The organism is Microbacterium sp. Ru50, from assembly GCF_002920555.1.
Classification (GTDB): domain Bacteria; phylum Actinomycetota; class Actinomycetes; order Actinomycetales; family Microbacteriaceae; genus Microbacterium; species Microbacterium arborescens.
The window spans coordinates 113,113-197,917 of record NZ_PQSV01000004.1; the positions used below are offsets into that span (position 1 = coordinate 113,113).

86 protein-coding genes (1 of these 86 cut by a window edge) are annotated in these 84,805 nt (G+C 70.2%); 17 read left to right on the top strand and 69 right to left on the bottom strand.

The window, feature by feature from the left end:
• The 41 genes from C3481_RS13895 to C3481_RS14090 form a co-directional block, all read right to left on the bottom strand.
• Nucleotides 1-646: the 5' portion of a GNAT family N-acetyltransferase gene (locus C3481_RS13895; RefSeq protein WP_071919056.1), read on the bottom strand. Its footprint begins 356 nt before the window's first position; 646 of the gene's 1,002 nt are visible here — the first part of the coding sequence; the start codon lies at nucleotides 644-646; its stop codon lies beyond the left edge, outside the window.
• Nucleotides 647-718: 72 nt separating this feature from the next.
• Nucleotides 719-1,288: a 50S ribosomal protein L17 gene (gene rplQ / locus C3481_RS13900; RefSeq protein WP_023954082.1), complete on the bottom strand. Its 570-nt coding sequence runs from the start codon at nucleotides 1,286-1,288 to the stop codon at nucleotides 719-721.
• Between the two features lie 29 nt (nucleotides 1,289-1,317).
• Complete coding sequence (locus C3481_RS13905) at nucleotides 1,318-2,307, bottom strand: DNA-directed RNA polymerase subunit alpha (protein WP_023954080.1); 990 nt, start codon at nucleotides 2,305-2,307, stop codon at nucleotides 1,318-1,320.
• A 121-nt stretch (nucleotides 2,308-2,428) separates the two neighbouring features.
• Nucleotides 2,429-2,827: a 30S ribosomal protein S11 gene (gene rpsK / locus C3481_RS13910; protein WP_023954078.1), complete on the bottom strand. Its 399-nt coding sequence runs from the start codon at nucleotides 2,825-2,827 to the stop codon at nucleotides 2,429-2,431.
• A 34-nt stretch (nucleotides 2,828-2,861) separates the two neighbouring features.
• Complete coding sequence (gene rpsM / locus C3481_RS13915; protein WP_023954076.1) at nucleotides 2,862-3,236, bottom strand: 30S ribosomal protein S13; 375 nt, start codon at nucleotides 3,234-3,236, stop codon at nucleotides 2,862-2,864.
• Nucleotides 3,237-3,392: 156 nt separating this feature from the next.
• A complete protein-coding gene (gene rpmJ, locus C3481_RS13920; RefSeq protein WP_005050492.1) occupies nucleotides 3,393-3,509 on the bottom strand; it encodes a 50S ribosomal protein L36 in 117 nt (38 codons plus the stop codon).
• A gap of 76 nt (nucleotides 3,510-3,585) precedes the next feature.
• Complete coding sequence (gene infA / locus C3481_RS13925) at nucleotides 3,586-3,807, bottom strand: translation initiation factor IF-1 (protein ID WP_017201569.1); 222 nt, start codon at nucleotides 3,805-3,807, stop codon at nucleotides 3,586-3,588.
• 156 nt (nucleotides 3,808-3,963) lie between these two features.
• On the bottom strand, nucleotides 3,964-4,650 hold the full coding sequence (locus tag C3481_RS13930) for a thioredoxin domain-containing protein (protein WP_103842930.1): 687 nt from the start codon (nucleotides 4,648-4,650) through the stop codon (nucleotides 3,964-3,966).
• 11 nt (nucleotides 4,651-4,661) lie between these two features.
• Nucleotides 4,662-5,495 (bottom strand): type I methionyl aminopeptidase, encoded by an 834-nt coding sequence (gene map, locus C3481_RS13935; protein WP_181021946.1) that lies wholly within the window; start codon nucleotides 5,493-5,495, stop codon nucleotides 4,662-4,664.
• The gene (locus C3481_RS13940; RefSeq protein ID WP_023954070.1) at nucleotides 5,492-6,079 is read right to left on the bottom strand and encodes an adenylate kinase; all 588 of its coding nucleotides are present in this window, start codon (nucleotides 6,077-6,079) and stop codon (nucleotides 5,492-5,494) included. Before C3481_RS13940 ends, map begins: the two co-directional genes overlap by 4 nt.
• Complete coding sequence (gene secY / locus C3481_RS13945; RefSeq protein ID WP_023954067.1) at nucleotides 6,076-7,401, bottom strand: preprotein translocase subunit SecY; 1,326 nt, start codon at nucleotides 7,399-7,401, stop codon at nucleotides 6,076-6,078. The genes C3481_RS13940 and secY overlap by 4 nt, the downstream gene beginning before the upstream one ends.
• A gap of 131 nt (nucleotides 7,402-7,532) precedes the next feature.
• Nucleotides 7,533-8,024 (bottom strand): 50S ribosomal protein L15, encoded by a 492-nt coding sequence (rplO, locus tag C3481_RS13950; protein ID WP_023954063.1) that lies wholly within the window; start codon nucleotides 8,022-8,024, stop codon nucleotides 7,533-7,535.
• The gene (rpmD, locus tag C3481_RS16585) at nucleotides 8,024-8,209 is read right to left on the bottom strand and encodes a 50S ribosomal protein L30 (protein ID WP_023954062.1); all 186 of its coding nucleotides are present in this window, start codon (nucleotides 8,207-8,209) and stop codon (nucleotides 8,024-8,026) included. Before rpmD ends, rplO begins: the two co-directional genes overlap by 1 nt.
• On the bottom strand, nucleotides 8,209-8,907 hold the full coding sequence (gene rpsE, locus C3481_RS13955) for a 30S ribosomal protein S5 (RefSeq protein ID WP_023954060.1): 699 nt from the start codon (nucleotides 8,905-8,907) through the stop codon (nucleotides 8,209-8,211). Before rpsE ends, rpmD begins: the two co-directional genes overlap by 1 nt.
• The gene (gene rplR / locus C3481_RS13960; protein WP_023954058.1) at nucleotides 8,904-9,263 is read right to left on the bottom strand and encodes a 50S ribosomal protein L18; all 360 of its coding nucleotides are present in this window, start codon (nucleotides 9,261-9,263) and stop codon (nucleotides 8,904-8,906) included. The genes rpsE and rplR overlap by 4 nt, the downstream gene beginning before the upstream one ends.
• A 2-nt stretch (nucleotides 9,264-9,265) precedes the next feature.
• On the bottom strand, nucleotides 9,266-9,802 hold the full coding sequence (rplF, locus tag C3481_RS13965; RefSeq protein WP_023954056.1) for a 50S ribosomal protein L6: 537 nt from the start codon (nucleotides 9,800-9,802) through the stop codon (nucleotides 9,266-9,268).
• A gap of 4 nt (nucleotides 9,803-9,806) precedes the next feature.
• The gene (rpsH, locus tag C3481_RS13970) at nucleotides 9,807-10,205 is read right to left on the bottom strand and encodes a 30S ribosomal protein S8 (RefSeq protein ID WP_023954054.1); all 399 of its coding nucleotides are present in this window, start codon (nucleotides 10,203-10,205) and stop codon (nucleotides 9,807-9,809) included.
• 133 nt (nucleotides 10,206-10,338) lie between these two features.
• Nucleotides 10,339-10,929, bottom strand: a complete 591-nt coding sequence (gene rplE / locus C3481_RS13975; RefSeq protein ID WP_023954052.1) for a 50S ribosomal protein L5 — start codon at nucleotides 10,927-10,929, stop codon at nucleotides 10,339-10,341.
• A 2-nt stretch (nucleotides 10,930-10,931) separates the two neighbouring features.
• Nucleotides 10,932-11,291 (bottom strand): 50S ribosomal protein L24, encoded by a 360-nt coding sequence (rplX, locus tag C3481_RS13980; RefSeq protein WP_023954051.1) that lies wholly within the window; start codon nucleotides 11,289-11,291, stop codon nucleotides 10,932-10,934.
• Nucleotides 11,292-11,293: 2 nt separating this feature from the next.
• Nucleotides 11,294-11,662, bottom strand: a complete 369-nt coding sequence (rplN, locus tag C3481_RS13985; protein WP_023954050.1) for a 50S ribosomal protein L14 — start codon at nucleotides 11,660-11,662, stop codon at nucleotides 11,294-11,296.
• 4 nt (nucleotides 11,663-11,666) lie between these two features.
• Entirely contained in the window at nucleotides 11,667-11,996 is a 330-nt protein-coding gene (rpsQ, locus tag C3481_RS13990) for a 30S ribosomal protein S17 (RefSeq protein ID WP_023954049.1), read from the bottom strand.
• A complete protein-coding gene (rpmC, locus tag C3481_RS13995; protein ID WP_023954048.1) occupies nucleotides 11,996-12,304 on the bottom strand; it encodes a 50S ribosomal protein L29 in 309 nt (102 codons plus the stop codon). The genes rpsQ and rpmC overlap by 1 nt, the downstream gene beginning before the upstream one ends.
• Nucleotides 12,304-12,723: a 50S ribosomal protein L16 gene (gene rplP / locus C3481_RS14000; protein WP_023954047.1), complete on the bottom strand. Its 420-nt coding sequence runs from the start codon at nucleotides 12,721-12,723 to the stop codon at nucleotides 12,304-12,306. Before rplP ends, rpmC begins: the two co-directional genes overlap by 1 nt.
• Nucleotides 12,723-13,481 (bottom strand): 30S ribosomal protein S3, encoded by a 759-nt coding sequence (gene rpsC / locus C3481_RS14005; protein ID WP_023954045.1) that lies wholly within the window; start codon nucleotides 13,479-13,481, stop codon nucleotides 12,723-12,725. Before rpsC ends, rplP begins: the two co-directional genes overlap by 1 nt.
• Entirely contained in the window at nucleotides 13,481-13,879 is a 399-nt protein-coding gene (gene rplV / locus C3481_RS14010) for a 50S ribosomal protein L22 (protein WP_036304774.1), read from the bottom strand. Before rplV ends, rpsC begins: the two co-directional genes overlap by 1 nt.
• Before the next feature lie 38 nt (nucleotides 13,880-13,917).
• Nucleotides 13,918-14,199: a 30S ribosomal protein S19 gene (gene rpsS / locus C3481_RS14015; protein WP_023954043.1), complete on the bottom strand. Its 282-nt coding sequence runs from the start codon at nucleotides 14,197-14,199 to the stop codon at nucleotides 13,918-13,920.
• 12 nt (nucleotides 14,200-14,211) lie between these two features.
• Nucleotides 14,212-15,051 (bottom strand): 50S ribosomal protein L2, encoded by an 840-nt coding sequence (gene rplB, locus C3481_RS14020; RefSeq protein ID WP_023954042.1) that lies wholly within the window; start codon nucleotides 15,049-15,051, stop codon nucleotides 14,212-14,214.
• Between the two features lie 24 nt (nucleotides 15,052-15,075).
• On the bottom strand, nucleotides 15,076-15,375 hold the full coding sequence (gene rplW, locus C3481_RS14025; protein WP_023954040.1) for a 50S ribosomal protein L23: 300 nt from the start codon (nucleotides 15,373-15,375) through the stop codon (nucleotides 15,076-15,078).
• Complete coding sequence (gene rplD, locus C3481_RS14030; protein ID WP_023954038.1) at nucleotides 15,372-16,034, bottom strand: 50S ribosomal protein L4; 663 nt, start codon at nucleotides 16,032-16,034, stop codon at nucleotides 15,372-15,374. The genes rplW and rplD overlap by 4 nt, the downstream gene beginning before the upstream one ends.
• A gap of 2 nt (nucleotides 16,035-16,036) precedes the next feature.
• Nucleotides 16,037-16,696 (bottom strand): 50S ribosomal protein L3, encoded by a 660-nt coding sequence (rplC, locus tag C3481_RS14035; RefSeq protein WP_023954036.1) that lies wholly within the window; start codon nucleotides 16,694-16,696, stop codon nucleotides 16,037-16,039.
• An 8-nt stretch (nucleotides 16,697-16,704) separates the two neighbouring features.
• Nucleotides 16,705-17,013 (bottom strand): 30S ribosomal protein S10, encoded by a 309-nt coding sequence (gene rpsJ, locus C3481_RS14040; protein WP_017201594.1) that lies wholly within the window; start codon nucleotides 17,011-17,013, stop codon nucleotides 16,705-16,707.
• A 478-nt stretch (nucleotides 17,014-17,491) separates the two neighbouring features.
• Nucleotides 17,492-18,448 carry a hypothetical protein gene (locus C3481_RS14045; protein WP_103842932.1) on the bottom strand — a complete coding sequence of 319 codons (957 nt, stop codon included), beginning with the start codon at nucleotides 18,446-18,448 and terminating at the stop codon, nucleotides 17,492-17,494.
• Between the two features lie 178 nt (nucleotides 18,449-18,626).
• Nucleotides 18,627-18,842 (bottom strand): Rv0909 family putative TA system antitoxin, encoded by a 216-nt coding sequence (locus C3481_RS14050; protein WP_023954031.1) that lies wholly within the window; start codon nucleotides 18,840-18,842, stop codon nucleotides 18,627-18,629.
• 139 nt (nucleotides 18,843-18,981) lie between these two features.
• The gene (tuf, locus tag C3481_RS14055) at nucleotides 18,982-20,175 is read right to left on the bottom strand and encodes an elongation factor Tu (protein ID WP_023954029.1); all 1,194 of its coding nucleotides are present in this window, start codon (nucleotides 20,173-20,175) and stop codon (nucleotides 18,982-18,984) included.
• A 144-nt stretch (nucleotides 20,176-20,319) separates the two neighbouring features.
• Entirely contained in the window at nucleotides 20,320-22,434 is a 2,115-nt protein-coding gene (gene fusA, locus C3481_RS14060) for an elongation factor G (protein ID WP_064955471.1), read from the bottom strand.
• 69 nt (nucleotides 22,435-22,503) lie between these two features.
• Nucleotides 22,504-22,974 carry a 30S ribosomal protein S7 gene (gene rpsG / locus C3481_RS14065; RefSeq protein ID WP_023954027.1) on the bottom strand — a complete coding sequence of 157 codons (471 nt, stop codon included), beginning with the start codon at nucleotides 22,972-22,974 and terminating at the stop codon, nucleotides 22,504-22,506.
• Between the two features lie 5 nt (nucleotides 22,975-22,979).
• Nucleotides 22,980-23,348: a 30S ribosomal protein S12 gene (gene rpsL, locus C3481_RS14070; RefSeq protein ID WP_018187369.1), complete on the bottom strand. Its 369-nt coding sequence runs from the start codon at nucleotides 23,346-23,348 to the stop codon at nucleotides 22,980-22,982.
• 261 nt (nucleotides 23,349-23,609) lie between these two features.
• On the bottom strand, nucleotides 23,610-25,340 hold the full coding sequence (locus C3481_RS14075) for a DUF5684 domain-containing protein (protein ID WP_103842934.1): 1,731 nt from the start codon (nucleotides 25,338-25,340) through the stop codon (nucleotides 23,610-23,612).
• 40 nt (nucleotides 25,341-25,380) lie between these two features.
• A complete protein-coding gene (locus tag C3481_RS14080; RefSeq protein ID WP_071919051.1) occupies nucleotides 25,381-26,043 on the bottom strand; it encodes a spermidine/putrescine ABC transporter substrate-binding protein in 663 nt (220 codons plus the stop codon).
• A gap of 45 nt (nucleotides 26,044-26,088) precedes the next feature.
• Nucleotides 26,089-26,562 carry a hypothetical protein gene (locus tag C3481_RS14085; protein ID WP_103842936.1) on the bottom strand — a complete coding sequence of 158 codons (474 nt, stop codon included), beginning with the start codon at nucleotides 26,560-26,562 and terminating at the stop codon, nucleotides 26,089-26,091.
• Nucleotides 26,562-27,653, bottom strand: coding sequence for an ABC transporter (locus tag C3481_RS14090; protein ID WP_103842938.1), 1,092 nt, complete (start codon nucleotides 27,651-27,653; stop codon nucleotides 26,562-26,564). The genes C3481_RS14085 and C3481_RS14090 overlap by 1 nt, the downstream gene beginning before the upstream one ends.
• A gap of 129 nt (nucleotides 27,654-27,782) precedes the next feature.
• Here C3481_RS14090 and C3481_RS14095 point away from each other — a divergent pair, with 129 nt between their 5' ends.
• Nucleotides 27,783-28,430: a hypothetical protein gene (locus C3481_RS14095; RefSeq protein WP_103842940.1), complete on the top strand. Its 648-nt coding sequence runs from the start codon at nucleotides 27,783-27,785 to the stop codon at nucleotides 28,428-28,430.
• 31 nt (nucleotides 28,431-28,461) lie between these two features.
• Here C3481_RS14095 and C3481_RS14100 read toward each other — a convergent pair whose 3' ends face one another.
• The 7 genes from C3481_RS14100 to pxpA all read right to left on the bottom strand — a co-directional run bounded on the left by C3481_RS14100 (nucleotide 28,462) and on the right by pxpA (nucleotide 40,646).
• Nucleotides 28,462-29,043, bottom strand: coding sequence for a hypothetical protein (locus tag C3481_RS14100; protein ID WP_023954015.1), 582 nt, complete (start codon nucleotides 29,041-29,043; stop codon nucleotides 28,462-28,464).
• A 95-nt stretch (nucleotides 29,044-29,138) separates the two neighbouring features.
• Nucleotides 29,139-33,011: a DNA-directed RNA polymerase subunit beta' gene (gene rpoC / locus C3481_RS14105; protein ID WP_023954013.1), complete on the bottom strand. Its 3,873-nt coding sequence runs from the start codon at nucleotides 33,009-33,011 to the stop codon at nucleotides 29,139-29,141.
• A gap of 41 nt (nucleotides 33,012-33,052) precedes the next feature.
• A complete protein-coding gene (locus C3481_RS14110; protein ID WP_023954011.1) occupies nucleotides 33,053-36,547 on the bottom strand; it encodes a DNA-directed RNA polymerase subunit beta in 3,495 nt (1,164 codons plus the stop codon).
• A 249-nt stretch (nucleotides 36,548-36,796) separates the two neighbouring features.
• Nucleotides 36,797-37,405, bottom strand: coding sequence for a hypothetical protein (locus tag C3481_RS14115; protein ID WP_023954009.1), 609 nt, complete (start codon nucleotides 37,403-37,405; stop codon nucleotides 36,797-36,799).
• Nucleotides 37,406-37,503: 98 nt separating this feature from the next.
• Entirely contained in the window at nucleotides 37,504-38,142 is a 639-nt protein-coding gene (locus C3481_RS14120; RefSeq protein ID WP_103842943.1) for a hypothetical protein, read from the bottom strand.
• Between the two features lie 70 nt (nucleotides 38,143-38,212).
• Nucleotides 38,213-39,826, bottom strand: coding sequence for a carboxyltransferase domain-containing protein (locus C3481_RS14125; RefSeq protein WP_103842945.1), 1,614 nt, complete (start codon nucleotides 39,824-39,826; stop codon nucleotides 38,213-38,215).
• A 73-nt stretch (nucleotides 39,827-39,899) separates the two neighbouring features.
• Nucleotides 39,900-40,646, bottom strand: a complete 747-nt coding sequence (gene pxpA / locus C3481_RS14130) for a 5-oxoprolinase subunit PxpA (protein ID WP_103842947.1) — start codon at nucleotides 40,644-40,646, stop codon at nucleotides 39,900-39,902.
• 210 nt (nucleotides 40,647-40,856) lie between these two features.
• Between pxpA and C3481_RS14135 the strand changes: the two genes are divergently transcribed.
• Nucleotides 40,857-42,554, top strand: a complete 1,698-nt coding sequence (locus C3481_RS14135) for an ABC transporter ATP-binding protein (RefSeq protein ID WP_103842949.1) — start codon at nucleotides 40,857-40,859, stop codon at nucleotides 42,552-42,554.
• 156 nt (nucleotides 42,555-42,710) lie between these two features.
• On the opposite strand, the gene C3481_RS14140 is transcribed toward C3481_RS14135, so the two are convergent.
• From C3481_RS14140 to C3481_RS14150, 3 genes are all read right to left on the bottom strand, one after another.
• Entirely contained in the window at nucleotides 42,711-43,664 is a 954-nt protein-coding gene (locus tag C3481_RS14140) for an ABC transporter permease (RefSeq protein WP_103842951.1), read from the bottom strand.
• The gene (locus tag C3481_RS14145) at nucleotides 43,661-44,665 is read right to left on the bottom strand and encodes an ABC transporter permease (protein ID WP_064955479.1); all 1,005 of its coding nucleotides are present in this window, start codon (nucleotides 44,663-44,665) and stop codon (nucleotides 43,661-43,663) included. Before C3481_RS14145 ends, C3481_RS14140 begins: the two co-directional genes overlap by 4 nt.
• An 82-nt stretch (nucleotides 44,666-44,747) precedes the next feature.
• Entirely contained in the window at nucleotides 44,748-46,421 is a 1,674-nt protein-coding gene (locus tag C3481_RS14150; RefSeq protein WP_103842953.1) for an ABC transporter substrate-binding protein, read from the bottom strand.
• A 173-nt stretch (nucleotides 46,422-46,594) separates the two neighbouring features.
• Between C3481_RS14150 and C3481_RS14155 the strand changes: the two genes are divergently transcribed.
• The 3 genes from C3481_RS14155 (at nucleotide 46,595) to C3481_RS14165 (ending at nucleotide 48,594) form a co-directional block, all read left to right on the top strand.
• The gene (locus C3481_RS14155) at nucleotides 46,595-47,458 is read left to right on the top strand and encodes a spermidine synthase (RefSeq protein ID WP_103842954.1); all 864 of its coding nucleotides are present in this window, start codon (nucleotides 46,595-46,597) and stop codon (nucleotides 47,456-47,458) included.
• 79 nt (nucleotides 47,459-47,537) lie between these two features.
• Nucleotides 47,538-48,062: a hypothetical protein gene (locus C3481_RS14160; protein WP_036305638.1), complete on the top strand. Its 525-nt coding sequence runs from the start codon at nucleotides 47,538-47,540 to the stop codon at nucleotides 48,060-48,062.
• A 43-nt stretch (nucleotides 48,063-48,105) separates the two neighbouring features.
• Entirely contained in the window at nucleotides 48,106-48,594 is a 489-nt protein-coding gene (locus C3481_RS14165) for a SprT-like domain-containing protein (RefSeq protein ID WP_064955481.1), read from the top strand.
• A gap of 88 nt (nucleotides 48,595-48,682) precedes the next feature.
• On the opposite strand, the gene C3481_RS14170 is transcribed toward C3481_RS14165, so the two are convergent.
• On the bottom strand, nucleotides 48,683-49,327 hold the full coding sequence (locus tag C3481_RS14170; protein WP_064955482.1) for a 2-phosphosulfolactate phosphatase: 645 nt from the start codon (nucleotides 49,325-49,327) through the stop codon (nucleotides 48,683-48,685).
• A gap of 32 nt (nucleotides 49,328-49,359) precedes the next feature.
• On the opposite strand from C3481_RS14170, the gene C3481_RS14175 reads away from it, so the two are divergent.
• Together C3481_RS14175 and C3481_RS14180 are read left to right on the top strand one after the other, a co-directional pair.
• Nucleotides 49,360-49,890 carry a hypothetical protein gene (locus C3481_RS14175; RefSeq protein WP_023953985.1) on the top strand — a complete coding sequence of 177 codons (531 nt, stop codon included), beginning with the start codon at nucleotides 49,360-49,362 and terminating at the stop codon, nucleotides 49,888-49,890.
• Nucleotides 49,887-50,447, top strand: a complete 561-nt coding sequence (locus C3481_RS14180) for a GNAT family N-acetyltransferase (RefSeq protein WP_258039133.1) — start codon at nucleotides 49,887-49,889, stop codon at nucleotides 50,445-50,447. The genes C3481_RS14175 and C3481_RS14180 overlap by 4 nt, the downstream gene beginning before the upstream one ends.
• Nucleotides 50,448-50,484: 37 nt before the next feature.
• Here C3481_RS14180 and C3481_RS14185 read toward each other — a convergent pair whose 3' ends face one another.
• The 5 genes from C3481_RS14185 to C3481_RS14205 all read right to left on the bottom strand — a co-directional run bounded on the left by C3481_RS14185 (nucleotide 50,485) and on the right by C3481_RS14205 (nucleotide 55,754).
• Entirely contained in the window at nucleotides 50,485-51,975 is a 1,491-nt protein-coding gene (locus C3481_RS14185; RefSeq protein ID WP_023953981.1) for an ABC transporter permease, read from the bottom strand.
• Complete coding sequence (locus tag C3481_RS14190) at nucleotides 51,972-52,733, bottom strand: ABC transporter ATP-binding protein (RefSeq protein ID WP_023953979.1); 762 nt, start codon at nucleotides 52,731-52,733, stop codon at nucleotides 51,972-51,974. The genes C3481_RS14185 and C3481_RS14190 overlap by 4 nt, the downstream gene beginning before the upstream one ends.
• 107 nt (nucleotides 52,734-52,840) lie before the next feature.
• A complete protein-coding gene (locus tag C3481_RS14195) occupies nucleotides 52,841-53,497 on the bottom strand; it encodes a response regulator transcription factor (protein ID WP_023953977.1) in 657 nt (218 codons plus the stop codon).
• A complete protein-coding gene (locus C3481_RS14200) occupies nucleotides 53,494-54,690 on the bottom strand; it encodes a sensor histidine kinase (RefSeq protein WP_023953975.1) in 1,197 nt (398 codons plus the stop codon). The genes C3481_RS14195 and C3481_RS14200 overlap by 4 nt, the downstream gene beginning before the upstream one ends.
• Nucleotides 54,691-54,755: 65 nt before the next feature.
• Entirely contained in the window at nucleotides 54,756-55,754 is a 999-nt protein-coding gene (locus C3481_RS14205) for a diacylglycerol kinase family protein (protein ID WP_103842956.1), read from the bottom strand.
• 265 nt (nucleotides 55,755-56,019) lie between these two features.
• On the opposite strand from C3481_RS14205, the gene C3481_RS14210 reads away from it, so the two are divergent.
• Both C3481_RS14210 and C3481_RS14215 read left to right on the top strand, forming a co-directional pair.
• Nucleotides 56,020-57,507 (top strand): DUF6421 family protein, encoded by a 1,488-nt coding sequence (locus C3481_RS14210; protein WP_103842958.1) that lies wholly within the window; start codon nucleotides 56,020-56,022, stop codon nucleotides 57,505-57,507.
• 46 nt (nucleotides 57,508-57,553) lie between these two features.
• Entirely contained in the window at nucleotides 57,554-58,621 is a 1,068-nt protein-coding gene (locus C3481_RS14215; protein WP_103842960.1) for a low specificity L-threonine aldolase, read from the top strand.
• A gap of 81 nt (nucleotides 58,622-58,702) precedes the next feature.
• Here C3481_RS14215 and C3481_RS14220 read toward each other — a convergent pair whose 3' ends face one another.
• The gene (locus tag C3481_RS14220; RefSeq protein WP_023953961.1) at nucleotides 58,703-59,158 is read right to left on the bottom strand and encodes a VOC family protein; all 456 of its coding nucleotides are present in this window, start codon (nucleotides 59,156-59,158) and stop codon (nucleotides 58,703-58,705) included.
• Nucleotides 59,159-59,258: 100 nt separating this feature from the next.
• On the opposite strand from C3481_RS14220, the gene C3481_RS14225 reads away from it, so the two are divergent.
• The gene (locus C3481_RS14225; RefSeq protein WP_103842962.1) at nucleotides 59,259-60,233 is read left to right on the top strand and encodes a YafY family protein; all 975 of its coding nucleotides are present in this window, start codon (nucleotides 59,259-59,261) and stop codon (nucleotides 60,231-60,233) included.
• Between the two features lie 23 nt (nucleotides 60,234-60,256).
• Here C3481_RS14225 and C3481_RS14230 read toward each other — a convergent pair whose 3' ends face one another.
• Together C3481_RS14230 and C3481_RS14235 are read right to left on the bottom strand one after the other, a co-directional pair.
• Complete coding sequence (locus tag C3481_RS14230; protein ID WP_103842964.1) at nucleotides 60,257-62,176, bottom strand: M3 family metallopeptidase; 1,920 nt, start codon at nucleotides 62,174-62,176, stop codon at nucleotides 60,257-60,259.
• A 25-nt stretch (nucleotides 62,177-62,201) separates the two neighbouring features.
• Nucleotides 62,202-62,813: an NUDIX hydrolase family protein gene (locus tag C3481_RS14235; protein ID WP_023953954.1), complete on the bottom strand. Its 612-nt coding sequence runs from the start codon at nucleotides 62,811-62,813 to the stop codon at nucleotides 62,202-62,204.
• Between the two features lie 57 nt (nucleotides 62,814-62,870).
• Between C3481_RS14235 and C3481_RS14240 the strand changes: the two genes are divergently transcribed.
• The 4 genes from C3481_RS14240 (at nucleotide 62,871) to C3481_RS14255 (ending at nucleotide 71,265) form a co-directional block, all read left to right on the top strand.
• The gene (locus C3481_RS14240; RefSeq protein WP_023953953.1) at nucleotides 62,871-63,524 is read left to right on the top strand and encodes an alpha/beta hydrolase; all 654 of its coding nucleotides are present in this window, start codon (nucleotides 62,871-62,873) and stop codon (nucleotides 63,522-63,524) included.
• Nucleotides 63,525-63,739: 215 nt separating this feature from the next.
• Nucleotides 63,740-65,407: an ABC-F family ATP-binding cassette domain-containing protein gene (locus C3481_RS14245; protein ID WP_103842966.1), complete on the top strand. Its 1,668-nt coding sequence runs from the start codon at nucleotides 63,740-63,742 to the stop codon at nucleotides 65,405-65,407.
• 208 nt (nucleotides 65,408-65,615) lie between these two features.
• Complete coding sequence (locus tag C3481_RS14250; RefSeq protein WP_103842968.1) at nucleotides 65,616-70,499, top strand: DEAD/DEAH box helicase; 4,884 nt, start codon at nucleotides 65,616-65,618, stop codon at nucleotides 70,497-70,499.
• Nucleotides 70,492-71,265, top strand: a complete 774-nt coding sequence (locus C3481_RS14255; protein WP_088380735.1) for a DNA-formamidopyrimidine glycosylase family protein — start codon at nucleotides 70,492-70,494, stop codon at nucleotides 71,263-71,265. The genes C3481_RS14250 and C3481_RS14255 overlap by 8 nt, the downstream gene beginning before the upstream one ends.
• Nucleotides 71,266-71,305: 40 nt before the next feature.
• Here the strand turns inward: C3481_RS14255 and C3481_RS14260 are convergent, their stop codons facing one another.
• Nucleotides 71,306-71,953: a YitT family protein gene (locus tag C3481_RS14260; RefSeq protein ID WP_103842970.1), complete on the bottom strand. Its 648-nt coding sequence runs from the start codon at nucleotides 71,951-71,953 to the stop codon at nucleotides 71,306-71,308.
• Between the two features lie 232 nt (nucleotides 71,954-72,185).
• Between C3481_RS14260 and C3481_RS14265 the strand changes: the two genes are divergently transcribed.
• Both C3481_RS14265 and C3481_RS14270 read left to right on the top strand, forming a co-directional pair.
• Complete coding sequence (locus tag C3481_RS14265; protein ID WP_023953942.1) at nucleotides 72,186-72,593, top strand: UDP-3-O-(3-hydroxymyristoyl)glucosamine N-acyltransferase; 408 nt, start codon at nucleotides 72,186-72,188, stop codon at nucleotides 72,591-72,593.
• A 92-nt stretch (nucleotides 72,594-72,685) separates the two neighbouring features.
• Entirely contained in the window at nucleotides 72,686-73,447 is a 762-nt protein-coding gene (locus C3481_RS14270) for a LysR family substrate-binding domain-containing protein (RefSeq protein ID WP_103842972.1), read from the top strand.
• Nucleotides 73,448-73,503: 56 nt separating this feature from the next.
• Here C3481_RS14270 and C3481_RS14275 read toward each other — a convergent pair whose 3' ends face one another.
• Complete coding sequence (locus tag C3481_RS14275) at nucleotides 73,504-73,803, bottom strand: hypothetical protein (RefSeq protein ID WP_103842974.1); 300 nt, start codon at nucleotides 73,801-73,803, stop codon at nucleotides 73,504-73,506.
• Nucleotides 73,804-73,878: 75 nt separating this feature from the next.
• On the opposite strand from C3481_RS14275, the gene C3481_RS14280 reads away from it, so the two are divergent.
• Nucleotides 73,879-74,604, top strand: a complete 726-nt coding sequence (locus tag C3481_RS14280) for a GMP synthase (protein ID WP_103842976.1) — start codon at nucleotides 73,879-73,881, stop codon at nucleotides 74,602-74,604.
• 127 nt (nucleotides 74,605-74,731) lie between these two features.
• Here C3481_RS14280 and C3481_RS14285 read toward each other — a convergent pair whose 3' ends face one another.
• The 7 genes from C3481_RS14285 to C3481_RS14315 form a co-directional block, all read right to left on the bottom strand.
• A complete protein-coding gene (locus C3481_RS14285; RefSeq protein WP_088380738.1) occupies nucleotides 74,732-75,583 on the bottom strand; it encodes a tryptophan-rich sensory protein in 852 nt (283 codons plus the stop codon).
• A gap of 31 nt (nucleotides 75,584-75,614) precedes the next feature.
• The gene (gene treZ / locus C3481_RS14290) at nucleotides 75,615-77,351 is read right to left on the bottom strand and encodes a malto-oligosyltrehalose trehalohydrolase (protein ID WP_103842978.1); all 1,737 of its coding nucleotides are present in this window, start codon (nucleotides 77,349-77,351) and stop codon (nucleotides 75,615-75,617) included.
• Nucleotides 77,348-79,783 carry a malto-oligosyltrehalose synthase gene (gene treY / locus C3481_RS14295; protein WP_103842980.1) on the bottom strand — a complete coding sequence of 812 codons (2,436 nt, stop codon included), beginning with the start codon at nucleotides 79,781-79,783 and terminating at the stop codon, nucleotides 77,348-77,350. The genes treZ and treY overlap by 4 nt, the downstream gene beginning before the upstream one ends.
• Complete coding sequence (gene glgX, locus C3481_RS14300; protein ID WP_023953927.1) at nucleotides 79,780-81,993, bottom strand: glycogen debranching protein GlgX; 2,214 nt, start codon at nucleotides 81,991-81,993, stop codon at nucleotides 79,780-79,782. The genes treY and glgX overlap by 4 nt, the downstream gene beginning before the upstream one ends.
• Before the next feature lie 157 nt (nucleotides 81,994-82,150).
• Nucleotides 82,151-82,708, bottom strand: coding sequence for a hypothetical protein (locus C3481_RS14305; RefSeq protein ID WP_088380742.1), 558 nt, complete (start codon nucleotides 82,706-82,708; stop codon nucleotides 82,151-82,153).
• A 38-nt stretch (nucleotides 82,709-82,746) separates the two neighbouring features.
• The gene (locus C3481_RS14310; RefSeq protein WP_103842982.1) at nucleotides 82,747-84,423 is read right to left on the bottom strand and encodes an alpha/beta hydrolase; all 1,677 of its coding nucleotides are present in this window, start codon (nucleotides 84,421-84,423) and stop codon (nucleotides 82,747-82,749) included.
• Nucleotides 84,404-84,721: a hypothetical protein gene (locus C3481_RS14315; protein ID WP_064955500.1), complete on the bottom strand. Its 318-nt coding sequence runs from the start codon at nucleotides 84,719-84,721 to the stop codon at nucleotides 84,404-84,406. Before C3481_RS14315 ends, C3481_RS14310 begins: the two co-directional genes overlap by 20 nt.
• Nucleotides 84,722-84,805 lie beyond the last annotated feature (84 nt).

Here is an 84,805-nt window from a genome sequence, read left to right on the forward strand (position 1 = left end):
GACTGGGGAGGCTTCCCCAGTGATCGCGGAACGCGTCGTTGCGCGCCAGGCGCGCGTCCTCCGCTCGATCGTCCGAGAACGGCACCAGCTCGATGCCGACGGGAGCGGGAACGTCGATGATCGGCTGCGTCAGATCGCGGTGCATCGTCGAGAACCAGCGCTCGGTGCGGTAGCCGAGCGATTCGGCGATGCGCTCGAGGGCGGCGTCCTTCTCCGACGCGTACACCTGGATCTCGGCTGGGCGGCTCGCGGCCGCGGCATCCGCTGCCACCGCCTCGCGCAGCTGCTCCTCGGCGCGCGCGTGCTGCCACGTCAACAGCGCGGTGCCGACCCCGCGCCCGCGCCGATCGGGCCGCACCGCACCGGTGAGATAGATGTGCAGATGCTCGTCGCGCGAGGGATGCAGGGTGACGGTGCCGACCGCGAGGGCTTCGCCGGCCTCGTCGAACGCGATCATCGTGTCGCGAGAGTGGTCGATGTGCGACAGCTCGAACGTCTCGGCGACCTCCTCCCGCGGCGTCGTCCACGTCGGGTGGTCTACCCGGTCGGCGGCCTCCAGGACGCCGTGGATGACGTCGATGTCATCCGAGGTCGCCGTGCGCCAGTGCGCTACGGCGGGGCAGGAGGGTGCGTTCGGCTCGTTCACCTCTCCAGCCTCGCACATCGGGCCCGCACCCTCCGGAGAGAGTGCGGGCCCGATGTCGGCGCGATGCGCTGGTTACTTCTTGTCGTCCTCGGCGGGAGCCTCAGCGGCGTCCTCGGCCGCAGCCTCGGCGGCTGCGCCCTCCTCCGGCGACTCGGCGCCGGCGTCGGCGGCCGTGTCGTCGGCGGGAGCCTCGGTGGTCTCCTCGACGGGAGCCTCCTCGACCGGAGCCTCAGCGGCAGGAGCGGCGGCAGCCGACTTCTTCGCGGACTTCGGCTTCGGGTTCACCGGCTCGAGAACGAGCTCGATGACGGCCATGGGGGCGTTGTCGCCCTTGCGGTTGCCGATCTTCGTGATGCGGGTGTAGCCACCCTCGCGCTCGGCGACCAGCGGAGCGATCTCGGCGAAGAGCTCGTGCACGACGCTCTTGTCGCCGATGACCGACGCGACGCGGCGGCGGGCGTGCAGGTCGCCGCGCTTGGCGAAGGTGACCAGGCGCTCGGCGTACGGACGCAGGCGCTTGGCCTTGGTCTCGGTCGTGGTGATCGACTTGTGCGTGAACAGGGCCGCGGCGAGGTTCGCGAGAAGCAGGCGCTCGTGTGCGGGGCCGCCTCCGAGGCGGGGACCCTTGGTGGGCTTAGGCATGTTTGATTACTCCAGGAAGAAAAGGGGGCTCAGAGGTTCTCGTCGTCGTATCCGCCGTAGAAGTGCGCACCGTCGAACCCGGGAACCGAGTCCTTCAGCGACAGGCCGAGGGAGACGAGCTTGTCGCGCACCTCGTCGACCGACTTCTGACCGAAGTTGCGGATGTTCATGAGCTGGGTCTCCGAGAGGGCGACCAGCTCGGACACCGTGTTGATGCCCTCGCGCTTGAGGCAGTTGTACGAACGGACCGACAGGTCGAGGTCCTCGATCGGCATCGACAGCTCGTTGGTGAGGACCTCGGCGACCGGCGCGGGGCCGATCTCGATGCCCTCGGCCTCGACGTTCAGCTCGCGGGCGAGACCGAACAGCTCGACGAGCGTGCGACCGGCCGATGCGACGGCGTCGCGCGGCGAGATGGACGCCTTCGACTCGACGTCGAGGACCAGCTTGTCGAAGTCGGTGCGCTCACCGGCACGAGTCGCCTCGACGCGGTAGCTGACCTTGAGCACGGGCGAGTAGATCGAGTCGATCGGGATCTGACCGGCCTCGGCGTACTCGTTGCGGTTCTGCGTCGCCGAGACGTAGCCGCGACCGCGCTCGATGACGAGCTCGAGCTCGAACTTCGCGCTGTCGTTGAGCGTCGCGATGACCAGGTCGGGGTTGTGGACCTCGACACCGGCCGGAGCCGAGATGTCGGCGGCCGTGACCTCACCGGCTCCGGTCTTGCGCAGGTACGCCGTGATGGGCTCGTCGCGCTCGGACGAGACGACCAGCTGCTTGATGTTGAGGATGATCTCGGTGACATCCTCCTTCACGCCCGGGATGGTGCTGAACTCGTGCAGCACACCGTCGAAGCGAATGCTGGTGACGGCGGCACCCGGGATGGACGACAGCAGGCTGCGGCGCAGCGCGTTGCCGATGGTGTAGCCGAAGCCGGGCTCGAGCGGCTCGACGACGAACCGGCTGCGGAACTCGCCGATCTTCTCCTCGGTCAGAGTGGGACGCTGTGCGATGAGCACTATGTGTTCCTTTCGATCACGTGACCGCTATATGACACGTGCAATTCAGTGAGGTGTTGAGTTTCAAGGAAACGACGGAAGTCCGGATGCCGCGAGGTGCGGCATCCGGATCCGTGTCAGCTCAGACGCGGCGGCGCTTGGGGGGACGGCAGCCGTTGTGGGCCTGGGGGGTGACGTCCTGGATGGACCCCACCTCGAGGCCGGCGGCCGTCAGCGAGCGGATCGCGGTCTCACGGCCCGAACCGGGGCCCTTGACGAAGACGTCGACCTTCTTGACGCCGTGCTCCTGCGCCTGACGCGCAGCGGACTCGGCGGCCATGCCGGCGGCGTAGGGGGTCGACTTGCGCGAGCCCTTGAAGCCGACGCCACCCGAGGAGGCCCAGCTGATGACGGCGCCCGACGGGTCGGTGATCGAGACGATCGTGTTGTTGAACGTCGACTTGATGTGGGCGTGGCCCAGCGCGATGTTCTTCTTCTCCTTGCGGCGCGGCTTGCGCGCTGCGGACTTGGCCTGTGCCATGTGCGTGTTCTCCTAAACCTGTGGGGGCCGCGCCTTAGCGCGCCTTCTTCTTGCCGGCGACGGTGCGCTTGGGACCCTTGCGCGTACGCGCGTTGGTCTTGGTGCGCTGACCGCGCACGGGCAGGCCACGGCGGTGGCGCAGACCCTCGTAGGAACCGATCTCGACCTTGCGGCGGATGTCGGCGGCGACCTCGCGGCGCAGGTCACCCTCCACCTTGTAGTTGCCCTCGATGTAGTCGCGGAGCGCGACGAGCTGGTCGTCGGTGAGGTCCTTGACGCGGATGTTCTCGTCGATCTCCGTCGCAGCGAGGATCTCGTTCGAACGGGTACGGCCCACGCCGTAGATGTACGTGAGGGCGATCACCACGCGCTTGTCGCGCGGGATGTCAACGCCGGCAAGACGTGCCATGCGGTTCTCCTAGGAGTAATCGAAGGTGTGGAGCAGGATCGGTGCTCGGGCCTTCGTCCCGAGGTGTCCCCCGCCGGCGGTGCCGTACGGGTTCTGATCTGCCTGAGGTGTATTGAGTTGTCGTCGTACCGGGTGCCGCGCGGACGCGGCATCCGATCAGCCCTGGCGCTGCTTGTGACGCGGGTTCGACTTGCAGATGACCATGACGCGACCGTGGCGACGGATGACCTTGCAGTGGTCGCAGATGGGCTTGACGGAGGGGTTGACCTTCATGATGTTCCTGATTCGCTGTCTTCGCCGACGGAGCAGGAGCTCCGGGGCGTTACTTCTCGACCGGCGTGCGCTGGGCTCAGCGGTAGCGGTAGACGATGCGGCCGCGCGTCAGGTCGTAGGGGCTGAGCTCCACGACCACACGGTCTTCGGGGATGATGCGGATGTAGTTCTGCCGCATCTTGCCCGAGATCGTTGCGAGGACCTTGTGTCCGTTGCTCAGCTCGACGCGGAACATCGCGTTGGGCAGAGCCTCGGAGATCACGCCCTCGATCTCGATGACACCGTCTTTCTTCGCCATACGCTCGCTTACAGTTGTGCAGGCCGGTCGGTCTGCGTTGGATGGGATTTTCGGTGACACGCCAAGAGAGGCGCAACGCACCAAAGAGCAAGCATACGCGCTACCGCACGCTCCGGCAACTCGCCGTATCTCGCACGGCGCGTCGCCCGCCCCCGCTCAGTTGAAGAGCGTGGCGAACGAGCCGCGTGCCGGGATGGTGCTGTTCGAGATCGTCTCGCCGTTGACCGCGATCGTCGGCGTTCCGACACGGGTTGCGCCGGGCTGGATCGGCGTCTCCTTGGTCTTCGCGGTGACGAACGAGGCGTAGGTGCGATCCGTGACGCACGAGTCGATGCCGGTCACGCCGGCGTCCGAGGCGATCTGGAGGATCTGATCGTCGGTCAGACCCGTCGACTGCTCGGCGGGCTGCTGCTCGAACATCGCCTGCATGAACGGCACCGCCGCATCGGGGTCCGCCTCCGCGACGCAGTACATCGCATTGGCCGAACGCGTCGAGTACTCGGTGCCCTGCGACGCACGGTCGAGGATCGAGATCGGGTGGATGTTGAGGGTGATCGTGCCGTCGCCCACGAGGTCGAGGATCTCGGGACCGTACGTCGTCTCGAACTGGCCGCAGATCGGGCACATGAAGTCGATGTACGTGTCGAGGGTCTGCGATCCCTCACCGACCACGACGGCGCCGGTCTCCTGGTTGATGCCGGATCCCGTCGGCGGGGTGCCCGGGTCGGTCGCGCTGTTGTTCATCCACACGACCAGCGCGACGATGAGAGCCACGACGACCACCACGGCCGTCGACACCCAGATCGCGAACCAGTTGGTCTTACCCGTCGCCGCAGCAGCCATCACTTCTCTCCTCAGCCGATTTCCGTCGGCACGATTCCATACGGGGCGAGCCCCGCGGCGCCACCGTCGGGCGCCGTGAGAACCCAGATGCCCCCATCATGCACCGCGACGCTATGTTCCCAATGGGAGCCGTCCGAGCCGTCGATCGTCGACACGGTCCAGTCGTCGTCCTCGGTGAAGGTCTCCTCCGAGCCGGCGACGACCATGGGCTCGATCGCGAGGACGAGACCCGGCTTCACCTCGGGCCCGAGATCGGCGACGCGGTAGTTGAACACCGACGGCGCCTCGTGCATCTTGCGTCCGATGCCGTGCCCGACGTAGTCGCGCAAGATGCCGTAGCCCTCACCGGACGACTCGATGGAGGTCTGGATCGCGTCGCCGATCTCGCCGATGCGCTTCGCGTTCGCCATCGCGGCGATGCCCGCCCACAGCGACTCCTCTGTGACCTGCGACAGCCGCTCCCGCGCGGCGACCAGCTCCGGCCGGTCCGGGTCGGGGATGACGATCGTGAACGCGGAGTCGCCGTTCCAGCCGCGGAACTGCGCCCCGGCGTCGATCGACAGGATGTCTCCGGGCTCGAGCGGGCGCGCGCCCGGGATCCCGTGCACGACCTGCTCGTTCACCGACGCGCACACCGTATGGCGATACCCGCGCACGAGCTGGAAGTTCGACTCCGCGCCGCGCGAGCGGATCACGTCGGCCGCGATGGCGTCGAGCTCGAGCGTGGTCACGCCGGGCGCGACGTGCTCGCGCACCGCCTGCAGCGCAGCGGCCGTGATCAGGCCCGGCTCGACCATCGCCTGCAACTGAGCGGGCGACTTGTAGATGGAGCGGCGGCCGATCACGCCGTGATGCCGCGGGCGGTCAGCGCCGCGGTGATCCGCTCGGTGATCTCGTCGAGCGAGCCGACGCCGTCGATCTGGTCGACGATGCCGCGCTCGCGGAACACGTCGAGGATCGGCGCGGTCTCGTTCTCGTAGATCGAGAGTCGCTTGGCGATGGACTCCTCGTTGTCGTCATCGCGGCCCTGCTCCGCGGCGCGCTTGGACAGCCGCGCGATCGACTCCTCTCGGGGCACGACGAGCTCGATGACACCCGTCAGCTCCTCACCGCGGCCACCCAGGAACGCGTCGAGGTCGGCCACCTGCGCGAGGTTCCGGGGGTAACCGTCGAGCAGGAACCCGCCGGCGGCGTCATCCTGCGCGAGCCGGTCGCGCACGATCGCGCTCGTCAGCTCGTCGGGCACCAGGTCGCCGGCGTCGATGATCGCCTTGACCTGCTGTCCGAGCTCGGTGCCCTCTTTGACGTTCGCCCGGAAGACGTCGCCCGTCGAGACGGCGGGGACACCGAGCGCTTCGGCGATGCGCACTCCCTGAGTGCCCTTGCCCGAGCCCTGCGGCCCGACGATCAGGAGACGTGCAGCCGTCATCGCAGCAACCCTTCGTAGTGACGCTGCTGGAGCTGCGCGTCGATCTGCTTCACCGTCTCGAGACCGACGCCCACGATGATGAGGATCGATGCGCCGCCGAACGGGAAGTTCTGGTTCGCACCGACCGTCGCGAGCGCGATCAGCGGGAGCAGGGCGATGAGACCCAGGTAGATCGAGCCGGGAGCGGTGATGCGGGTGAGGACGTAGTCGAGGTACTCCGCCGTGGGCCGGCCGGCACGGATGCCGGGGATGAAGCCGCCGTACTTCTTCATGTTGTCGGCGACGTCGACCGGGTTGAACGTGATCGCGACGTAGAAGTACGTGAATCCGATGATCAGCAGGAAGTACACCGCCATGTAGAGCGGGTGGTCGCCGGTCGTGAAGTACTGCTGGATCCACGCGACCCAGCCGGGCACGTTGCCGTCGGCATCCGGGTTCTGGTTGAACTGCGCGATGAGCGCCGGGATGTACAGCAGTGACGAGGCGAAGATGACCGGGACGACACCGGCCATGTTGACCTTGATCGGGATATACGTGTTCGTGCCGCCGTACGTGCGACGTCCCACCATCCGCTTGGCGTACTGGACGGGGATCCGCCGCTGCGACTGCTCGACGAAGACGACGAGAGCCACGACGACGATGCCGACGGCCAGCACGAGGAGGAAGACCTCGAAGCCGCGGGCGACCGCGATCGACCACAGTGCCGCCGGGAACGTCGCCGCGATCGAGGTGAAGATGAGGATCGACATGCCGTTGCCGACGCCGCGCTCGGTGACGAGCTCGGCGAACCACATGATGAGGCCCGTGCCGGCGGTCATCGTGATGATCATGAGGAGCTGGGCGTACCAGGCCTCCGAGGTCACCAGCTGCGCGCACTCGGGGACCCCGGTCACCGGGATCAGCTGACCCGAGCGTGCGACCGTCACGAGCGTCGTGGACTGCAGCAGAGCCAGCGCGATGGTGAGGTAGCGGGTGTACTGCGTGAGCTTCGCCTGGCCCGACTGGCCCTCCTTGTAGAGGGTCTCGAAGTGAGGGATGACAACGCGCAGCAACTGCACGATGATCGTCGCGGTGATGTAGGGCATCACGCCGAGCGCGAAGATCGACAGCTGCAGCAGCGCACCGCCCGAGAACAGGTTCACGAGCGAGAGCAGGCCCTGGGCGGTCCCGCTCTGATCGAGACAACTCTGCACGTTCGGGAAGTTCACGAACGGCGTCGGCACGTGCGCGCCCAGGCGGTAGATGGCGATGATCGCCAGGGTGAAGCCGATCTTCCGCCGGAGATCCGGAGTGCGGAAGACCCGCGCTATGGCGCTGAACAAGTGGATTCCTCCCAAGGGATGGGCGGCGTCTCGGGAAGACACCGTCAACCAGGGTATCCCAGGCCGTTCACAGGCGCGCCTCGGATACGACGAAGCGAGGGCCGGAGCGAACTCCGGCCCTCGCTGGCGAATTACTTGATGGAACCGCCGGCTGCGACGATCTTCTGCTCGGCAGAGCCCGAGACCTTGTCGACCGACACGTTCAGCGCCACCGAGATGTCGCCGGTGCCGAGCACCTTGACCTTCTCGTTCTTGCGGACGGCACCCTTGGCGACGAGGTCGCTGATGGTGACGTCGCCGCCCTGCGGGTACAGCTCCGCGAGCTTGTCCAGGTTCACGACCTGGTACTCGACGCGGAACGGGTTCTTGAACCCGCGCAGCTTGGGGGTGCGCATGTGGAGCGGCATCTGGCCACCCTCGAAGCCCACCTTGACCTGGTAGCGAGCCTTCGTACCCTTGGTACCGCGGCCCGCCGTCTTGCCCTTGGAGCCCTCACCGCGACCGACACGGGTCTTCGCGGTGTTGGACCCGGGGACCGGACGCAGGTGGTGCACCTTCAGCACACCGGGGCGAGCGGCCGTGGTCTCGGCCTTCGCCTTCTTGTCGTCCTTCTTCTCAGCCATCAGTCGATCTCCTCAACCTTCACGAGGTGCGCGACGGTCTTGACGTATCCGCGCGTCTGCGCGTCGTCCGGACGGACGACCGAGTCGCCGATCCGCTTGAGACCCAGCGAACGCAGCGTGTCGCGCTGGTTCTGCTTCTCGCTCACCTTGGACTTGACCTGGGTGACCTTCAGTCGAGCGGCCATCAGGCACCTACCTTCTGTGCGGCGTTCGCCTCGGCCTCAGCGCGCACGAGACGAGCCGGTGCGACCTGGTCGAAGTCCAGGCCACGGCGTGCGGCGACCGCACGGGGCTCCTCGAGCTGCTTCAGTGCCTCGACGGTCGCGTGCACGATGTTGATCGTGTTCGACGAGCCGAGCGACTTCGACAGGACGTCGTGGATACCGGCGCACTCGAGCACGGCGCGGACGGGACCACCGGCGATAACACCGGTACCGGCGGCGGCGGGGCGCAGGAGCACCACGCCGGCGGCTGCCTCACCCTGCACGGGGTGCGGGATGGTCGAGCCGGTGCGGGGAACGCGGAAGAAGTTGCGCTTGGCCTCTTCGACACCCTTCGAGATGGCGAGGGGGACCTCACGCGCCTTGCCGTAGCCGACGCCCACCAGACCGTTGCCGTCGCCGACGACGACGAGAGCGGTGAAGCTGAAGCGACGACCACCCTTGACGACCTTCGAGACGCGGTTGATGGTGACGACGCGCTCCAGGAACTGGCTCTTGTCGGCGTCGCGCGAACCGCGGTCGCGGTTGTTGCTGCGCTCGCGGCTGCCGCGGCGGGGCTCGCGGGCCTCGCGCTCGACGGGAGCGGTGCCGGCGGCCTGCTCGGTCGTAGCCTGTTCGGTCACAGGGTTCTCTCCGTTGTTGTTGGTCACTGCATCGCTCACAGGTTCAGACCTCCCTCGCGAGCGCCTTCGGCGATCGCTGCGACACGGCCCGCGTAGCGGTTGCCACCGCGGTCGAACACGACGTCTGCGACGCCGGCGGCCTTGGCACGCTCGGCGACGAGCTCGCCGACCTTGCGGGCCTTGGCGGTCTTGTCACCGTCGAACGTGCGCAGGTCGGCCTCGAGGGTCGACGCCGAAGCCACGGTGTGGCCCTTGGCGTCGTCGACGAGCTGCACGAAGACGTGGCGGGCCGAGCGGGTCACGACCAGGCGCGGCCGGGCCTCGGTGCCCACGATCTTCTTGCGAAGGCGGGCGTGACGACGCGCACGCGCGTCGGACTTGCTCTTCACAGCCATGCTTACTTACCAGCCTTTCCGGCCTTGCGGCGGACGACCTCGCCCGCGTACCGCACACCCTTGCCCTTGTAGGGCTCGGGCTTGCGGATCTTGCGGATGTTGGCCGCGGTCTCGCCGACCGCCTGCTTGTCGATGCCGCTGACCGTGAGCTTGTTGTTGCCTTCGACGGTCAGGGTGATGCCGGCGGGCGCCTCGACGGTGACGGGGTGCGAGAAGCCGAGAGCGAACTCGACGGACGAGCCCTTCTGAGCGACGCGGTAACCGGTTCCGACGACCTCGAGACCCTTGGTGTAGCCCTGGGTCACGCCGATGATGTTGTTGTTGATCAGGGTGCGGGTCAGGCCGTGCAGGGCACGCGACTCGCGCTCGTCGTCCGGACGGGTGACGAGAACCTGGTTCTCCTCGACCTTGGCCTCGATGGGCTTGGCGACCGTCAGTCGCAGCTCGCCCTTGGGGCCCTTGACGAGGACGTCCTGTCCGGTGACCTCGACGGTCACACCGGCAGGGATGTCAATGGGAAGACGTCCAATACGCGACATCAGATCACCACACGTAGGCGAGGACTTCCCCGCCGACGCCCTTCGACTCGGCCTGGCGGTCCGTGAGGAGGCCAGAGGAGGTGGACAGGATCGCGACGCCCAGGCCACCGAGGACCGTGGGCAGCTCGGTCGACTTCGCGTACACGCGGAGACCGGGCTTGGAGACGCGCTTGATGCCGGCGATCGACCGCTCGCGGTTGGGGCCGTACTTCAGCGTCATGGTGAGGGTCTGGCCGACGCGGGCATCGGTGACCTCCCAGCTGGAGATGTAGCCCTCCTGCTTGAGGATCTCGGCGATGTTGGTCTTGAGCTTCGAGCTCGGGAGCGACACGGAGTCGTGGTGCGCCGAGTTCGCGTTGCGCAGACGGGTCAGCATATCTGCGACCGGGTCTGTCATCGTCATAGGTTTGTTCCTTCGATCATGAGGTTTCGACTGCCGTTACACGACAGGCGACCTTCGATGAATGTCCATATTCAGTTGTGCAGTCGTTCGGCCCCGGAGCATGCCCCGAGGCCGAACGATCGATTGTACCGGATTACGCCTGAGCGTCGTCCGACTTGAACGGGAAGCCCAGCTGGCGGAGCAGCGAGCGTCCCTCGTCATCCGTCTTCGCCGTGGTGACGATCGTGATGTCGAAACCGCGGACGCGGTCGATCCGGTCCTGGTTGATCTCGTGGAAGACCGCCTGCTCCTGCAGACCGAAGGTGTAGTTGCCGTGACCGTCGAACTGCTTGGGCGACAGACCGCGGAAGTCGCGGATGCGGGGCAGCGCGAGGTTCACGAGACGGTCGATGAACTCCCACGCACGGTCACCGCGGAGGGTGACGTGCGCGCCGATGGCCTGGCCCTCGCGCAGCTTGAACTGCGCGATGGACTTGCGGGCCTTCGTGACGATCGGCTTCTGACCCGTGATCTTCGTCAGGTCGTCCACGGCGCCGTCGATCACCTTGCTGTCGCGAGCTGCCTCGCCGACACCGGTGTTCACGACGACCTTCACGAGACCGGGGATCTGCATGACGTTGGCGTAGCCGAACTCGTCCTGCAGAGCCTTCTTGATCTCGCTCTGGTACTTCTGCTTCAGGCGGGGCTGGATCTTGCCAGCCGCCGCGGCAGTGGTGCTGCTCATATTCAGAGGTCCTTGCCGCTCTTCTTCGCGTAACGCACGCGGACGGTGCGCTTCACGCCGTCCTTCGTCTTCTCCTCGACGCGGTGACCGACGCGGGTCGGCTTCTTCGTCTCGGGGTCCACGAGCTGGACGTTCGAGATGTGGATGGGGGCCTCGATGGTCTCGATGCCACCCGTCTTGGTGCCACGCTGCGTCTGGCCGACGCGGGTGTGCTTGGTGGCGTAGTTGACGCCCTCGACGATGACGCGGTTCTGCTCGACGAGGACCTCGAGGACCTTGCCCTGCTTGCCACGGTCGCCGCCGCGCTCGGGCTTGGCGCCCGTGATGACCTGAACCAGGTCACCCTTCTTGATGTTCGCCATGATCAGATGACCTCCGGGGCGAGCGAGACGATCTTCATGAACTTCTTGTCGCGAAGCTCACGACCGACCGGTCCGAAGATGCGGGTGCCGCGGGGCTCCCCGTCGTTCTTCAGGATGACGGCGGCGTTCTCGTCGAACTTGATGTACGAGCCGTCGGGACGGCGCGTCTGCTTGACGGTGCGGACGATGACGGCCTTGACGACATCACCCTTCTTGACGTTGCCACCGGGGATCGCGTCCTTGACGGTGGCGACGATGATGTCGCCCAGTCCGGCGTACCGGCGGGCGGAGCCGCCGAGCACGCGGATGGTGAGCAGCTCCTTGGCGCCGGTGTTGTCGGCGACCTTGAGGCGGGATTCGGTCTGAATCATGAGATCACTTCGCCTTCTCGAGGACCTCGACCAGACGCCAGCGCTTGGTGGCGCTCAGCGGGCGAGTCTCGTTGATGAGGACGAGGTCGCCGATGCCGGCGGTGTTGGCCTCGTCGTGGGCCTTGACCTTCGACGTGCGGCGGATGACCTTGCCGTAGAGCGGGTGCTTCACGCGGTCCTCGACCTCGACGACGATCGTCTTGTCCATCTTGTCGCTCACGACGTAGCCGCGACGAGCCTTGCGGTAACCGCGGGCCTGCGGGTCGCGGACGTCGTGCTCGCCGTGCTCGTGGCCCTCGGCGACAGCCTCAGCGGCGTTCTTGTCGGTAGCCATTACTCGGTCTCTTCCTTCGCGGCCTCGGTGGCGTCATCCGCCTTCTTGGCCTTGGTCTTCTTCGCCTTCGGCGCCTCCGCGACGGGCGTGGCACGGATGCCGAGCTCGCGCTCGCGGATCACCGTGTAGAGCCGCGCGATGTCGCGCTTGACCGCACGGATGCGGCCGTGGCTCTCGAGCTGGCCGGTGGCCGACTGGAAGCGCAGGTTGAACAGCTCTTCCTTGGCCTTGCGCAGCTCCTCGACGAGGCGCTGGTCTTCGAACGTGTCGAGCTCGCTCGGGGCGAGCGTCTTGGTGCCGACAGCCATTACGCGTCGCCCTCCTCGCGCTTGATGATGCGTGCCTTCAGCGGCAGCTTGTGAATGGCACGGGTCAGGGCCTCGCGAGCGAGCTCCTCGTTGACTCCGGCGACCTCGAAGAGGACGCGACCCGGCTTGACGTTGGCGACCCACCACTCCGGCGAGCCCTTACCCGAACCCATGCGGGTTTCGGCGGGCTTCTTGGTGAGCGGACGGTCGGGGTAGACGTTGATCCACACCTTGCCGCCACGCTTGATGTGACGCGTCATGGCGATACGAGCGGACTCGATCTGACGGTTGGTCACGTAAGCGGGCGTGAGTGCCTGGATGCCGAACTCGCCGAAGGAGACCTTCGTGCCGCCGGTGGCCTGGCCATCGCGCTTGGGGTGGTGCTGCTTGCGGTACTTGACCTTACGGGGGATAAGCATCAGGCCGACGCTCCTTCTGCCACGGGGGCCTCGTTGCGGGGACCGCGACGGCGGTCACCGCGGTCGTCGCGACCGCGCGAGGTCTTCGGCGCGTTGGCCTGCTCGCGAGCGAGCTCCTTGGCCGTCAGGTCGCCCTTGTAGATCCAGACCTTCACACCGATGCGGCCGAAGGTGGTCTTGGCCTCGTAGAAGCCGTAGTCGATGTTCGCGCGGAGCGTGTGCAGGGGCACGCGGCCCTCGCGGTAGAACTCCGAGCGGCTCATCTCCGCGCCGCCGAGGCGGCCCGAGACCTGGATCCGGATGCCCTTGGCGCCGGCGCGCTGAGCGCCCTGCAGACCCTTGCGCATCGCGCGGCGGAACGCCACACGAGCCGAGAGCTGCTCGGCGATGCCCTGCGCGACGAGCTGGGCGTCGGCCTCGGGGTTCTTGACCTCGAGGATGTTGAGCTGGATCTGCTTGCCGGTGAGCTTCTCGAGGTCGGCGCGGATGCGCTCGGCCTCGGCGCCGCGGCGACCGATCACGATGCCCGGGCGGGCGGTGTGGATGTCGACGCGGACGCGGTCACGGGTGCGCTCGATCTCGATGTTGCTGACACCGGCGCGGTCGAGCGACGTGGTCAGCAGACGGCGGATCTTGATGTCCTCGGCGACGTAGTCGGCGTAACGCTGGCCCGGCTTGGTCGAGTCCGAGAACCAACGCGACACGTGGTCCGTGGTGATGCCGAGGCGGAAGCCGTACGGGTTGACTTTCTGTCCCATTACTTGCTCGCCTTCTTGCTCGTACCGGCGGCCGCGGCATCCGCGTTCTCCGGCGTCGACAGCACGACCGTGATGTGGCTCGTGCGCTTCTTGATCTGGAAGGCACGACCCTGGGCGCGGGGCTGGAAACGCTTGAGCGTCGTGCCCTCGTCGACGTACGCGTTCTTCACGTACAGGTCTGCATCGTCCAGGAACTCGTTGTCCTTATCGGCCTTGACGCGAGCGTTCGCGACGGCCGAGGCGACGAGCTTGTAGATCGGCTCGCTGGCGCTCTGGGGTGCGAACTTCAGGATGGCGAGTGCCTCCTGAGCCTGCTTGCCCTTGATGAGCGCGACGACACGACGAGCCTTCTGAGGGGTCACGCGGATGTGCTTCACGCGCGCGGTGGATTCCACCATGTCTCTCCTCCTCTGTCCTCTCTGGAACTGCCCCCGCGTCAGCGGCGGCGGCCCTTCTTGTCGTCCTTCACGTGGCCGCGGAAGGTGCGGGTGGGCGCGAATTCGCCCAGCTTGTGGCCGACCATGGTCTCGGACACGAACACGGGGATGTGCTTGCGTCCGTCGTGCACGGCGATCGTGTGGCCGAGCATGGCCGGGATGATCATCGAACGGCGCGACCAGGTCTTGATGACGTTCTTGGAGCCGGCTTCGTTCTGCGCGACCACCTTGCGAAGCAGGTGCTCGTCGACGAAGGGGCCCTTCTTCAGGCTGCGAGGCATCTTCCTCTACTCCTACTTGCGCTTCTTGCCGGCGTTGCGACGGCGGACGATGTACTTGTCGCTCTCCTTGTTGGGGTGGCGGGTGCGACCCTCAGCCTGGCCCCAGGGAGTGACGGGGTGACGTCCACCGGACGTCTTGCCCTCACCACCACCGTGCGGGTGGTCGACCGGGTTCATGGCGACACCACGAACCGTCGGGCGAACGCCCTTCCAGCGCTTGCGGCCGGCCTTGCCCCAGTTGATGTTCGACTGCTCGGCGTTGCCGACCTCGCCGATGGTCGCGCGGCAGCGCGCATCGACGTTGCGGATCTCGCCCGAGGGCAGACGCAGCTGGGCGTAGGGGCCGTCCTTCGCGACCAGACGCACGCTGGCGCCGGCCGAGCGCGCCATCTTCGCGCCGCCGCCGGGGCGGAGCTCGATGGCGTGGATGACCGTACCGGTCGGGATGTTGCGCAGCGGCAGGTTGTTGCCGGGCTTGATGTCGGCGCCGGCACCCGACTCGACGATGTCGCCCTGCTGGAGCTTGTTCGGGGCGATGATGTAGCGCTTCTCGCCGTCGAAGTAGTGCAGCAGCGCGATGCGCGCGGTGCGGTTGGGGTCGTACTCGATGTGAGCGACCTTGGCGTTGACGCCGTCCTTGTCGTTGCGACGGAAGTCGATCACGCGGTACTGGCGCTTGTGGCCACCACCGATGTGACGCGTCGTGATGCGGCCCTGGTTGTTACGGCCACCGGTCTTGGCGATCGGACGGAGGAGCGACTTCTCGGGCGTCGATCGGGTGATCTCGGCGAAGTCGGCCACCGACGAACCGCGGCGACCCGGGGTCGTGGGCTTGTACTTGCGAATAGCCATGTTCGTTGTCCTCTATCCCGACCGTCAGCCGACTGCCGTGAAGATGTCGATGGTGCCCGACTTCAGGGTGACGATGGCGCGCTTGGTGTCCTTGCGCTTGCCGGTGCCGAAGCGGGTGCGACGGGACTTGCCCGCGCGGTTGAGCGTGTTGACCGCTGCGACCTTGACGCCGAAGATCTTCTCGATCGCGAGCTTGATCTCGGTCTTCGACGCACGGGGGTCCACGAGGAACGTGTACTTGCCCTCGTCGATGAGCCCGTAGCTCTTCTCGGAGACGACCGGCTTCAGGATGATGTCGCGCGGGTCCTTGTTGACGGCGGTCATGCCGAGACCTCCTCGGTGGCGCCGGCCTTGGACGCGACGAACGCGTCGTAGGCGGCCTTGGTGAAGACGAGGTCGTCCGAGACGAGCACGTCGTAGGCGTTGAGCTGGTCGAACGTCAGCACGTGGACGTACGCGAGGTTGCGCACGCTCTTGACGGTGATCTCGTCACCGCGCTCGATGACCACGAGGACGTTCTTCGTGGCGCCGAGGCCGGTCAGAACCGCCGCAGCAGCCTTGGTCGAGGGCGTGCCCTCGACACCGAACGAGTCGACGATGTGCAGACGCTGGCCGCGAGCACGGTCGCTGAGCGCTCCGAGGAGTGCGGCGGCGACCATCTTCTTGGGGGTGCGCTGCGAGTAGTTGCGCGGCTTGGGGCCGTGCACGATGCCACCACCGGTCATGTGCGGCGCGCGGATCGAGCCCTGACGGGCGTTACCCGTGCCCTTCTGCTTGAAGGGCTTGCGGCCGGCGCCCGAGACCTCACCGCGACGCTTGGTCGAGTGGGTGCCCTGGCGAGCCGCCGCGAGCTGCGCGACGACGACCTGGTGGATGAGGGGAACGTTGGTCTTGACGTCGAAGAGCGCGGCGGGCAGCTCCACGGAGCCGGCCTTCTTGCCGGAAGCGCTCCGGACGTCGAGCGCGAGAGTCGAGTCAGCCATGATCAGGCACCCTTCACAGCGTTGCGGACGTAGACGATGCGGCCGCGTGCACCGGGGACGGCGCCCTTGACGAGCAGCAGACCCTTCTCGGCGTCGACGGCGTGCACCGTGAGGTTGAGGACGGTCACGCGCTCGCCACCCATGCGGCCGGCCATGCGCATGCCCTTGAAGACGCGGCTGGGCGTCGACGAGGCACCGATGGAACCGGGCTTGCGGTGGTTGCGGTGCGCACCGTGCGAGGCCGAGACGCCCTTGAAGTTGTGGCGCTTCATGACACCCGCGGTGCCCTTGCCCTTGCTGGTGCCGACGACGTCGACCAGCTGGCCGGCCTCGAACGTGTCACCGGCGGTGAGCTCCTGACCGAGTGAGTAGTCAGCGGCATCCGCCGTGCGCACCTCGGTGAGGTGGCGACGCGGGGTCACGCCGGCGGCCTCGAAGTGGGCCGTGAGGGGCTTGTTGACCTTGCGGGGGTCGATCTGGCCGGCAGCGATCTGAACGGCCGAGTAGCCGTCCTTCTCGGGCGTACGGACCTGGGTGACCACGTTCGGCGCGATCTCGATGACCGTGACGGGGACGAGCTTGCCCTGCTCGTTCCAGACCTGGGTCATGCCGAGCTTGGTGCCGAGGAGGCCCTTGGAAACCTTGGAGTTGATGTCAGCCATGTCGAACCTCAGAGCTTGATCTCGATGTTGACGTCGGCCGGGAGGTCGAGTCGCATGAGCGAGTCGACAGCCTTGGGCGTCGGGTCGACGATGTCGATCAGACGCTTGTGGGTGCGCATCTCGAAGTGCTCGCGGCTGTCCTTGTACTTGTGGGGCGACCGGATGACGCACACGACGTTCTTCTCGGTCGGCAGCGGCACGGGTCCGACGACAGTCGCGCCCGCACGGGTCACGGTGTCGACGATCTTGCGTGCCGAGGTGTCGATGACCTCGTGGTCGTACGACTTCAGGCGAATGCGGATCTTCTGTCCCGCCATTTGTCTGCTCACTCTCTTTATCGCGTCTTACGTCTCGCTGGTCGCGAGCGCATTGGACGCCCGGTGGCGCGGTCTGCGCCGGGCACTTCTCACCGCCGGGGCGGTGATGCTGCACCACTGTTCTGATGTCAAACCCGCGGGTCTCCCCGCGGTTCCGCACCGTGCGCGCACGCGCGCATCCTGTCTCCAGGTCGGTGTGGGGTTCGATGTTCATCTGCCCGCGGCCTAGGACTCTGCGCTGCGCGCCGCCTATGCACTCTCGTGACAGTGATCCGGGATGCTGGGCACCCATCGGAATGTGGAACCTGAATAGTCTACGTGCCGCCCGGGCGTGTCGCAAACCCGGGCGTGTCGCGATATCCGCGTCGCGCCGCGTGCCGTGAGGGCGGGCCCGCCGAACGCGTACCCTCCCCGCGGCCACGCACCTTCTATGGTGCACCCTCGCGTCGATGGTGCGCTCTCACGGGACGATTGCGACTCAGCGCAGCAGGCCGTGCGAGCGGAGGAACGCGGCGAATGACGGGCGCGACGCGAGGCGCTCCCAGCCCCAGCGCACCGGGGTCCAGCCGGTCGCCGCGACGATGCGGCTCTCGCGCTCGCGCTGGGCGCGCAGCACGTCGCGCGGCGAACGGCCCGCGACGAGAGCGGGATCGAGGTACTTGCCGTCGCCGTCGAACTCGCCGAAGCGCCGCAACCGCGGCCACGCGAAGTCGAGGAACGCCCACCGCCCGCCACCGAGCGCGACAGGATGCTGCAACACCGGTTCCGCGGCGCCGAGCTGCCGCATCCACAGGCGGCTGATGCTCTCCCCCGGCAGCTGCGCCCGGCCGTCGGCGATCGAGGCGACCAAGCGCGCACGACGGATGCCGCGGGCCCCGGGCGACTGCTCGATGCGGGCGGTCACGTCAGTGGCGAGCGCCGCGGCGGCGGCACGGTCGTATGCGCCCTGCCGCCGCCACGCCGCCGCTCGCAGCGCCGCGTCCATCGCCGCCGTCGCGGTCTCGGCGTTCTCGACGCAGAGCACATCGAACAGCGTGCGCGCGATGCTCGTCGCCTGAAGCCCCCCGATGTGCGAGACATCGGCACCCGCGACCTCGTGCCGGTGGCGCACGACGTCGCTGCGGCTCGGCGCGGGCGCGGTCCCGAGCTCGAGGGTGTGGACCCGGCCGTCATCACCGCGATGGACGGGCAGCCCGTGGAGAGCGGCCGCGGTCGCATGCGAGAACACCGGTTCACGAATCGCCACCGCGGCGAGGGCGTGTGCGCGCAGCCGCATCCGCTCCTCCGGCCGCGCGGCGGCCCAGCGCGTCGCCGCAATGTAGACGCCCCGCCGCACGCGCACGAGCTCTCCCGCCCGGACGGCACGCTCGAGGGCCGCGGTCTCGCCGCGCACATGTGCATCGCCCCGCAGGATCAGTTCGTCGCGCTCGGTCACTCCCCCACGGTGCCCCCGGCGCCGCCCCGCATCCCCCCGCGCCCGACTCCCCGTGGACTCGCCGGCGCCCCGCTTCCCGGGGGAGGAATCCCCACCGTCAACGCGAGAACGCACCCTCTCCGCGACGACGCACCATTCACGGTGCGCTCTCGCGGAGAGGGTGCGTTCTCGGCGCGGGCTACTGGTTGCCGATGTTCTTGTCGACGTTCTCGCGGACCTCGTCGACCTTGCCGTGATGCTGCTCGGGAACGACCTTCTTCACGGCGTCCGCCGCACCCTGAAGGAATTTGTCGCTGACCTCTTCGGCCTTCTCGCTCTTGAGCGCCTCCTCGATCTTGTCTCGGTTCTGCTCGAACATCTGCTTGCCTTTGTTGATGATGTCGTCGACGCCCATGATCGTCCTTTCGTCGGGTCGATGTACCGCTATGACAGCGCGCCCGCCGCCGCGACGTCAACAGGTTGCGCAGACGCCGGAACGACGAAACCCCCCGGACCCGAAGGTCCGAGGGGTTTCGCGAAGGAAGTCGAAAGACTTACTTGATGATCTTGGTCACCGTGCCGGCGCCGACGGTGCGGCCACCCTCACGGATCGCGAAGCCGAGGCCCTCTTCCATGGCGATCGGCTGGATGAGCTCGACCGACATGTCGGTGGTGTCACCGGGCATGACCATCTCGGTGCCCTCGGGCAGCGAGATGACGCCGGTGACGTCCGTGGTGCGGAAGTAGAACTGCGGGCGGTAGTTCGTGTAGAAGGGGTTGTGACGGCCACCCTCCTCCTTCGAGAGGATGTAGGCAGTGCCCTCGAAGTTGGTGTGCGGGGTAACCGAACCCGGCTTCACGACGACCTGGCCACGCTCGACGTCGTCACGCTTGGTGCCGCGGAGGAGCAGACCACAGTTCTCGCCGGCCCAGGCCTCGTCGAGCTGCTTGTGGAACATCTCGATACCCGTGACCGTGGTCTTCTGCGTCGGGCGGATGCCGACGATCTCGACCTCGGAGTTGATGGCGAGGGTGCCGCGCTCGGCGCGGCCCGTGACGACGGTTCCACGACCGGTGATCGTGAAGACGTCCTCGACGGGCATGAGGAACGGCTTGTCCTTGTCACGCACGGGGTCGGGGATCGACTCGTCGACGGCGTCCATGAGCTCGACGATCGCGTTGACCCACTTCTCGTCGCCCTCGAGAGCCTTCAGGCCCGAGACGCGGACGACGGGAGCGTTGTCGCCGTCGAAGTCCTGCGACGAGAGGAGCTCGCGGACCTCGAGCTCGACGAGCTCCAGGATCTCCTCGTCGTCGACCATGTCCGACTTGTTGAGCGCGACCAGCAGGTAGGGAACGCCGACCTGCTTGGCGAGCAGCACGTGCTCGCGGGTCTGAGCCATCGGGCCGTCGGTGGCGGCGACCACGAGGATCGCGCCGTCCATCTGAGCGGCACCGGTGATCATGTTCTTGATGTAGTCAGCGTGACCCGGGGCGTCGACGTGAGCGTAGTGACGCTTGGGGGTCTCGTACTCGACGTGCGAGATGTTGATCGTGATACCACGCTGACGCTCTTCGGGCGCCGAGTCGATGGACGCGAAGTCACGCTGCACGTTGGTGGCCGACGGGTACTTGTCGGCGAGCACCTTCGAGATCGCCGCGGTGAGCGTCGTCTTGCCGTGGTCGACGTGACCGATGGTTCCGATGTTGACGTGCGGCTTGGTCCGCTCGAACTTGGCCTTAGCCACTGGGTCCTCCTCAGGACTGTCGTTGTAGATCTCCGGGCGCTGGATTGCGACCGGTTCTCTACGGGGATGTTTTCACTCTAGTAGAGAGGTCGATATTCAGTTTGAGTGGATGCCGGGAGCATGGGCCCCCGGCATCCCGAGGGCTTACTCGCCCTTGTTCTTCTGGACGATCTCGTCGGCCACCGCGCGCGGGACCTCGGAGTAGCTGTCGAACTCCATCGAGTAGACCGCGCGGCCCGAGGTCTTCGAACGCAGGTCGCCGATGTAGCCGAACATCTCCGACAGCGGGACGAGCGCGCGGACGATCTTGATGCCCGAGCCGTCCTCCATCGACTGGATCTGGCCACGACGCGAGTTCAGGTCGCCGATGACGTCGCCCATGTACTCCTCGGGCGTACGCACCTCGACAGCCATCAGGGGCTCGAGGATGACCGGGTTGGCCTTGCGCAGCGCCTCCTTGAAGCCCATCGAGCCGGCGATCTTGAACGCCATCTCGGACGAGTCGACGTCGTGCGACGCGCCGTCGATGAGGATCGCCTTGACACCCACGATGGGGTAGCCGGCGAGCACGCCGACGTTCATCGCGTCCTGGAAGCCCTGGTTGGTCGGCTCGATGTACTCGCGCGGGATGCGGCCACCGGTGACCTTGTTCTCGAACTCGTACGTCTTGTCGGCCGTGACCTCGAGCGGCTCGATCGCGAACTGGATCTTCGCGAACTGACCCGAACCACCGGTCTGCTTCTTGTGGGTGTAGTCGTGACGCTCGACGGCCTTGCGGATCGTCTCGCGGTACGCGACCTGCGGCTTGCCGACGTTCGCCTCGACGCGGAACTCGCGCTTCATGCGGTCGACGAGGATGTCGAGGTGCAGCTCGCCCATGCCCTTGATGACGGTCTGACCCGTCTCGGGGTTGAGCTCGGTGCGGAACGTCGGGTCCTCTTCGGCGAGCTTCTGGATGGCGACACCCAGCTTCTCCTGGTCGGCCTTGGTCTTCGGCTCGATCGCGACCTCGATGACGGGCTCGGGGAACGTCATCGACTCGAGGACGACGGGCTCGGCCGGGTCGGCGAGGGTGTCACCGGTGGTGGTGTCCTTCAGGCCGATGACGGCGTAGATGTTGCCCGCGGTGAGCGAGTCGACCGGGTTCTCCTTGTTGGCGTGCATCTGGAAGATCTTCCCGATGCGCTCCTTCTTGCCCTTGGTCGAGTTGATGACCTGCGCGCCCGAGTCGAGGTGACCCGAGTACACGCGGACGTAGGTGAGGCGACCGAAGAACGGGTGCACGGCGACCTTGAACGCCAGCGCCGCGAACGGGTCGTTGGCGTCGGGGTGACGCTCGATGATCTTCTCTTCGTCCTTCGGGTCGTGCGCCTCGATGGCGGGCACGTCGAGGGGCGAGGGGAGGAAGTCGACGACCGCGTCGAGCATGGGCTGCACGCCGCGGTTCTTGAACGCCGAGCCGCAGAGCACCGGGTACAGCTCGCCGGCGACGGTGAGCTTGCGGATGGCGCCCTTGATCTCGGCCACGGTCAGCTCTTCGCCGCCGAAGAACTTCTCAAGCAGCGCGTCGTCGGACTCGGCGACGGTCTCGAGGAGACGCTGGCGGTACTCGGCGGCCTTGTCGGCGAGGTCGGCCGGGATCTCCTGGATCTCGTACTTCGCGCCCATGGTCACGTCACCCTTGGCGTCGCCGGGCCAGACCAGCGCGCGCATCTCGACGAGGTCGATGACGCCCACGAAGTCGTTCTCGGCGCCGATCGGGAGCTGCAGCACGAGCGGCTTGGCGCCCAGGCGGCTGACGATCGTGTCGACGGTGAAGTAGAAGTCGGCGCCCAGCTTGTCCATCTTGTTGACGAAGCAGATGCGGGGCACGTCGTACTTGTCGGCCTGACGCCAGACGGTCTCGGACTGGGGCTCGACGCCCTCCTTGCCGTCGAAGACCGCCACGGCGCCGTCGAGGACGCGCAGCGAACGCTCGACCTCGACCGTGAAGTCGACGTGGCCGGGGGTGTCGATGATGTTGATCTGGTTCTTGTTCCAGAAGCAGGTCACGGCGGCAGACGTGATCGTGATGCCGCGCTCCTTCTCCTGCTCCATCCAGTCGGTGGTCGAGGCGCCGTCGTGCGTCTCGCCGAGCTTGTGGTTGACGCCCGTGTAGAACAGGATGCGCTCGGTCGTCGTCGTCTTGCCGGCATCGATGTGCGCCATGATGCCGATATTGCGGACCTTGTTGAGGTCGGTGAGCACTTCTTGTGCCACGGGCTGTTCCTTACGTTTGGTCGGGAGCGCCGGCCGGGGAGGGTCCCCCGGCCGGCGCCGAGAAGCTGTTTACCAGCGGTAGTGCGCGAAGGCGCGGTTCGACTCGGCCATCTTGTGGGTGTCTTCGCGGCGCTTGACCGCGGCACCGAGGCCGTTCGAGGCGTCGAGGATCTCGTTCTGCAGGCGCTCGGTCATCGTCTTCTCACGACGGCCCTTGGCGTACGAGACGAGCCAGCGCAGCGCGAGCGTGTTCGCGCGGTGCGGCTTGACCTCGACGGGCACCTGGTAGGTCGAGCCACCGACGCGGCGGCTCTTGACCTCGAGGGTCGGGCGGACGTTGTCGAGCGCCTTCTTCAGCGTCGCGACGGCGTCCTGGCCGTTCTTGGCCTCGACGCCCTTGAGGGCGGTGTAGACGATCGACTCGGCGATCGACTTCTTGCCGTCGACGAGGATCTTGTTCACGAGCTGCGTGACGATCGGAGCACCGTAGACCGGGTCGTTGACGACGACGCGGCGGGGTGCGGGTCCCTTACGAGGCATCTAACTCAACCCTTCTTCGCGCCGTAGCGGCTGCGAGCCTGCTTACGGTTCTTGACGGCCTGGGTGTCGAGCGCACCGCGGACGATCTTGTAGCGGACACCGGGGAGGTCCTTCACACGACCGCCGCGGACGAGCACGAGCGAGTGCTCCTGCAGGTTGTGGCCCTCGCCGGGGATGTACGCGGTGACCTCGGTGCCGTTGCGGAGCTTGACACGAGCGACCTTGCGCATGGCCGAGTTCGGCTTCTTGGGCGTGGTCGTGTACACGCGGGTGCAGACACCCGCCTGCTGGGGGTTCGCCTTCAGTGCGGGCGCCTTGGTCTTGGTGACCTTCGGCGAGCGACCCTTGCGAACCAACTGCTGAATGGTTGGCACGTTCTCTCCTTGTAGTGCTGCACGGTGACAGCGTCGTGGTTTCACCACAGATCCACCGGCGCGTCACGAATGCTGCGTTTTCGAAGGGTGGATATGCCGTGGGGGCGTCCTGTTCGCAGAACGATCCCGATTCGCGTGCTCCGCTTCGACCTGACCATCGGACCGAGGCACGACGCAGGGCGCGCACGAGCGCACACCCGGTCAATGATACGCCTCTCCGGCGAGGCGGGCAAACGCCGGTGGATGCCGGTGGTATCGGGGTCAGGTTCCGGGGCGCTCGATGCGCAGTTCCGCGTCGCCGAGGAGGAAGCGCTCGCCTGCCGGAGCATCCGATCCGGGCTCGAGCTCGATCTCGGTGCCGAGGAAGTTGGTCAGCACGACGCCGTTGGTCGAGTGGAGATCGGTGATGTGCCACAGGCCCGAGCGCAGTTCCAGGCGTGCATGCGTCTTCGACACGGTGCGCGTACGGTCCTCGATGGCCACGAGCTGGGCCCGCGGGTAGGCGGGGTCGGGCGCGGGCTGACGGCCCACGATCGCGACGTCGCCGGTGAGCGGCGCGACCTCGCCGTCGGGCAGGACGAGCTGCCAGTAGACCCGGCGCCGCGCGACGACGACGGTGTGGTCGATCTCGCCGTCGTCGGGAACCTCGGCGCGGCGCAGCTGCGCGGGCACCGCCGCCTCAGCCGTGCGCGGCTCGCCGGCCGCCGGCGCGCTCGCGACGGCCGAGACCTCGTCGGAGAGCTCCGGGAACTCGTCGGGAGTCCGCGCGAAGGCCCGACGGGCGATCGGGGTCGCGGGCACGGCATCCCACGTCCGGCGTCCCGGCCCCATCCCGGCGGCGGAATCCGGGTCGGCGAACGAGGGGATGACCCCGGGGCGGTCGGATGCGGCGCGCGAGGGGAACGGCGACGGCGAGATCGCCGAGACGTCGTCGATCTCGGACGGCCAGCGGGCGTCGTCCGAGCCGTCGTCGTCGGCGTCCCCGGCCGCTCCGGCACTGGCGGCCTCCGTGCGGGTCTCGGCCGCCGGAGCGGGGTCGCGGAGGATCGGCTCGCGCGCTTCGCGCGGCGCGGGCTCGGAGAACGCCGGCCGAGCCTCGGGCTCTGCCGGGGCCGGGGCCGGGGGCTGCGCCGGGGGCGCGGCCGCCATGGCCGACTCGGCGGCCGCCGCAGGCGGCGCGTGCTCGGCAGCCGCAGCGGGTCGCGCCGCTTGCTCGTCGGCCGGGGCGAAGAGCACGGCAGCGGGGTCGGCTCCCGGATCAGCCGGGACGGGTGCCGGAGCACCGGGGGTCACGGCAGCGGGCTCGTCCACGGCGGGCGGGGCAGCGACCGCCGCGCCGGCGGCGGGCACCTCGGCAGGGGCGAACGGCGACGGCGGTGCCCACGGCGAGGGCTGCAGGTCGGTCGGCTCGGGTTCGCGTTCGGGAGCGGCTTCACCGCTGGCGGCGAGCGGTTCGGGGCTGAAGTGGCGCGCCGACAGCGTCGGGGTGGCCAGCGTCGGGGGCGCCGCGGGCTCGGGAGTGCGCCGCACGCCGAGACCGGGGGCGTCCTGTTGCTCCGCGTCCGACAGCGGCGGTGTGAACACCCACGGCGGCGGTGCCACCTCGGCGGCGCGCTCCTCCCGCCAGCGGGCGGGCCCGAGCCCCAGAATGCTCGCCCACACGACGAACAGCAGGGCGGCCAGCACCGTCATCCCGGGGCCGACGCCGAAGCCGCGACCGATGCGGTGCGCGGCCATCACCAGCAGCACGTAGACCACGATCGGGCCGGCCACGGGGACGAGACCGATGAGGACGAGCCACGGGCTGAAACCGCCGATGCGCAGCACGACCGCGATGTTCAGCACCGGCACCCACCCCTGCCAGGGCTCCTCGTCCGTCTTGCGGAACAAGCCGGCCAGCGCGAGCGCCGTCCAGACGTAGAGGACCGCACCCAGAACCGTCGAGAGCACGACGAGGAGGATGAGGAGCGATTCGTTGCCGGAGGTGGTCATCGCATCCCACGATAGAGCCCGCGGGCGCCGCGCACCGTCGTCACGTGTCGCCCCCGCGTTCGGCACCGGGTTCGAAGGGCGCGTCGAGCGATCGGGTGAGCTCGGCGAGCATGGCCTCGATCTGAGGTTCGACGTGCTGCGCGACGGCCGCCTGCACGCGCAGCCGGTGATGCAGGAGCACGGCGCAGACCTCCCGACCGATCATGTTGGCGTAGTCGTCGGCGAGGCCGACCTCCTGGCGGAGGGCCGCCTTCGCCTCGCTGCTGAGCGGGGGAAGCTCGGGCACGGCGTCGTCGGACTCCTGCGCGAGCCCCGAGATCGTGAACAGGAAGGGCGCCCCGGCCACCGGCTCGGGGTCGAGCGGCAACCCCTCGAACTCGGGCGCGAGCCCCTCGGCAGGGCGGTAGCTCCGAGCCCGGTTGCGTGCGGCCTGCTGGTCGAGCTCGGCCTGCAGCATCGGCAGGTTCCGCGAGGTGTACTCGGCGACGGCGGCATCCACGATCGCCTTCATCCTCGTCGACAGGCCGTGCTGCACCCCGTGCGGCACGTCCGCCCCCAGTCCCACCGCAGACAGCACGGGCGAGCCGATGCATCGACGACAGGGAGCGATCCGGCCTCGGTGGGTCGCCGGCTGCCAGCGCGGCAGCCAGCGCAGCCAGGCATCCACCGCCTGGCTGACCTGGGTCTCGAGCGACCGCTCCACGGGGCTATTGTCGCCGATCCGGGCCGGTGACGCGGGGATTTCGCGTCATTCGTCCTCGTCGCGTTCCCAGGCCCACCGCGGCGGCGTCGCCCGCGTCCGCACCAGCGCGACGGCCGACCATCCCGATATGACCGCTGCGGCGACGAGCAGGACACCGAACCACGACACCGCGAACCCGCCGGCAGCGGCGAAGGCACGAGCCGCGTCGACCCCCACGATCAGCGCGGACGCGACCAGGCCCGCGAGGTACGACAGCAGCGCGACAACCCCCGTGAGGACCGAGATCGCATACGACGGATGCGATGCCCGCAGCGCGACCATCAGCGTGAGCGCGATCCCGACGACCGCGGCGGCGAAGCCGACGGCGCCGGGGATCGGCCCGAGCCCGCGGACCGCGAGGACGTCCTGACCGGTCACCAGACTCAGGATGCCCAGGCCGCAGATGGCGAGCGCCCCGAAGCCCACGACCGCGAAAGCGGTGGCGAGCCCGGGGCGCATTCCGCCGGAGGCAGTGGTCATCAGTAGCGGTGCAGCTGCGGTCCCGCCTCGAGCGTGCGCTCGTACTCGCGCTGCGCCTCGGCGTTGAGCTCGGTGACCCGACGGCCGCGGGCGGCGACCCACGCACCGAACCAGATCGTCAGCTCGCGGCCCGCGACCAGTGCGACGAGCGCGAGCGGGGCGAAGGCCTGCTCACCGACGATCGTGAGCGCCTGGCTCGGCGCGATCGTCCAGAACGGCGCCTGGAAGAGCTGTCCCGCGATGTGCCCCGCGTAGGACGCCAGACCCACCAGGAGGCCGAGCAGGACCCAGAGGCCCCAGCGGCCGCGGTTGATGAAGGCGCCCAGGATCCAGAACGCCAGGAAGAACACGACGACGGGAACCCAGAGCCACCAGGAGGTGGCGGCGGCGAGAGCCTGCTCGCCGATGTTCGCGGTCGTGACCTCACCGCGGACGGCGTCGATGCCCAGAGCGGCACCGAGGTAGATCAGGGCGAAGGCGACGGCGGCGAGGAGGCCGATGGCCCCGGCCGCTCCGCGGTTGCCGCGCGGCGTCGGCGCCTCGGGGGCCTGCACGAAGATCGGCTGCGGGCTCGGAGCAGCAGCCGGCGTCTCGGCGACGGGCTCGCTCGCGCTCACGGTGCTCGTGCGGTCGGCGTCGTCGGCGCGGTAGGCGCGCGTCGCGGTGTCGCTGGCGGCTGCGCCCGCGGCGCCACCGGCTGCAGTGGTGCCGGCTGCGGCGGCATCCGCATCCCGGTCCGCGGTGGCCGTGTCGCCGGCATCGCGCGGGGTGTCCCATTCGCTCGGGGAGTTCCAGCTGTCGGAGGTCGCGGACGAGCCGACGGTGTCGGTGCGCTCGTCGCGTGCGGCGGCGTCGAGCCGGGCGGCGTCGGCGTCGGAGGTCGTGCGGTCGACTGCGGGGCGTTCTGCGTCGTCGGCGTCGGCGGATCGCTCGGGCAGAGTCCCGGAGCCGGCGTAAGCGGCATCCCAGTCATCGGCCGAGACCGCATCGCGCGACGCCTCGGCGTCGGCGAGCCCTGCCCGGGCGCTGCCCACGACGTCGTCCACCGGCTTCGGCTCGTCGACCGGCTCGCCGTACTTGGGGTCGCTCATGCGATGTGCTCCTCACGCGGTGGCCGGTGCCGCCGCAGAGGCGAGGATATCCCGGCGACGCGGGCGCACCGCGCAGGCGTGCCGACGTGTCTGCGCACCCGTCCGGGCGGCCGGACGTATCGTCGTCCCATGACCTCGCGCCCCCTCCCCCGCCTCGCGCCCGCAGCGCTGCTCGTCGCGGTCGCGCTGCTCGCGGGGTGCGCCCCCGAGCCCGGCACCGGTGCAGCGGCGACGCCGGATAATACGGCGGCGAGCGATGCGCCGACCCCGTCCCCGGCGATGACCGTTTCCGCCGAAGCGGGCGGACCGCCGCCCGCGGCATCCGGCTCGGTCGTGTCGACCACCGTGCTGCCGCGCGACTGCGCCGGCATCCTCGGCGCCCCCGCCCGGGCGGCGCTCGCCGCCGTGCCCCTGAACGACCCGGGCTTCGGCGAGAGCGGCACCCGGCCCGACGGATCACTGCGCTGCGTCTGGGCCGACCCCGCCGCCGACACCGCGAAGATCGAGACCACTATCGCCTACGCCGAGCGCAACCCCGTGATCGACTTCTTCAACGAGCTCACCGGCATCGGGTTCACCTGCTACGAGCCGGCCGGCGGCGTGCGCTGCGAGAAGACCTGGCAGAACGCGCGCTATCCCGTCACCGACGGGCGGACGCTGTTCTTCCGCGACGGCGTGCTGATCGACACGCAGTTCTCGCACCTCGCGCCCGAGGGCTACACCTCCGGGATCATCGCGTCGCTGTGGCCCGCGGGGGCCGCCACCCCCGCCCCCTGAGGCTTCGCGCGGCCGTGGTGGTCGCGCCGGATCAGTCGTCCGCGGCGAAGACCGCGTTGCCCACCCGGCTCGCGTACTGCTCGGGATGCCAGGCCGACTGCGACGTCGAGACCCAATGCCCCTCCCCCGCCTCGATCGTCTCGACGAGGTCGCCGTCGGTGCGCGAGCAGAGCGTGCGCACGCCGCGTTCGTCGCAGGCGAATCCCTGAGCGGGCAGAGCGGATGCCGCGATCGAGCCGGCATCCGTTCCCACCGACCCGACGGTGGTCGAGATCGAGCCGGCATCCGAGGTCCAGGTGCACGTGAAACGCACCTCGGGGGCGAGAGCCTCCACGAGGGCGACGGCCGTCGAGACGGGGGCGTCCGAGGTCTGCTCGAGCTGCGCGCCGGCCGAGTACTGCAACGTCACCCACAGCGCCTCGGGGTACAGGTCGCGGCACTCCTGCGGCCCGTCGGCCGCGGCAGCACCTCCGGCACCGCCGCTCTCACCGAGGAGTCCCATCCCCGTCGTGACCAGCGGGACCGTCAAGATCGCGAGCGCGCCGATCACTCCGGCGCAGATGACGCCGACGATCCAGGCGAAGACGACGTTCCGACCCCCGATGCGTGCCACCTCTCCACGCTAATCCGGCGGCGCCGACTCGGACCGACCGACACGACGAAGGGCCCCGGGACATGCCCGGGGCCCTTCGCGAGATCAGCGATCGATCAGTTGTAGCTGGTGAAGTCGCCGTCGGTGGAGAAGCTGTCGAAGTCGACGTAGCTCAGGTCGGCGTCGCTGTACGCGCCGTCCGACGCGAAGATGCGGTTGGGGTACCGCTCGCTCTTCGCCTCCTCCGTCGCCTCGACGGCCACGTTGCGGTACTTCGCAAGGCCCGTTCCGGCGGGGATGAGCTTTCCGATGATGACGTTCTCCTTGAGGCCGACGAGCGGGTCGCTCTTGCCCTCCATGGCCGCCTGCGTGAGGACGCGGGTGGTCTCCTGGAACGACGCGGCCGACAGCCACGACTCCGTCGCGAGCGACGCCTTGGTGATACCCATCAGCTCGGGACGACCCGACGCGGGACGCTTGCCCTCGCCGACCGCCTCGCGGTTGATCTGCTGGTAGCGCTTGAAGTCGACCAGCTCACCCGGCAGCAGCGTCGTGTCGCCGTGGTCGACCACGGTGACCTTCCGCAGCATCTGACGGACGATGACCTCGATGTGCTTGTCGTGGATCGGCACACCCTGCGAGCGGTACACGCCCTGCACGCCGCCGACGAGGTACTTCTGCACCTCACGGGCACCCTGCACGCGCATGATGTCCTTCGGGTCGAGCGTGCCGACCTGAAGCGGGTCGCCGACCTCGACGTGCTGGCCGTCCTCGACGAGGAGGGTCGCACGCTTGAGGACCGGGTAGACCACGGGCTCGTCGCCGTTGTCGGGCGTGATGATGATCTTCTTCGACTTCTCGGTCTCGTCGATCGTCACGCGGCCGGTGACCTCGGAGATCGGGGACGCACCCTTGGGGGTACGGGCCTCGAAGAGCTCCTGCACGCGGGGCAGACCCTGCGTGATGTCATCGGCCGAAGCCGAACCACCGGTGTGGAAGGTACGCATCGTCAGCTGGGTACCGGGCTCACCGATCGACTGGGCGGCGATGATGCCGACCGCCTCGCCGATGTCGACGATCTTGCCGGTGGCCAGCGAACGGCCGTAGCACTTCGCGCAGACGCCGACGGCGGAGTCGCAGGTCAGGACCGAGCGGACCTTGATGGAGGTCACCCCGCCCTCGACGAGCTTGTTGATCAGCACGTCGCCCACGTCGTCGCCGGCCGCGGCCAGCACCTCGCCCGAGGGCGAGACGGCGTCGGCCGCCAGCGTACGGGCGAACACCGAGTTCTCGACGTTGGCGTCCTTGATGAGGGCGCCGTCGGCGCCGGCTGCGGCGATCGGGAGCTCGAGGCCCTTCGAGGTGCCGCAGTCGTCCTCGCGGATGATGACGTCCTGCGAGACGTCCACCAGACGACGGGTCAGGTAACCCGAGTCGGCGGTACGCAGAGCGGTGTCGGCCAGACCCTTACGGGCACCGTGCGTCGCGGTGAAGTACTCCGCCACCGACAGCCCCTCGCGGTACGAGGAGATGATCGGACGCGGCATGATCTCACCCTTGGTGTTGTTGACCAGGCCTCGGATACCGGCGATGTTACGGATCTGCAGCCAGTTACCACGGGCGCCCGAGGAGACCATGCGGTTGATGGTGTTCTCGGCCGGGAAGTTCGCCTTCATGGCGGCCTGGACCTCGTCGGTCGCCTCGGTCCAGATCTTGATCTGCTCCTGGCGACGCTCGGCGTCGGTCACGAGACCCTTCTCGAACTGGCCCTGGACCTTCGACGCGAGCTTCTCGTACTTCGAGATGATCTCGGCCTTGTTCGGCGGCGTCAGGACGTCGCTGAGCGCCACGGTGACGCCCGAACGGGTCGCCCAGTGGAAGCCGGCGTCCTTGATCCGGTCGAGGGATGCCGCGACCTCGGTCTTGGGGTACTCCTCGGCCAGCTTGTTGACGATCTGCGACAGCTTGCCCTTGTCGGCCTGCTCGCGGACGAACGGGTAGCCCTTGGGCAGGGTGTCGTTGAAGATCGCCTGTCCGAGCGACGCGTCGACCAGACCGTGACGCTCGTAGCCCTCGGGGGCGTCGCCCTCGAGGAACGCGAGACCGGGGATGCGGATGCGGACCTTGGCCTGCAGGTCGAGGGTGCCCTCGTCCTTCGCCAGGATCGCCTCGCCGACGGAGCCGAACACGCGGCCCTCGCCCTTGGCACCCTCGATGACCGTGGTCAGGTGGTGCAGGCCGATGATCATGTCCTGCGAGGGCAGGGTGACCGGACGGCCGTCGGAGGGCTTGAGGATGTTGTTCGACGCGAGCATCAGGATGCGGGCCTCGGCCTGCGCCTCGACCGAGAGCGGCAGGTGGACGGCCATCTGGTCACCGTCGAAGTCCGCGTTGAACGCGGCGCACACGAGCGGGTGCAGCTGGATCGCCTTGCCCTCGACGAGCTGGGGCTCGAAGGCCTGGATGCCCAGGCGGTGCAGGGTGGGTGCACGGTTGAGCAGCACGGGGCGCTCGCGGATGATCTCCTCGAGCACGTCCCAGACCTCGGGACGCGTGCGCTCGACGGCACGCTTGGCCGCCTTGATGTTCTGCGAGTGACCGAGGTCGATCAGGCGCTTGATGACGAACGGCTTGAAGAGCTCGAGAGCCATCTGCTTGGGCAGACCGCACTGATGCAGCTTCAGCTGGGGTCCGACGATGATGACCGAACGACCCGAGTAGTCGACGCGCTTTCCGAGCAGGTTCTGACGGAAACGTCCCTGCTTTCCCTTGAGCATGTCCGACAGCGACTTCAGCGCACGGTTGCCGGTGCCGGTGACGGGGCGACCGCGGCGGCCGTTGTCGAAGAGCGCGTCGACGGCCTCCTGCAGCATCCGCTTCTCGTTGTTGACGATGATCTCGGGAGCCCCGAGGTCGATCAGACGACGCAGACGGTTGTTGCGGTTGATCACGCGGCGGTACAGGTCGTTGAGGTCGGAGGTCGCGAAGCGGCCACCGTCGAGCTGGACCATCGGACGCAGCTCCGGCGGGATCACCGGGACGACGTCGAGCACCATCGAGGCCGGCGACATGCCGGTCTGCAGGAACGAGTTGACGACCTTCAGGCGCTTGATCGCACGGATCTTGCGCTGGCCCTTGCCCTCGGAGATCTGCAGGTGCAGCGAGTCGGCCTCGGCGGCCAGGTCGAACGACGCGAGGCGGCGCTGGATGCCCTCGGCGCCCATGTAGGCCTCGAAGTACTGACCGAAGCGGTCCTGCAGCTCGTGGAAGACGTCGTCCTCCTGCTTGAGCTGGCCGACCTCGAGGGAGCGGAACTCCTCCCACACCCGCTCGAGGCGCGAGATCTGCTCGTCGAAGTTCTTGCGGACCGTCGCCATGTCCTTCTCGGCGGAGTCCTTGGCCTTCTTCTTCTGGTCGGCCTTGGCGCCGTCGGCCTCGAGGGTCGCGAGCTCCTCCTCCAGCTTGGCCAGACGCGACGCCACGCGGGCGTCACGGCGGTCGCCGAGGTTCTTGATCTCGAGGCGGAGGTTGTTCTCGTGGGTGGGGAGGTCGCGGTGACGCGCATCCTCATCGACCGAGATGACCATGTACGCGGCGAAGTAGATGACCTTCTCGAGGTCCTTCGGCGCCATGTCGAGCAGGTACCCGAGGCGCGAGGGCACGCCCTTGAAGTACCAGATGTGGGTCACGGGAGCGGCGAGCTCGATGTGGCCCATGCGCTCACGACGGACCGAGGACTTGGTGACCTCGACGCCGCAGCGCTCGCAGACGATGCCCTTGAAGCGGACGCGCTTGTACTTTCCGCAGGCGCACTCCCAGTCGCGGGAGGGGCCGAAGATCTGCTCGCCGAAGAGGCCGTCCTTCTCGGGCTTGAGCGTGCGGTAGTTGATGGTTTCGGGCTTCTTGACCTCGCCGAAGGACCAACGACGGATGTCGTCAGCAGTGGCCAGGCCGATGCGAAGCTGATCGAAGGTGTGTGACTCGAGCACTGATTCTCCTGTGTCGGAATTCTGTTCGTTGCCTGGCCGGATCAGATCTCGTCGATCGACGAGGACTCGAAGCGGCTGGAGATGTTGATGCCGAGCTCCTCCGCTGCGCGGAAGGCCTCGTCATCGGTGTCGCGGAGGTTGACCTCGGTGCCGTCGGCCGAGAGGACCTCGACGTTCAGGCAGAGCGACTGCATCTCCTTCATGAGCACCTTGAACGACTCGGGGATGCCGGGCTCCTGGATGTTCTCGCCCTTGACGATGGCCTCGTAGACCTTCACGCGGCCGACGATGTCGTCGGACTTGATCGTCAGGAGCTCCTGGAGGGCGTACGCGGCGCCGTAGGCCTCGAGGGCCCACACCTCCATCTCACCGAAGCGCTGGCCACCGAACTGCGCCTTACCACCGAGCGGCTGCTGGGTGATCATCGAGTACGGGCCCGTCGAACGCGCGTGGATCTTGTCGTCGACGAGGTGGTGGAGCTTCAGGATGTACATGTAGCCGACCGAGATCGGAGCCGGGAACGGCTCGCCGGAGCGACCGTCGAACAGCTTCGTCTTGCCCGAGGAGTCGATGAGACGCTCACCGTCGCGGGTGAGGTTCGTCGAGTCGAGGAGCCCGGCGATCTCGGACTCGAACGCGCCGTCGAACACGGGCGTCGCGACCTTCGTGCCGGGAGCGGCCTCGCGGGCGATCTCGGGCAGGCGCTCGGCCCACTCGGGGTTGCCCTCGACCTTCCAGCCCTGGGCGGCGATCCAGCCGAGGTGCAGCTCGAGGACCTGGCCGAAGTTCATTCGACCCGGGATGCCGAGCGGGTTCAGCACGACGTCGACCGGCGTGCCGTCGGCGAGGAAGGGCATGTCCTCGACGGGGAGGATCTTCGCGATGACACCCTTGTTGCCGTGGCGGCCGGCGAGCTTGTCGCCCTCGGTGATCTTGCGCTTCTGGGCGATGTAGACCACGACGCGGCGGTTGACGCCCGAGCCGAGCTCGTCGTCGCCGTCCTCGGCGTTGAACTCCTTGACCGCGATGATCGTGCCCTGCTCACCGTGAGGCACCTTCAGCGACGTGTCGCGGACCTCGCGGCTCTTCTCGTTGAAGATCGCGCGGAGCAGACGCTCCTCGGCCGACAGCTCGGTCTCGCCCTTGGGCGTGACCTTGCCGACGAGGATGTCGCCGGGGCGCACCTCGGCACCGATGCGGATGATGCCGCGCTCGTCGAGGTCCTTCAGCAGGTCGGGCGCGACGTTGGGGAGGTCACGGGTGATCTCCTCCTTGCCGAGCTTGGTGTCGCGGGCGTCGACCTCGTACTCCTCGATGTGGATCGAGGAGAGCGTGTCGTTCTTCACGAGCTCCTGGCTGAGGATGATCGCGTCCTCGAAGTTGTGACCCTCCCACGTCATGAATGCGACGAGGAGGTTCTTGCCGAGCGCGAGCTCGCCGTTCTCCGTGGCGGGACCGTCGGCGATGACCTCGCCGACCTCGACGCGCTCACCGGCCGAGACCACGACGCGCTGGTTGTACGACGTGCCCTGGTTCGAACGGTCGAACTTGCGGAGGAAGTAGTCCTGCGTGCCGCCCTCGTCGAGCTGCACCGTGACGACGTCGGCCGAGACCTCGGAGACGACACCGGCCTTCTGCGCGGTGATGACGTCGCCGGCGTCGATCGCAGCGTAGCCCTCCATACCGGTTCCGACCAGGGGCGAGTCGCTGCGCAGCAGCGGCACGGCCTGACGCTGCATGTTCGCACCCATGAGGGCGCGGTTCGCGTCGTCGTGCTCGAGGAAGGGGATGAGCGAGGTCGCCACCGACACCATCTGGCGCGGCGAGACGTCCATGTAGCCGATCTCCTCGTTCGGGAAGAGGTCGACCTCGCCGCCCTTACCGCGGCGGGCGAGGACGCGGTCGGCCACGAACGAGCCGTCCTTGTTGAGCTCGACACCGGCCTGCGCGACGACGTAGTCGTTCTCCTCGCTGGCGGTGAGGTAGTCGATCTCGTCGGTGACCTTGCCGTCGACGACACGACGGTACGGGGTCTCGATGAAGCCGAACGCGTTGATGCGCGCGAAGGAGGCGAGCGACCCGATCAGACCGATGTTCGGGCCTTCCGGCGTCTCGATCGGGCACATGCGGCCGTAGTGCGAGGGGTGGACGTCGCGGACCTCGACGCCGGCGCGCTCACGCGACAGACCGCCGGGGCCGAGCGCCGACAGGCGGCGCTTGTGGGTCAGACCCGCGAGCGGGTTGTTCTGGTCCATGAACTGCGACAGCTGCGAGGTTCCGAAGAACTCCTTGATCGCGGCGACGACCGGGCGCACGTTGATCAGGGTCTGCGGCGTGATCGCCTCGATGTCCTGCGTGGTCATGCGCTCGCGGACGACGCGCTCCATGCGCGACAGACCGGTGCGGACCTGGTTCTGGATGAGCTCGCCGACGGCGCGGATACGACGGTTGCCGAAGTTGTCGATGTCGTCGGTGTCGAGGCGGATCTCAGCGGGCTTGCCGTCGCGGACGCCCTCGAAGGTGGCGTCGCCGCGGTGCAGGCGAACCAGGTACTTGATGGTCGCGACGATGTCGGCGACGGTGAGCACCGACTCCTCGATCGGGGTGTCGAGACCCAGCTTCTGGTTGATCTTGTAGCGGCCGACCTTGGCGAGGTCGTAGCGCTTGGCGTTGAAGTAGAAGTTGTCGAGGAGCGCGCGGGCTGCCTCGGCGGCGACCTGCTCGCCCGGACGGAGCTTGCGGTAGATGTCGCGGAGCGCGTCCTCCTTGGTGAGGATCGTGTCCTTCGCGAGGGTCTCCTCGATCGAGTCGTACCCGGCGAACTCGGCCATGATGTCTTCGCTGGTCAGACCCAGGGCCTTGAGGAAGACGGTGACCGACTGCTTGCGCTTGCGGTCGATGCGGACGCCGACCTGGTCGCGCTTGTCGATCTCGAACTCGAGCCACGCACCGCGCGAGGGGATGACGCGCGCCGAGACGATGTCCTTGTCGGAGGTCTTGTCGGGCGTCTTGTCGAAGTAGACACCGGGCGAGCGCACGAGCTGCGACACGACGACGCGCTCGGTGCCGTTGATGATGAAGGTGCCCTTGCCGGTCTGGAGCGGGAAGTCGCCCATGAAGACCGTCTGGGTCTTGATCTCACCGGTGAGGTGGTTCATGAACTCGGCCTCGACGTAGAGCGGGGCCGCGTAGGTCTTGCCGCGCTCCTTGCACTCCTCGATGGAGTACTTCTCGGGCTCGAGGTAGGGGTTGGTGAACGACAGCTGCATCGTCTCGCCGAGGTCCTCGATGGGCGAGATCTCCTCGAAGATCTCCTCGAGGCCGCTCTGGAGGGCGACGTCGGTGCGGCCGGCGGCCTGCGCCTCGGCGAGGCGGGCCTTCCAGGCGTCGTTGCCGACGAGCCAGTCGAAAGACTCCGTCTGCAGCGCCAGCAGGTCGGGGACCGTCAGCTTGTCGGAGATCTTCGCGAACGAGAGGCGGGAAGCGCCGCGACCGTTCTTGGGGGTGGTGGTGGATGCGTTGCTCGCAGCAGCCAAGGGGATTACCTCCGTGGCCCGGGTGGGGCCGGTTCCTTGTCGTCAGGTGGAGTGCTCCCGGTCCGAGCTCGCGCGTCTCACGCCGTCGGACGGGGCGGAATCGCGCAGAGCACAAGCCGACCACCATATGAGGGCAAGGGGGACGGGAGCGCAACTACCAACTATAGGCGGCGCGACGCGCCATGTCCAGCACAATCCTTGACGACCCCCGGATGCTGCGGTATAAATGCGCGCCACCCGGCATCGCGGTCACTCCCAGGCCCAGCTCGAGAGCACGGTGTCGGCGAGTCGGCGGCGGTCGTCGTCGCTCGTGTCGGCCGGCGAAGCGAAGGTGATGACGAACGTCTGCTCGTCGCGCGTGGCGTAGTACTGATCGATCACCGTCTCCACCCCGTCCTGGGCCAGGGATGCCACGAGGTGCGCCGACTCGCTCCCGGCGATGTCGACACGATCCTCCAGCGACACGTCGGTGGCCCCGACCGCTTCGAGGCTCGCCACCCCGTCCGCCTCGACGTCGGCAGCGGTGATGACACCGGGCGAGACGACGACGCTGACGTAGCGGCTGTCCGCATCCGCGGACTCCGACACGAAGACGTCGACCTGGCCGCCCGTCGGGTCCTCGGCGGGCACCGCCCAGCCGGCCGGCACGGCGAAGCTGTATCCGGTTCCGCGCACGGTCTCGCCGGGGGCGGCGTCGCTCGGCGAGGTCGCGGTGGGCGTCGGAGTCCCCGATGCCGAGCCGGGTGCGGGTGACTCGGAGGATCCGCCGGTCCCGCCCGGCCGCGCGTCGCACGCCGCGAGCAGCAGCGCCGCCGAGATGAGCGCGGCGGCGATCGGAGCGATCCGGGAGCGCGTCATGCGTCACACGCTAGGCGAATCCGCCGCGCCGGAACTCCCCTTGACACGAGAACGCGCCGCCCGCTGCGAGAGCGGACGGCGCGTTGCGGACGTGTGGATCAGGCCCACGCCCACGATGCGAGGACCGCGTCGTAGACCGCCGCACGGTCGGCCTCCGAGACGTCGGGGCTGAACGAGAAGGTCACGACGTAGGTCTGGTCGTCGTGCGACGGGTAGAACTGGTCGACGTTGTAGGTGACGTCCTGCTGCGTGACGGATGCCGTGATGTGGGCCGACTCGCCGCCGGCGATCGAGGTGCGCTCCTGGACGGTGACGTCGGTCGCGCCCGCCTGCCCCTCGAGCTCGTCGACGCCGTACTTCTCGACGTCGTCGGCGGAGATCGCCTGCGGCGCGGGCGAGAGCACGACGTTGACGTTGTCGGCGAACGTCGCCGAGGGGTCGGAGAGATCGGCGACGAACACGTCGACCTTCTCCATGCCGGGGAGCTGCTGCTCGGGGATCGCCCAGCCCTCGGGAACCGAGAAGCTGTAGCCGGTGCCCGTGATCATCTCGCCGGAGGCCGGCGCGACATCGGGCGCGCTCGCGCCCGGCGCGGACGAGGCGGACGACGACGGGGCGGACGACGCGCCGGCGTCCCCCGACGCCGCGGTGTCGCCCGACTGCCCGCCGCATCCGGCGAGGAGAAGAGCCGCGGAGACGAGCAGCGCGGCGGACGTGGTGGTCTTGGTGCGAGTCATGGCTTCGACGCTAGGGGACCCGCCGGATCCGCACGGGGTCTTGACACGGGGAGTTCTCCCCCTTGACGAATCAGCCTCGCTGAGCGTCAGACGCGCCCCGGAACGTCGGACGCAACCGCACGCGATCGCCGGGCCGGGCCTGCGCGAGCCGGTTCCGGCCCGTCGACGTCACGACACCCACGACGGGGTACCCGCCCGTCACGGGCGCGTCGACTCCGAACACGACGGGGTGGCCGGCCGGCGGGACCTGGATCGCCCCCGGAACCATCCCCTCGCTCGCCAGCTCCTCGCCGCGCGCGCGTTCGAGGCGTGGCCCCTCCAGGCGGATGCCGACCCGGTCGGCCGCCGCCGACACGATCCAGGTTGCCTCGGCGAGCAGGCGACGGGACGAAGGGGTGAGCCAGTCCGCGCGCGGGCCGGTCGTGAACGGGATGTCGAGGGGAACGGCATCCGTGCCCGTCGGCGGCAGACCCCACGGATGAAGGGGCAGCGCGGGGACCGGCCCCGCGGTCTCACATCCGGCGGCGACGACGTCGCCCCGCCGGAGCGGCGGCGGGCCGAGCCCCGAGAGCGTATCGGTGGACCGCGAGCCCAGAACGGGGGCGATGTCCCAGCCGCCGCGCACCGCGAGGTAGGCGCGGGTGCCCGCGAGGAATCCGTCGAGGCGCAGCTCGGTCCCGGCGGTCCACGCATGTACGACGTACGGGTCACCGGTCCGGCCGTCGATCGCGACCGGCGCCCACGCGCCCGTCACGACCACCGTCAGATCGCGTTCCGCCACGGCCCGGAAACCGCCGACGGCGATCTCGATCGCGGCCGCTCCGTCCCGATTGCCGACGAGACGGTTGGCGAGCGCCCAGGCGGCGGGGTCGGCCGCGCCCGCAGCGCCGACGCCCTCGGCGGCACGGCCCGAGCGGCCGGCATCCTGAACCGTCGCCTGCGGCCCCGGCGCGATGACGCGGATGCCGCCGGGAGCGGTGGCGGACTCCGAGCGGGCGCGCGGCTCCCCCGCAGTCGGCGACGCGGTGTCACCGGGCAGGGCGGCATCCGACCCGATGGCGCGGGCGCGAGCGCGGACGGCATCGAATCGCACCGTGCCACCAGGAACGAGGAGCGCGGGCTGGGCGGCATCGGGGTCGAACAGCGGCGCGTCCGTCGTGCCGATGAGCTGCCACCCTCCCGGGGTCTCGCGGGGGTACGCGCCCGAGAAGACCCCGGCCAGACCGACGGATCCCGCCGGCACCCTCGTCCGCGGCGAGGGCCGGCGCGGGATGTCGAGATCCCAGCCCGCACCGACGAGATAGCCGAACCCGGGGGCGAAGCCCGTGAAGGCGACCGTCCAGTCCGTGGCGACATGGCGAGCGGCGAGCGCCTCGGGGCTGAAGCCGAGCGCGGCGGCGAGGTCGTCGAGGTCGTCGCCGTCGTAGCGGATCGGCAGCGTCACGGGCGCGGGGGCGGATGCCGGCGGCGCCGCTGACGTCGCAGCGGTCGAGACCCAGGTGCGGGTCGCGGCGAGGGACAGCACGGCGGGATCGACGCGGACGAGCACCGTCGCCGCCGCGGGCACGACGTCGACGACGCCCGCCGGCGGCGCGGCGGTCAGCCGCGCGTGCAGCGCCATCACCTCCGCCAGGTCCGAGACCTCGACGAGCACCGCGTCGGGTCCGATGGGCAGCATCCTCATGCCGGCGTCCCGGGCTCGGCGCGCCGACAACGACCCCGTCTCGGCGATCCTGCCGGCGAAGCGGGCCCGACGGTCACCACGGCGAGCGCACCTCGATCCCGGCGGCATCGAGCGCCGACCGCACCGTGCGAGCCATCGCGACGGCACCGGGGGAATCGCCGTGCACGCAGAGCGACGCCGCCTCGCTGTGCACCGTCTCGCCCGAGACGGCGACCACGACCCCCTCGGACGCGAGGCGCAGCGCGCGCTCGGCGACCAGGCTCGGGTCGTCGAGCAGGGCGCCGGGAGCCCCGCGCGGGACGAGCGAGCCGTCGGCACGATAGCCGCGGTCGAGGAAGGCCTCGAGATGGAACGGCAGGCCGGCGTCCGACGCCGCCGACGCGATCGCACCGCCCAGACCCAGCACCGGGACCGCCCGGCCGAGCTCGGCCGAGAGGTCCGCGACCGCGGCGGCGACGGCGCGCGCAGTCGCGGCGTCCTCGGTCGCGGCGTGATACAGCGCCCCGTGCGGTTTGACGTAGCGGATGTCGCCGCCCGCCGCGACGAGCGCACGCAGCTGCGCGACGACCTGCGGCCGCAGCACGTCAGGCTCGACGGCGACCCGCACCCGCCCGAAGCCGGCCCGATCGAGATAGGAGGGGTGAGCCCCGACCGCGACGCGGGCGGCTGCCGCTCCGGCCACCGCTGCCCGCATCGACGCCGCGTCGCCGGCGTGGCCGCCGCAGGCGATCGACGCGCTCGACACGAGGGCGAACATCGCGGCGTCGTCCGCCGTCGCGACACCGCCGACCGTCTCGCCCAGGTCTGCGTTGAGGTCCATGGACCAACGCTAGCCCGCGCCGCCGTACCCGGCTGTGCCGTCGACAGGTTGAACGGCTCCGCCAGCCCCCGCGAACGCCACTCCGGCGCGGCTCAGCCTGTCCACGGCACGAGCACGCCCGGTCCGCGACACGACGGGCCGGCGTTACGTCGATGTAACGGGTGGGCCCGACACGGTGCGCTCGACGCCGCGGGCGGGCAGGATGGGCCAATGGCAGACTCCTCCACTCCCCTGCTGCGGGTGAGCGACATGGCCGTCGACTTCCGCACGCTCGAAGGCCCGGTGCACGCGGTCGAGGGCGTCGACCTCGAGATCTCGGCGGGCGAGACCGTCGCGATCGTCGGCGAATCCGGCTCGGGCAAGTCGACGACGGCGATGGCCGTGATCGGACTGCTCCCCGGCAACGGACGCGTCGTGCGCGGCAGCATCCGCCTCGACGGCGAAGAGCTCGTCGGCGCGCCCGAGAGCACGCTGCGCCGCATCCGAGGGGGATCGATCGGACTCGTGCCGCAGGATCCGATGTCCAACCTGAACCCGGTCTCGAAGATCGGCACGCAGGTCGCCGAGACCCTGCTCGCGCACGGACTCGCCACCTCGAAGGACGTCGACGCCAAGGTCATCGAGACCCTCGCCGCCGCGGGCCTCCCGGATGCCGCCGAGCGCGCGAAGCAGTACCCCCACGAGTTCTCGGGCGGGATGCGGCAGCGCGCGCTCATCGCGATCGGGCTGGCATGCAACCCTCGGCTGCTCATCGCCGACGAGCCGACGAGCGCGCTCGATGTGACGGTGCAGAAGACGATCCTCGACCAGCTCGGCCGGATGACGGGCGAGCTGGGCACATCGGTGCTGCTGATCACCCACGACCTCGGCCTCGCCGCCGAGCGGGCCGCCCGCGTCGTCGTCATGCACCGCGGCCGGATCGTCGAGCAGGGCCCGGCCCGCCAGATCCTGGAGGATCCGCAGCAGCCCTACACGCAGGCTCTCGTCAAGGCGGCCCCGTCGGTCGCGGCGGTGCGCCTGCGGCCCGAGGCCTACCGCGCGACACCGCCGCCCGTTGCGATCGCCGGCCCCGCGGCATCCGTCTCCCCCGCAGCGCAGGCACCGGCTGAGCCGGCGCGGCGCGACAACATCGTCGAGATCGAGAACCTCACGAAGCTCTACAAGATCCGCGGGCGCAAGGACGACTTCGCCGCCGTCAGCGACGTCTCGCTGTCCATCCCGCGGGGTGAGACGGTCGCGATCGTCGGCGAGTCCGGGTCGGGCAAGACGACGACGGCCCGGATGCTGCTGAAGGTGATCGAGCCGACGTCGGGCACGATCCGGTTCGAGGGGCAGGACGTCGCGGGGCTGAAGGGGGCGCAGCTGCGCGAGTTCCGGCAGAGAGTGCAGCCGATCTTCCAGGACCCGTACTCGTCGCTGAACCCCATGTTCACGATCGAGCGGATCATCGCCGAGCCGCTGGAGTTCTACAAGCGCGGCACCGCGAAGGACCGCGCCGTCCGCGTCCGGAAGCTGCTCGACGACGTCGCCCTGCCGCAGACGATGCTGCGCCGGTACCCCTCCGAGCTCTCGGGCGGTCAGCGTCAGCGCGTCGCGATCGCGCGGGCCCTCGCGCTGAACCCCGAGCTGATCGTCTGCGACGAGCCGGTGTCGGCGCTCGACGTGCTCGTGCAGGACCAGATCCTCACGCTGCTGCGCGACCTGCAGGGCGAGTACGGGCTGAGCTACCTCTTCATCTCGCACGACCTCGCCGTGGTGCGCCTCATCTCGGACTACGTCTGCGTCATGAAGGACGGCGCCCTCGTCGAGGCGGCGTCGAGCGAGGAGATCTTCACCAACCCGCGCGACCCGTACACGCGGCGACTGCTGTCGTCGATCCCGGGCAACGAGCTCGACATCGCCTCCTGAGCCGGCGCCTCCTGCCACGCCGCCGGCTCCCCGTCGCGCCCGGCGGCGATACAGCCGTCGGACCCGTGGGGCTGGCGCGACCCGCGAAGACCCGTGCGGCGACACCAGCCCCACCGGTCCTGCAGGTGTATCGCCGAGCGGCGACCCCGGGCCGGGTCAGCGGGCGCGGGTGCGGGGGTCCATGGCCTCGCGCAGCGACTCGCCGAGCAGCGTGAAGCCGAGGGCGGTGATCATGATGCACATGCCCGGGAGGAAGGCGAGCCAGGGAGCGATCGCGAGCTCGTTCTGCGCGTAGGTGAGCATGCGGCCCCACTCGGCGGTTGCCGCTCCCCCGCCGCCGAGACCGAGGAACGACAGCGCCGCGGCGTCGATGACGGCGGTCGCGAGGGTGAGCGTCCCCTGGACGATGACGGGGCCGAGGCTGTTGGGCAGCACGTGGCTCATCGTGATCCTGCCGCGGCCGAGTCCGAGGGTCTGCGCCGAGAGGATGTAGTCGGCGCTGCGCTGCTGCAGCATCGACGCCCGCAGGAGGCGCGCGAAGATCGGCACCTGCGAGGCTCCGATCGCGATCATGATCGCGAGCTGCGACTGACCGAGGATCGCCGCGATCGAGACCGCGAGCAGCAGGTTGGGGACCGACAGGAGGATGTCGACGAATCGCATGACGACCGTGTCGACCCAGCCCCCGAACATGCCGGCGATCAGGCCCAGGAGCATGCCGCCGGCGAGACCGAACGCGGTCGAGATGACTCCGATGAGCAGCGAGGCCCGCGCACCCCAGATGAGCTTCGACAGCACGTCGCCGCCGAAGCGGTCGAGGCCGAGCGGGAAGCCGGCGATCTCGCCGGGACCGGGGATGTGGGTCGGGGTGACCTCCCGTGCGCCGGGAAGGGCGGTCTCGGGGTAGGGCGCGAGCCAGGGCGCGAGGATCGCCACGAGCAGGAACACCAGCACGATGGCGGCGCCGATCCAGGCCACCGGGTTGCGGCGCAGGCGCGCGAAGACGTCGTGCCAGAACCCGCCGCCGGTGCGGGCCTCGAGCACCTCGTGCTCGGCGACGGCGGTGGCGGGTCCGTCGCCGGGGGCGGGCGGGAGCGCGTTGGTGCTCATGAGACCCTCACTCTCGGATCGATCAGGCTGTACGAGACATCGACGATGAGGTTGATGAGCGCGTAGATGACGGCGATGAAGAGGATGAACCCCTGCAGCACCGGGAAGTCGCGGGCACTGATGGCCCGGGCGAGGAACGAGCCGATCCCGGGGAACGCGAACACGGTCTCGGTCAGGATCGCCCCCGCCAGCAGCAGCCCGACCTGGAGGCCGACGGTCGTGGCGACCGGCAGCATGGCGTTTCGCAGGATGAAGCGACCGCGGAGCGTCCGCCGGGCGATGCCCTTGGCCCGGCCGGTGCGGACGTAGTCGGAGTTCTGCACCTCGAGCACCGAGGCGCGGGTGATGCGCACGATGATCGCGAGCGGAATGGTGCCGAGGGCGAGCGCCGGCAGGATGAGGTGCAGGGCGGCATCCCACGCGGCGTCGAACTCCCCCGTGAGCAGGCCGTCGAGCACGTAGAAGTTCGTGTAGTGGGTCGCGTCGATGCGCGGGTCCTGGCGGCCGTCGGAGGGCAGCCAGCCGAGCTGGACGGCGAAGACGTACTTGAGGATGAACGCCAGGAAGAACACCGGGATCGTGACGCCCACGAGGCTCAGCACGACCGCGACGTGATCGCTGATCTTGCCGTGGTGACGCGCGGCGAGGTACCCGAGCGGGATGCCGATGCCGACGGCGAAGATGAGGGCGGCGATCGAGAGCTCCACGGTCGCCGGGAAGCGCCGGAGGAACTCCTCGACGACGGGGCGACCGGTCTCGATCGACGACCCGAAGTCGCCGGTGAGCAGCCGCCCCATATAGGTGGCGTACTGCTCGAGGATCGGCCGGTTGAAGCCGTACAGCTCGTTGATCCGGGCGATCGCCTCGGGGGTCGCCTTCTCGCCGAGGAGGGCGACGGCGGGACCGCCGGGCAGGGCGCGGACCCAGAGGAAGAGGAGGATGCTGAGCCCGAGGAGCGTCGGGATCAGCAGAAGCAGCCGTTGGCCGATGGTTCGCAGCAACGCGGAATCTTTCGGTCGAGGAGTGCGGGGCGGGCTCGCGCCCGAGGCGGTGGCCCGCCCCGCGGGGATCAGCGGGTCGTCGTCACTCGGTCAGGACGATGTCCGTGAACACCTCGTCGTTGACCGGGCTGGCCGGGTAGCTCTCGACGCGCGGGTCGAACGCGAGCGTCGGGGCCGGGTGGGCCAGCGGGACGCCCGGGATGAACTGGGCGACCTGCTCGTTGATCTGCTCGTAGAGCGCGGTCTGCTCCTCGAGGTTCGGCACGCCGCGCGCGGAGTTGAGCGCCGCGAACAGCTCGGGGTTGTCGAAGCCCCACTCGGCCGAGGGCGCACCGAAGAACACGCCGACGAAGTTGTCGGTGTCGTTGTAGTCGCCCGTCCAGCCCAGCAGGTGGATGCCGTGGTCGGCGGTGCCCGTGATCTTGTCGAGGTAGTCGGGGCTCCAGGCATCCGTCTGCGGCGTCAGCTGCACGCCCACGTCGGTCAGCTGCGTCGAGATGACCGTCGCGATCTGCTCGGGGTCGGGCATGTAGGGGCGCGAGACGTTGACCGGGTAGTTGAAGGTCAGCGTCAGCGGGTTGGCCTCGGTGTAGCCGGCCTCGGCCAGGAGCGCCTTGGCCTTCTCGGGGTCGTAGTCGTAGGTGGTGACGTCGGGGTTGTAGCCGTTGACGGTGTCGGGCATGAACTGCGTCGCGACCTCGGTGCCCTCGGGGAGCACCTGCGAGATGAGGGCCTCCTTGTCGATCGCGTGCGACAGGGCCTCACGGACGCGCACGTCCTGCAGTTCGGGCTGCGCCTGGTTGAAGGCGAGGTAGAGGATCGTGAACGGCGGGCGCGAGACCATCGTGAAACCGGCCTCTTCGAGGGCGGCGGTGTCGGCGGGGCCGACGAGGTCGTAGCCGTCGATCGATCCGGCCTCGAGGGCCTGACGGCGCGCGGTGGGGTCGTCGATGACGCGGAAGATGATCTTGTTCACCTGGCCCGACTCGCCCCAGTAGTCGTCGTAGGCCGAGAGCGTGAGCTCTTCGCCCGGCGACCACTCGTCGAACTTGTACGGGCCGGTGCCCGTCGGGTGCCCGGCGCCGTACTCCGAGAGCGAGGGGGCCTCTTCGGTGCCGCCGATCTCGTCGGCGCCGTACTCCTCGAGCGCGGTCGGGCTCTGCATGGCGAAGGCGGGGAGCGAGAGGGCGGGGATGAAGCCGGCGAAGGGCTGCTTCAGCGTCACCGTGGCCTCGAGGTCGCCGTCGGCGGTGCACGAGTCGAACACGGCGGTGTCGGGGGTCTCGACATAGCCGCGGAAGAGCTTGCCGTAGTAGTACGACAGGGCTTCGCTGGCCGCCAGGCCGGTCCAGTTGTACCAGCGGTCGAAGTTGGCGCACGCCGCTTCGGCGTTGAACGGGGTGCCGTCGTGGAAGGTCACGCCCTCCTTCAGCTGGAAAGTGTGGGTCAGCCCGTCCTCGGACGACTCCCAGCTCTCGGCGAGCAGGGGCGCGGGGTCGGCCGTGCCGGGCTCGGTGCCGACGAGGCCTTCGAAGATCTGGCGGGAGACGCGGAAGGTCTCGCCGTCCTGCGCGAAGGCGGGATCGAGGCTGGCCGGGTCGGCGGAGGCGGCGAAGACGAAGGTGCCGTCGACGTCGGTCGCGGCATCCGTCTCGCCGCCACCTCCGCGCTGGCTGGTGCACGCCGAGAGGGCGAGGGCGCCGATGGCGACCGCCGCCAGTCCCGCGAGCGCGCGCTTGCGAGGAGTGGAGAGCATGGGGGTGTCCCTTTCTGAGGTCCGGAGCGGGCCCACCGCGGCGCGCTCCGAGGTAATTGGGTCCGAACCTATACGGGCCGGAGGGTCGAAGTCATTACATCGATGTCTCGATCGTGTTTCGACTGCGCAGACCGGCTCGCCCACGTGCCGACACGGGCCGATAGCGTTGAGGGATGGCACGAGCGCGCGTCGAGGAGTCCGGTCCGCAGACCCGCCTGTCCGATGGCACGATCGCGCGCATCCTGGCGTCCTCGTTCACGTCGGGCTTCGAGCTCGACGTCGACGGCACGCCCCAGTCGCACGTCGACCTCGACGATCCGACGCACCTGCACTTCGAGTACATCGCCCGGATGGCGGCCGTCATCGACCGCCTGCGGATGCCGGGACAGCCGCTCACCGCGGTCCACCTGGGCGCCGGCGCGCTCACCCTCCCGCGCTACATCGCGCACACCCGGCCGGGTTCACGTCAGCAGGTGATCGAGCTCGAGCAGCCCCTCGTCGACCTCGTGCGCGAGGCGCTGCCGCTCCCCCGAGGCGCGCAGGTGCGCGTGCGCATCGGCGATGCCCGCGCCGTCGCCGAGAAGCTTCCCGCGGGCCTGACCGGCGCGGCCGACCTCGTCGTCTCCGACGTGTTCGCGGGGGCGCAGACCCCCGCCCACCTGACGACGGTGGAGTACTACCGCTCCCTCGCGCGGCTGCTCGACCCCAGCGGCGTGCTCCTGGTCAACGTCGCCGACGGCGCGGGGCTGGCCTTCGCCCGGCGCCAGGTCGCCACCGTCCGCGAGGTGCTTCCCGAGGTGCTGCTGCTCGCCGAGGTGCAGCTGCTGAAGGGCCGGCGCTTCGGCAACATCGTCATCGCCGCGTCGGCCTCGCCCCTGCCGTCGGAGTGGCTCCCGCGTCTGATGGCCGCCGGGGCGTTCCCCGCGAAGGTCGCGCAGGGTGCGGAGATCGACGAGTTCGCCCGGGGAGCCCGGGTCTCGACCGACGCCGACGCGACCCCGTCGCCGAAGCCGTCGGCATCCGTGTTCGAACGGTGATCGGCGCGGCGGGCGGCTGCATCCGGCGCTTTCGAGGAGACTGGGATCCACCGTTCTCGAGTCGCGGAGGTGGATGACGGTGGGCTACATCCTCGGGTACGACCCGGACACGCTGCGGGAGATCGTCGACCCGGAACAGTGCGCAGAGCGCCTCGCCGAGATCGGCGAGCAGCGCAGCCTGCCCGCGCTTCTCGAGCGCGTCTGGTTGCTGAAGGTGCTCGACCGGCTCGACGAGGCACTCGTCCTCGCGGAGCAGGCGGTGCGGGTGGCCCGCATGGCCGGGACCCGCAAGGACCTGCTGCGCGCCCGGGTGCTGCACGCGACGATCCTGCAGCACCGCGGTGCGTTCGCTGCGGCGATCCAGGAGCTGACGACGTGTGCGGAAGAGGCGGAGGGTCAGAGCTGGCCGCTGCTGGCGGCCTTCGCGTACCAGCACCGCGGCAAGGTCTCGTACGATGCCCGCGAGTACGCCGACGCCCGCACCGACTTCAAGCGTGCACTGTTCCTCCGTCAGGAGGGCGGCGCTCCCGAGGACCAGCTCGAGTCCACCCTGCTCGCCGTCGATGCCGCCGAGCGCCGCTCGCGCTCCATCATCGCCAGCTGAGCGCCGCGTACCGCTGTCTCACCCCGCGCGTAGCGTCGACCGCATGAGTGATCTCGATCGGGTCCGGGTCTGGGCGGAGGCGCTGATCGCAGCGCACCTCGACGACTCGTGGACGTTCCGGTTCGACAACGCCAAGCGCCGCGCGGGCCAGTGCGATTACACGCGCCGGTGCATCAGCGTCTCGCGCTACCTCGCGGCCCGGTTCGACGACGACGAGAACCACCAGACCCTCTTGCACGAGGTCGCGCACGCGATCGCGGGGCCCGCCGCCGGCCACGGTCGCGACTGGCTGCGCACGGCCCGTGAGCTCGGGTACGTCGGCGGCACGACCCATCGTGGTGAGACGGCCGTCGAGCTGGCCCCCTGGGTGGGCCACTGCCCCGCCGGTCATGTGGCCTACCGTCACCGCCGTCCCACGCGCGCGGCGTCGTGCCGGATGTGCGCGTCGTCGTACGACGAGCGCTACCTCTTCCGGTGGGTGCGCCGCGAGATCTCCTCGGCCGACCGGCGCGCTGCCGCGACCCCGCGCTGACCGATGGCACGAACTCCTCAGTTCTGGACGCACCGCCGCCGCCCCGGGCGCCTCGAGCTCGAATCTCGCGGATTCTGAGGAGTCGACGTCAGGCGGCGGTGAAGACGCCGTCGCGGAGCATCGGAGCGACCCGGTCGACCCCGATCTGCGCGGCGGCGAGCGCGTCGTCGCGAAGCCCGCGGTCGAGCAGCTCCTGCCCCGAACCGCTCGCCGTGAGCAGATGGCGCACCGCGCCGCCGAGTCCGCGGAACGATTCGCAGGCCGCCGCGGCCTCGGGCGAGGTGTGGTCGATGCCGAGCCGTGACAGCGCGTCGACGACGGCACCGGCGCCCAGCAGGTCTTCGACCGCGAACCGCAGCTCGGCCTGCCCGTCCGGCGAGAGCTCGCCCGCCGCGATCACGGCGATGCTCGTCCGAGCGCCGCGCCGCTGCTGCTCCGCGAGCGCAGCGGCCGCGACCGCCTCGGCGTTGCGCAGGCAGCCGAGCAGCACGACCGAATCGGATGCCGACGCGGCGATCACCGCGCCGTTGCGTGAGACCGCCCGCGCGGCGTCGTCGAGCGGGACGTGCTCGCCCGCAGCCACGCGTGCCGAGACGGTCGACGAGAACCGCAGCACGTCGACCACGACGACGACGTCGGCGGGTGCCGTACGACGAAGACCGGCGACTCCCCAGTCCAGGCGAACCTGGTAGCGCGACTGGTCGAACGGCGACGATACGGCGGGCGACGGCATCCGATCAGCCTACGACGGGGCAGACTGGGCTCATGCGCATCCTCCAGAAGCTCGTGCTCGACTGCGACGCCGACGCCGCCTGGCGCGCCCTCCACTCGCCGCGCGCCCTCGCCGAGCTCTACGCGCCGCTCATGGGGCTCGAGCCCCTCGCCGCCGAGGGCATGCCGACCTCGCTCGAGCCCGGCGCCGACGTGCCCGTGCAGCTGTCGGCTCTCGGGGTCCCGGTGGGGCGCCAGCTGATCCACGTGTCGGACCGCGCGGTCGAGGAACGCCGCCCCGGCGCGACGGAGGCATCGACGGTGCGGATCCTGCGCGACAGCGGCATCCCGCTGACCGGCCCCCTCTCGGTGCTCGACGTATGGGACCACCAGATGGCGGTCTCGCCCGCTCCCGGCGACCCGACCCGGACGCTGTGGCGCGAGCGCCTGGTCATCGGAGGCCTCGCCGCGCCGGCGCTGTGGCCGATGCTCTGGGCGACGTGGCAGTGGCGTTCGACGCGCCTGCGGCAGGTCGCGCCGACCTGGGCCTACGACCCCGAGCCTGCCGCCGATCCGGCATCGTGACCGCGGTCGCCGTGCGGCGGGCGGTGCCTGCCGATGCCGCGGCGATCGCGCGCGTGCACGTCCGCGGGTGGCACGAGGCGTACACGGGGCGGATGCCGCAGAGCATCCTCGATCGGCTCGATCTCGACCGCCTGACGCGGGTACGACGCGAGCTGCTCGGCCATGAGGAGCGGATCAGCGACCGATTGCCGTCGCAGACGACCGGGACGGTGCGGCCCCGACCCGCGCGCACGCACGACCTCGGCCGAACGTGGGTCGCCGTGACGGCCGGGTCGATCGTGGGGTTCGCGGTCAGCGGCGCCTCCCGCGACGACCCTCCCGTCGCCCCCGTCGAGCTGTACGCGATCTACGTCCTCGCCGCCCACCACGGCACCGGCGCGGGACAGGCCCTGATCGACGCCGCCCTCGGCGACGAGCGCGCGTCGCTGTGGGTCCTCGACGACAACCCGCGTGCCCACGCGTTCTATGCCCGCAACGGATTCCGCCCGGACGGCGCGGCGAAGGACGACACCAGCTGGGGCGAGAGCATCAGCGAGGTCCGGCTCGTCCGCGGATGACGGGCGAGCCGGACCGGCCGGCGACGGGTGAGCCGCGTCACTCGGCGAGCGCCTCCACCGGCGAGACCCGGGTTGCGAGGCGGGTGGGAACGACGGCGGCGACGAGCGTGAGCACGGCGGTGGCGACGACGATCCCGGCGACGGTGAGCCACGGGATGCCCGGCAGGACGAAGTTCGGCGCAAGCCACAGCGGCGGCACTCGCACCGACCCGAGCAGCGACTGCGCCGCGGCCCAGCCGTAGGCGATGCCGAGGAGCAGGCCGAACACGACCGAGGTGATCGTGATGTGCGCCGCCTCGAACAGCACCATCGAGCGGATCTGGCGCCCCGTGAGCCCCAGGGCGCGCAGCAGCCCGAGCTCTCGGGTTCGCTGCACGACGCCGATCGTGAGGAGGTTGACCAGACCGACTGCCGCGATCACGGCCGATACCCCGACGAGGGCCATCATGACCGCACTGAACGTGTCGAGCAGGCGAGCCATCTCACCCGACACCTCGCCCCCGCCCGACGCGGCCATGACGCCCTTGACCGACTCCGAGGCGACGGCGAACATCGTCACGAGCGTGACGCCCATCACCACGCCGATCGCCATGCGGCTCGACCGCTCCGGGTAGCGCAGCGCGTTCTCTGCCGCGAGCCGCGCCGACGCCGACCGACCGAAGAGCCGACCGGTCAGGCGGAGCAGCGGCGGCATGACGAGGGCGGCGCCCAGGCTCAGCCCGGTGAACGAGGCGAGCCCGCCGAAGAACGCGACGACGACGCCGAGGGGTGTGACGAAGCCGGCGAGGATGCCGAGGGCGAGCAGGACCGCACCTACCGCGAAGAGCGACACCGCGGTGACGCGGCGACGCGTGCGGCCGGCGGCCTCTTCCGCCGTGCGCGGCGCGGATCCCGCGAGGGCGGCGAGGGGCGTGACCTCGAGCACGCGGCGCGAGCCGGCCCACGCGGCGACCCAGGTCGTCAGCGCGACGACGAGCGCGGGCGCGAGGAGCACCGGCTGAACGATGCTGTAGTCGACGTTCAGTCCCCACGCCCGGGCGGCGAGCTCCTGCAGCCCGGCGGCCGCGGCGGTTCCGCCGATGAGCCCGATCACGGCTCCGATCGCGCCGACGATGAGGCCCTGCCGCGCGATACGGGAGCGCTGCGAGCGGGCCGACGCCCCGATGAGACGCATGAGTGCGATCTGACGGGTGCGCCCCGCGACGATCGTGGCGAAGGTGTTGGCCGTCACGATCGCGGCGACGTACATCGCGACGGCGACGAGCAGCACGCTGAGGATCGCGACGACGATGATGATGGTCTCGCCGCCGGAGAGGAACGGATCGGCCATGAGCCACGCGCCGATGAGTCCGGTCACCGCGACCAGCAGCACGCCGAACCCGCCGGAGATCGCGGCGACGAGCACCGAGGCCCCCATGCCCCGCTCGCGCAGCCACGCCCACCGCCCGGACGTCCTGGCCGACGGGCGCGGCCCGGGACGCTCGGACGCCGATGCGGATGCGGCGCCGGGCACGGTCACCGCGGTCATGCCGACACCTCGGCGGCGAGCATGTGGGCCGAGATCTCCTCGGCGCTCTGCCGGGGCTTGTCGGCGACGATGCGACCGTCGCCGAGGAAGATCACGCGGTCGGCGTGCGAGGCGGCGACCGGGTCGTGCGTGACCATCGCGATGGACTGACCGTGCTCGCGGCTCGCGGTGGCGAGGAGGGCGAGCACCTCTCGACCCGAGCGGGAGTCGAGGTTGCCGGTCGGCTCGTCGGCGAAGACGAGGTCGGGAGCGGTCGCGAGCGCTCGGGCGATCGCGACTCGCTGCTGCTGTCCGCCCGACAGCTCGTGCGGACGGTGCCGGAGGCGGGCCCCGAGCCCGAGGGAGTCGACGAGCCCGTCGATGCGCGAGCGCTCGAGCGCCGAGGGCGAGCGCCCGTCGAGCTCGAACGGCAATGTGATGTTGCCGATGACGTCGAGGGTCGGCACGAGGTTGAACGACTGGAACACGAAGCCGACGCGTCGCCGCCGCAGGATCGTGAGATCGAGATCGGACAGGCCCGAGATCTCGGTGTCGCCGATCCACGCGCGGCCCGACGTCGGCGCGTCGAGTCCGGCCATGATGTGCATCAGGGTCGATTTACCCGAGCCCGAGGGGCCCATGATGGCGGTGAACTCGCCACGACGGATGCCCACCGAGACACCGTCGAGGGCGCGCACCCCCGATTCGCCGGCGCCGTAGGTCTTGGAGAGGTTCTGGACCCGGGCGGCGAGGCCGAGGTCGGTGGTCGAGATCTGCATGTCTCCGACGCTACGAACCCCGCCGGACCCCGGCATCGGTCCGTCGTCGCGGGTGCGTACATCTCGCGGATGATCCCTCATCCGCCCGCGTCATCCGCCCGCGCGGGTCAGGCGAGCCCGTGCTCGAAGGCGAAGACGACGAGCTGCACGCGATCGCGCAGGGCGAGCTTGGCGAGGATGCGGCTGATGTGGGTCTTCACCGTCGCCTCGGAGAGGAACTCCCGCTGCGCGATCTCGGCGTTGGAGAGCCCGCGGGCGGCCAGCCCGAAGATCTCGCGCTCACGGTCGGTCAGCTCGGCGAAGGCAGCCGGAACCGGCTTCTGCTCGGGCGCCGAGAAGGTCGCGAAGAGCTCGCGCGTCGCCGAGGCCGCGATCACCGACGAGCCGGAGTGCACCGTGCGGATCGCGGCGAGCAGGAACTCGGGGTCGGCGTCCTTGAGCAGGAAGCCGCTCGCCCCCTGGCGGATCGCTCGCGCGGCCGCTTCGTCGAGGTCGAAGGTGGTCAGCATCACGATGCGCGGCGGCGCACCGTCGAAGACCGGGTCGTCGAGCAGCTGGGCGGTCGCGGTGAGGCCGTCCATGACCGGCATCCGGATGTCCATCAGTACGACGTCGGGTCGCGTCGCGCGGACGACGCCGATCGCCTCCGCGCCGTCCGACGCCTCGCCGACGACCTCCAGGTCGGGCTGCGAGGCGACGACCATGCGGATGCCGGCACGGAAGAGCGCCTGATCGTCGACGAGGACGACCCGGATGACGCTCACGCGGCGCCCCCGATGGGCAACGTCGCCGCGACGACGAAGGCGTCACCCCGGGGACCCACCTCGATGCTGCCGCCGATGAGCTGGGCGCGCTCGCGCATGCCGATGAGACCGTGTCCGCCCGTACGCACCGGGCCGGTCGCCTCGCTCGCCGGCGGGAGGGGGTTGCTCACTCGGACCTCCACGCGGTCGGGCAGCCAGGACAGGGACACATCCACGGTACCTCCCGCGCCGTGCCGGATCGCGTTCGTGAGGGCCTCCTGCAGGATGCGGTACACCGCGATCTGCACGGCCGCGGGCGGTTCGCCCGGCGGGGCGGGGTCGATGTCCACGCGCAGGTCGAGACCCGCGGCTCGCACCTGGGCGTACAGGACCTCGAGCTCCGCGATGGTCGGCTGCGGGCCCTCGCCCTCGCTGTGGCGCAGCTGCGTGAGCAGCATGCGCACATCGGCGAGGGCGGAGCGGGCGGTCGAGGAGATCGTCTGGAGCGACTCGGCAGCGGCATCCGGATCGGCCGCGGCGGCGTAGCGCGCGCCGTCGGCCTGCGCGATGACGACGGCGAGCGAATGGGCGACGACGTCGTGCATATCCCGCGCGATGCGGTTGCGCTCGAACTCCGCCGTCGCGCGCTCTTCGGCCTGCCGCTGGGCCTCCGCGTTGCCGCGCGCACGCAGGCCCACGCGGACGAGCGCTCCCACCGTCCACGCCAGGAGCAGACCGAAGACCGCCGCGATGAAGAGCATCGAGCCGGTGATGAGGTAGAACATGAGCTCGTCGCCGCCCGCGGTGATCGAGTATGCCGCCGTCGGGATGAGCAAGTACACGGTGATGGCCAGAGCGCCCGCGATCGAGGATGCGAACCCGAGCCAGAAGACCCGGTTCGTGCCGTAGGCCGCGCACGTGTAGAGCACCGCGAAGATCGCGATGTCGACCGGCAGCGGCGGGAGCTGCGCCAGCATCTGCAGAATCGCGCCGACCCACGCCAGAGCCAGCGCGACCGGCGGCGAGAGGCGGCGGAGCGCCACTGCAGCGCCGAACGGGACGACGAGGAGGATCGCGACGAATGCGGACACGCGATCGTTCGGGATGCCGACGCCCACGACGCCCACCCAGGTGAACAGCAGCATGAGCGCCGCGAATGCGACCGCCACCGAGACGTCGACGGAAAGCTGATAGCGGCGGAGCGGACGGAACACGCTATGACGGTACGCGAGCCCCGGGGGCGCGGCATCCCTCTGGCGATGTATCCGGCGGAGCGCTCTCAGCGCGCGTACACGCGCAGGCCGTCGGGGACCGCTCGCAACCGGAGCGGGTAGGAGCCCGTCGGTGTCTCGGTCAGCTCGCCGTCGTGTGCGAGCACCGGTGTCGCGCCGCCCGGCCGCACCGTCAGCTCGAGCTCGGAGACGACGGCCCGCTCGAGGTCGGATGCCGGCGGCATGAGCCGCAGCGCGCGCATGACGGCGAGGGTGCGGCGGCCGAACGCCAGCGAGGTCACCGCCCGCAGCCGCGTGCCCCGGGCGTGGTGGAGCCGGACATCGAGCACGGGCTCGTCGAGGCTCGCGCGACGCATCATCGCGATACGCCGCGGGTCATTGCGCCCGAGGCCGGCGAAGACCGACCAGACGACCGCGCGGCGCCCGTCGCGCACGATCGTGATGCGGTGGGCTCCGTGCATCTCGCGCCACGCCGCGACGGCGCCGCCCCACCATTTGCCGAGGCTCGTGCGCTTCTCCCGTTCGGCGAGCATCTCGGGGTAGGCGCCGAGCGACACCGCGTTGAGGACGGTGACGGGATCGCCGTCGTCGACGACCGCTTCGGCGACGACGACGCTGCGCACCGCGCCGGCCGCGAACGCGTCGAGGGCGGCCTCGATCGTCTCGAGGCCGGCCGCACGCGCGAAGTGGTTGAAGGTACCGCCGGGCAGGACGAGCAGCGGCAGGTCGTGACGACGCGCGAGGTGCGCGGCGCGCGAGACCGACCCGTCGCCGCCGAGGACGGCGAGTGCGCTCGGCGCGTCGTCGCCGCGCATCGCGTTGGAGACGATCTCGTCCATCGAGGATTCGCCCAGGGTCTCGACCCGCGCCTCGGGCAGCCGCCGCCGGATCTCGGGCAGCGGGTCGGGCCGGACCACGGACGTCCCCGCCCGCGAGTTCGTGATCAGCAGGACGCCGCGCCCGTCGGGGCCCGGCCCGTCAGCGCCCGGCCCGTCGGAGCGGTTGTCGGACGCGGGGCTGTCGGACGTGGGGCTGTCGGCGGGCATGCTGCGACGCTAACGCGGGCCGGGCGGCGCCTGCCACGCCTTGACAGTGGTGCGCGACAGGCAGACGGCGATACATCTGTCGGACCGCCGGGGCTGGTGTCGCATCGGAGCGCCGCCGAGGCCACATCAGCCCCGCCCGCCCGACGGGTGTATCGGCACGGTGCATCGCCACCACCGTCGCCGAAAGCCCGGCAGCCGGTTAGGCTGACGCCACCTGACCACCGCTCCCGCGCGGGAGCCGTACCTCGTAGATCGGAGGTTCCCCATGTCCATCGCTCAGACGCACCCCACCCCCGGTGCCACGAAGACGATCATCGGCGAGCCCGAGGTCGTCGAGGACGGCGGCGCGGTCGACGCCCTGAGTCTCGCGCTCGCGGACGGCGTCGAGCACGACCCCGCCTGGATCGCACTGCGCGACGCCGCGACGGCGCTGCAGGAGCTGCAGGCCGCCGACGGATCCGTGCCCGATCCCGGGGATCACGACACGGCGCGGCGCCACGTCGCGGCGATCACCGCCGCGATCGGCCGGCTCGCACCGCGCTTCCCGCACGACGCGGACTACCTCGGCGCGGCGATCCGGGACTTCGAACGATGGGCGCGGCCGGATCATCCGGACGGCACGGCTTCGACGGAGGGGGCATTCGGCGTGCCCGATTTCCTCGACTCGCTCGTCGCGTTCCGGCCGCAGCTCCACCGCGTCGACGGCATCCGTCACCTCGTCGTCTTCCCGATGTACACCCAGAACGGGTCGCGCAACCGTCACGTCGAGGCGCTCCTCGTCGAGACGATCTGGCCTGAGGCGATCGGCCGCCTCGAGACGATGTATCCGAACCGGCTCTTCGTCTCGCTGCGGCTGCTCGACTTCACGTCCGGGTACGACACCGACTCGGCCGTGCTGTTCCCCGAGACCGTCGCGATGCGCGAGATCCCCCCGTTCACGTGGGGCGCGATCTTCCAGGACCGCGAGGCGGCCCGCTACCGGCGCGTCGTGCGTGCCGCCTCCGAGATCACGAAGCTCGACCTGCCCGCCGAAGCAGCGGAGATGCTCGACGACCAGGCACTCACCGAGCGGGCGTTCGTGATGTGGGACCTCATCCACGACCGCACGCACATGCGCGGGGATCTGCCGTTCGATCCGTTCATGATCAAGCAGCGGATGCCGTTCTTCCTGTACTCCCTCGAAGAGCTGCGGTGCGATCTGACGGCGTTCCGCGAGTGCGTCGCGCTCGACCGGAGACTGAGCGCGGAGGCGGATCTCGACCCGGTCGACGCCGAGCTGCTGCGTCTTTCGCGGCTCGTGCAGTACGCCGTGATCTTCGACCGGATCTTCCGGTTCGCGATCACCGGCACGCGCGTGCGCAACTACGACGGGCTCGGCGGCCAGCTGCTGTTCGCCTGGCTGCACCGCCGGGGCGTGCTGCACTGGACCGACACCGCGCTCGCCTTCGAATGGCAGGAGGTGCCGGATGCCGTGGTCGCCCTGGGAGATGCGATCGACCGCCTGTACTGGGAGTCGATCGACCGCCCGAAGACCGCGCACTGGCTCGCGGCGTACGACCTCGTGCGCTCGGTGCTCGAACCGCACCCGGCGTCGGTGTGGGCGCGAGGCCTCCCAGACGAGGTGCTCGCGGGCGCGCCGAAGGGCTACACCGATGCGGTGCTGGACGACGAGTTCCCGCTGTCGATGTTCTACGAGGCGCTCGAGAAGAAGATGCGCGACGTGATCGCCTCCACCCGCGGCATCCGCGGCTGACCGCGAACCGGACCGAGGCCGCGCCCGAGGCTGAAAGGATGAGGTCATGACCTCCCTGCACGACACCTCGGTGCGCGGCTTCGCGTCCGACAACTACTCCGGCATCCACCCGGAGGTCCTCGCGGCGATCACCGCCGCCAACGACGGCCACCAGACCGCCTACGGCTCGGACGTGTACACCGCCCGGCTGCAGGACCTCGTCGGCGAGCACTTCGGCGCGGGTGCCGAGGCCTTCCCGGTCTTCAACGGCACGGGCGCCAACGTCACGGCGCTGCAGTCGATGCTGCCGCGCTGGGGCGCGGTGATCGCCGCGTCGACCGCGCACATCAACGTCGACGAGGGCGGCGCTCCCGAGCGCGTCGGCGGGATCAAGATCCTCAACGTCCCCACCGACGACGGCAAGCTCACCCCCGAGCTCATCGACCGCGAGGCGTGGGGCTGGGGCGACGAGCACCGCGCGCAGCCGCTCGTCGTGTCGATCACCCAGTCGACCGAGCTCGGCACGCTCTACACGCCCGACGAGCTGCGGACGATCGCCGACCACGTGCACGAGCGCGGGATGCGGCTGCACATGGACGGCGCGCGCATCGCGAACGCCGCCGCGGCCCTCGGCCTGCCGCTGCGCGCCATCACGCGCGACGTCGGTGTCGACGTGCTGAGCTTCGGCGGCACGAAGAACGGCGCGATGCTCGGCGAGGCGATCGTCGTGCTCGACCCCGCGGCATCCGAGGGGCTCACCTACCTGCGCAAGCTCAACATGCAGCTGTCGTCGAAGATGCGCTTCGTCTCGGCCCAGCTCGTCGCGCTGCTCGAGAACGACCTGTGGCGCCGCAACGCCGAGCACGCGAACGGGATGGCGCAGCGCCTGCGCTCGGCGGTCGAGGCGGGCATCGACGACGGCTCGGTGCGGGGCGTGGAGTTCACGCAGCCGACGCAGGCCAACGGCGTCTTCGCCGTGCTGCCCGAGGGCGTCGCCGATCGGCTGCGCGAGTCGTTCCGTTTCTACGATTGGGATGAGGGCCGGCGTGAAGTGCGGTGGATGTGCTCGTTCGACACGTCGGCATCCGACGTCGATGCGTTCGTCGCCGAGCTCGCGCGTCTGACGACCGCCTGACGACCTCCCGCGTCGGCGGGCATCCGCGCGACGCACGACGAGAGCCGCGGCGGAATCGATCCGACCGCGGCTCTCGGGCGCTCAGGCGGGGGTGACGCTGAAACTCCACGTGACGCCGAACCGGTCGGTGAGCATGCCGAAGCCCGCGCTCCACGCCGACGCGGCGAGGGGCTCGACGATGACGGCATCCGCGGCGAGCGCGTCCCACGGGCCGCGGAGCTCGTCGAGGCTCTCGGAACCGACCGAGACGAAGAACGCCTGATCGGTGATGGTGGCGTTGTCCTGACGGCGCGTCGAACCGCCGCCGGCGATCGATCCCTCGGCGCTGCCCGGGATGTCGTACGCCATCACGCGGAAGCCGGTGTTCCCGGCGACGAGTCCGAAGACGACGGCATCCGCGCCGGGGAGATCGGCGGGCATGCCGACCTCGGCGTACGTCGTGATCGAGACGTGCCCGTCGAAGGCGGCGCCGTAGAACTCGAGTGCCTGACGGGCGTCGCCGCGGAAGTTGAGGTGGGGGGTGGTCTGGATGGTCATCGCTGCTCCTGAGGAAAGGGCCGGCCCGATCGGCTCGACGACCTCACCCTGACAGCCCTTGCGGTCAGTTTCTGTCCGCAAGGGCGGATACGGTGGGGCGATGACGACGACCTCGCGGCTGCTGACCCTGCTGTCGCTCCTACAGGCGCGCCGCGACTGGCCGGGCGGAGTGCTGGCGTCGCGACTGGGTGTCAGCGATCGCACGGTGAGGCGGGACGTCGAGCGCCTCCGCGACATGGGATACCGCATCCGGGCGACGACCGGCCTCGACGGCGGCTACCGGCTCGAAGCCGGCAGCGAGCTGCCGCCGCTCCTCTTCGACGAGGATCAGACCATCGCGGCGGCCCTCGCCCTGCGAACCGCTCCCGCCCTGGGCGCGGGCATCGGAGAGGCCGCGGCACGCGCCCTCGCGACGATCCGGCAGGTCATGCCCTCCCGGCTCCGGCATCGGCTCGACGCGCTGGCCCCGACCGTCGTGGGCCGTCCGGGGGATGCCGTCGCGGCGGACGTCTCGCTCGAGGTTCTGTCGACCCTGGCGAACGCCATCCGCGACGGTGTCGCGGTGCGGTTCGACTACGGCGAGGCGCGCGATGCGGATGCCGTCGGGTCCGCGCCGCCCCGGCGCGCGGAGCCGCATCATCTCGTGGCGTCGGACGGCCGCTGGTACCTCGTGGCGTGGGACCTCGACCGCGACGACTGGCGCCTGTACCGGGTGGACCGGGTCCGTCCGCGGCTCCCGGCCGGCGCCCCCTTCACGCGGCGCGCGCTGCCCGGCGGCGACGTCGACGCGTTCGTCTCGGCACGCTTCCGCGGGTCGGATTCGACAGCATGGCCGTGTCGCGGGTCCGTCGTGCTCGACCTGCCGGCGTCTGCTGTCGCGCCGTTCGCGGGCGATGGCACGGTCACCCCGCTCGACGACGGACGCTGCCGACTCGACGCCGGGTCATGGTCGTGGACCGCGCTCGCGGCGGCGTTCGGACGGTTCGACGCCGAGCTCGAGGTCGTCGGTCCGCCCGAGCTCGCCGACGCGTTCGCGCTCCTCGCCGACCGCTACGCCCGCGCGGGCACCGGCTGACGAACCGCCGCCGAGGCCTCCGCTCAGGCGCCCGCGAGCCAGGCTCGGTAGGCGTCGAACGAGTACGGGCGACCGAGGAAGTCGGCGACGAGGTCGGCCGCGTCGCGGCTGCCGCCCGGCTCGAGGATGCGCTCGCGGTAGCGGGTCGCGACGGCGGGGTCCATGAGGTCGTCGCCGAACGCCGAGAGCAGGTCGCGGGCGATGACGAGGCTCCACTGATACGTGTAGTAGCAGGCGCCGTATCCGGTGAGGTGCCCGAAGCCGGCATACGTGTGTCCGTTCGGCAGCGGGTGCACCGGCGACGAGGCGCGGTACCAGCCCTCGACGGCCGCCTGCAGATCGCTCGGCCGCTCGACGTGCAGACCGTACGAGACATTGGCGTGCCCGAGCTGGCGGGTCACCTCGAGCGCTCGACCGAAGGCGTCGGCGACCCGCATCCGCTCGACCAGGTCGGCGGGGATCGGCTCGCCGTCGGCGTTGCGCGCGAACGTCGCCAGCACACCGGCATCCCAGGCCCATTCCTCGAGCAGCTGGCTCGGCGCCTCGACGAAGTCCCACTCCGTCTCGATGCCGCTGAAGTCGGCCCACACGGCGTCGGCGCCGCCGAGGATGCCGTGGACGAGGTGTCCGAACTCGTGGAAGAACGTCACGACCTGGTCGTGCTCGAGCAGTCCGCGCGAGAAGTTGCAGAGCAGCACGCCCTCCGGAAGCGAGCGTCCCGCGATGCCGGGCGCGAGGTTGAAGCACGCGGCGTGGTTGTACTTGCCCTCGCGCGGGTGGAGGTCGAGGTGGATGCGCCCCAGCCGGCGATCAGCGCGGACGACGTCGTAGCTGCGGACGTCCGCGTGCCAGGCGCCTGCCTCGACGGGCACGTACGACACGTCGAGCAGCCGCGCCGTGACGTCGAGCACGCCCGCCAGGACGTTGTCGAACGCGAAGTAGGCGCGCACCTCCTGCGCGTCGACGGCGTAGTCCTCGCGCTTGAGCGCGCTGAGGAGGTACCAGAGGTCGGCCGCGGTGACCGCGTCGGCGTCGGGCTCGTCGACACGCAGCCGCGCGAGCAGCCGGTCGTATTCCGCGGCGGCGGCCTCGCGCGTCGCCGCGTCGATGTCGTCGAGGAACGACCGGATCGCCGCGCTCGAGCCGATCATGCGCGTCTCGGTCTCGTAGTCGGCCCAGTCGCCGTAGCCCAGCAGCTCCGCGCGCTCGGCGCGCACGGCGAGCAGCTCGGCGAGGACGGGGTCGTTATCGGGCCAGGCGAGGTCGTTGTAGACCGACAGCAGCGCCGTGCGCGTCGACCGGCGCACCGCGAACTCGCGGACCGGCATGAGGTCGGTGTACTCGGTCGTGAGGGTGATGAGGCCCTCGCCGTCGGCGGGGTGGGCGTCGACGAAGTCCTGCGGCAAGCCCTCGAGCGCATCGGCGGGAAGCTTCAGCTCGCGGCGTCCGTCGCGGATGTTGCGCGAGAACTGCAGCGAGAGCTCGGTGTCGCGCTCGGCGAGCCGGCGCAGCCGTTCGCGGGTCGACTCGTCGCGGTCGACGCCGCCCCGGCGGAAGTCACGCTGGATGTGGGCGAGCAGGCGGCGGGCGGCGGCATCCAGCCCGTCGGTCGCGAGCCCGTCGAAGACGGCGAAGAGCGAGGGGTCGAGCGCCCGCTGCGACAGGAGGGCGTCGATCGCCTGCACGCGGGCCTCGGCTGCGTCGCGAACGTCGGCGTCGGGATGCGATTCGCTCAGCAGGGATGCCTCGGAGGCGGCCTCGGCGATCGCGATCGACGCCTCGTTCCACAGCTGCAGGCGCGCCAGCGGCGACAGGTCGCGCCCCGCGATCAGCTGCGCGTCGATCTCGCGGACACGGGCGATGCGGGCATCCGGGCGCTCGGCGGCGAACGCGAGCCATCCGGCGTGGTCGGCGGGGAAGACGAGGGGCTGCGGATCGGTCATGCCCCGAGCCTACGCAGGACGCGCCTCAGCGGAGCGCACCCACCGAGGCGAGCGCGAGGCGGATGAGCGTGCCGCGGCCACCCTCCATCTCGGCGGCGAGGGCGTCGGATGCCGCTTCCGCGGGGTCGAGCCACGTGACCTCGAGAGCATCCTGACGGGGCTCGCACGTGCCCGTGACCGGCACGACGAAGGCGAGGGATACCGCGTGCTGGCGGTCGTCGTGGAACGGGCTGACCCCGGGGATCGGGAAGTACTCGGCGACCGTGAAGGGCGTCGGCGACGCGGGCAGGAGCGGGAAGGCCATGGGCCCGAGGTCGTTCTCGACGTGCCGGAACAGTGCGTCGCGGATCGTCTCGCCGTAGCGCACGCGGCCCGAGACGATCGTGCGGGTCATCTCCCCGACCGGCGTGGCACGGAGCAGGATGCCGACCTGGGTGACGGCCCCGAGCCCGTCGGTGCGCACCGGCACCGCCTCGACGTAGAGCATCGGCAGCCGGCGGCGGGCCTCGGTGAGCTCGACGTCGCTGAGCCACGCCGGGTTCGCAGCGCCGCCCCCGGGGGCTCCGCGTAGCGGATCGGCCGGGAGCGACGACTCGCCGCGCTCGTCGGGATCGGGGTCGGGGGTGCGCACGGCCATGCCTCATGTATACCAATGACCCTCGGCGGTGTCGGAAGGGGCTGGCAGGATGGTCGCATGTCGTCGGTCCCGGCTCTCGATCCCGCCGCCGTCCGCTGGTCGGCCGCTCCGGCCGAGCGCGCCGGCCGCCCGCTGCTGGTCATGATGCACGGCTACGGCTCGGACGAGAACGATCTGTTCGCCCTCGCCCCGCACCTGCCCGCCGAATACGTCGTGGCGGCGGTGCGCGCCCCGCTCGCCCCGCCTTTCCCGACGCCGGGATGGTCGTGGTACCCGATCGAGGGTCTGAACGGTCGTGATCCGCAGGCCACGACGGCCGCCGCGCGCGCCCTGACCGAGTGGATCGACGCGGAGCGCGCCGACGCGGCATCCGTCGGGCTGCTCGGCTTCTCGCAGGGCGGGGTCATGGCGATCGAGGCCCTTCGGGTGCGCCCGCACGACTACGCTTTCGCGGTGATCCTGTCGGGTTACGCCAACCCGACCGACCTCGACACCGACGCCGAGCTCGCCGCACGGCGCCCGCCCGTGTTCTGGGGTCGCGGGGCGCTCGATGACGTCATCCCGCCCGCTCTCATCGCGCACACGGCGCAGTGGCTGCCCGGCCGGGTCGACCTGAGCGGCCGCGTGTATCCCGATCTCGGGCACGCCGTCTCGGCGGAAGAGCTGCGAGATATCGCGACGTTCCTGCACAAACAGCTCCCCGCGGCGTAGACTGCCCGGACCCCTGTCCCGAGTGTGAGGAACGACCGTTGATCGGTTTCGACGCGACCGCGCTGTGATCCCGCGCTGATCCGTCGACCCCTCGGGCGTCCGACCTGGCCAGCGCATTCTTCGATTTCCGCGCTGGCCGCCGGACCGTTCCGCCCCGGTCGGGGTGTCTTCGGTGTCGGTCGTGCCCGCGCCCGACGACATCCGAGGAGGCAGTCATGCCCCATTCCGCACCCGCGGTCGTCCTCGACCGCATCACCCTCATCCATCCCGACGGCACCCCCACCGTCCGCGACGTCTCGGGAACCTTCGGCGCCGGACGCACCGGCCTGGTCGGTCGCAACGGCTCGGGCAAGACCACGCTGCTGCGGCTGATCGCGGGCGAGCTCGCGCCGACCTCCGGCTCGGTCGCCAGGTCCGGACGGGTCGAACTGCTGCCGCAGCGCCTGACCCTCGACGTCGGCCGGCGGGTCGCCGACGTGCTCGGGGTGGCCGCCGTCGTCGACGCCGTGCGCGCCGTCGAGTCGGGCGACGTCGATCCCCGCCACTTCGACACGATCGGCGACGACTGGGATGCCGAGGCTCGAGCCACGGCCGCGCTGGCGGCGGCCGGTCTGCCGGCGGGCGCGCTCGACAGGCGCGTGGGCGAGCTCTCCGGGGGCGAAGCCGTGCTCGCCGCGCTCGTCGGCGTACGGCTGCGCGGAGCCGAGATCACGCTGCTCGACGAACCCACGAACAACCTCGACCGCGACGCCCGCGACCGCGTCGGCGAGCTCGTGCGCGGGTGGCGGGGTGCGCTCATCGTCGTCAGCCACGACACGACGCTGCTCGAGCTCATGGACGACACCGCCGAGCTCTACGGCGGGGCCTTGGATACCTTCGGCGGGCCGTACTCCGAATGGCGGGCGTGGCGGGATGCCGAGCAGGCGGCGGCTCGTCAGGCCGAGACCACCGCAGCCGCAGCCCTCCGGCGCGAGCGGCGCGACCGGGTCGAGACCGAGACGAAGCTCGCGCGGCGGTCGGCGATGGGAGCGAAAGCGCAGCGCGAGAAGCGCGTGCCCGGGATCATCTCGGGCAACCGGGCATCGGCCGCACAGGTGTCGGCCGGTCGCGCGCGCGGCGAGGCGTCCGAACGGGAAGCAGCGGCTCATGCGGCGCTCGATGCGGCGGGGCGGCGGGTCCGCGACGACGACACCGTCCGGATCGACCTGCCCGATCCCGGCGTCGCGGCGGGCCGGCGCCTCGCGACGATCGGCGACGGCGAGCGCTCGTGGGTCGTTCAGGGGCCCGAGCGGGTGGCGCTCATCGGGCCGAACGGCGCGGGGAAGACGACGCTTCTCGAGATGCTGGTGCGGTCGGCGAGCGCTAACTCCTCAGAATCCGGCGCTGCGGCATCCGATGGCCGCTCTGCCGGCCCCGACACCTCCGATCTGAGGGGTCACGGCACGGCGGTCGCGCACACCGACCGCGTCGGCTACCTGTCGCAGCGCGTCGACGGGCTGCGGGACGACGCGACGGTGCTCGACAGTGTGCGCGAGGCGGCCCCTGGCTCGACCGACGTCGAGCTGCGGAACCGACTCGCGAGGTTCCTGCTGCGCGGCGACACCGTCCTGCGCCCGGTCGCGGCGCTGTCGGGCGGGGAGCGGTTCCGGCTGGCGCTGGCCTGCGAGCTGCTGGCCGATCCCCCGCCGCAGCTGCTCGTGCTCGACGAGCCGACGAACAACCTCGATCTCGACACGGTCGACCAGCTCGTCGAGGCCCTCGCCGCCTACCGCGGCGCCGCGCTGGTGGTCAGCCACGACGACGGTTTCCTCTCGCGCCTCGCGCCCACTCTGACCCTCGAGCTGCGCGACGGCCTGCTGTCCGAGGCCGCGCCTGTGTCGTGAGTCGAGGCCCCGGTTAGGCCGGGCCGGTCGACGTCCCAGTTGGGCCGGGAACGTCCGTCCTGTTCCCGGCTCAACTGGGACCTCGCGGGGCTGAGCGGGACAATGCGGGGCACCGGGGGGCTCCGGGCGGGGCCGGGCGGGGCTGGCACGGCGGATGCCGCGGGCGCAAGGCCGCGCCGATGTCGGAGGTCCGCGCGAAGATGAAGGCATGGCCGATGTGCTCGCCCGATTCTCCGCGCCCACCGCGGACTGGTTCCGTGGCGCGTTCTCCCAGCCCACGTCGGCGCAGGCCGGTGCGTGGGAGGCCATCTCCGCCGGCAAGCACGCCCTCGTGGTCGCCCCGACCGGCTCGGGCAAGACGCTCTCGGCGTTCCTGTGGGCGATCGACCGCATCTTCCGCGACAAGGTGGCGGCCGGCCCCGTCGATGACAAACCGGCGAAGCGCAGAAAGGCGGATGCCGCGCCGGCCGACACCCGCGTCCTGTACGTCTCACCGCTGAAGGCGCTGGGCGTCGACGTCGAGCGCAACCTGCGGTCGCCCCTCGTCGGCATCGGACAGTCGGCGCGCCGCCTCGGTCAGCCCGTCCCCGACGTGACGGTCGGAGTGAGATCGGGCGACACCTCCTCAGCCGACCGGCGCGCCCTGGTCGCCCGACCACCCGACATCCTCATCACGACGCCCGAGTCGCTCTACCTGATGCTCACGTCGCAGGCATCCGAGACGCTGCGCGGCGTCCACACCGTCATCGTCGACGAGGTGCACGCGGTGGCGGCCACGAAGCGCGGTGCGCACCTTGCCGTCAGCCTCGAACGCCTCGATGCGCTGCTCGAGAAGCCGGCGCAGCGCATCGGCCTCTCGGCCACCGTGCGTCCGATCGACGAGGTGGCGCGCTTCCTCGGCGGCGCCGCTCCGGTCGAGATCGTCGCCCCGAAGGCGTCGAAGGCGTTCGATCTCAATGTCGTCGTGCCGATCCCCGACATGCTGCATCCCCCGGCCCCGCCCGGCGCCGAGGATGCGGGTGCCGCCAGCGCTCCGAGCGGCCGCGACGACGGGGACGACGACGGCGAAGATGACGATGGCGACGGGGCCTGGTACCGCGCGCCGCAGGCGACGGAGGTCACCGGGTCGGTCTGGCCTCACGTCGAGGAGGCGATCGTCGACCGCATCCTGCAGCACCGCTCGACGATCGTGTTCTCGAACTCGCGTCGCCTCGCCGAGCGCCTGACCGGACGCCTGAACGAGATCTACACCGAGCGTCTCGGGGGCGACCTTCCCGAGCCCGCCGTCCCCGCGGGCATGTGGGCCCACGGAGCGGAGGCTCCGGGCGGCGCGAAAGCGGCGTCCGGAGGGGCGAACGGGGGGGCGCAGGCCGGCGCCTCCGCCGGCGCCGAGCCGGTGCTCGCGAAGGCGCACCACGGCTCGGTGTCGAAGGAGCAGCGCGCTCAGGTCGAAGACGAGCTCAAGTCGGGCGTGCTCCGCTGCGTCGTCGCGACCTCGAGCCTCGAGCTCGGCATCGACATGGGCGCGGTCGACCTCGTCATCCAGGTCGAGGCGCCGCCGTCGGCGGCATCCGGACTCCAGCGCGTCGGACGCGCCGGCCACCAGGTCGGCGAGGTCAGCCGCGCGGCGCTGTTCCCCAAGCACCGCGGCGACGTGCTGCATACCGCCGTCGTCACCGAGCGGATGCTGGCGGGCAAGATCGAGGCGATCGCGGTTCCGCAGAACCCCCTCGACATCCTCGCTCAGCAGACGATCGCCGCGTGCGCGACCGGCACGATCGAGGTCGAGGCCTGGTTCGAGACGGTTCGGCGCAGCGCGCCCTTCCGCACGCTCCCCCGCTCGGCGTACGAAGCGACGCTCGATCTGCTCGCGGGCCGCTTCCCCTCCGACGAGTTCGCCGAGCTGCGCCCGCGGCTGGTGTGGGACCGCGATCAGGGCACGCTCACGGGGCGCCCCGGCGCGCAGCGCATCGCTGTCACGAGCGGTGGCACGATCCCCGATCGCGGGCTGTTCGGGGTCTTCGTCGCCGGCGAAAGCCGTAACGCGCGCGTCGGCGAGCTCGACGAGGAGATGGTCTACGAGTCGCGCGTCAACGACGTGTTCACTCTCGGTACGACCAGCTGGCGCATCGTCGAGATCACGCATGACCGGGTCAACGTCGTGCCCGCGTTCGGCCAACCGGGCAAGCTCCCCTTCTGGCACGGCGACGGCCTGGGGCGCCCGGCCGAGCTCGGCGAGGCGCTGGGAAAGTTCAGCCGCGAGGTGTCGGCAGCCGGCCCCGAGAAGGCGTCCGAGCGGCTGCGCGAATCGGGGCTCGACGACTATGCGATCGAGAACCTCCTGGCTCACCTCGCCGAGCAGCGCGAGGCCACCGGCAGCCTGCCCACCGACCGAACGCTGACCGTCGAGCGCTCCCGCGACGAGGTCGGCGACTGGCGCGTCATCCTGCATTCCCCGTATGGCATGCACGTGCACGCTCCGTGGGCGCTGGCCGTCAACGCACGCATCCGCGAGCGTCTCGGGGTCGAAGGCGCGGCCGTCGCGAGCGATGACGGCATCATCGCGCGCGTCCCCGACGCGGCTGCCGAACCGCCCGGCGCCGACCTCTTCGTCTTCGACGCCGACGAACTCGAACAGATCGTCACCGACGAGGTCGGCGGCTCCGCGCTGTTCGCCTCGCGCTTTCGGGAGTGCGCGGCCCGCGCCCTGCTGCTGCCGAGACTGAACCCGAACAAGCGCGCGCCGCTGTGGCAGCAGCGGCAGCGGTCGGCGCAGCTGCTCGAGGTCGCGCGGCGGCATCCGTCGTTCCCGATCATCCTCGAGACGCTCCGCGAAGTGCTGCAGGACGTCTACGACCTGCCGGCACTCCTGCGCATCACGCGCAGCATCGCCGACCGCCGCATCCGTCTCGTCGAGACGACCACGTCGCAGCCGTCGCCGTACGCTCGCGATCTGCTCTTCGGCTACGTCGGCGCGTTCATGTACGAGGGCGATTCACCGCTCGCCGAACGCCGCGCCGCGGCTCTGTCCGTCGATCCCGCGCTGCTTTCGGAGCTCCTCGGCAAGGTCGAGATGCGCGAGCTGCTCGACCCCGAGGTCATCGCCCAGTTCGAGCGCGAGGCGCAGCGTCTGGCCCCCGACAGACGCGCGCGCGGGGTCGAGGGCGTCGCCGATCTGCTCCGCATCCTGGGCCCGCTCGCCGCCGACGAGGTCGCAGCACGCCTCGAAGAGTCCGCCGGCACCGGCACAGCGGAGGAGACCGGCACAGCGGAGGACGCGCACGCCGCGCCCGCTCCTGCGGACGGGGGCTCCCCTCCCGCGCACCGCGTCGCCGAGGCCGCCGACCTGCTGCAACAGCTCGTGACCGCCCGCCGCGCGATCCCGGTCACGATCGCAGGCGTGCAGCGGACGGCGGCGATCGAGGATGCCGGACGCCTGCGCGACGCGCTGGGCGCGGCGCTCCCCGTGGGAATCCCCACCGCCTTCCTCGAGCCGGTCGTCGACCCCCTCGCCGATCTCGTCGCACGCCATGCACGAACGCATGGGCCGTTCCGCACCGCGGATGTCGCGACGCGGCTCGGCATCGGCACCGCCGTGGCGCGTCAGACGCTGCAGCGGCTCGAGTCGCAGGGGCGCATCGCGAGCGGCTACTTCCTGCCCGAGAGCTCCGGCAGCGAGGCCGACGACCTCGAATGGTGCGACTCCGAGGTGCTGCGCCGGCTGCGGATGCGGTCGCTCGCGGCGATCCGGGGCAGCGTCGAGCCGGTGTCGCCCGAGGCGTTCGCGCGGTTCCTGCCCGTGTGGCAGCACGTCACCCGGCCGCTGGAGGGCGTCGACGGCGTCGCCGCCGTGATCGAGCAGCTCGCCGGTGTCCCGATTCCCGCGAGCGCGTGGGAGTCGCTCATCCTTCCCTCGCGGGTGCGTGACTACGCGCCGGGAATGCTCGACGAGCTCACCGCCACCGGCGAGGTCGTGTGGTCCGGGCACGGCACTCTGCCCGGGCGCGACGGCTGGATCGCGCTCCATCCTGCCGACATGGCTCCCCTCACGCTCGCGCTGGCCGACGCCGACTCCGAGGCCGACGAGTCGTCGACCGCAGGCGATCTCGACGTCCGTATCCTCGAGGCTCTCGCCGTCGGCGGCGGCTGGTTCGCGGGGCAGCTCGTCGCCGCGATCGGCGCCCCCAACGAGCAGAGCGTGCTCGACGCGCTCTGGCGTCTCGCGTGGGCGGGCCGGCTGACCAACGACACGTTCACGCCGGTGCGCTCCCTCCTCTCGGGCGGATCGCAGGCTCACCGCAGCGCCCGCCGCACACCGCGGTCCCGCCTGTACCGCGGCACACCTCTGGCGCGCCCCACTACGCCGGCGGCGCCGCGCCCGTCGACGCTCGGCGGCCGGTGGTCGCTCCTGCCCGCCGTCGAGCCCGATCCATCGCTCCGCGTAACGGCATCGGCGGGGCTCCTGCTCGACCGCTACGGCGTCGTCACCCGGGGCAGCGTGCAGTCCGAGGGTGTTCCCGGCGGTTTCGCGCAGGTCTATCGCGTTCTCGCGGGCTTCGAAGAGGCGGGCCACTGCCGCCGCGGCTATGTCATCGAGACCCTCGGCGCCGCGCAGTTCGCGGCATCCGTCACCGTCGACCGCCTGCGTGAGTTCGCAGCGCTCCCCGATCCGCCGCCGCGGCGCGCGGTCACACTGGCCGCGACCGACCCGGCGAATCCCTACGGTGCAGCCCTCGGCTGGCCGGCGCTCGAGGGCGTCTCGCATCGACCGGGCCGGAAGGCCGGCGGCGTCGTGGTGCTCGTCGACGGTGCGCTCGTGCTCTATCTCGAGCGCGGCGGGCGTTCGGCGCTCGCCTTCACCGACGACGAGGAGGTGCTGACCGCGGCCGCAGCCGATCTCGTGAGAACGGCTCAGGCACGGCGCCTCGACACACTCACCGTCGAGCAGGTCAACGGCGAGTTCGTCTACAACACCCCGACCGGGCGGGCGCTGCGTGCGGGCGGTTTCGTCGAGTCGTCGCGCGGCCTCACGCTGCGCCGACTGACCGCGGGCTCGCGGGCGGCGATGTCGGGAAGCGGCGAGCGTGCCTGAGGGTGACACCGTCTTCCGGGCGGCGCGGAAGCTGGGTGAGGCGCTCGTCGGTCAGGAGGTCACGCGCTTCGACGTCCGTGTTCCCGGCAGTGCGACAGCCGACCTGCGCGGCGAGACCGTCTCGTCGTCCATCGCCCGCGGCAAGCACCTGCTGCTGCGCATGGGCGCATTCAGCTTGCACTCGCACCTGAAGATGGAGGGCCGCTGGCACGTCTACCGGCACGGTGAGCGCTGGCGGGCGCCCGCCTTCCAGGCACGCGCGATCGTCGGAACGCGCGACCGGGATGCCGTCGGCTTCGAGCTCGCGATGGTCGAGGTCCTCCCGACCGCCGAGGAGGACCGACTCGTCGGCCACCTCGGGCCCGACCTGCTCGGTCCCGACTGGGACCTGGCCGAAGCGGCGCGGCGCGTGGGCACGGATGAACGTGCCGCCCACGTCGCCCTGCTCGACCAGCGGAACGTCGCCGGCTTCGGAAACGTCTACGCGAACGAGCTGCTCTTCGTGCGCGGCATCCTGCCCACGACGCCTGCCACCCAGATCGACGCGACCGCCGTGCTCGAGACCGGGTACCGGATGATCCACGCCAATCGCGATCGCGCGGCGCGCACCTTCACCGGCAACGACCGGCCCGGCCAGCGGATGTGGGTCTACGGCCGCGAGAACAAGCCGTGCCGCCGGTGCGGGACGCTGATCCGCGCCGGCGAGATCGGAGCGCTGCCCACGAGCGAGCGCAACATCTTCTGGTGCCCGCGCTGCCAGACCTGACGCGCGGCCAGACCTGAGCGCACGCCGAGCGAGAGAGCGCTCAGCGGCCGATGTACCGACCGGGGCGGTGGTTCAGCACGAGCACGACGCTCAGCACGACCGCGCCGGCGGCACTCAGCAGCACGGCGCGCCACGGCAGCACCAGCAACGCGGACGCGATGATCACGACGTCGAAGATCATCTGGGTCCATCCGGCGCTGAAGCCCATTCGCTCCTGCAGCACGAGGGCGATGATGTTCACTCCGCCGAGGCTCGAACGGTGCCGGAACAGGATCAGCAGCCCGACGCCGGCGAGCAGATTGCCGCCGAGCGTGCCGTAGATCGGTTCGATGCTGGCGAACTCGAGCAGGTGCTGGTGCACGAAGGTGAACGCCGAGACCAGGCCGATCGAGACGAAAGTGCGGATCGTGAACGACACACCCTTCTTCCACAGGGCCAGCGCCGCGAACGGCGCGTTCACGACAGCGAACAGCACCGGGAACGACCATCCGGTCGCGTAGCCAAGGAGCAGCGCGAGGCCGGCGGTGCCGCCGGTGACCGAGCCGGACGACTGCAGGAGGTACAGCCCGAGGGATGCCACGAACGTGCCGGTCACGATCCCGAGCAGGTCCTCCGCGCGGGTGTGGCGCGTCAGCGCGGCCTCGAAGACGAGCGACGGTCCTGTCGACGGTGCACGAGAAGGCTCCACCCGCCCATCCTCGCAAACGGCGGCGCCCGCGGGGGTCACCGCGGCGCGAGCCGGGCATGTTATCGCGCGAAGGTCAGCTCGCACACCCCTTCGACCTCAGCGGCTGCGCATCGCACGCTTGTTCCAGCAAACCGGTCGACCTGCCGCTCCGAATGATTCGTGGGAATGAAAACGCGGGTCGCGGGGTTGTTTCCAGTACTCAGTACCGGACCCGGAACTGTCGGAGGGGATCGTGGGCAAGAACTACATCGACATCGAGAACGACCGCGGAGAGACGCTGCGTTATCGCAAGCACGCGAACGGTCGGGGCTTGATCGCGAACGGGGCCAAGGTGCACCCGACCGCACTGGTCGAAGCAGGCGCCTACGTCGAACCCGGAGTCCAGGTCGCGGCGGGCGTTCACATCGGCCGCGGCGTGTGGATCGAGCGCGAGGCCGTCATCGGCCCGAACGTCGAGATCGCGCCGCACGCGCACGTCGGCTCCGGCGCCGCCATCGGTCCGCGGGCGAAGATCGGCATCCGCGCGTTCATCGGCGCGCACGCGCACGTGGCGGGCGGCTCTCTCATCGGCGACGACGAGAACATCGCCGACGGCGAGCACGTGGCGACCGACCAGCGCGGGCTCCGTCTGGCCGCGTGACCCGCCAGCGGTAGCCGCCGCAGCGTCGACGATCGGCGGGCCCGCAGCGCGCGGGCCCGCCGATCGTGTCTGCCCCGGGATACGCTTCAGGCATGACACCCGGACGTTCCTCGGGCCGCCCCGCGCGTAGCGGCGGCCGAGGCGGCGGTGCCCCCGGGCGCCGTGGCGCCGCGGCATCCGGACAGCGGCCCGCCGCCCGCAGAACCGACCGCACCTCGGGAAGCCGGCGCGAGACGGATGCCGCTGCGCCGGACCTCAGCGCGCTCGGCGCCTTCCGCCTCGGCGCCGCCCCCGGTGCCACGCCCGGCAAGTGGATCGACGTGTGGAAGCAGCGGATGCCGGGCAACCCGCTCGACCTCGTCACCGTCGGATTCGCCGATCAGGCTGCGGCCCTCGCGGGCGGCGACGTCGACGCGGCGCTCGTGCGGCTGCCGATCGACCGCGACGGGCTGAGCGTGATCCCGCTCTACGACGAGACCACCGTCGCCGTGTGCAGCGTCGACTCCGCGCTCACCGCCGCCGACGAGCTGACCCTCGCCGATCTCGCGGGAGAGGTCGTGATGGTCCCCGGTGACGACGCCCTCGACCTCGAGGTGCCCGGCGCCGTCGCTCCGGCCTTCGCCCGGCTGGCCACGACGGAGGATGCGGTCGCGACGGCGGCGACAGGTGTCGGGATCGTGCTCGTGCCCATGTCGCTCGCGCGGCTGCACCATCGCAATGACGCGACCTACCGACCCGTGGTCGACGCTCCCACCTCGACCGTTGCGCTCGCCTGGCGGGCCGAGGCCACGACCCCGCTCGTAGAGACGTTCATCGGCATCGTCCGCGGCCGCACCGCGAACTCGTCGCGCTGATACGCTGCGGCGCTCACGCGCTGACACGCCGGCACGCACCCCATGAGCGCCGCGGATCACGCCCCGTGCAGCCGCCGCGCTCCGTCCGGGATCGCTCCGCGCACGGGCGTGCGCGCCAGCAGGGCGGCCGCGTCGATCGGATCGTCCGCTGCGACGGCATCCGGATCCGTCTCGAGATCGACCACGACCGGAGCCGGCAGCCGCATGGCCGCGCGAGCGTCCCGCGCCCGCGCCTCGACCCCCGCCGCGTCGGCCGGCCGGCGCACCCGCCAGCCCCGGGGTGCGGCGACGGCGTCCAGCCGGTCGAGCGTCGCGAGGAGCTCGGCGGGGTCGGTGATGATCACGCGGACGGTCATCGGGCCATTGTCCCCCGCCCGTCACGGAAGGTCATCCCCACCGGCCGGGTTCGGTGCGGACCATAGACTTTCGGCATGGCCCCGCTCGTGTACGTCTGCGTGCGCCCGCAGCGGGAGGCCGCGGAGGCGGAGTACGCGTCGTTCCGCACCGCGATGGGCCTCGATGAATCCGGGCTCGAGCGCGTCGACCTGACGCGCGATCCGCTGCCCGACGACGCGTTCGACCGCTGGCGCGGTTTCGTCGTCGGCGGCAGTCCGTTCAACGCCACCGACGATCCGGCGGCGAAGCCGGAGGGACAGCTGCGACTGGAGGCCGACCTCGCGCGCATCGCCGAGGCAGCGGCATCCGGGCGGACGGCGGCGCTGTTCACCTGCTTCGGCATCGGCGTGGCCACGACCCACCTCGGCGGCACGATCTCACGCGACTACCCCGAGGACACCGGACCGACGAACGTGACCCTGACGGATGCCGGCCGCGCCGACCCCCTGCTCGGTTCCCTCAGCCCGACCTTCACCGCGCTCACCGCGCACAAGGAGGGCACCGAGACACTGCCCGCCGGAGCCGTCCTGCTCGCCACGAACGACGACTGCCCGGTGCAGGCCTACCGGGTGGGTGACCGCCTGTACGCCACGCAGTTCCACCCCGAGCCGACACCGCGAGACTTCACCGAGCGCATGACGGTGTACCGCAACGACGGCTACTTCGACGCGGCAGACTACGACCGCGTCGCGGCCCGAGTACTCGCGGCGCCCGTGACCGAGCCGAGCCGCTTCCTCGCCGCCTTCGCCGCCGCGTTCTGACGGCGGGTGCGATACAGCCGTCGGATCGGCGGTGCGGATGTCGCCTCCGACGTCGATCGCGGCGACACCAGCACCACGAGTCCGACGGATGTATCGGCGCGGCCGGTCGGGCGGTGCGGACCGGCAGTCAGGCGGTGCGGGGACGGCGCAGGATGCCGCGGTGCTCGCGACCGTTCGCGCGCCAGGCCGTGACCGCCGCGGCGGCCACCACCACCACGATGACGGCGACGGCGGCGACGGCGACCGGTGCGGAGTGGGGCTGATCGGTCGTGCGGGCGATCGCGATCCACGCCAGACCCCACGACAGCGCGATGATCGGCGAGGGGCGTCCGCGCGAGAAGGCGGCGATGCCGACGCCGATGGCGGCGACGACCACGAGCACGGCGACACCCCACGCGTCGGCCTGCATGCCCCACGACTCGGGCACGGTCCGGCTGAGCCAGGCGGTGACGTTCGCGACCGTGGCCAGCGACACCCACCCGAGGTGCAGGCCCACCGTGGCATCCATGAGCAGGCGGTCGCCGACCGACTGCGGCCGCGAGCGCACGAGAAGACGGAACGTCCACCCGAGTGCGGCGAGCAACGCCACGATCGCGACGACCGTCACCGGCAGCGTCGTGAACTGCGCCGCGAGCAGCCATCCCCCGTTGAGCACGGCGGTCAGCGCGATCCACCACCCCACCAGCCGCTGCCGGTCGCGCGAGCGCTGCGACGGCAGCGCCTGCCAGATCGTGTAGCCGACCATGAACAGGTAGATGACCGACCAGATGCTGAACGCCTGCGTCCCGGGCGCGAGCACCGTCGAGTCGGCGTCGAGCGCGCCGCCCTGCAGGTCGCGCACGTTCGTCCCGCCGAAGAGCCCCGTCCCGACCATCGCGGCGATGATCATGAAGACGACGGCCGAGATCACGGCGATCTGCCGCACGAGGTCGGACGGCGTCCGCGGGGGCCGGGCGGCGTGGTGCGCTGTGGTGCTCATTCCCCCACGGTAGATCGGGCGCCGCGCCCGGTCATCCGCTTGACAGATCCGGCCCCACGATGACGGCCGAGTTCGGCTCGACGACGAGCAGCTCGTCGGCGGTCCGGCTCGGAAGCGTCTCGAGCCAGACGCGGTCACCGCTCAGCTCGACCCGCCACGGCTCCGTCGACAGGTTGACTAGCACGCGTGCGCGTCCGCGCTGCAGGTCGTACAGCCGGCCGCCCTCGCCCTCGGTCGCTCCGGCGCCGCGCGCGGTGAACCGGGGGTCGGTCAGGTCGGGCACCGAGCGGCGCAGTCGGCCCAGTTCGCGGTACAGCGCTAGCAGGCGGGCATGATCGCCTTCGTCGGTCTCGGTCCAGTCGAGCTTCGACCGCAGGAACGTCGCCGGGTCGTTGGGGTCGGGCACAAGGTCCTCGTCCCACCCCATCTCGGCGAACTCTTGCTTGCGGCCCGCGGCCGTCGCCTCGGCGAGCTCCGGCTCAGGGTGCGAGGTGAAGAACTGCCACGGAGTGGACGCCCCCCACTCCTCGCCCATGAACAGCATCGGGGTTCCCGGCGCCGTCAGCGTCAGGACGGCCGCCACGGCGAGCCGGTCGGCATCGAGCGTCGCCGAGAGCCGGTCGCCCGCCGCACGGTTGCCGATCTGGTCGTGATCCTGCGCGAAGGTGACGAGCCGCCACGACGGCGACTCCGGCGGAATCGGCCGCCCGTGCTCGCGACCCCGGAACGACGAATACGTGCCGTCGTGGAAGAACCCCTCGTTCCAGGTCTTGGGAACGGCATCGAGCGCGTCGAAGTCGGCGTAGTATCCCACCGTCTCACCCGTGAGCGCGACGTGCACGGAATGGTGCCAGTCGTCCGACCACTGCGCCGTCATCCCATGACCACCGGCCTCGCGCGGCAGGATCATGACGGGATCGTTCATGTCGCTCTCGGCGATGAGCGTGAGCGGGCGCCCGAGGTGCGTGCTGAGCGCGTCGACCCGGTCGGCGATCTCGCCGAGGATGTGGAGCGGGCTGTCGTCGTCGTGCAGCGCGTGCACGGCGTCGAGCCGCAGCCCGTCGACGTGGAAGTCGCGGAGCCACATCTCGGCGTTGCCGATGATGTACTCGCGCACCGCGTCCTCGTCGAGGTTGACGCTGTCACCCCAGGTGTTGCGGCGGCCGTCGCGAAGGTAGGGGCCGTACTCGGGCAGATAGTTGCCGGATGGTCCGAGGTGGTTGTAGACGACGTCCTGGATGACGGCGAGACCGGCCGCGTGGGCGGCATCCACGAACCGCCGGTAGGCCTCCGGCCCGCCGTAGCTCTCCTGCACGGCGTACCAGAGCACCCCGTCGTACCCCCAGTTGTGGGTGCCGTTGAACGCGTTCACCGGCAGCAGCTCGATGTGGGTCACGCCGAGCTCGACGAGATGGTCGAGTCGAGCGATGGCCGCGTCGAGCGTGCCGGCGCTCGTGAAGGTGCCGATGTGCAGCTCGTAGATGATCCCACCCGCGAGCGTCCGCCCCGTCCAGGCCTGATCGGTCCACGCGAACGACGACGGGTCATCGACCGCAGACAGGCCGTGCACGCCGTCGGGCTGCTGGCGCGAGCGCGGATCGGGGCGCGCGTCGTCGCCGTCACCGAGGACGAAGCCGTATCGGTCTCCCGGGGCGAGGTCGACGTCGGCCGACCACCAGCCGTCCGCCGAGCGGGAGAGCTCGACATCGGCGGCATCCGGTCGACGGAGCCGCACCCGCTCGGGGCGCGGCGCCCATACCTCGATCATGCGTTCTCCTCTGGGGCGGTGGGACGTTGGGCGGTGGGACGTGCACCGGTCGGACGTTCGGCGGCCAGCAGAGCCACCGGGTACGTGTCGAGCAGGTCGGCCAGCCGCACGGCGCCGCCGTCCCAGGCGCGGCCGGTCAGCTGGTCGGTGTGACGTCCCGGCGGAACCATCACGACCGTGTCGCCCCATCCGCCGCGCGCGGCGAGTCCGACGGGCAGGCGCGTCGCGACGGTCACGGCACCGCCCCGATCGAAGGCCACGGCGTGCTCTGCGGCAGGGCCGACGACGGGCAGCGGCGCGTACCGCGTGAACAGCTCGGGGCGATCGCGACGCAGGCGCAGCGCCCGCGACACGACGAGGAGCTTCGCCGCGCCGGAGTCGTCGATCTCGGGATGCCACCCGCCGTCGAGCTTCGCGAGCAGCTCGCGGCGCTCGACGAAGTCGACGTCGCGACGATTGTCGGGGTCGACGAGCGAGAGATCCCACAGCTCGGTGCCCTGATAGACGTCGGGCACCCCGGGTGCGGTCAGCTGCAGCAGCTTGGCGGCGAGGGAGTTCGATCGCCCGGGCGCGGTCAGCTCACCGACGACCTCCTCGACCGCCGCTCGGGCCTCGCCCGAGGTGGCGGCATCCACCAGCGCGACGATGCGGGCTTCGGCATCCTCATCGGGGTCGGTCCAGGTCGTGATGATGCCGCCCTCGCGCGAGGCCTTCTCGGCGTAGTCGCGCAGCCGCGCGGGCGACGCGGGCCACGCACCGACGATGGCCTGCCAGAGCAGGTCGTCGAGGCGTCCGTCGCCGGTCGAGGCGATCGTCCGCAGGCGTCCGAGAGCGTCGGACCACCGCTCGGGCATCTCGGCGATGACCGACAGTCGGGCACGGACGTCTTCGCTGCGCTTGGTGTCGTGGGTGCTCAGCGCCGTGAGAGCGTGCGGCCACATCGCCTGGCGGTGGGCCTGCGCGCGGTGGAAGCCCGCGACGTCGAGCGAGAAGACGCCGGGGTCGCCACCCACCTCGGTGAGCGTGCCGAGACGCGGATACCGGTAGAACGCGCTGTCTTCGACGCCCTTGGCCATGACCGGCCCAGTCGTCTGACCGAATCGGCGGCTCAGCTCGGTGTCGCCCGCCGTGACCAGCGGGGCGAGGGTCGCGATGGCGTCGGCGAGATCGGGACGGGATGCGGATGCCGCGGCGACCGCCTCAGCGACGAGCTCGTCTCCGACCGGCGGGTAGACGCGGTACACCGAGAAGCTCGTCAGGAGCTCGGCGAACGCGTCGCGTGCGACATCCTCTCCGAGCTCGTCGCGCACGTCGTCGGGCAGGCAGCGGACGAGCCGGCCCACCTCGGCGGCCTGCAGGGTGTCGGCGACCGCACGCTTGGCCTCGCGGACGATCTCGTCATACGACGCGGGAGCATCCGCCGACCGGAGTGTCGCGTCGAGCTCGTCGAGCCGGCCCTCACCCGCCGGGTCGATGAGCACGCGGTCGATCTCGGCCATCGCGTCGTACCCCGTCGTACCGGCGGTCGCCCACCAGGAGGGCAGCTGCTCGGCATGGTCGGTGGCGGCGTGCTCGAGGATCTTCTCGACCACGACGTACGCGCCGCCGGTCGCCGCGGCGAGCTGCTCGAGATACCCGCCGGGGTCGGCGAGGCCGTCGGGGTGGTCGATGCGCAGACCGTCGGCCAAGCCCTCGCGCAGCCAGCGGAGGATCTCGACGTGGCTCGCCTCGAAGACCGCCGGGACGTCGACGCGCACTCCGGCCAGCGTGTTCACGGCGAAGAAGCGCCGGTAGTTCAGCTCGGTCGCGTCGTCGCGCCAGAACGCGGCACGCCAGTGCTGAGCGGCGAGCACGGCGTCCACGGTGGCCGGGTCGGTCGTCGCGGCCGCGGGTGCTGTCCCGTCGGCGAGCGGCAGCACGTGGTCGTAGTAGCGGGCGACGCCCTCGGCGCCATTCGCCTCGCCGGCCGTCACCGGCGCGACCTCGATCTCACCGGCAGCGACGGCTTCGCGGAGCGTGGAGCCGAGGATCGGCAGGCCGACCTTGCCCCCGCCGTGCTCCCAGTCGATGTCGAACGCCTCGGCGTGGGCCGACCTGCGGCCGTGGCGGAGGACGTCCCACCACCAGGGGTTCTCAGCGGGGACGGCGACGCCCTGGTGGTTCGGCACGATGTCGACGAGCACACCGAGTCCGGCATCCCGGGCGGCGGCCGAGAAGCGCGCGAGCCCCTCGGCGCCGCCGCGGCGGGGGTCGACGATGGTCGGGTCGACGACGTCGTAGCCGTGGTCCGACCCCTCCGCCGCTGCCAGGAGCGGCGAGAGGTAGGCCCAGTCGACGCCGAGGTCGCGGAGGTAGTCCGCGACCTCGGCGGCGGCCGCGAGGTCGAACGCCGGACGGATCTGCAGCCGGTAGGTCGAGATCGGAGCGGTCATCGGCCGGGCAGCTCCGGGGTCGGCGCCTCAGCGGGGATGATGTCGATCGGCGTCGTGTACGCCGCGAGCGATGCCGCGACCGAGTGGTCGGTCTCGGGCTCGGGTTCGGTGTACTCGCCCAGGACGACGAGCGACTTGGCCCGGACCTGCAGCGCGTTGCCGCCCTCGAGGGGCTCGGTGCCGACGAGCTCGCCGCTCGTGTCGATCAGCACCTCCCACCGGTCGGCGTACTGGTCGGAGGGGACGGTGAACTCCACCTCGTCGTCACCGGCGTTGAACAGCACGAAGAAGTGGTCGTCGGAGATGTCCTCGCCGCGACGGTCGCGCTCGCGGATGCCGTCGCCGTTGAGGAAGACGCCGACTGCGCGCCCGAAACCGGAGTCCCAGTCCTCGGGCTGCATCGCCGTGCCGTCGGGGCGCAGCCACATGATGTCGGGCACCGGGGCGCCCTCTTCGCGACGCACCGGGCGCCCGTCGAAGAAGCGGCTGCGCCGGAACGTGGGGTGCAGGCGACGCAGACGCGCGAGGGCTGCGGTGAACTCGATGAGCGGCTGGTCGACCTGATCCCAGTGGATCCAGGTCAGCTCGTTGTCCTGCGCGTAACCGTTGTTGTTGCCCTGCTGGGTGCGGCCGAGCTCGTCGCCGTGGCAGATCATCGGCACGCCCTGGCTCAGCAGCAGCGTCGCGAGGAAGTTCCGCTGCTGCCGGGCGCGCATCGTCAGCACGTGCGGGTCGTCGGTGGGTCCCTCGACGCCCATGTTGTACGAGCGGTTGTGCGACTCGCCGTCGTTGCCGTCCTCGCCATTGGCGTCGTTGTGCTTCTCGTTGTACGACACGAGATCGCGCAGCGTGAACCCGTCATGCGCCGTGACGAAGTTGATGGAGGCCACCGGCCACCGGCCGTCGTGCTCGTAGAGGTCGGCCGAACCGGTCAGGCGCGAGGCGAACTCGCCGAGGGTCGACGCCTCGCCGCGCCAGAAGTCGCGGACGGTGTCGCGGTACTTGCCGTTCCACTCCGTCCACTGCGGCGGGAAGTTGCCGACCTGGTAGCCGCCGGGACCGATGTCCCACGGCTCGGCGATGAGCTTGACCTGCGAGACGATCGGGTCCTGCTGCACGAGCTCGAAGAAGGCCGACAGCCGGTCGACGTCGTAGAACTCGCGTGCGAGGGTCGCGGCGAGGTCGAAGCGGAAGCCGTCGACGTGCATCTCGGTCACCCAGTAGCGCAGCGAGTCCATGATCAGCTGCAGCGCGTGCGGGTTGCCGACGTTGAGGCTGTTCCCGGTGCCGGTGTAGTCGGTGTAGTAGCGCTTGTCGTCGTCCTCGAGGCGGTAGTAGGCCTCGTTGTCGATGCCGCGCATCGAGAGGGTCGGGCCCATGTGGTTGCCCTCGGCGGTGTGGTTGTAGACGACGTCGAGGATGACCTCGATGCCGGCGGCGTGCAGCGCCTTGACCATCGCCTTGAACTCCTGCACCTGCTGGCCGTGGTCGCCCGTGGCCGAGTAGGTGTTCTGGGGCGCGAAGAACGCGATCGTGTTGTAGCCCCAGTAGTTCGACAGCCCCTTCTCCTGCAGCGTGGAGTCGTTGACGAACTGGTGCACCGGCATCAGCTCGATCGCCGTGATGCCGATCTTCTTGAGGTGGTCGATGACGGCGGGGTGTGCGAGGCCGGCGTAGGTCCCGCGGATGTCTTCGGGGATGTCGGGGTGCAGCTGCGTCAGGCCCTTGACGTGAGCCTCGTAGATGACGCTCTCGGCGTACGGGATCTTCGGCTGACGGTCGCCTGCCCAGTCGAAGAACGGGTTGACGACGACGCCCTTCATCATGTGGGCGGCCGAATCCTCGTCGTTGAACGAGTCCGGCTCGCCGAAGTTGTAGCCGAACACCGGCTGTCCCCAGTCGATCTGACCCTCGACGGCCTTGGCGTACGGGTCGAGCAGCAGCTTGCTCGGGTTGAACCGCTTGCCGTCGGCCGGATCGTTCGGACCGTGCACGCGGTATCCGTAGCGCTGGCCCGGCTGCACGTTCGGCAAATAGGCGTGCCACACGAAGGCGTCGACATCGCGCAGCTCGACGCATGTCTCGGTGCCGTCCTCGTCGAAGAGGCACAGCTCCACTTTCTCGGCGCCTTCGCTGAAGAGAGCGAAGTTCGTCCCGTTCCCGTCGTAGGTCGCTCCGAGCGGATACGCGGAACCCGGCCATGCCTGCATGTGATCTCCCCTGTTCGTGTGGCTCACACTACTCAGGCGCAATCACACGACCCGGTGCCCTTGACAAGCCCCCGCCATCGGGTCGACTCGCCACAAGATGCGGATGCACGGGGCTTCGGACCCGCAGATTCTGGCGAGTGGAACGTCCCGGTGGGAGTCAGCGCTCGCCGCGGTCGGTGCCGAAGAACAGGGGGTCGGAGGGAGATTCCCGGTCGGGGAGATACCCCTCAGGCAGGGGGCCCTTGCCGAACAGCATCCGGCTGAGCTCGAACTTGTCGCCGGGCTTGCACGGCGAAGTGGCGGTGACGACGACATTCCCGTTGTCGACCAGCGTCACCGTCAGCAGGGAGTAGACGCCCTGCTCGCGGACGATCACGTCCGTAGACGCGACCTCGCCCGAATCGAGATCCATGCCGTCGACCTCGAAGCCTTCGGACACCAGGTGCTGCGCGACGGCCTCGCGCTTGCCGGCAACCCCTGCCGGGTCGATCGTGGTCGTGCGCGTCAGGTCGAACTTCCAGCCGTCGCCGCACCCGACACCGGATGGCGTCATCCCGTACGTCCGCACCTCCCACGGGCCGTCATCGATGACGGCCAGCACGCCGTTGGTCGTCTCGCGGAAATCGAAGTAGAGGCTCTCCGCCTCCTGGTACAGCTCGTCGCCCGTCGGTTGCGCCACCGTCGCTCCACATCCCGTCAGGACGATGGCCGCCATGGCGGTCATCGTCACTCCGAACAGATTTCTCCGCCAGCTCACTGCAGCACCTCACCATTGGCCACGATGTTCGCAATGTTACGGAATGACTCGGAATCGCGAGAGAGGTAGCCGTTGCCTTTCTCCCACCACCCGATGATCGAGTTGCCTCCGTCGTGCGCGGCGTGGCCCGGCGTGCCGGCGACATCCTCCGGTGTGCCCTGCAGCGACGGCGCGGTCCCGCCGTTGCTCTCGAACGTCGTCGCGCCCGGGATGTCCTCGGGATTCATCCCGTGACCGAACGAGCTGACCTCGCCGTATCGGGCAACGAAGTCCCAGGGCGCGCGCGACGTGAAGACCTCGGTGCCGGAGTAGTCCATCGGCGCGTCGCCGGTCCAGTTGGCGTGGTATCCGTCGGGGACACCGGCCGATCCCACAGCGACGAGCCGATCGACGCCCAGGTCGTCGCCGGCGCCTCCGACGGCCAAGAAGGATGTCGTACTGCCGTACGAGTGGCCGATGACAGATGTCGTCACAGCCGAACTGACCTCGTTGTCGAGCCCGCGCAGGGTCGACGACAGCCGGGCGGCCCCCTCGGTCGCACTCCCCATCGTGTGTTCGGTAAGCAGATTGGGAGAGTCGTACCCGTACCAGGCGATGCTCACCGAGCGCGTGCCCGGGTCACCGTACGCCTCGGCGAACACGTTGAGGTCTCGGGCGCTCTGGCCCCAGGCCTCGAGATCTCCGAGGCCCGAGAACATGCCTCCGACCAGCGCATTGACGTTCGTGACACCGGCGAACGGATCATCGCCGGACGAAGCGCCGTAAACGACGGCCGCCGTCGCCTGCGGCTCTTCGAAGGGATGGAACATCAGCAACTGACCACCGAGGTCGTCACCAAGCTCGAGAGAGAGTTGTTCGAGCTGATCATCGAGGGGCTTGCCGTACGGACCACCGTCGAGCACTCGTTCGAACGCCGATCGGTTCGCCGCGAAGCGGATCGCGTACGGAACACCCTCGAGGTTGCCGACGAACTCCGCGCGTCGGTCGATGAGGTCCGTGCGCTGCTCCTCGGTCAGACTCGCCCAGATCTCCGCGACCTCGGCGGGACTGTCGGCGTGAGCAAGGGCCTCGATAGCCGATCGCACATGGGCGGGCAGCGAGCTGACGTCGGCAGCGACCAGCGCGGCCAGCGCCGAGCCGTAGGCATCGTCCCATAAGGCGTAGGACGCCTCCCACTGCGCCCACAGGTCGGCGAGCTCGCGGCGGCGCGCAGCGAGATCCTCCGCGGCCGATTCGACTGCCCCATCCGCCCGCGAGACCTCCGCGGGGGTCGCATCATCAGCGAGTCCAGTCTGTCGGCTCGCGGCCTCCGCGGCCGTCCCCTCGGCGTCGGCGACGGCTCGGTGTGCTCGCTCGATGTCGTCGACGAGGTCATTCGCGGCGCGAGCGTGCGCGCTGACTGCTTCACCGTACCCGCGCACCACCTCCGCGATCCGGCCGAGAGTCGCGACTGTGCGTCCCACGTCGCCCGCGATGTCCCCCGCGTCAGTCTGCACGTCCGCGATCGCGGCGCCGCGGCCTTCGAGACCGCCGTCGATGTTGCGGAGCACAACGCGAGCGTCAGCAGCGTGGTCCACGATGCTGATCAACGCTCGGTGAAGACCTTCGAGCGCGCCAGAGTTGTAGTCGATGTGCTCGAGCAGCCATCCGCGATCAGGAGAGGTCAGCGACATAGTCACCGTCCCATCCGCTGCCGAGCGAGACGTCCAGCGCCTCGAAGGAATCGATGATCGATTGCACCTGGGAACTGAGGTCAAGCCCCGCGTCGGTCTCGGCCCGCGTCCTCATGAGCGCCGCGCCGAGCGCGTTCTCGAGCGCGACTCGCAGATGCGTGCGTCCACATGGGTTCTCGACCCCGGTGTCTCGCCGCCAGGTGTCTTCTGCGTAGGCGCGATACGAGCCCATCGATCCGTCGAGGAGCATCTTCGCCTGCTCGAGCGCAGCTCGATCGATCTCGACGTTGTCGGCCATGCTCGGATCCTCCCCTAGCGCCGATCACTCCGCGGTGCGGATCCGGGCACATCCGCACCCGCACCGCTGAAGGTCGAACCGGGG

Bases quoted from the DNA above. Each gene is read 5' to 3' on its own strand.
- C3481_RS14315 (WP_064955500.1), bottom strand. From the start codon at position 84,721: ATGGCCGACAACGTCGAGATCGATCGAGCTGCGCTCGAGCAGGCGAAG.
- C3481_RS14150 (WP_103842953.1), bottom strand. From the start codon at position 46,421: ATGCTCTCCACTCCTCGCAAGCGCGCGCTCGCGGGACTGGCGGCGGTC.
- C3481_RS13930 (WP_103842930.1), bottom strand. From the start codon at position 4,650: ATGGCTGCTGCGGCGACGGGTAAGACCAACTGGTTCGCGATCTGGGTG.
- treZ (WP_103842978.1), bottom strand. From the start codon at position 77,351: ATGATCGAGGTATGGGCGCCGCGCCCCGAGCGGGTGCGGCTCCGTCGA.
- C3481_RS14205 (WP_103842956.1), bottom strand. From the start codon at position 55,754: ATGCCCGCCGACAGCCCCACGTCCGACAGCCCCGCGTCCGACAACCGC.
- C3481_RS14090 (WP_103842938.1), bottom strand. From the start codon at position 27,653: ATGAGCGACCCCAAGTACGGCGAGCCGGTCGACGAGCCGAAGCCGGTG.
- rpsJ (WP_017201594.1), bottom strand. From the start codon at position 17,013: ATGGCGGGACAGAAGATCCGCATTCGCCTGAAGTCGTACGACCACGAG.
- rpsQ (WP_023954049.1), bottom strand. From the start codon at position 11,996: ATGGCTACCGACAAGAACGCCGCTGAGGCTGTCGCCGAGGGCCACGAG.
- rplF (WP_023954056.1), bottom strand. From the start codon at position 9,802: ATGTCGCGTATTGGACGTCTTCCCATTGACATCCCTGCCGGTGTGACC.
- pxpA (WP_103842947.1), bottom strand. From the start codon at position 40,646: ATGGACCTCAACGCAGACCTGGGCGAGACGGTCGGCGGTGTCGCGACG.
- treY (WP_103842980.1), bottom strand. From the start codon at position 79,783: ATGACCGCTCCGATCTCGACCTACCGGCTGCAGATCCGTCCGGCGTTC.
- rpsK (WP_023954078.1), bottom strand. From the start codon at position 2,827: ATGGCACAGGCCAAGTCCGCAGCGCGCAAGCCGCGCCGCAAGGAGAAG.
- glgX (WP_023953927.1), bottom strand. From the start codon at position 81,993: ATGCAGGCATGGCCGGGTTCCGCGTATCCGCTCGGAGCGACCTACGAC.
- C3481_RS14190 (WP_023953979.1), bottom strand. From the start codon at position 52,733: ATGCAGATCTCGACCACCGACCTCGGCCTCGCCGCCCGGGTCCAGAAC.
- C3481_RS14285 (WP_088380738.1), bottom strand. From the start codon at position 75,583: ATGAGCACCACAGCGCACCACGCCGCCCGGCCCCCGCGGACGCCGTCC.
- rpsS (WP_023954043.1), bottom strand. From the start codon at position 14,199: ATGCCTCGCAGCCTGAAGAAGGGCCCCTTCGTCGACGAGCACCTGCTT.
- C3481_RS14175 (WP_023953985.1), top strand. From the start codon at position 49,360: ATGCGCATCCTCCAGAAGCTCGTGCTCGACTGCGACGCCGACGCCGCC.
- C3481_RS14275 (WP_103842974.1), bottom strand. From the start codon at position 73,803: ATGACCGTCCGCGTGATCATCACCGACCCCGCCGAGCTCCTCGCGACG.
- C3481_RS13940 (WP_023954070.1), bottom strand. From the start codon at position 6,079: ATGACGGCTGCACGTCTCCTGATCGTCGGGCCGCAGGGCTCGGGCAAG.
- C3481_RS14050 (WP_023954031.1), bottom strand. From the start codon at position 18,842: ATGGGCGTCGACGACATCATCAACAAAGGCAAGCAGATGTTCGAGCAG.
- C3481_RS14170 (WP_064955482.1), bottom strand. From the start codon at position 49,327: ATGCCGTCGCCCGCCGTATCGTCGCCGTTCGACCAGTCGCGCTACCAG.
- C3481_RS14140 (WP_103842951.1), bottom strand. From the start codon at position 43,664: ATGAGCACCAACGCGCTCCCGCCCGCCCCCGGCGACGGACCCGCCACC.
- C3481_RS14165 (WP_064955481.1), top strand. From the start codon at position 48,106: ATGAGTGATCTCGATCGGGTCCGGGTCTGGGCGGAGGCGCTGATCGCA.
- rplB (WP_023954042.1), bottom strand. From the start codon at position 15,051: ATGGCTATTCGCAAGTACAAGCCCACGACCCCGGGTCGCCGCGGTTCG.
- C3481_RS14120 (WP_103842943.1), bottom strand. From the start codon at position 38,142: ATGACTCGCACCAAGACCACCACGTCCGCCGCGCTGCTCGTCTCCGCG.
- rplX (WP_023954051.1), bottom strand. From the start codon at position 11,291: ATGGCGAACATCAAGAAGGGTGACCTGGTTCAGGTCATCACGGGCGCC.
- rplR (WP_023954058.1), bottom strand. From the start codon at position 9,263: ATGGCTGTGAAGAGCAAGTCCGACGCGCGTGCGCGTCGTCACGCCCGC.
- rplV (WP_036304774.1), bottom strand. From the start codon at position 13,879: ATGGTGGAATCCACCGCGCGCGTGAAGCACATCCGCGTGACCCCTCAG.
- C3481_RS14125 (WP_103842945.1), bottom strand. From the start codon at position 39,826: ATGAGGATGCTGCCCATCGGACCCGACGCGGTGCTCGTCGAGGTCTCG.
- rplD (WP_023954038.1), bottom strand. From the start codon at position 16,034: ATGGCTGACTCGACTCTCGCGCTCGACGTCCGGAGCGCTTCCGGCAAG.
- C3481_RS14115 (WP_023954009.1), bottom strand. From the start codon at position 37,405: ATGACGCGCTCCCGGATCGCTCCGATCGCCGCCGCGCTCATCTCGGCG.
- rpsG (WP_023954027.1), bottom strand. From the start codon at position 22,974: ATGCCTCGTAAGGGACCCGCACCCCGCCGCGTCGTCGTCAACGACCCG.
- rpsM (WP_023954076.1), bottom strand. From the start codon at position 3,236: ATGGCACGTCTTGCCGGCGTTGACATCCCGCGCGACAAGCGCGTGGTG.
- rpsH (WP_023954054.1), bottom strand. From the start codon at position 10,205: ATGACGATGACAGACCCGGTCGCAGATATGCTGACCCGTCTGCGCAAC.
- C3481_RS14210 (WP_103842958.1), top strand. From the start codon at position 56,020: ATGTCCATCGCTCAGACGCACCCCACCCCCGGTGCCACGAAGACGATC.
- rpmJ (WP_005050492.1), bottom strand. From the start codon at position 3,509: ATGAAGGTCAACCCCTCCGTCAAGCCCATCTGCGACCACTGCAAGGTC.
- rplO (WP_023954063.1), bottom strand. From the start codon at position 8,024: ATGGCTGAGAAGAAGGACGACAAGAAGGCGAAGGCCGAGACCACGGCC.
- C3481_RS14240 (WP_023953953.1), top strand. From the start codon at position 62,871: ATGTCGTCGGTCCCGGCTCTCGATCCCGCCGCCGTCCGCTGGTCGGCC.
- C3481_RS14310 (WP_103842982.1), bottom strand. From the start codon at position 84,423: ATGTCGCTGACCTCTCCTGATCGCGGATGGCTGCTCGAGCACATCGAC.
- rplC (WP_023954036.1), bottom strand. From the start codon at position 16,696: ATGGCTGACATCAACTCCAAGGTTTCCAAGGGCCTCCTCGGCACCAAG.
- rpsC (WP_023954045.1), bottom strand. From the start codon at position 13,481: ATGGGACAGAAAGTCAACCCGTACGGCTTCCGCCTCGGCATCACCACG.
- rpmC (WP_023954048.1), bottom strand. From the start codon at position 12,304: ATGGCTGTCGGCACCAAGACGCTCGCCCCGAGCGAGCTCGACACGTTC.
- C3481_RS14235 (WP_023953954.1), bottom strand. From the start codon at position 62,813: ATGGCCGTGCGCACCCCCGACCCCGATCCCGACGAGCGCGGCGAGTCG.
- C3481_RS14270 (WP_103842972.1), top strand. From the start codon at position 72,686: ATGACACCCGGACGTTCCTCGGGCCGCCCCGCGCGTAGCGGCGGCCGA.
- rpmD (WP_023954062.1), bottom strand. From the start codon at position 8,209: ATGGCCGCTCGACTGAAGGTCACCCAGGTCAAGTCCAAGGTGAGCGAG.
- rplE (WP_023954052.1), bottom strand. From the start codon at position 10,929: ATGAGCAGCACCACTGCCGCGGCGGCTGGCAAGATCCAGCCCCGCCTG.
- C3481_RS14250 (WP_103842968.1), top strand. From the start codon at position 65,616: ATGGCCGATGTGCTCGCCCGATTCTCCGCGCCCACCGCGGACTGGTTC.
- C3481_RS14095 (WP_103842940.1), top strand. From the start codon at position 27,783: ATGACCTCGCGCCCCCTCCCCCGCCTCGCGCCCGCAGCGCTGCTCGTC.
- C3481_RS14225 (WP_103842962.1), top strand. From the start codon at position 59,259: ATGACGACGACCTCGCGGCTGCTGACCCTGCTGTCGCTCCTACAGGCG.
- rplN (WP_023954050.1), bottom strand. From the start codon at position 11,662: ATGATTCAGACCGAATCCCGCCTCAAGGTCGCCGACAACACCGGCGCC.
- C3481_RS14135 (WP_103842949.1), top strand. From the start codon at position 40,857: ATGGCAGACTCCTCCACTCCCCTGCTGCGGGTGAGCGACATGGCCGTC.
- C3481_RS14230 (WP_103842964.1), bottom strand. From the start codon at position 62,176: ATGACCGATCCGCAGCCCCTCGTCTTCCCCGCCGACCACGCCGGATGG.
- C3481_RS14085 (WP_103842936.1), bottom strand. From the start codon at position 26,562: ATGACCACTGCCTCCGGCGGAATGCGCCCCGGGCTCGCCACCGCTTTC.
- C3481_RS14215 (WP_103842960.1), top strand. From the start codon at position 57,554: ATGACCTCCCTGCACGACACCTCGGTGCGCGGCTTCGCGTCCGACAAC.
- rplP (WP_023954047.1), bottom strand. From the start codon at position 12,723: ATGCTTATCCCCCGTAAGGTCAAGTACCGCAAGCAGCACCACCCCAAG.
- C3481_RS14280 (WP_103842976.1), top strand. From the start codon at position 73,879: ATGGCCCCGCTCGTGTACGTCTGCGTGCGCCCGCAGCGGGAGGCCGCG.
- C3481_RS14155 (WP_103842954.1), top strand. From the start codon at position 46,595: ATGGCACGAGCGCGCGTCGAGGAGTCCGGTCCGCAGACCCGCCTGTCC.
- rplQ (WP_023954082.1), bottom strand. From the start codon at position 1,288: ATGCCTAAGCCCACCAAGGGTCCCCGCCTCGGAGGCGGCCCCGCACAC.
- C3481_RS14075 (WP_103842934.1), bottom strand. From the start codon at position 25,340: ATGACCACCTCCGGCAACGAATCGCTCCTCATCCTCCTCGTCGTGCTC.
- C3481_RS14245 (WP_103842966.1), top strand. From the start codon at position 63,740: ATGCCCCATTCCGCACCCGCGGTCGTCCTCGACCGCATCACCCTCATC.
- rplW (WP_023954040.1), bottom strand. From the start codon at position 15,375: ATGACCGCCGTCAACAAGGACCCGCGCGACATCATCCTGAAGCCGGTC.
- C3481_RS14305 (WP_088380742.1), bottom strand. From the start codon at position 82,708: ATGGCGGCCATCGTCCTGACGGGATGTGGAGCGACGGTGGCGCAACCG.
- infA (WP_017201569.1), bottom strand. From the start codon at position 3,807: ATGGCGAAGAAAGACGGTGTCATCGAGATCGAGGGCGTGATCTCCGAG.
- C3481_RS14185 (WP_023953981.1), bottom strand. From the start codon at position 51,975: ATGACCGCGGTGACCGTGCCCGGCGCCGCATCCGCATCGGCGTCCGAG.
- C3481_RS14220 (WP_023953961.1), bottom strand. From the start codon at position 59,158: ATGACCATCCAGACCACCCCCCACCTCAACTTCCGCGGCGACGCCCGT.